This is a genomic window from Microcoleus sp. B4-D4, assembly GCF_036705185.1.
Classification (GTDB): domain Bacteria; phylum Cyanobacteriota; class Cyanobacteriia; order Cyanobacteriales; family Microcoleaceae; genus Microcoleus.
Genome location: NZ_JAUBTX010000001.1, coordinates 1 through 115,343, shown reverse-complemented (window position 1 = coordinate 115,343; position 115,343 = coordinate 1). Strand labels below are relative to the sequence as shown.

Here is a 115,343-nt window from a genome sequence, read left to right as displayed (position 1 = left end):
AATTTCCATTGGTGGCCCCAAGTGGCGGCTTAATTATGGTTATGCTACCGGACATGATATCACTACATATTTATTACTACCGTTTTAGTTTCTACTGTTCGTCAAAATAAGTAGACAATATCTATAATTCTTGGAAGAACATATATATTAGAGGCATTATCTGTAGTCGGCATTTAGAGAATTGGTATAAGGCGCGGTTAGTCTAAACTTCAGTAAGTACGATAAGTAAGTATTTAACAATCTTTCATCTATAGGTGGACAGCTAATGCAGCTACCAACTAAACCATCGATCGCGTTTTGAGAATCAAAGTAAAGACTTGTGATTGTCTGTAAAATTACGGTTTCATTAGAGAAAAGGCTGACCAGTGGATGCAAAGCATTTTCTGGTGAATTTTCAACCGATTTTAATAACTCAAAGTGCCACTGTTTGTAAGGAATGCGTTCGAGTGAGCAGCCAAGAGAGCGAATTGAATCGCAAAGCTGATTCCAAACAATGGGGTGAGGGTTAACTAAATGGAAAGCTTTCCCGACCAATTCTTTTTGCTTGGATAAATGAACGATCGCTTGGCTAACATAATCCACAGGAGTCATGTCTACCATCATGTCTAAATCAGGTGTTTTTCCCATTTGAATGCAACCTATAAGTATTCTGCGGAGCAGATCGGCAGTATTGCAAATACCCGTTTGGCTGTCTCCTGAGATGAATCCCGGTCTATAAATATAAACGGGTAGCCCTCTAGAATGGGCAATCATAACTAATTTTTCAGCTACCCATTTACTTCGATCGTAACCTTCAGAAAGAGTTTCACTATCAGGTAGTTCGTCTTGTTCTCGAACTAATGTATATCCCTCGTAAGTATCCGAGCAAAATACGCCAATGGTAGAAACGAAATGCACGGGTTTTACTTTTATAATGCAGGCTAATCTCAAAACTTCCTGCGTACTGAGAACGTTTACCGCTTTCAATGCAGAGTATGGATAAATCAGATTTGTTGATGCACCATTATGGTAAATTACATCGATTTCGCTTGCCAATGCGTAAAATTGATTTGATGTAAGCCCTAAGAAGGGTTGAGATAAATCTCCTAAAATTGGAATGATGCGGTTGCTGATAGGTTGGTTATCAAGTAAGTAGCGTTCTCGACTTTTTTGGATTCTTTCGATGCCTTGTTCGAGGTTGGATGCTCTTACCAGGCAATAAATATTTGCCTGCGTTTTGTTTAGTAAGTCATTAAGTAAGTGAGTACCGAGAAATCCGGTTGCTCCTGTTAATAAGATATGGGATGGTTCTTTACCCCATTCAAAATTAATATTTTCAGGAGAGATGGTAGGATCTAGAATTGCTTCCCCGTTTAGATTGATAATTTCTTTTTGTGGTGATGTAGAATTGAAATCTGGGCGACTAGCGAGAGCGATCGCATCCGCAATTCCAGCAATAGTCGGTACTTCAAAGAATTGTCTTAGCGATACTTCTACCTGAAAAGCATCTTTCACTTTAAACATTAGCTGAGTAACTTTTAAAGAATGGCCGCCCAAATCGAAAAAGCGATCGTAAACGCCAACTCGATCGATACCGAGAATCTTTTTCCAGATTTCAGCTAACTTTTCTTCCACAGGAGTACGAGGCGCAATGAATGCTGTTTCTAGTTCTTCTCGATTTCCTTCTGGCGCTGGTAAGATTCGTCGATTTACTTTTCCAGAAGGAGTTAAAGGCAGTGCTTCTAAAAATACAAAAGCATTAGGAATCATGTATTCAGGTAACTTTTCTTGCAAAAAGTGCCGCAGTTCGTTGGCAGAATATGCTAACTCTTTGGAGACAACTATATAAGCAACTAAACGCTTGTCGCCCGGTATATCTTCCCTAACAATAACAACAACTCCCAATACATTTGGATGTTGCCCCAATGCAGTCTCAATCTCTCCTAACTCAATCCGAAAACCGCGAATCTTTACTTGGTCGTCCATTCGACCCATATACTCGATGTTACCATCTGGTAAATAGCGGGCTAGATCGCCAGTTTTGTACAGCTTTGAATTTTGAATTGTGAATTGTGAGTTTTCTTCTAATTCAGAGTTCAAAACTAATAACTCATTACTATTTAATGATGGGCTGGCAATAAACCGTTGGGATGTTAAATCTGGTCGGTTGATATAACCATTGGCCAAACTAACACCACCTATGTAAATTTCTCCTAGAATACCAATAGGTACTGGTTGTAATTGTGAATCGAGGATGTGGATTTGAGCATTGGCAATAGGACGACCGATAGAAGGCAATTTAGGCCAGTTTTCAGGTAAACCAGTGAGAGTAAATACCGTTACAACATGACTTTCAGAAGGGCCATATTGATTGTGCAAAGTGCAATCTTTTAGCTGACTAAACCAATTGACGATCGCTCGACTAATTTGTAACTGTTCGCCAGCCGTCATAATTTCTCGCAAACTATGAGGTACGGTTCCTCGTTCCTCAGCAACCTCAGCTAGATGTTGAAGGGCAATAAAAGGAAGAAATAAACGTTCGATCGCTTCATCTTGGAGAAGTTGCAATAAAGCTACTGCATCTTTGCGAATCATGTCTGAAATTAACACCAAAGTGCCGCCAGAACACCAACTGGAAAAACACTCCTGAAAAGAAACATCGAAACTGATGGGGGCAAATTGGAGGGTTTTAGTAGCAGGAAAAGCGAAATTTTGTAATTGCCAATCGATTAGATTTACCAGGGGACGATGACTCATTGCTACCCCTTTAGGTTTGCCTGTAGAACCTGATGTATAGATAACGTAAGCTAAATGGTCGGGCAATACGGCTGTGGTGGGGTTATCTTGCGGGCGTTGGGCGATCGATTTCCAGCCCCGATCTAAACAGATCGCTGGTATCCCATACTCTAATAGTGGCGGCAATAAATTTGCCTGAGTTAGCACTACTGGAACTCCGGCATTTTCCAGCATATAAGCTATCCGTTCTTGCGGATAAGCTGGGTCGAGAGGTAAGTAAGCTGCACCTGCTTTTAGGATGCCCAAAAGTCCGATCGCCATTTCCAGCGATCGTTCTAAGCAGATACCAACTACCGTATCTGGTACAACTCCTAGCGATCGTAAATGATGCGCTAATTGATTCGCCCGTTGATTCAACTCCCGATAAGTGAGTTGCTCCCCCTCAAAGATAACTGCTACCGCATCGGGAGTTCGTTCTACTTGAGTTTCAAATAACTGGTGAACGCACTTATTATGCGAATAATTGACTCCAGTAGCATTCCAATTTATTAACTGCTTTTGTTCGTCAATTGTTAACAAAGACAACTTCAAGATAGACTGGTCTGGGTTGGCAACAATACTTTCCAACAAAGTGATAAAATGTCCAACCATCCGGGAAATAGTAGCAGCATCAAATAAGTCCGTATCGTACTCAAAACGACCGATAATTCCTTCCGTTTTTTCTTCTAGTTGGAGAAACAAATCGCACTTTGACGTACCGATATGAATGTCCATCTGGTTGATTTGCCAATCCGTATAATCAAAGGTTGCAATTGGTGGTTCCAAAATAAACAGCACTTGAAATAATGGATTCTGACCCAGCCTTCTTTCTGGTTGAAGTTCTTCCACCAACTTCTCGAATGGCAATTCTTGGTAAGTATAAGCTCCTAAAGCTACTTCTCTTTCCCTGGAAAGTAACTGTCGGAAACTGGGGAAACCAGAAAGGTCAGTACGTAGGATCAGCGTATTGAGGAAATACCCAATTAATCCTTCAATTTCCGGTCGGTTGCGCCCAGCAGTAACGGTGGCGACGGGAATATCTTCTTGTCCCGAATAGCGGTAGAGCAAAATTTTGAATACCGCCATTAATGTCATGAATAAAGTGACATTTTCCTGACGAGATAAAGCTTTCAGTGCTTCAGTTAAACTCTTGGAAAATGCCAGAGTTTGTATTGCGCCCCGAAACTTTTGAACTGGCGGTCTTGGACGATCGGTGGGCAAATGTAGCGGGGGCAAATCTGCTAATTGCTGTTTCCAGTAAGCTAGCTGTGACTTCAGTAATTCTACTTGTAATTGTTGCCGCTGCCAGTAGGCAAAGTCGGCATACTGAACGATTAATTCGGGCAGGGAGGAGGGTTTGCGATCGCAAATAGCTTCGTAGAGTGTCACCAGTTCGGGAAATAGTACGCTGTATATAGAAACCGCATCTAAAATAATGTGATGTACGGTTATGTATAGTCTGTAATCCGTCTCGCTGAGTTGAATTAGAGTAGCTCTCAACAACAAATCAGAGGTAAGATTAAAAGGTTGCCGTGCTTTTTCTGTTACCAACCGCAAAGCTTCTGTTTCGCGATCGCTTTCTGACGCTATTTCTTGAAGATTAATTAATGGCAGAGGTAAATAGCAACTTGGCTGAACGATCCGAATTGGTTGCCCATCGAAGATAGAAAAGTTGGTTCGCAGAATTTCGTGACGATCGATAATTTGGTTGAAACTTTGTTCTAACGCTAATCGATCGATCGAACTCGGTAAGTAAATTGTAAAGTGTTCGTTATAAAAAGGATTACCCGGTTCCACTTGTGCCAAAAACCACAACTGTTGTTCGCCAAAAGAGAGAGGCAAATTCTGGTTGCGAGAAATCACTTCGATTGGAGAAAGTGGCAACCTTGAGTTTGTTTGAAGTTCTGTTTCTATTTGCTGGGCTAATTCCGCTATTGTGGGTGCTTCAAACAAAGAGCGCAGAGACAATTCTATTGCAAGCGTATTTCGGATGCGAGAGATAACTTGAGCAGCTAGTAACGAGTGTCCTCCGCATTCCAAAAAGTTGTCATGAATCCCAACTTGGTCTAAATCTAAAATTTCCGCCCAAATTCTTGCTATCACTTCTTCAACCGGAGTGCGAGGAGGAACGAAAGGCATTAACTCAAGCTCTCGCTCCCGTTCTAAAACATCTGGGTTATCTACAATATCAGTTACAGAGTCAATATTGCTATTTGTCAGTTTCTTTCTGATTTGTTTCGGTGAAGGTAGCGCTTGACGATCCACTTTTCCGTTGGGAGTTAGCGGCAATTCTTTCAGGATGACAAAGTTAGAAGGCACCATGTATTCAGGCAACTTCTGTTTTAAGAAGTTACGGAGGTTACGGCTAACCGTGCGTTGCAAAAATTTCAGAATTTTCTGTTTTTCTAGGAGATAATCTAAGCTGGTTTGGATGGTAATTTGCTGCGTTGGCGTTAGCTCGAACTGAATCCCCGTTTGCTGTTTTTCTTGCCATACTACTTTACCTTCTACCCACAAAAATTGAGAATTTTCTGGTAGCTGTAGGCGCAAGCGGACGCGACTATATAGCTCTAAAACTTCTGTCATTCCTACTAAGCTAATACCACCTATTGAAATGTCTTCGGTGGTTACTTCTATAGTACGATTACCATCAAATTCAACCAAGCAAGGACTTTGATAAGGTATCCGTTCCGGTATGAGATTAGAGACGATGTAGGCGACTAAACGCTTGTCACCCGGTACGTCTTCGCGTGCGATCGCAACGGCTTGTCGCACATCAGGATGTTGTTGCAGTGATGCTTCAATTTCTCCTAATTCGATGCGGAAGCCGCGAATTTTCACTTGGTGGTCGATGCGACCCAAAAATTCGATATTGCCGTCAGGTAAGTAACGGGCTAAGTCACCAGTTTTGTATAGGCGCGAACCTGATTCGTTGCTAAAGGGGTTGGGAATAAATTTCTCTTGAGTAGTTTCGGGACGGTTGAGGTAGCCTCTTGCTAGTCCCACACCAGCAATGTGGAGTTCTCCAAGAATGCCGATGGAAACGGGTTGGAGATGGCGATCGAGAATATAGATTTGAGTATTATCGATCGCACGACCAATTGGCAGCACGTCCATGCTTTCAAAGCATTGTGCGACTGTAGCGCAGACAGTGGACTCAGTAGGCCCGTAAGCATTAAAGAACCGCCGTCCTCTAGCCCATTGAGCAACCAAATTTGTCGGACATGGTTCTCCCGCGACGATGATATTCTGCAACGCTGGCAACTCCTCACTTGGCAGAGCAGCAAGTGCTGATGGCACGAGAGTAAGATGGGTAATCCCCTGCTCTTGCAATAGTCGCAGTAAAGGTTGTCCCGGTTGCAGCGACTCTCGCGTTCCCAGGCAAAGCCGCGCTCCCGAACACAGAGCCATGACAATTTCCCAAATAGAAGCGTCAAAGCTCAAGGAGGCAAACTGGAGAACGCGGCTATCGGGCTGCACATCAAACAGTTTGATTTGTGCCTGCGCTAGATTGCACAATCCTCGGTGAGCAATGAGAACTCCTTTGGGATTTCCGGTTGAGCCGGAGGTATAGATTACATAAGCTAAGTTCTCTGGTACCACATCACTGATGGGAGGAATTTCGGGCATCACAGAGATTTTTTTCCAATCAGAATCTAGACAAACTACCCGTGCTTGATGTTCTGATAACGAGCCAATCAGTTGTTTCTGAGTTAATAGAACTGGTAGTTGCGAATCATCGAGCATATAAGCGATGCGCTCAGATGGATAGGCAGGGTCTATTGGGACGTAAGCACCACCCGCTTTGAGTACGCCCAGGATTCCTATGATCGTATCAAAAGAACGTTCGACGCAGATGCCTACTAACACTTCTGGCCTTACTCCGAGCGATCGCAGGTAATGCGCCAACTGATTCGCTTTTACATTCAGCTCTCGGTAAGTTAATTTTTGTCCTTCAAAAACCACCGCCACCGCATCCGGTGTACGCTCTACTTGAGATTCAAACAGTTGATGAATAGCTCCACCTTTCAAATGATCGGACATTTGATGTTTCCTCTAAGTAATTATACTAAGTGACTGATTGTCAGCGATTATCTATAACTTTCACTCTGAAGCAATGCTCAACTAAAAGCCTTTGTGTTTAGCGAAAAGCTTGACAGGTTCGAGCTAAGTTTAAAGCTTACTCTTCTGTTCGCTATTTTTTGGATCGGTGCTACTAAATATAGATTACTCCAAATTGAAAAAAATCACAAATTTAGGTAGGAGCGATCCAAAAATATTTACTACCTTCAGAATCAACCAAATAAAATCTACATTAGGGAGCTTGACTTTTGGCGATTTTGCTGATTTACGGGAATCTCAATTATGAACTCCGCACCTTGACCTGGTGCTGAAACGCAGTTCAGTCGTCCGCCATGTTTTTCAACCACAATTTGATAACTAATAGACAACCCCAAACCCGTTCCAGAACCAACGGGTTTGGTTGTGAAGAATGGGTCAAATAGTTTAGTAAGCACTTCTTCTGTTACGCCAGTTCCATTGTCAGCAATCCGTATTCTTATCCAATCGCAATTTATTAGTTCAGTTACGATAAGAATCGTGCTATAATTTTCCTTCATCTGTGTTTGCGATCGATGGCGATCGCGCTGCTCTAACGCATCAATAGCATTAGCAATAACGTTCATAAATACTTGATTTAATTGCCCTGGGTAACACTCTACTAATGGCAGTTTACCATAGTTTTTAATTACCTGAATTGCTGAATTATCTGCCTTTTTATTCAAACGGTTTCGCAAAATTAACAGCGTACTTTCAATACCCTCATGGATATCTACTGATTTGATATCTGCTTCATCTAAACGAGAAAAACTTCTGAGTGACAAAACGATTTCGCGAATACGGGTTGCTCCCAGTTGCATTGAAGAAAACAATTTAGGTAAATCTTCCAATAAGTATTCCAACTCAATTTCTTCAATATAATTTTGAATTTCTGGTTGAGGACTAGGATTGCTGTCTTGGTAGAGAGCAATTAAATGTAATAATTGTTGGCTATATTCGCCAGCGTGGCTTAAATTACCATAAATAAAGTTGACTGGATTGTTTATTTCGTGAGCAACACCAGCAACTAATTGTCCCAAACTAGACATTTTTTCAGTTTGGATAAGTTGTGCTTGAGCTTGCTTTAGTTCATCCAAAGCTTTTTGTAATTTAATTGCTTGATCTTTTGATTTATCATTGTTTTCGCTTAGTTCAAAGGTGCGTTCTTTCACCTTTTCTTCTAGCGTGCGGCTGTATTCTTCTAAATTTTTATAAAGCAAAGCATTTTCTAAAGAAATAACTATCTGCGTCGAAAGGATTTTAACGATTTCTAAACGAGCCGATGTAAATGCCCCAACAGTTAAATTATTCTCCAAATAAATTATGCCAATGAGTTTATTTTGATTGACAACTGGAGCACATAAAATGGATTTAACTTTAGCTTTAAGAATATACGAATCTTTGATAAATATTCCCTCTTTTGCGGCATTATTTAAAACAATATTCTCTTTAGTTCGGGCTACGTAATTTATTAAAGAAACTGGTAACTTTTGGCTAGTATCTATAGAGGTCGATGGCCACAAAGTTATTTTGTCTTGTTCTACAGTACCAGTCGCTTTGAGCGTTAAAATACCATCGGTTTCTAAAACAAGGCAGCTAGTTTGAGCGCCAGCATTTTCCATTAAAACTTTTAGTAATTTATCCAAAAACTTATCAAGTACAATTTCGCCTGCAAGAGCTTGGGATGCTTTGATAATAGTTCCCAAGTCTAAAACATCTGCTTTAGTTCCTATACTAGAAGAACTTGTCGTAACAGTTAGTTCTCGACTAGAAGTTTCATTAGAGGTTAAAGATATTAATTGCGGGTATTTTGATTCCAAATCTTTAATTTTTGCTATTGCTCCCCAACGAACATAGAAATAGTATGACTCTACTAAATATGTTTGAGCTATTTTTTCTCTTCCAAGACTGCGATAAAATTCTGCTGCTTTTTCATTCGCCAGTGCTTCTTCGTGAATATAACCTTGCTCTTTGGCTCCTTGAATTGCTAGATCGTAATATTCCATTGCTGGCAGTATATGCCCTAAAATTTTAGCTTTTTCTGCTTCTACCAAATAATATTTGTGTTCGTAATTCATGGGAGCATATAACGCCCATTTTTTTAATTTAATTTGGTTTAATTCCACTTGTTCTAGATTGACTTGCCGCTCATTTTCTGATACGAACGAACATTGTGCAAGTAAAATCATAGAATAGTAAAAATTTTGTTCACTTGTATGTACTAGAGCAGCCATACAACCAGAATATTGCTCGGCTAGCTTTGCATAACTAACTGCTTCTGCATAATTTTCAAATAAATATAAAAATATTGATTTGGAAAGATACGTAGAAAAAAGTAACGCACCATTATTTGATTCAAGAAAATTAGTTAGCATTACCTTTTCATCAAAAAAATTACCGAGTGTTCTACATTCACTTTCGTCCTTATTTAAAAGTTTTAAAACTAATTGTCGCCAAATTGTAATTCCCAAGCTAAAGTAATTTTGTTTTAAATTTACTAATAGGTTTGTGTAAATAGTTTGTTTAGTACACACTTCATTTAGATTCTCGCCTACAAAAAAAGGATAAACTGAAGTGTAAACTGCCGCGTAACTAGCATACTCTAAATCGCCACTTTCTAAACCATATTGAACAACCTCTTGTAAAGGTTCTATGGTTTCCCTCACATGGCTTACCCAAATTTTAATATGATTATAAAATACTGCATATACTTTCGCTTTAACTTCTTTTGCATTCAATTTTTCTAGTAAATTTATTCCTAAGTTACCAAACTGATATCCGCTTTCAATAGTGTCTGTTGAAATACAAAGGAGCAAGCCATGAAAAGTATAAGCGAAAGTAGATAGTGATGAATTTCCATATTTAATGCAAATATCGATCATCGTAAACACGATCGGTGCTAAAAGTGCTGGATTCATTACATAAGCAGGTGTTATCGCTTTAACTAATATTCGCATGGCTGCAAGTTTATCAGGGTCAGTCATTTCTGGTAAATTGCTTAAATTATCAATATCTAATTCTTCAGGCAATTTTTCAACTAAAGGTTCTCCTAACATTTCCAGCACTAACAACGATGTGTCAAGCGCTGCTTGCATCTGATTGAGAGAAATATAAAATTGAATTTTTATTTCATATATTTTGACTTTTTCTAAAAGCGAAACAGCTTGTTTTAAAACAATATCTCCAAGCAAGGTTGACCTTTCAAAATTACCATTTAAATATTCTACTTCTACTGTTTCTATATACAGCGACACAGTTAATTTATAATTACTATACCAACTATCTTCCGTAAGTAGTTCTAGACCGAAATTTAAGTATTTCTGCGCGAGTTCATAAGCTGCTGCTGCCTTTGCTTTCCGCGCAGACAACAGATTTAATTGAGCTAGTTCTTGTTTGGTTGTTTCACTTATAATTAACTCTATAGCCATATTTAAGTGATTGACAATATCAAAAACTTTCTCTTCTATTTCTGTCGTTTGAGTATTCTTTAGTAGTAGTTGACCGACTTTTAAATGAATTTCTTTTTTTTGCTCTGCTGGAATCAAAGAATAAGCGGCTTGTTGAACGCGATCGTGCAAAAATTTATACTCAATATTTAGAGATAAATTACTTTGTTTTTCTGACTCATCAACTAATGTTAATGATGTATTTAAATCATTAGCTAAAGGAATTTTATAAGCACCGCTTAAAGGAAAAATTAAATCTTCTTGAAGTGCTTCCCAAAGCTCTGTTGCTGTAGATGATAAAGATTTTTCATTGACTATTGCTAGATCGTTTAATGTAAAGGTATTACCAATACAAGCTGCTACTTTTAAAACATTTTGCGTAAAACTAGGAAGTTCTTCAATTTTGTCAACCATTAATTCAACAACATTATCCGTAATTTGAACTTGTTTAATTTGCTGAATATCCCACTGCCAATTACCAGCATTCGGATCGAATGAGAGTAGGTTCTCTTGGTAGAATGTTTTAAGTATTTGAGTTACAAAAAAGGGATTGCCAGCCGTTTTATTAAAGACTATTTCTGCTAAAGGTAAGGCTTTTTCTAATTCGCAGTGAAGCGTGTCTGCAATTAATTCATTAACTTGAACAGTATTTAAAGGTTGTATATCGATCTGATTTACTTTAACTCCAGCTTTTTGAATTTCATTCAAAAGCAACGTCAATGAATGAGCTTCATTCACTTCGTTATCTCGGTAAGCTCCAATTAACAAAAAGTATTGACTATCTAATGACATCATTAGTAGCTGGAGTAATTTTAATGAGGCAGAATCAACCCACTGTAAATCGTCTATGAAAAGAACTAAAGGATGTTTTTTACTGGTAAAAACACCTAAAAACTTTTGAAAGACTAAATAAAATCGATTTTGTGATTCTCCAGATTCTAATTGAGGAATAGGGGGTTGCGACCCCATAATTAATTCGACTTCAGGAATGACTTCAATAATAACTCTGCCATTTGTACCCAAAGCTTTTAATAATTTTTCTTTCCAGATCTGAATTTTTTTTTCACTTTCAGTTAATAGCTGGCGAATCAAGGTCTGAAAAGCTTGAATTAGTGCAGCATAAGGAATACCGCGTTTAAATTGATCGCATTTTCCTGAAGTAAAATAACCCTTTCGCCGCACAATTTGTCGATCGATTTCATTAATCAAGGCTGTCTTGCCGATTCCTGAGTAACCGGAAACAAGTATCATCTCACTCTTACCTTGACTGGTTCTTTCAAAAGCAGCGTTTAGGGTAGCAATTTCTCCATCGCGACCGTAAAGCTTTTGGGGTATTTGAAATTTAGCAAAAACATCATGCTGACCGAGAATGAAATTTTCAATTCTTCCATTAGTTTGTAGTTGAGTTAAACACGCTTCCAAATCTGCCTTAATTCCATAAGCACTTTGATATCTATCCTCAGCAGTTTTAGCTAATAATTTCATCACGATATCAGATACTACTTTCGGGATAGTTGGATCCAGTTCATGCGGTAAAGTGGGTATTTTGGCAATATGACTGTGAACGAGTTCCATCGCATCTGTAGTTTGAAATGGCAACTGTCTAGTCAGCATTTCATAAAATGTGACACCCAAAGAATAAAAGTCAGTACGATAATCAATCGCGCGATTCATCCTACCAGTTTGCTCTGGGGACATATAGGCCAAAGTTCCTTCTAATAGATCGGGATTGCTGGCTAGATATTTTTCTTGCATCAGAAGTGATGCAATTGAAAAGTCTGCGAGCTTTATTTTTAATGTTCGCTGGTTAATAATGATATTATCGGGCTTGATATCTTTGTGTATAATATTTATTTTATGTACTTCTTCTAAAGCTTTAGTTGATCCAATTGCTATTTGCAAAAATACAGATAAATGTATAATTGTATCAGTATTTAAAAAATTTTTCAGTGAATTGCCACCAAAATCTTCTAAAATTATAGCTATATAATTGTTAGATTTTTCTATGCTATAAGCTTTGACAATGCCTTCTGAATCTAAGTTTTTCAGCAATTCATACTGATGTTTAAATACATAAATGTCTTGACTGGAAGGATATGCCTTTTTTAGAATTTTAACAATAACAGGTTGAAGATCTCGAATTCTCCGCGCTCTATAAACCTGGGTCATTAAACTATCGTGAATTTTTTCTAAGTATTCATAACCTGCAATAATAAACATGGCTTTTTCCTAATTGTCAGCAGAAAGTTTATAATTCTTATAATTGTAATTGATTCATCTTAGTTTTGCATCAGTGATTTTACGGTTTCGATCCTGCAACTTAAATATAACTGAACGTGAGTTCGATGGAGTGCGATCGCTTGATTGACATAGTAGATGGGTGGAAGATGGCTTCATTGACGGGTTCTGCGAGAGTGGGGCGCTCGCTTCATTTGTGCTGGCATCAAATCTCAAATGTTGGAGAATTAATAATAAGTTAAAACTGTTAAAATGTAGTGGATTCGGGTTTAGAAATTTTAAAACTTTGAAATCCGATCTTTCCTTTTTTGGCATTTTCCTAAAGATATAGCACTTCTTCAATTGAATAATAGTTCTTAACGAGCCACTTTGCTCTCCAACACTCAGCCAGAAGAAGCTGGATTTTTCTGGCTTTGTACCATTCCTCTATCTGAGCTGGTGTCTAATACCAATTTCATTAAGTAGCGTTACATCTTACCCCCCCCCAAGGCATCGGGGGGCTAGGACTTGATCTATAGCACATCTTTAAAAAAATGGGCGTTGCTGAATCAGGGTATGATACGGGTCCAAGTACGAGAGGGGAGCCGAAAATGATTTCTTGGATTTTGATGGGGAATTGGAACATCTCCAAATTTTAGATAATGAATTAGTAATTTAATTGAATAGCCTAGCATTTGTTCAGACTTAGAATAACAAAGAGTTTTTCTTTTTAAGCGAGCTATCCGGGTGTCTTAGTCTTGTATTTTCACCCTCAACTCTTGTCATATAGGTTTTGCTAATAATCTGATCTCCCTCTGGAATAAAATTTGGGTAAACTTTCCAGCCATCTGTCACATAAAAATAGCATTTCCATTTACTAACAAGATCCCATAGTAGTTCAAAAGTTTTTGCGCTATGGTCGCCTAAAGTCCATCCTAAAATACCTGGCTTAAAGTGGTCTACTGCTGTCCCGATCCAGGTCTTGTTTTTTTTTGAACCGACAAATGTTTGTAATTCATCTAATTCTCCCACTTATGGATTTATTTGTGGCTCATAAAAATCTAGCAAGAGTTTTTCTGCTTGTTTTACCCAATTAATAATTGTAGTATGATGCACATTCTTGACTCTTTCAATTGCTCGAAAACCCATGCCATTAACATACATTTTTAAGCATTCACGTTTCACTTCTTCGGAGTAGCCTTTTTGAGCTTGATAATCATCTATAAATTGTCTCTTACATTTCACACAGATATAATTCTGTTTGCCTTTTTTATGAGCATTTTTATTAAAATTAGTTGACTGACATTCAGGGCATTGCATAATATTGTATTTTAATGAGTGTTATTTTTTGGTACTCGCACGACCACTTCATCATATCCTAATTCAGCAACGCCGATTTCTGATACTCAGCCATCTTCTCAAACCCCAGAATAAATCGTTGACACCAGCCATCAGCCCACAAGGCCGGAATTTTAAACCTCGCCGCACAGTTGGGGTATTCCGATCGCACTTTTAACCAATCTCGATACTAATGCCGTAAGCGAAGCAGACCGAAGGTATCGCCCCCGTACATCCCCAAATCAACCCAACATCCTGTCAAATCCCGATCGCCCACTTGATCGGGGACACGGCACCGTGCCGCGCCCGAGATCCGTAGATTACTTGCGGCAACCTTCGGCGATCGCCATTAACACAGCTTTACGCACTTCAGGATGCGATTTCTCCAGCCCGTTAGCCCGAAAAATCCAGTGTCCGCCGCCCGCGTGCTCGATCGCAATCTTTTGTCCGTCAGGCAAAACAATTTGCCACCAATTCAACACAGTGGCTTTAATCAGTTGGCACTGAATCTGGCTTAATTGAGCCTCCATCAGCTTCAGTTGACGCATGATAGGATTTTGGGCTGAGGATTTCATTATTTTTCTCCTTAAATAAAGTGGACTGTTGCTCTGCTAAAATTTCAGTTCTCTGATTTTTCAACTTAATTTCACTTTCTGAACTTTTCGCCTTAATTTCACTTTCTGAACTTTTCGCATTAACTTCCCTTGTAGCACCTTTCTGCTCAATTTTACCTCCAAAACCTTTAGATTTAACTTTACCTTTAGCTCCAGTTGCAGACTGTTCCGCTGCGGGCTTCTTAAATTCCGCGTCCAACTGGTCTAAAATCTCCTCTTGTTCGGGAGTGTGTTCCGCCGGCTGCTCTAGGTTTCTGGGGTTATATTCGTCAACCAACCTCGCCAAAAATTCCGAAACTGACATTCCTGCGGCAGCCGCTTTTTTGGTTAAAAGGTCGTAGGTATCGGTTTTGATCCGAATTTGCTTGAGCCGGAGGTTGGGATTGTTGTCAACAGTTTCGGCAATAGTTACTGCCGTAATCCTTTCTTTGGGGATGACATCCACCACTTCTTGCCACTTTTCCTCTAAAGCACAGTCACCGTACTGGTCTGTAACTGCGTGTTTGAACAAAGGCACAACTTGAGCGACACAGCTTGGCAAAATCTCAAATCCGGCTTTGATTAAGCGCAGGCAAATGCCAGCAGATTTGATGATTTGCGTGCAGTAAAAATACTGTCTGCCTAATGCTTGTTCGCAGTAACTTTTAAAAGTTTTGAATTTGTGTTTGTACAATCGCAGTTTTCTGATCGCGTCCAGCATGATTCCTTGCCGCACGTAGTCTAGAAATCCCCTTTTAATTTCCCCTGTCAGGTAGTCTAAATCGTGAAAGGGAGATTGATTTTGGATTTCTTCTTCAAAGTCTAGCAGCGGGCCTGCAAAGTGAAAGTTGGAGGCGATATCGCCTAGGTAGAAGTTTTCGGTAGATGTGGTCACGATCGGGAATGGGTGGAGAAATGGAACGATAACACGGAAGTTGTGCGATCGCAAAGTGGAAGTTTTGGTCGGGTTCTTTGATACAATTTTGAGTTGGGTTGTGCTGCAGGTCGATCGACCTTACAGCAGGGCACCACATCCTCGGCGCTGAGGAAAAGAGGCTTGAGGTATGCGCCCAACCTCCAAAAATCAGCTTGGGTATGCAAGCACAATTGACAGACACTGCAAATAAGGCGGTTATTCAAACCTGCACGTTTTGAATGTTCGGCTCGCTCGGCCGCCTTTGTTTTGCCTACCAACATGAAGTTTACGTCTTATTAAACTCTTTGTCAAGACGTTAGCATCATGAATATTTCGTCCTATGATTGAAGAAGATTTACAAGAAAAGGAGAAGTCTCCATTGAGACGACTCAGAGAACAAGCTGGACTAACACGCCCTCAAGTCAAAGAAAAAATCGGAATTTCCGAGCGAAGACAAGCTGACTGGGAACTCGGCAAGGCTCTACCTAATGCTGAAAACATACTTGCGATGGCTAACCTGTACCAGGTTTCTCTAAAAACTATGTTTGAGCTTTTAGGATTAGACGTAACCGAAATTCCCGATGACTTACCAAGTCGCGAGCCCTCGCCGAACGACAACTAACAAGCACAGCTAAACCACGATCTCGATCGTCGATTTGTCAACAACTTTGGCTGTGAATTTGCTATGATCTGCCCCAAAATAAACAAACTCAAGAGTCCAAAGATATACCAGCACTGCAAATCTGGCGGGAGGCTGTGGGTTTATCGCAATCGGCCTTAGCAAAGCAAATTCCCGACAAAACGGGCGCAAAAACCCTAAGTCAGCAAGCCATTAGCAAGTGGGAGCGAGGATTAGACAAACCCGAACTGACTATTGCTCAAATGAAAGCCCTTTGCAAAGCTCTGGGAAAAACGCTTAACGATTTACCCAACGATTTAGGCCCACAAAATCCTGACCAATAAAAAGTCAAAAAGCCCGATCGCCCGATTCGTCCATCAATCGGTAATTTTCCCTCTCAGAGCCTTAATCTGCCCCCGCTTGGTTTTGCTGTCGAGACGCTTGCGCTGGGAACTGCGAGTCGCTTTGCTGGGTTTGCGCCTTTTGGGGATGACGATCGCACTTTTAATCAGTTCTTGCAGCCGCCTCAAAGCCTCTTCCCGGTTCTGTTCCTGGCTGCGGTGTTCCTGCGCTTTGATGACAATCACACCTTCGGAGGTGATGCGCTGGTCGTTGATTTGCAACAAACGCTGCTTGTAGCGATCGGGCAATGAGGAAGCTGGGATATCAAAGCGCAAGTGAATAGCACTCGCCACCTTATTGACATTTTGCCCGCCCGCGCCTTGGGAGCGAATCGCACTAATTTCGATTTCGCGATCGGCAATAAATACTGTGTTGGAAATTTCTAGCATGATTGGGCGGGCGATCGAGCAAGCTGTAGAGATAATTTGGGTAACTTAATCTTTAGAATAACCGCGACTGACACATCTAGACCACAGAAACCGGTTTTTTTACCCTGACTGCGGGTTACAACTAAATATTTTCTCCAAAAACCCGGTTTCTCATCCCTGCTGCATAAATCCTAATCACTACTTTTTCTACCAAGAGATAGTCGCTTTTGAGGTTGCAAAAATAGTAAGTATGTAGAAACAGAAAAAATAGGTGATCCAGCAGATGGCAGATATAAAGCTGAGCATTGTTATTACCAGCGCCGACTCCGAACTCGGACAAGCAACAGTCCGGCAGTTTGTAGCGCAGGGACACAAAGTAACTGGATTGACACAGGAAAAAGACGGTGCAGCAGCCGTGCATTCAGCCGGCGGAGTTGCGGTAGAAACTGACCATTCCAGCGGTGTGGAACTCAGGGATGCGATTCTCGCCGCCAATCCAGATGTGGTTGTCAACCTCACACCGCAAAAAGCAAATACCCTGCTCAGCGACGGGCAAGATTGGAAAGGATTCGATAAAACGCTTTCTACAACAACTGGTGCACTGCTGACAGCGGTAAAAGACACAAATATTAAGTTGCTAATTCACACTAGCTACACTTTTTTGTACGGTAACACCAAGGAAGCAACAGAAAACACACCGCTGAGCGTACCGGGTGATGACGCAATTTTCAAAATGGCGATCGCCACCGAAAATCAGGTGACAAACAGTCAGATTCCGACTTGTGTATTGCGGATGGGATACCTGTACGGGCCTGAATCGGAAGACCTCAAACTGTATATAAAATCGTTTAAAATGGGTCGTCCTTATTTTGCCGGGCCTGACAGCAATCTGGGAAACTGGCTGCACTTTGAGGATGCGGCGGCGGCTTTGGTAAAGGTAGCCGACGAACCGGAACCGAAGGGTGCAATTTTTAACGTTGTCGATGGTGTGCCGGTGTCTTTTGCTGATTTTATCGATCGATTCGCCTTCACCCTGGGCAGAAAACGCCCCGCGCGGATCCCCATGTGGCTGACACCGCTAGCACTGGTGTTAGTTGTCACCCCTCAACAAGTCGATTTATTAAAGCTTTCTACTACTGTCAACAGCGACTCATTCCGCAAGCAGTTTGGGTGGAGTCCGCGCTATGCAAGCTACCGAGAGGGTTTGCAGCAAACGGTTGATACCTGGGGAGCGAGTGCTAGTTGAATTGTTGGGATTTCAGGTAATTAGTTCGCGATGCAGAACTTCTATATGTCAATGCTTCGGTTAGCGCTTTTTTGTGTCATTGCGAGGAACGAAGCAATCGCAGTATCTGTTTTTTACAGTTAACTAACTTTTAGTTATTGTAGGGTGCGTCAGTGGTAAATGTTTGTTCACTTTGCCGAGGGTTTCGCCTGACGCACCCTATGAGCTGGCATACAAACAACCGATGTAGCCCTTGCAGATCCTGGTATATAAATTAGTTACAATGTTTAGAGATTAAGATGAATTCGATTAGTTTTTTTCTATCCCATAAATCTACTTCGTTAGATTTAGCAAGATTGTAAGCGTTTTCTGTGAATCGGTTGTTGGTGATGACTCTTCCTTTATTTCCTTTGTAATGTCTGACGGCTCCTGCTACTTCTTGAACGGCTTTAATACCAACTGGATTTTTGCTTCTTTTTGCTTGAACCACTGTTGTTGAGCCATCTTTGTATAAAATTAAATCAGCCCCATAATCTTGACTATCTTGAGTTAAATTAACACTGTAGCCACAGTTTATAAAATGAACACGTAGAAATTTTTCAAATTCTTTTCCTGTCATTTCATCCACTTCCACAATACCACTTTCTAATAAACGTTTTTTTGAATCTTCTTCTTTAAATGTATCAAATACTGCTACCGCAATCTCACCGATAACAGCAGCGGCTTTTACTATAAAAGGTTTCATAAAATTAGATTTATTTTAAAGGAGTAGTTATGATTGTACGAGATTTGCTAACTATAGTTATTTAACAATATTGCAAGTAGATTGTAGGGTGCGTCAGGCGTGAATGTTTTTTCACTTTGCCGATCGCCTCGCCTGACGCACCCTACACCGAATTAGTCCGTAGTGCCGGTTTGCAGCGACTCTTGAGCAGCCTGCGTCCACTCTGAGTGGAAGAATTCACCGCGCGGTTTGTCGGTGCGCTCGTAGGTGTGAGCCCCAAAATAATCGCGCTGAGCTTGCGTCAGGTTTTGCGGTAATCTTTCGCGCCGGTAGCTGTCGAAGTAGTCCAGCGACGCGCTGAAGGCCGGTACTGCAATCCCCAGCAGGCTAGCGGTAGACAACACCTCGCGCCAAGCTGATTGGCGATCGAGAATAGTCTGTTTGAACTCCGGCGCTAACAGCAAATTCGGCAGCGCCGGATCGTCATTGAAAGCTGTTTTAATCTTGTCCAAAAATCCAGCCCGAATGATACAGCCGCCTTTCCAAATTCGGGAAATTTCGCTCAAACTCAATTCATAATTGTACGACTTAGAGGCCGCGCTCAACAGCGCCATGCCTTGGGCGTAGGAACAAATCTTCGAGCAGTAAAGCGCATCTCGAACTTTGTTGACAAACTCCTTAGTATCGCCTTCGTACTTGGTGGTAGGCCCCGTCAGTACGTGGGAAGCATTGACGCGCTCTTCTTTGTAAGAAGACATAATTCTCGCATTCACCGCAGCGATAATTGTGGGAATGCTCACGCCCAATTCCAAAGCACTCATGACAGTCCAGCGGCCCGTGCCTTTTTGACCGGCCGCGTCCATAATTACCTCAACTAAGGGATGCTTAGTTTCTGGGTCAATGTACTTGAAAATGTTAGCAGTAATTTCAATCAAAAACGAGTTGAGTTCGTCGGTGGTATTCCATTCGGCAAATACTTCTTGCAACTGCTGACCGTTGAGTCCCGCCACGTTTTTGAGCAAATCGTAGGCTTCGGCAATGAGCTGCATATCCCCGTACTCAATGCCGTTGTGAACCATCTTCACGTAGTGACCGGCACCGCCAGGGCCGATGAATGTGACGCAGGGGCCGTCATCTACTTGAGCTGCTATTTTTGTGAGAATTGGCTCTAGGATGCCGTAAGCGGCGTGGGTGCCACCGGGCATCAGGCTAGCACCGTTGAGGGCGCCTTCTTCGCCGCCGCTGATGCCCATGCCGACAAATCCCAGTCCGGCTGCTTCTAAATCTTTGGTGCGGCGTTCGGTGTCGTCGTAGAGGGAGTTGCCGCCGTCAATAATCATGTCGCCCGGTGACAGCATGGGTTTGAGCTGGTCGATAACCGCATCTACGGCTTTCCCAGCTTGCACCATGACTAAGATGCGGCGCGGCGTTTCTAGGACATCGACGAATTCTGTCAGAGTCTTGGCGGCTACTATGTTTTTGCCGGGGGCGCGTTTGGCCATGAATTCGTCGGTTTTAGCTGTTGTGCGGTTGTATACAGCTACCGAGAAGCCTCTGCTTTCGACGTTGAGGGCTAGATTTTCGCCCATTACGGCTAGACCGATTAAACCAAAATTTTGCTTTGTCATGCTAATAACCCGCTAGTTTCGCTTGAGGTTTGATTTGAGATAGAGGAAAGCGAGGCGGGGTATACCGCTTTCCGGTGGACTAAAGTATTGGACAATAGACCGAGGAGGTTTAGGTTTATTTTTATATTGTAAGAATTGCTGTTTGGTAAATCAGTAGGGTTTTTTTAAGATTTAAGGGATATTAAAGACAAGGACTGGTGATGCTAAGGCCACTATTGTGCCGATCGCAGTAACGATAGATACAAACAAGCGCACATTTTGAGGAAAATTTAGGAGACTTTTGTAACTATGGAAGATTTGCAGTATCTGGCGGCCTGGGTGAAGGAGCAACACGCTCGCGAGTATATTTTAACTTGGCTGCTGAGTCAACAGGGGCTGTGGTGGTCTGATGGGGACATTTATCAGGCGGTTTTGCAAAAGTCGGGAAAGCTTTTGAAAGCGTATGTTCAAAAAAGGCAAGCTGGAGAGTTATTTGAGGGGATTTCTGAGAAGTTGGTGGGAGATGAGAATTGGGATGATTTGGTGGTGAGTTTGGGGCGAATTGTTGCTGTGTATCAAGAGGAATTGCTGAAGTTGCAAGAACGGGACAGGCGCGGGGATGGGGTAAAAAAAAAGTTGATTAGCGAACCGTTGACTGGTAATTCTTTGTCGGTTTTGGAGGTGCAGCAAGCTTTGCCAGATCCTTATGCTGATACGCTGACTGGGAGGTAATTGGCGATGGCTTACGCCCCGCTACGCTACGACTTTTCGGAGGCACAATAATCTCAGAAACCGGGTTTCTTTCTATATCTCTGGTACTCAACTGCAAATTGTTGCAGAAACCCGGTTTCTCGCTATTTTTCCTAATCTTAGAAACCGGGTTTCTGCCGATATCTCTGGTACTCAACTGCAAATTGTCGCAGAAACCCGGTTTGTCGCTACGCAGCGATTGAAGTGCGATCGAGATTTAAGGATTGAGAATAGGTGTAAGATCGAGAACAAATCCGGGAAGTACGTCTTCACCCGAAAGTTTTGGCGGTTGGTCAAAAGAGAAATTAATCACTTCTGCTACATCTTCGGACAACCGATAGATTTCTACTAAAGGCGTTTGCGGGTCAATTAGCCAACCTAAGCGACAGCCGTTAGTTCGATAATACCGCATTTTAGCCCGCAATGTTTCTAGGGAATCACTTGCAGAACGCAATTCTATTACAAAGTCCGGGCACAGGGGAGGAAATTTGCGCTTATCTTCTGCGGATAATGCTTCCCAACGTTCTAGGAGAACCCAAGCAGCATCTGGGGAACGCTTCGCACCGTTGGGTAATTGAAAGACAGTGGAAGAGTCAAAGACTTTTCCCAATCGAGTCTGACGATTCCACAAATTTAGGTCTGTAGTCAAATCGGAATTTCTGATGCCGCTTTCGCCGCCTGTTGGAGGCATAATAATTAGTTCTCCTTCAGGGGTTTGTTCTAATCGCCACTCTTCATTAGCGATGGACAATTGATAAAATTGTTCGTCGGTTAAAGCGACGGCTGCAGGTAGGTTGAGAGTTATAGTTTCCATCGTTGATATTATTGCCAACTAGGTTGGTTTTATTATAACTCGCACTTTATGACAAGTTTCTCAAAAAGATCGCATTCAACAGTAAAACAGGTATCTCTGCTTTATCTCGAAGCCTAGATCCCCCTAAATCCCCCTTAAGAAGGGGGACTTTGAATCGAACTTTTGTCACCTCCTTAAGAAGCGGGAATTTGTATTTGACTTTTGTCCCCCCCTTTTTTAGGGGGGCTAGGGGGGATCGAGACTTTGCCACAAAACAAATGAGATTAATCTATCATAAATCTATCTCGCACAATCATCCCAGAAACCGGGTTTCTTCCGATATTTCTCGTACTCAACCCAAATTATTCGCAGAAACTCGGTTTCTCGCCACGCAGCGACACAAATGCGAGCGTTAGGGCTGGTTTATATAGATTGTTTGTGGGAATTCAAGATGGTTGATGAACCCGCCCCTCCGGTAATTCTGTTGATTTCACTCTAAATATAGCTGCTAGCTTGACGGGTGAACATTGAGCAGTAAATTCCGTTTGATGCTATCAATTCGTCGTGAGTTCCTATTTCTGCTACTTTACCGTTTTCCATGACGGCGATACGATCGGCAATTTTGGCCAATCCCAATCTGTGGCTGATGACAATCGTTGTTTTCCCGACGGCGATTTGGCGGAAGATGCTGTAAATTTCGTGTTCTGTCTTGGGGTCGAGGGCGGCGGTTGGTTCGTCAAAAATTAGGACTTCGGCTGTAGAAAGCCGCATGAGGGCGCGGGCGATCGCAATTCTTTGCCACTGTCCCCCGGATAAGTCGATACCGTCTTCTAATTGTTTCCCCAAGGGTGTTTCTAAACCTTTGTCTAAACTGTTGACTTTAGCGGAGATTCCTGATTCGGAAATTGCTTGATTAATTGCGGTGTCATCAGACAGGGAAAGCAAGTCGCCGAAACCGACGTTTTCGCGGACTGTGGAGGGGAAGCGGGCGTAATCTTGCATGACTACTGCTATGCGCGATCGCACGTATGATAGGGAGTACGATCGCAAATCTTGACCGTTCCAGGCGATCGTACCACTTGTCGGGTCGTACAGGCGGCCGAGGAGTTTGCCAAGAGTCGTTTTACCCGCGCCATTTTCCCCGACAAGCACGAGCATTTCCCCCGGATTAATCGTTAAATTGATATCTGTAATTGTGTTTTTAGTGCTACCGGGATAGCCAAAAGATAAATCCTTAATTTCGATGCCAATTTTATCTTTTCTCACCTCAACATCTTGGCTGCTATCCGGCAAGTTTGGCAAGCGAGATGCTACATTTACCAGCGGAGACTGCAATTCTGGCTTCAGATCCAACAGTTGAAAAATCGGACTGACACCGAGGCCAATATCGTACAAATTAGTGTAACTATTAATCAATAATTCTAAACTGTTTTCTACTTGGACTATCAAGCCAGAATATAGCGCCAAATCCCCCAAAGTATAGCGTCCTCCCAAAGCTCCCATTACTACATAAACAAAGGGCAAAGCTACTCCTACTCTACTAAATATCGACCACAACAGTACAATAATTGATGCTTTTTTTCGGATGCCCTGCATCTCGCTAAAAAACTGCACAAACTGACTTTGCCAGCGTTTCAGCCAAAGTTCCTGCAACCCAAACAAACGCAATTCTTTAGCGTATTCTTCCCCAGTTAACACTCGGGCTGACAAGTTCATTTCGCGACTAATTTTAGCTTGCTTTTTTTGAACTCTCCAGATGATTCGGGTATATTTTCTTTCGATGTAAATTGAGGGAAGTGATGAAACTAACATCAACACTGGCACCCACCAAGCTATAGCAGCAGCAAGGCTGACAGATGGAATAAAAATAAAAATTCCCGTGATTGTCATGCTGATGCTGAATGCTAGTTGCTGTATTCGGGATACTCCGGTTTTTGCGAGTTCTACAATATTTAAGAGTTCCGGGTTTTCAAACAGGGCGATATCGTCGAAATTGGCGACTTTTTCGAGAACTTTTCCTTCAACTGCGCCTTGAAGGCGATCGCGCAAAGATGTTACTGTAAAGGAACTCATTGTATCGATGGAATCGCTGACTAATTTGAGAGTTAAGACTCCGGCAATACTCCACAGCAATATTGGATGAGAAAGTATCAAAGCTAAGGGCTGTGCTGTTTTGGGTTGCGACAGCAAGCGAGAGACTTCATCAATGATTAATTTATCTAAAAATAGTACGCCAGATGGGGCTGTACCGCGAATGATATTGAGTAATATTAAATTGCGGAGTTCAATGGGTGCAGCTTTGATTATCAGGCCCAAGCTGCGCCGCAAAGCTTGGAATGTGGTAATTTGGATGGGTTGCATTATTTGTGGGTAGGTGTCGGGTCTAGTCATTCCCGGACGGTAGATTATAGATGATGATTTGATTAATTGTATTTGGCGATCGCATAATTTGTCTTTCTTTATCCTCAATTTTCCCAGGTTGGTTGAAAATTTACGATCGCATTCATAGCTCGTTCTAAGCTGGGGGAATTAGTCTGTGCTGACGCAACTTGCCAATTTCGATCGACAAACTGGATAAGTTGACCGTTGTAGTCTTTACCAATTTTTGCGGTACTATTGCGATCGGGGACGATACCCTCCCGCAGTTCTCGCTTTTTTGACTTTTTAGCCAGATTGATTAAAAGCTGTTTGGGGTCGGAAACTTTATCTACATCAGCAGGAATCAAGTCTACTGAAATACCCAGAAATTCAGCAAATCCCTCCCGATGTGCTAGCAACCACGCTTCGACTTCTTTAACCGCAATCCGAAACAGCAGATTAGGATGTTTTGGTTGAGTTAACCACTCCGAAAGAATTACTAGCGGGCATTCTGCATTATCCAAATCAGTTAATACTAAGTATGGCATTCCCTTTGCCGCATGATTTAATCCAGAAATCACCTTTTTAATTTTGCCATATCCTCTCTGATTCAAGCAATTTCCCACTGAAAAGGGACGTTGAGACTGTTTGAGCATTTGTTTGAGAACGGCTTCACTCAGTACATCCTCAAACACTAGATTGATGGGAATATCCGTCATTTGAATAAACTGAGTAGTTCGATCGCGGGCGGTGCTGTGAGAGGAAGTGCAGCATCTGCTATACTTAAACCTCCTTCTAGTAGCATTTTTATTTGTGCGTTACTTGAGGCAAGTTTTACTTGAGTTCCTTCAGGAGTCGGTGTCATTAGCAAGACTTCTTCGCCGCCAATGCCTTTGTCTGAGAGCAAATCTGCACTGTGGGTACTGAGAATAACCTGTCGCTTTCTCGGACGCTGAAGGCGATAAATCAGAGACGGTAGATTGCTAACAATCGCCGAATTTAAAGAAAGTTCTGGTTCTTCTAGTAACAATAATGTATCGGTTTCTAACAGCGACCAAAGCAAACCAATTAACCGTAACGTTCCGTCCGAAAATTGGTCTTCCCGTTGTTTTCCCGCTCCGGGCCGCCAATGTTCGTAAACAGCTTCTAAATGGGGAACTCCCATGACATCTTTAGTATCCGTGAGGTTTTTTAATTGCGGGACAGCCAACTTTAAAGCATCTTCAATTTTTCTCAATCGCGATTTTCGAGTTTTTTCGGGAGTTTTAGCAACTCGTTCTAAAAAAGTTCTCCCAAAAGCATCTTCGGAAAGTCCAGGAGTAGCAAAAGCTTCGGGATGGCGAACCAACTGAGGAATTAAATGTAAATATAAAATCGATTCTAAAAATTTAGCAATTTCTCTGAATTCGGCATTGGCATTAATTTGCTCTAGATAAGTCTGGGTGAGACGCAGCTCATCTTTTTCATCTTCTGGAGTAGGGCGATCGACAATTTGTTGCTCGCCTTTCCAAACTCGTTCGTAGGCAACAATTGCCTCATTTTTCCCACCTTTTTTCTGTTTAATTCCCAGCCCATACCTCCATAATGGCTGTTGGGAATTAGATTCTGAAAGGTGAATTTCTATTTCTACATCTGGATACCGACGCGCATAAAGACTGCGAATTTTTGAGACGCCGCCTCGATCGATCGCAGCTTTTTGCAATCCGCCTCCTGCTTTCGCCAAATCCCGCAAAAAGCGGAATGAATCGAGAAAGTTGGATTTACCGCAAGCATTCGGGCCTACTATAAAAATGCGATCGCGCAAATCAACATTCACTGACTGAAAATTGCGCCAATTTTTCAGAGCTATATGGGAGATAATCATTAAACCTCTTTAGTGATAGGTAGATGAATAATTTGATCTTGATATTCATTGATAAAAGAACATTCAGCAATCAAAATTAATTCATCTATGTTTTGCCCGACGCTTAAATTCGCGTTTAAAATAAATATCCCAGGAATATGACGATTGGCTTGCAAATGATCGTTTAAGTGACCAGGCATAGATTTACGGTTATTAGTGACCAGGATAAAGTCATATTTTTCACACCATTCTAAAATTTCCGGGTCTTTAGTTCCTTTGGCTGGTATGGAAGGTTCGCCAATGACCCGAATAATTAATTCTACTTGTTTGCTCCGAATTTGAGTAGGATAAACCGGGTCAATGTTTTCATCCATGAGATACTTGAGCGCCATTCTTTTTATTTCTTTCTTCCTTAATTTTTTGCAGTCTAATCGAGGCTGGATGAGGGTTTAATTCTTGGGCTTTTCTTTGTTGGTGCGACCATTCTAGCCAGTTTTCGATATATTTATCTAAGACGGCTTTATTATTTAAATAATACAGGATTGTAGCATAAATTTGATCGAGGGTCAAAGTGTAAAAGTGTTTAATAATTTCCTCTGGTGAACGTTGGCGATAAATATATTCATAGAGGATGCTTTCTATTCCCACTCTTGTCCCTTTTACTCGAATGTCATCATCAGCTAGAAATTCAAAATATTCTTCTATTAGCATGGTTTATTCCTCCATTTGTTGATTAAAAATTGATGCGGCGGAGGGCCACATCTGGTTGACCCATCAGCCATAAACTTTCATTAGTGGCGCGTTTTTTCTTGAGATTTTCTATTAGTAAATTTGCGTTCATTTGTGCTTTTAATGTGACACCTTGATTGTGAGGGGTATTTCTATTTGAATTTATACCCTCGCCATCTATATCCAGTTAGATGCTGTTGGGCAGGTAGGCGAATTGTATGCTGGCATGAGGAACACTGAATAAACCTAGATCCCTCTTCCTTTTGTTTCATTTCTGCGGTTCCACATTTTGGGCATATATCTCCCTGAGAATAACTGAGACTTTTTTTCGCTCCACTTCCACAGTGAATGCAAATGTATAAGCCGTCTAGTTGAATTTTACTCTCTCTACTGTCAATTATTTGGTAACAAGCCCAACAATGGTTAAAATAAATATTTCGATCGTGACCATTCCCTTTTTTACACGAAGCAACTGTCATATTATATCGAGCAATATCCTTAGAATACTTTAAGTTAGGAGTCATTGTCTGGCTGCAAACAGAGCATTTGAGTCTATCCCGAATTTCATTAAGACGATTTATCCAACCAGATAGCTTTTGCACATACTCATCAGATTTTAAATCTGGAAGACTTGGAACAACGCCTGTTGCTTGCAGAAGTTCTAACAAAGACCAATCTTTCCAATCCTGCGTACATTCAGCGTAAAGACGAGCGCCTTCCAAACCAAAGCTAAAATTTCTTTCCGTGTTAGGCTCAAATAAACTACAGGATTTATTTGCTCGTGGACAAAAAGCACGAGATACTTTTTTTGAACCTGATGCTTTATCTTCTTCTGTTGGCCAGGGTTTTCCTTCACAGTAGTCAACTTTTTTAGGTTGGCAAACAGGAAGTATTGGGTAAAGATTCAACGGTTCATTTGAATTCCATGCTTGCTCAATCACCCATTCTTGAAGATGCAATTCGTGTGCCCTTTGGAAAGCTTCATTTCTTTTAGCTGGATTATCCTTAGCCCATAAAATATTTATCACATATTTGACTAGCGGTTCATTCTCTGGTTTCTCTGTTTTTAACTTCTCTAATTCCGCAAAAAAGGTATTTGTGTTGATTTTATACTTTAAGACACGATAAATACAAATAATTTTTGCTTCTTTTGACAACCGAGGCCAAGCTAACGACCATAAACCAGCTTCGATCGAATCCCAGACCAAATTAACTTGTTCAAATGGAGTTTTAAAAGGAAAAAATGCCTCATTTTCTTTCAGCCATTCTGGAATTTCTAAAAGTAAGATTGAATGCTCATTTATGGAAGTTTTAGCAAAAGTTTTGACAATTTCACTGATGATTTCTTTATGATTTTCCTTTTCAGTTTTCTCAAGTTTGTTTACAAGGATACGAACGCGACGCTTTGGGATGATAATAGACCAAATTTCTTCGGAAATGAGTATTTTATATGGAATAATTTCCCAAAATTCATCTTTATTTGCTTCTTTTAAACACTCTCTTAGCTCCATCAGGAAAATACTTTTACTTTGGTCATTCTTGGGATCGAGAATTAGCTTAACTAAGCATCTAGCGTGTATTTTTAGATTAAAACGTTTGCGCTGTTCAGGAACATCTACATATAATTCACTGGGAATATTTTCCCATATTTTCTCCACAAATTGAACGCTTGCGCCTTCAATAGTGGCATTTATTTCCTCTTTAAATGAGTAATCTTTTAGCAGGCTTACTCGCTCATTCAACATTTTGACACATAAATTTAAATGTTCGTCTTTTGCCAAAGTTTCTCTGATTTTTCGAGCTTTATGGGAAAATAAAATCTGATTTGGGAGAGTTCGGACAAACGAAACTATTTGGCCCTCTGAGAGAGTTTCAAGTTTTTGAAAAATTAATAAAATGGCTTCATTAATCGAAAAATTAGCAAGATACTTACTAAATATAGGAATCCATAAATTTGGATTTTTATTAGTCGCACAAAAAGTAATAATTTCTATATCGGTTTCGTCAATCAATAAGCACAAATTTTTAGCTTCTTCTTTGCCGTCTCGGAAGTTAGTAATTACTTCAAAAGTAACGATTGTTCCTTCTATTAAAGCAGTTGCCGAACAATTGATTTGTCTTAGGTGTACAAATATATCATTGGGTTTGCCTTCACAAGCAATAAATCCAAAGTCATTTTGGCGGCCCGTTTTATTGTTGTGACCACCGAACCATTTGATTTTACCAATTTTTCTCATTTTGGAGACCCTGAAGCTTAATCAATAAACTATCATTTCTGCGGGAGTGCAGCGAGACTGTCGGCACTTCAAAGCTGGTATGTTCTGCTTTTCCGGCCAACACTAACTGCGGGTCAAGGTGAGGATCGCAGGCATATTTTTTGCTATCCCCATCTGGATCGGTGTCTGGCGTAACCAGTCCGACAAGTGGGTTATTGACTCTTTGTTGGTTTTCGTGGTTGTATTGCCCGATCGCTCTTTGGTCAGGTTTCTTTTGCCTCGCCATGCGACTTCCTTATACCCTCAAAACCTTTACCTTACACTTTATGCCACACCTTTGGCAAATTTGTTAGATGTTTTTTGGGATTGCTCTAGTCTGCTAACATCTTGGCTATTCTTGAAATGAATTTTATCTAGCCACAATGGAATCACAGGCGATCGCTTGATCGCGGGATACGATCGCCCTTTCCATCTCAAACTCTACCAGATCGAGCGATCGCCCTGAATCAAAATCCCACCATAGCATAAACCGCTTTATGCCAAAATTATCCAAATGTCAAACGCCGCGCCGCACCATCGTCTGTAAATTGCTGTTCCCCAACGCCAACAACTTCCACAGTAACTTCGCGATCAGAAATCGCAAATTCTCCCTCCCGCGCCGCAATTTCAACTATCACTTTTTCACCCTCAAAATACACCTGATAATTAGTCGTAGCCCAGACACCTTTTTCATGCTCAAAACTGTCTCCGTCGTCCTCATAAAGCGTCCATTCACCAGTTCCGGGCCAAATTCGTATTTTCAATGAATCAAGCTGTTGTTCGCTGACAAATTGCTGCACGGGTGCTAACGCAATTATCCCACCGCCCCGCACATAAAGCGGCATTTTTTCCAAAGGTGCATCAGCCAAAATGTGAGTCGGGCCGTGATAGCATTCGCCCGTCCACCAATCGTACCAAGTACCCTCCGGCAAATACACGGCGCGGTGTTCGACTCCCGGGCGGTAAACAGGTGCAGCCATCAGCGACGGGCCGAGCAATACTTGATCGTAAAGGTGATAAGTTGCCCGATCGCGCGGAAAGTGATAAAGTAACGGTCGCAAAATCGGCGTGCCCGTCGTTGCAGCCTCCCAAAACAACGTGTAAATGTAAGGCAACAACTGATAGCGCAAATTGATGTATTCGCGGCAAATTTGTTCGGTGCGAGATCCAAAAACCCACGGTTCATGCTGGGCCGTACTCATCGCCGAATGACCGCGCATCAAGGGATACAGCATCCCCACCTGCATCCACCGCGCGAACATTTCGGCGGTTGCATTCCCCGCAAAACCGCCGATGTCGCAACCGACAAACGCTACGCCGGAAAGCCCCATGTTGCAAAGCATCGGTAGCGACATTTCCAAGTGCTCCCACAGCGATTGATTGTCGCCCATCCACACGGAAGAGTAACGCTGTACGCCCGCAAATCCCGATCGCGTCAGCACAAAAGATCGTAGCGTAGCGGGGCGTAAGCCATCGCCCGTTAGCGAAGCCCTCGAAGAGGATCGCACTTTTTGCAACCCTTCCGCACAAGCTTTCGCCATCATCAACCCATACAAATTGTGCGTTTCAGCGTGAGTCGCGCGATCGTCATCGGGGCCCTGCGGCGCATCCAGGGGAAAGCTGATGTGTTCGCCGCCGTCGCCAAAAGGACGTTCTGCGATCGCAGGTTCGTTCATGTCGTTCCAAATCCCCGCAACCCCAATATCTGTCAGGGTTTTGTGCAATTCGCCCCACCACTGGCGCACCTCCGGCCGCATGAAATCGGGAAACACCGATTTATCCGGCCAAACGTAGCCGTGGAAAAGCTTTCCCTCTGCGGTACGGACGAAATAGTCGTTTTCTACACCGCGATCGAATATTTCATAATCTGCTTCCGGTTCGTACTTGACACCGGGATCGACAATCGTCACCACCTTAAAACCCGCTGCTTTCAAGTCTGCGATCAGTTTTGCGGGATCGGGGAAACGCTTCGGGCTCCAGGTAAAAACGCGGTAGCCGCGCATATAGTCGATGTCGAGGTGGATGACATCGCAGGGAATGCTGCGATCGCGAAATTCCTGGGCCAACTCGCGCACAACGTCCTCGGATTCGTAGCTCCAGCGGCACTGGTGGTATCCCAGCGCCCATTTTGGCGCGAGTGGCATCCGACCGGTTAACTGGGTGTAGGTGGCGAGAATTTGGGCGGGTTCCGGGCCGTAAATGATGTAGTAGTCGAGTTCCGGGCCTCTGGTTTCCATCCGCAAAACTCCCGGTTTTTCCGCGCCGATGTCGAACTGACTCCAAAATGTGGTGTTGAAAAAGATGCCGTAAGCGCGATCGGGATTCAGGGCGATGTAAAATGCGATCGCCTGGTACATTTCGTCGGTGAGGGAATTGTAGTCTAGGGCGTCGGTTGTCCAGTTTGTCTTGACTTCGGAGAGTTTGTCGAGAAAGCCGGTGCGCTGGCCGAAACCGTAGAAGTGTTCGTCGGCTTCGATGCGCTTCCAGGCTGCGGTTGCGCCTGCGCGCCATCCCATATTGCGATCGCAGTCGCTAGCAAAGGGTTTTCCCGATTTGTCGAAGCATTCGATTGCAGCGGGCGATCGCTTGACAGAAACTATTATTTGTGCTGTTTCTATTTCGATTTTTTCGTCGGTTTCTCGCACTTCAAAGGGTACAATTTCCCACTGTTCGTCGGGGAGAGTTACTGAGTAGTGCGATCGTTCTTTAAATTCGCCCGTCGGGGACATTCGCACTCGGACTAAATTCGGTGCGAGGATGCTGATGTTTAGGGAAGTTTCGCCGCAGTTGAAGTGAATTGTGCGCTCGGTTTTATTTATGGATTCTACCGAACCGATCGTTGACCAAGGCTGTTCTGTTGTTTGGAGTTTTCCGAAGTATTGTGGCATATGCGATTTTAGGTTCCCGTTCCTAACTATAATGCCAGTAGAGGGCGAAAGCTCGCTCTCTCTTAGGTTAGAAGCAATAAAGCGCGATCGGATCCGGGTTCAGTTTCTCACTTTGCTAAAATTATTTCAAAAACTTCTGCGAGCGCGTCTACAGAATGAAGCTAGACATAGAAAAGCTGTTTGCGGTAGTGGACAGCCATATTCGGTAAATTATACCGCAGTTGTGGTATAATTTACCCAATGACTGAGGTAAACTTTGGCTAAAAAGCAATCCGAGTAGAGTTTAATACGCAAAATATGTAGAAGGTTATGTCCGAAACACACTATGATCAGAATTGCGTTGAGTAAAATAAATTAGGTTGTCGAGTATTTTGGATGGTGCAAGATATGGCGGAAAGTCAATTCTATAAGCAGCTCCAAGAAGGAATCTCCAGATGGTTAAAGTTTGGAGAAAAATCTGGATTTACAGAATTAGAGTCTGCAACAGTTGTATTAAGTAGCGCTTTAGGAAAACGGTCAGAGAATCAAGACCGCGCAATTTTTCTGAGAGTAAAGTTTGAAAAATCCCGCAAACCTTCTATTGCAGCACTCGTACTTTGTGATGGGATGGGGGGTATGGTCAAGGGTGGGGAGTGTGCAAATCTAGCAATAAGTACATTTGCTGCATCCTTGGTACATAGCAATGCCTCTACGTTGATCAAGAAACTCGAAGTTGGTATACAGGACGCTAACGAGGCTGTTTATAACGCTTTCCAAGGAAAAGGGGGAGCAACTTTGTCAGCAGTAATCTGTAATGAAACGAAAGATTGGGCCGCAGTAAACGTAGGAGATAGTCGAATTTATTGCGTACTCAATAGCGGTGTAGTAGAGCAACTTACGATTGACGATACATTGGAAAAACATCTTGCAAGTTTAAATCTTCCTTCTCCCCCGCCTGAATTTAGGCAATTATTGCAGTACGTTGGTATGGGAGAAGGCATTGAGCCGCGACGTGTTGAATTAAAACCCTCTTCTGATATGAAATGGTTGCTTATTACGTCGGATGGTGCTCACGGCATTCCTGAGAACATATTTCATTCATTAGTAACCTACGCAGAAAGTCCCAGAGAAGTTGTTTCTAGACTGACCGCTCTTTCAGAATGGTTGGGTGGCAAGGATAATTCTACAGTAGCGGCTTTAACTCTTGGAAAAAATTTATTTTCAAGAAATGAAGAATCTGATTTAAGTTATCTTGAAATTTGGAGTATCCCCGGAAAAGTAGAATTTTTTAGTATTAAAGCTTCACCAACTGATTCTCTCCCCGATAAATCCTTAAATACTCCAGATGCCAACGCCTCGGGAGTTGAGGAACCTCTTAAACAAGAAAAAATCCCACAGCAGAGGAAGCAACCAAAGAAAAAGAATCAAGACAATGCTCAAAAGATAGAGTTCACTGGTGTAAACAGTAACAAAACTAATGGCGATAAAGGTGAAGTTGAGAAGCCAGTACCCCAACTAAATATTGAGTTTTCTGAGGAGAATTAGTTGTTATGTCAAGTGGCATCCCGTCTCGTTATGTTCCGACAGGACAAGTGCTAACCGGTGGAATGGGAGAAGTTTTGGTCTGTCAAGATACGAATCTTGAGAGGCAAGTTGCCATTAAGTTCATTCAAAATGTTAGAGATCAGCGCCGACTCTTTGATGAGCTAGCTGCATTACAAAAAATTCGCTCAAAGCATGTCGTTCAAATCTTTGATGTTTTCCTAAATGAAGCTGATAGACGAGTTGGGATCGTCCAGGAATATGTTTCTGGTGATGACTTACAATCTTTTGCAGATCGGAGTTCCTTCTCGATAAATGAATATCTGAAGGTTCTCTATCAGATATCCTCGGGAATTAGTGATATTCATGCCCAAGGCTTAATTCATAGAGATATTAAGCCTAACAATATGAAGTTTGACCAGGCAAATATTATTAAGATATTTGATTTCGGTTTAGCTAGGTTTTTAGGTAAAGACGACTCAACTTTGGGATTCGTTGGAACTGAGGGTTTTGCAGCTCCTGAATTATGTAGAGCGGGATTGGTTTCGTTTACAAATGCTGTTGATACCTATGCTTTTGGTATTACTGCCTGGTATCTCTCTGGGGAGGAAATCCCAAAAGCTCTGTTAAAGAAGCCACCTCATCTTGCCACTATTCCAAGTTTTTCTTCTATTCCTTTGGGTATTCCTGATGCTATTGTCAAATTACTCGATCGCACCCTAACTGAAGATGCAACTGAGAGACCTGCAATGTCAGAAATTAAGGATATTCTTGGTAATTATCTTCTGCATGGCAAACATCGTGGACTACTTGTATACAGAGACAAGACATATACGCTGGAAACAATCAATCAGGTCGTGAAACTGGGTGTTGAAAAGTATGGTTCTATCCACATTAAGTATGACGGCTTTAACTTCTTAGTTGATGCAGTGAATGGCTCAGTTTTTGTCAATAATCAGCTAGTAGAAAAAGGTCAAGCTCTTCCTAAAAGTTGCGTCATCACACTAGAAGATAACTCGGGTGGAGGGAAGAGATTATTTATGACTTTTGACATATCTAACCCAGAGGTGGTTTTATGACAGGAAATCAAATTCATAATATCGGCGATCTAGTAGATAAGCGTTATGAGATCCTTCGCTTTGTCGGTGAAGGCGGGATGCAGGAAGTCTATTGTGCAAGAGATTTAGTGCTGGGCAGAGAAATTGCTCTTAAATTGCCTAAGAATTTCTCAGCAAAAAAGAGGTTTCAGCGAAGTGCTGTGGTCAGTGCAAAAGTGAATCATCCAAATGTAGCAAAAACATTAGACTATCTTGAAACTGACTCATCGCCTTATTTAGTAGAAGAGTTTATTGCAGGAAAAGATATTAAAGAAGGGTTATTACAGCAATTAGGTATCGTCGATCCATATCTCACTGCAAAGATTCTTCATTACTTAGCTAAGGGTGTTGCAGCTTCGCATAATGCAGGTGTTATTCATCGAGATCTGAAGCCAAGTAATGTGATGTTTTCAGGCGAGTTCAATCTATCAGAGATTAAAATCACAGACTTCGGTATAGCTAAGATGGCTGAGGAAGAGATTGTAAATGGTGTTAAGGACGAATCTTCAATAAGTGCTTCCACTACAGTCATGGGAGCCTTGCCATACATGGCACCTGAGATGATTGAAGAAGCTAGCAAGGCAGGTAAGCCATCAGATATATGGGCGGTTGGAGCCATGATTTATGAATTAATGAGCGGTCAAAAACCCTTTGGTTTTGGATTAGTTGCGGTTCGCACTATCCTTAAAGCTATTCCACCCCAAAAACCCGCTTATATTGATAAAAATTTACAGTTTCAGTCCCTCGGCAATGAGTTGTATACACTAATCCTTGAATGTTTGAATAAGAATCCAGAAGCTCGCCCTACTGCCGATGAGCTAGTACAACGGTGTGAAAAACTTTGCTATCCAGTTGTTGAGCGTCAAATTGGCATATGTAAATCTTTACATTCAAATTATGATTGGGGACTTATTCAAAGTGATGGTGGAGACACTATCTTCTTCCATTTTGATAGTGTCTATGGGAATAAACCAACTGTCGGGAGTCGTGTTTGTTTTTCTGCATTTCCAGGTTCACCACATCCACGCGCTCATCCTGTTGTCTTAATCCAGGGTGTAAATACAAATCCATGAAATGTGAATCTAACAACATCGATCGCGATCGGTCAAAAGCTAAGTTTTGGCTCGAACCAGTCTGTTTAGCAAGTAACATTGGATTCAGTTTTCAACTTGAAAGAGCAGGCAATATTAAATCTACACCGATCGCAAATAATATTTTCGATATCAATACGATCGTTCAAATGCAGCATGACGAGAACAAATGCAGTCGAGACAGTCACAATCTGTCCTCAGCGTTACAATTTACAAAGCACCGCAGCAAGGCAAGGGTCAAAAGCTTTTTAATGAAGGTTTTGAGGCTGTTGACTTTCCCTACAATCCTCCTTATGTCGATGGGAATTGTTATTTTGCGGGGCCTCGCGATCGCAGTATCGCTGAAGAGTTCAATGAAAGCTACAAAGAAGGGATTCTTGAGGTTTCGATAGATCCAGCAGTTTATAGCGAGTATTTCCAGCCGTTGGAGTATCGCTATGACGAGAAAGATGGTCGAGATCGGATTGAGGTAGTGATTCCCCAGAGTTTGTTTCCAATCCTCAATCAATTTCCGCGTATTCTTAAGCCACGGTGAATCAGATGGATCATCCAATTTTAGAGCAAATCAAGTCTAAATATCGATTGGGTCAGTTTGTACAGGGTAAGGTGGAATACCACGCTGCCTTTGGTGTATTTGTCGATATAGGTGAGGCGACAGTCAAGGGATTAATTAAGATTCCCGACTTTTTAGATGATGGCATAATGAGCGCCGAAATGTATCCAGAGATTGGCACAACAGTAGGGGCGATTGTGGTTGGATACAACGAGAGAAATGGTCGCGAGGTATATCTCAACGCCAAGCCTAGTGTTTTGCATCAAGCACTTGTGCCTTTAAGAAATCGTGCTTTGACAGTCTAAATCGTTGCTTTTTTATCCCTCACCTGCCATCTCCCAAATACTTGCAAAATTATTTGTACTCCGTTTATTTCTAGCCCCTCAAACTGTCGGCTTTCACCAGCAGTAAAAACATTTACAACTTCCCCTTTATCTGACATCTGTGCTTCCAAAACTCCGCGATTGAAGAAAACAACTTCACCGGAACCAAAAAAGACGATCGCCCTAACTCGATCGCCTTTGAACCAAAATCCCACTCGATCTCCTAATTCAACCAGAGCTTGTGATACGCTGACAATTTATAACTGTATGCCAATTGCGGTAGAGTATTCGTATTTTAGGAAAAATACTGCCAAAAACTATGCGATCGCTCCCTTAAATTTTAGCGCCGTGCTGTCTGAGCAACTTAACAATCTCCGAAGTTGATGATTTTTCAGCAATGGTTAAAGCCGTTGCACCATTTTTATTGCGAGCGTTCACATCCGCACCCTTTGAAAGAAACAACTTCACTAATTCAGGTTTTAATTCCTGGGAAATACCCGTATTCGGTTGCACAATTCTCATCAATAGAGTAGTATTGTCGTAAGGATCGGGAGCGTTGACATCAGCACCGCGATCGAGCAATAATTTCACAGCGTCAATATCTCCACGAGACACGGCACTATACAGCAATCCTTTAGGAATTTGGGCTTGATTTTTCAGGATTAATTCAACCATCTCTAGTTTCTTTTTTCCCGGTTTAAACCTGCTAATAACAGCAAACAAAATTTGGTCGTTTTTCACATGAGCACCTCGATTAATCAAGGTTTTCATTGCTTCAAAATTACCGCTTTCTGCTGCGATGTTGAGTGCCGTGCGTTGATTGCGATCGATCGCCTCCATATCTGCACCGCTGGCGATCAATAAGTCTATCACCCCGCTACCCCCTCCAGCAGCCGCCATGTGCAGGGCAGTTTTTCCTGCTTTGTCGATCGCCTTTACATTCAATCCTTTTTGCAGAAACAACTTTACAATAGTCTGATTCCCGCCAAAAGCAGCCGCGTGTAACAGTGTTTGGTCTAAATAAGTCTTGAAATGAACATCCGCATTTTTTGCCAAGAGTTTTTTAACTTCCGCCAAATTGCCCGTGTAAGCCGCACTAAACAGCAGAATGTTGATATTATCTATTTTGGGCAATTCCCACCGATCGAACATCCCAACCTCAACGATATCGCCCAGCCAGCCCGCAGACACAAGTTGCACCATCTCAAAACTTTTACTCTTCAACTCCCTTCCAGACGCATCGAACAAAAATACATCGCAAGGCGCATCGCTGCCCCCACCAGGCATAGCAAACAGCATCGGATGTCTGACAATGGCGATCGCATATTGGCCGTTTGGACTCCAAGTAGCACTGCGAATACCCGATTTCATAATTTCTCGGGGCGCAACCGAGAGGATAATTAAGAAGCCTAAAATACCAAGACAGCCAAAACTAAAAAAACGCATAATTATCTTACAGTCGCTCCTGGAATAGACTATAATTTTTAACTTCCACAGATCCCGCGCGAGGAACCAAACAATCCGAAATATTAACGATTGCTACATTCCTATCCGCTGTTTCCGTTAAACTTTGATGATTTTTAAGCGCCTTGAAATATTACAGCCAACATCCTAACGCTTTCTCGATCGACTATCTCAACGACTTGCGAGGCTCAATTCTAGCATCCCCGTATCTGGCAATCAACAACCTCAACCGCGATTTCATTGGCACAAAAGGCTTTTCGGTGGTGTTTAAGCGTTCCGAAATTGCCGAAGTAGAGCGCCGCTTCCCCTTCTTCAAACCCTATCTAGACAGAGCATTAAACCCTGAATGCAACGCTTTTTATCTCAATCCCCTGCTGCTGGGTGAAGGTTCCCGCGTCGATCCGCATATCGATCGATCTTTGCGATCGTACTGCAAAACTGTTGAACCTCCCGCAGCCGTCAGCGTTTTGTACGTACAAGTACCGCCAAACTTGCAAGGAGGAGAGTTGATACTGCGGCGCAACAAACACCAAGTCGGACAGATTAAGCCGCAAGCCAACTCGCTGATCTATTTTCAAGGAGATTTGACACACTCTGTCAACGCCGTTAAAAGTAGCGGAACTCGTTTAAGTTTGGTTTGCGAACAGTACAGTTTGAGCGCCGTAGAATTGTCAGATATTCCCGGATTCACGGTGGAATCTAGGGCCGCGAAAGCAAAAAGTAAGTGAGGTTTATTCGATCGCTGATACCTGCCGTAAATTAGCCACAATACTTGTAGGGGCTGGTTAACCAAAAATTTCTGACTCAAACCAACAATATCTATAAACCCGCCCGCACGACGCGACAAAGTTCGATCGCGCGCAATTCAACCGACATCAGATCAGCTAGTATGGTGCGTCAAATTTGAACTCTCAATAATCCGAATAACCCACTGCTGGCGCACCCTACAACTGCTGCGATCGCCCGCAGTTTCAGCGCCTAGCCTCCTGTCAAACTCAACTTTTGCGGTTACGCGCGATCGGGCGATCGACCATTCCGCAAAAAAAAGTAACATTCTGTAGCCTGTGCTACATTAATTAAGTTAATGATTGCTTACACTCTCCAAGTGTAGGTTGTGTAGTCTCCATAATTCCCCAAAACAATAAACGAGTGCGTTGTTTGCTGGGCTGCGATTTATCGTTGAACCGTTAAAAACCATAAGTAGTTTTGACCAGAATTAATCGGAATTGACTAGCACAAAGTTTTTGAGCTTACCAGGGTTAAAATGAGCTACTAAATCTGTGCAGCGACCACATCTATGATGTTAACTAAAGTTAGTACAGCCTCTTGTCATCTATTTTATTGCTAAGAACTGAAATCCCACCGCATCTATCGAACACTGGATTCTCAGCAACACAGAAAGCGAAGTTATTGCACCTCGCTCATCCAATTCTTCATATCCTGCCAAAAAAGGCCTTCTCCAAAAAGTTAGCCTTAACTAAAAAAGTTGGGTAAATCTAACAGATTCGTCAACGGTTAGACTTGCGCTAACCACTATTTTTCACAACTACTCGTTCCCCAATCCCAATAAAAATAACCATGAGTGGAAACCAATCCCGCGTTCAAGCAATTTCTCAAATCGTCAACCGCAAACTGACCCCAGCCAAGCCTGCCAAGCGGTTAGAAGATATGTGGGCAACAGACGTTTTTACTCTGAACAAAATGCAGCAAAGTCTGCCAAAAAGCATTTTCAAATCAGTTAAAAACACCGTTCAAACAGGCAAAAAACTCGACGAATCCGTAGCTGATGTAGTTGCAGTAGCCATGAAAGACTGGGCTATTTCCAAAGGAGCACTGTACTACGCCCACGTATTTTACCCCCTCACCAACAGCACCGCCGAAAAACACGACGGTTTCATCTCAGTCCAAAGCGACGGCTCAGTCATCTCAGAATTTGCCGGCAAAGTTCTAGTACAAGGCGAACCCGACGGCTCCTCCTTCCCCAACGGCGGCATCCGTTCCACCGCCGCCGCTCGCGGATACACAGCCTGGGATGTCACCAGCCCTGCTTATGTCATGGAAACAGACAACGGCATGACATTGTGCATTCCCACTGTTTTCATCTCCTGGACGGGTGAAGCCCTAGACAAAAAAACACCGCTTTTGCGCTCCATTGCCGCCATGAACAAAGCAGCAACCCGAGTGTTAAAGCTGTTAGGAAATACCGAAGTTGCTCAGGTAAACTCCAGTTGCGGTTGCGAACAAGAATACTTCCTAATAGATGCCAACTTTGCCAACAGCCGCCTTGACTTGCTGCTAGCAGGTCGTACCCTGTTTGGCAAACCTCCCGCCAAAGGTCAGCAATTTGACGACCACTATTTTGGAGCCATCCCAGAGCGCGTTCAAGTCTTCATGCAGGAAGTAGAAGAAAGAATGTACCGCCTGGGAATTCCTGCCAAAACCCGCCACAACGAAGTAGCTCCCGGTCAGTTTGAAATTGCACCAGTTTTTGAAGCTGCAAACGTCGCCAGCGACCACCAACAATTAACCATGACAATTCTCCGCAACACAGCGAAGAAACACGGTTTTATGTGCTTGCTGCACGAGAAGCCCTTTGCAGGAATCAACGGTTCCGGCAAACACGTCAACTGGTCGGTCGGCAATGCCACCCAAGGCAACTTGTTAGACCCCGGCGATACACCGCACTCTAACGTGCAATTCCTAGTATTCTGCGGCGCTGTGATTCGCGGCGTTCACAAATACGGCCCCTTGCTGCGCGCCGTAGTTGCGACTGCCAGCAACGACCACCGATTGGGTGCCAATGAAGCTCCGCCAGCGATTATGTCGGTCTACTTGGGTTCACAATTAGAAGATATCTTCGAGCAAATTAGCAAGGGAGGAATTAAGGGTTCTCAAGGTCGAGGCATCATGAATTTAGGTGTGGAAACACTGCCTACTTTCATGAAGGATGCCGGCGACAGAAATCGCACTTCGCCCTTTGCCTTTACAGGAAACCGCTTTGAATTCCGTGCCGTAGGTTCCGGTCAGTCTGTTTCCGGCCCGTTGGTGGCGATGAATACAATTCTTGCAGATTCTTTGGATTGGGTTGCTAACAAATTAGAAAGCGATTTGGCTAACGGAACTGAACTGAATGCTGCCATCCAAACACTTCTGAAAGAAGTGATGGACGAGCACGGCGCAGTGATATTTGGTGGCAACGGCTATTCTGAAGAATGGCACAAAATGGCTGTTGAAGAACGGGGTTTAGCTAACTTGCGGACTACGGCAGATGCTTTGCCCGTGTTGAAGGAAGGATACATTGAAGACTTGTTTGAAAAGACAGGCGTTCTGACTCCCGTGGAATTGGAAAGCCGTTACGATGTTTATGCAGAGCAGTATTTGCTGGCAATTGAAGTCGAAGCCAAACTGGTAGTAAGCATGGCAAAAACGCAGATTTATCCGGCAGCGGTGAGTTATTTGTCGGATCTTTCCAGCACGATTCTTCGCTTGAAAGAGATGGGAATTGAACTGGAAAAGGAAACTGCCCAAAAAGTAGCGGCGCTGGTTAAGTCGATGATGGATACTGCGAGCAAGTTGACTGATGCTTTGAGCGAGCACGATTTTGCTTCGACAGAAGACCATATGCAATATGCTTCGCAAACAATTCGTCCTTTGATGGATGAGGTTCGGCAGTATGCGGATGCTCTGGAGGGTGAAGTGGCTGATGATTTGTGGCCGCTGCCTACTTATCAAGAAATGCTGTTTGTTAAGTAATCGCAAATTCGGTTGATAGCAGGTTAGATTTGTAAGGACACGGCACTGCCGTGTCCTTATTTTTTTTGATGTTAAATAAGTAGCGTGCAAATTCTCTAAAGTTTTGCAACAGTGTTTGTAGGGCGGCATTACCAAGATATATGTCAGAAAACAAATCATTAAATAACCCGCCGTTAATACTATTGCACAATATTAGAGAATTGGTATTGCGTTAAATCTGCAAAAGGCATTAAATGCGAGCGAGAGTAAGAGTTGTGAAGATTGTTGAGATATCCTTCAACAAATTTATCGGCGTAAAAAAAAGTAATCTTGCTGAGAAAAGCTATTATGCAAATTCAATCTCTCCTGAAACAAATGACTCTGGCGGCTCTAGCTCTATTTTTTGCGATCGCGTGCAGTCGATCGACTCCGAAGATAGACTCTTCCCCTGAAGCAAGTACCTCTAGCAGCTTTAGAGTCGCGTTGGTCACGACAGGACCTAAAGATAACAACAGTTGGGATCAAGCCTGCTTTGAAGGATTGAATCTAATCAAAGATAAATTTAATGCTCAGGTAGACTTTACTGGCAGTATTGACGGCGAACATAGTGAAGCGGTCATTCGCAAATATGCCCAGTCAGGCTATAACCTGGTAATTGCAGCCAGTGGTGCCTATGCCACAACTGCCGAAAAGGTCGCTAAAGAATTTCCGCGAACAAAATTTGCCCTAGTTACAACGCATCCAGGGAATAACAGAAATTTGGGGGCTGTTGCCTTTCGATCGGGTGAGGTGGGGTATCTCACAGGCGCTTTGGCTGCCATGAAGACCAAAAGCAATAAAGTTGGCTATATTGTGGGTGAACCTTATCCGGTTTACAAAGAAGAAGAAGCCTTGTTTAGGCGGGGAGTGAAGGCAACGAATCCCTCTGTTCAAGCCTCGACTGCTTTTCTCAACTCTTGGTTTGATACGGACAAAGCCATCAAAGTCGCAACAGATATGGTAGCTTCTGGAGTAGATATTTTGGCAATCAACGCGGATGAGGCAGGGTTAGCCGCCCTAAAAGCCGTTACGCAAAAGCCAGGAGTCTTTGCGATCGGTTGGACAAAGGATCAGTACGAAGTGGCTCCCGGCAAAGTCCTAACTAGCGTTCTGCAGGACATTCCCCATCTGGTGCTAAATGTAGCAGTGTTAACCCAGCAAGGTCGCTGGGAAGGTAAACTTTACAAGTTTGGCCTCAAGGAAAAAATCTACGACTTTGCCCCTTTCCGTGGCACTCTCACGTCTCAGGAAGAGGATACTTTTAAGATTATTCGAGAAGCTGTGACGACTGGAAAAATAGATGTTTCTCCTTAGTGAGCCGATTAATTGATTTACTAATATTGATCCTAAGTCCGATGCAAAATCAACGCAACGATCGCGCTCTGCCGATTGCCAGAAGCTCCCGTTCTCATCCCTGGCAACGCTTTTTTTCTATCGCCAATCAGCTCCGCTATGGTTTGATATTTTTGGTTCTCCTGAGCTTACTGCCCACTGGTGGCTGGCTGATCTACCTCAGCTTTCAGGCGCAGATCCAGCAATCGCGATCGCTCCAACAAGAGCGCAGTCAGACAGCAGCAGGGCAGATTGATAATTATCTAGATGACTTGAAACGAAAACTGAGCTATTTAGCTAGGGTAAAAGGACTCACCAACTTTCAACCTCAAGCGCAGCAGAGCCTGTTGGAAGGGTTGACTCGTCATAATAATGCTTATGAAGCCGTTGCCATTTTAAACGGGAAGGGACAAGTTGTCGCGTCAGTTTCACCCTACGAACCGCTCAAGTTAGAAAATCCAGCCAATTCGCCACTGTTTATTCGTGCCTTTAAACAACAGGAAGATTATGTCAGTCCTGTAGAAATTAATCCTCAAACCCACCAACCAACCACCATTCTGGCGGTTCCAATTCGGAATGAGCGAGATGAGGTGGATGGGGTGCTATTAGCAGAGATAAATCTCCACTTTCTCTGGTTTGTTGTTTCCCAAACGGAGGTCGGCAAGACGGGTTATGTTTATGTAGTTGATGAGCGTAATTTTCTAATTGCTCAAAAAGGTAGTAAGCCAGAAACTTTTAAACTTCAAAATATTGCTCAGCGCCCCTTCTTTCAATTCTTGAAAGCATCCGAAGATACTAAGCGCCTTAACGTTTATCAGGGTCTAAAGCAGGTAGAAGTATTGGGAGCCAGTGCCTTAGTTCGGAGCGTGAATTGGAATGTGGTTGTAGAACTGCCAACGGCTGAGGCCTATGCTCCTGTTTACCAGATGCTCTCAGTTATGGGAGGCTCATTGGCGGTGGTGACGCTCGTGGCTGTTGGCATTGGGTATCTATTTATTCGGCAAATTGTGGTGCCGCTCCAGCGCTTAACCACGGCAGCTACTAAACTCAGTGCGGGGCAATTAGAGACGCGGGTCAACATCGACAGCCAAAACGAACTGGGGAAATTGGCGATCGCCTTTAACAATATGGCAACCCAGTTAGAGGAACTGATTACAGCAGTTGAAGTAGAACGGAATTTTGTTTCAGCCATTCTTGAAATTGCAGGTGCCCTGGTAGTTGTGCTCGACCCGAAGGGACAAATCGTTCGCTTTAACCGAGCTTGCGAACAAATGACTGATTACTCGTTTAGTGAAGTGAAGGGGCGCTACTTTTGGGACTTGTTTCCGAACTCAGACTTAGCAGGACTTGCCAAAACTACTTTTGAGTCTTTAAAAGCTGGTAATTTTCCCCAGCAATATGAAGGCAGTTGGATCAGCAAAGATCAACAACTCAGACTGATTGCTTGGTCAGATACTGCTTTAGTGGATAATCAGGGTGAAATTGAGTACATCATCAAAACAGGGATTGACATTACTCAACGAAAACAGGTAGAAGAAGAACTCAAAGCGTCGGAGCAGCGGCTATCTTTTATATTCCGCAAAACTTCACTGGCAGTTGTGGAATGGGATTTAAACTTTAAAGTCACTGCCTGGAATCCAGCGGCAGAGCAGATTTTTGGTTACACGGCTACAGAGGCGATCGGACACCATGCCGCAGAATTAATTGTGCCTGCGTCTGCCAGAAAGGTAGTCGATCGAGTTATGAACGAGCTGTTGATTGAGACCGGAGGACGCTACAGCCTCAACGAAAATATTAAGAAAGACGGCAAAACGATTATTTGCGAATGGTTCAATACGCCTTTAGTAGGGAATGCTGAAAATATTGTCGGAGTTGCATCCTTGGCACTGGATATTACTGAGCGCAAGCAAGCCGAAGCTGCTTTAAGGCAAGCAAAAGAGGAAGCTGAGGTTGCACTCAAAACCTTACAGCAAACTCAGGCACAGCTTATTCAGGCAGAGAAAATGTCAGGTTTGGGGCAATTGGTTGCCGGTGTTGCTCACGAAATTAATAATCCAGTCAACTTTATCTATGGCAACCTGAGCCATACTGCGGACTACACGCAAAATTTATTAAAGTTGATTCAAGTTTACCAGCAAACCTATCCAATTACCACCCATATTCAGGAAAAAATTGAAGAGTTCGAGCTGGACTTCATTAGTGAAGATTTGCCCAAAATCCTGACTTCAATGAAGGTAGGAGCCGATCGCATTCGTCAAATTGTCCTGTCGCTGCGAAACTTTTCGCGGCTGGATGAGGCAGAAAAGAAGCCAGTTGATATCCACGAGGGAATTGACAGCACATTGATGATTTTGCAAAATCGACTGAAGGCAAAACCGGATCGTCCTACTATTGAAATTGTTAAAGATTACGGCGACTTACCGCTGGTAGAGTGCTATGCCGGACAGTTGAACCAGGTGTTTATGAATATTCTGGCAAATGCGATCGATGCTTTAGAAAACTACAACAATCAGCGTTCTGCAAAAGACATCCAAAAAAATCCCAGTCGCATCACTATTCGGACTAAGCTAGTCAGAAAGGAAACTGGGCCCGGTCATTCTCAAAACGTGGTGATTCAAATTCAAGACAATGGCCCTGGGATAACAGAAACTGTGATCAAACAGGTATTCAATCCGTTCTTCAGCACAAAACCAACTGGTAAAGGAACTGGATTAGGGCTATCAATCAGCTATCAAATTGTAGTTGATAAGCACGGTGGCTCCATCCAGTGCTTCTCTCAACCCTATGAAGGAGCAGAATTCCGAATTGAAATTCCTGTTTTGCAAAACGGTTCTGTAGCACTCGTTGGTAAATAAATGCGATCGCAATTAGACCCATTTCTTTGAGAACCGGGAGGCGAATGAGTAGCAATGGAGACGATCGCCCTTTCTGATTCAAAACCAGCCGATCGCCCCCAACGACATCAAAACAAACTTAATATCACCCGCCAATCGCAGTTTGCTCGCTGGAAGGTTCCCCGCTAGCAGGAGGCTCTACCGTATCGCCAAAGGCAATCCGTAGAAAAGGCGGAGCCAAAAAAGTCGTCAGAATTACCATGATAATAATCGAAACCTCCAGCGGCTTATCCAAAGCCCCGCTAGCCGAACCGATACCGGCAAAAACTAACCCAACTTCGCCCCGAGGAATCATCCCAACTCCGATCGCCAATCGATTGATTCCAGGCTGACCGAACACCGCCCAACCAGTCACCAACTTGCCAAAAATCGCCACCACAATCAAAAACACGGCAATCAAAAGTCCCGCCCGATTATCCGGCACTGTTGGGTTCAAAACGCCCAAATCAGCGCGCGCTCCCACCGTCACAAAAAAGATGGGTACAAACAAATCAGCGACGGGTTTAATCAACTCATCCAACTCGTTGCGGGCATCGCTTTCATCTAGCACTAAACCAGCCGCAAATGCACCCAAAATCGCTTCGAGATGAATTGCGTTGCCGATAAAAGCCATGAAAAAAGCAAAGATAAATGCCGGGATAACGATATTACCGCGAGTTTTGAGTTTTTCAACTGCTGAGGCAAAGGTTTTATTAAAGATGCCGCCCAACAGAATTGAACCTAGCAGAAATGTAGTTGCACCGACGATCAGATAGATGACATTAACAACATCAATTTCACCAGTTTTCGCTAAACTAGCAACTACCGCCAAGACAATAATTCCCAGCACGTCATCAATCACTGCTGCACCGACAATGATTTGACCTTCTTTTGATTTGAGCCTTCCCAATTCAGACAAAACTTTCGATGTAATTCCGATGCTGGTTGCCGTCAAAGCAGCCCCGGCAAAAATTGCCGGAATCGCCGCCGTGTGAAAAATTATCATCAAGCCCGCAGTACCGGCTGCAAAGGGAACTGCTACGCCGACAACAGCGACAAAGGTGGCTTGAATTCCTACTTCTTTGAGTTGTCTGAGATCCGACTCCAAACCAATTTCAAACAGTAGAATAATTACCCCCAATTCAGCCAGCACAGAAACGATTTCGCTCTGCGATTCAAACACGCTGGTGACGGCGGCAGGGGACATAGAATTTATCGACTGCAAAACAGTCATAATTCCTGAGTTGGAAGCTGACAGTCCGCCTTCGGGAAAAACGATCAGGTTCAAAGCGGATACGCCAACAATCACCCCTGCTACAAGTTCACCCAAAACTGGTGGAAGATTAAACTTCAGAGCCGCTTCCGCGCCTAATTTGCTGGCAAGATAAATCACTACCAAACTGAGCAGAACGCCGCTCAAAACGATCGGCGAATTTTCTGCTTCGACTGTTGCTAACAAAGGTATGGGAGCAACTAGGGATGCTATCCCAGAACTTAAAGCTGTCATTGTTGGGTTAAAAAACATGGTACAATGATGATAAGAAAGACATTCAAATCAGATAATTGTGGACGCAGATACACTCAAGGAATCTGGTTTTTTAAATGTTGGTTGTGCGGATTTAGATGGTCAAGCAAAACTGGAAGAACCCAAATCTGGGGGTACATCTTGCCACCGCCCTTGTCCGACAGCTTGAATTGCTTCTTTTAGCAAGATATCACCGGTATAAATTGCTCTACCGACGATCGCACTTTTGACACCAATTGGTTCCAAAGCCAACAAACTGAGTAAATCTGCGATCGAACTAACGCCGCCCGATGCAATCACCGGAATCGAAATAGCGTTAGCAATTTCGCGCAAAGATTCCAAGTTCGGCCCTTCCATAGTACCATCGCGGTGAATATCAGTGTAAATAATTTCTGCTGCCCCCAATTCGGCCATTTTTTGCGCCAATTCTGTTGCTAGAACTTCGGAAGTTTCCAACCAGCCTCTAGTAGCAACTTTACCGTTTCTGGCATCGATTCCCACCAGAATTTGACCGGGAAATTCGGCGCACAATTCACCGACTAATTCCGGTTGTTCGACAGCAACAGTCCCAAGAATGGCGCGCTTGACTCCTAAATTGAGGATAGCAGCAACAGAAGCGCGATCGCGCATTCCGCCCCCTACTTGACAGGGAACGTCTACTGCGCGGACAATGGCCTCAATGGCTGCTTGATTGACGGGATGACCCGCTTTTGCCCCATCGAGGTCTACCAAATGCAGCATTGTCGCGCCTTGATTTACCCACTGTCTGGCGACTTCGACGGGATTGTCGTTAAAAGTTTGAGACTTGGCGTAGTCTCCCTGATACAATCTGACGCATTTTCCGTCCAATAGATCGATCGCTGGAATTATATTCATGATTTGGGAATTGGGAATTGGGAATTGGGAATTGGGCATCGGGAATTGGTAATCGGTTATTCGTTATTGCCAGCCCCAAGCGAGTAACAAATAACAAATAACAAATAACAAATAACAACCAACAAATGACTAATGACTTCTACATTCGCAACCGCTGTTTAAATGAAACATAATCGATGACGGTAGAGTTGACCACAAAGGAGTATTGACCTCAGCTTTTTGCAAACCTTCTGCCGTCCAGTCGTTGCAAGTTCTCAAAATAGAGTAACTGTCTCTTGCTTCATAAAAACTGCCGTTGTTGCCGTAGCCGTAGCCAATTTTTATTTTATTACCTTTTGCCTCTAATTGGAATGTATTTTTAAGATAATCTACCATTCTCAGATAATTCCAGCCACTAATACTAACACATTTTGTTTCTATATTTTTCGGCAAAACTCGATAACCTTGAACCTGCACAGTAGACGGAGTAGGAAAAATCAGCGCCTTCAAACCTGTAACTAAATTGATACTTCCCGAACTCGGATTTTCCAGCATAAAAGCTCTATCTCCCCAGCCAAAAGACAAATATTTATAATCAGAAGTGGCATTTCGCCCTATTTCTGTTAGCGGTAAAAATTGATTCCAGTCAAAATATTGATTTTTAACTGGAACAATGATTTCGGTGTGGATGCCTTCGTTAGAAATGTAGAGAGAGATTGTGCAATCTGCTTGCGAGTAATTTCCCCACTTTCTGGGAGTTAGATAGCCAATTGTTAGGACAGCGGTAAAAGATAAGATGACAATTCCTAAGCGCTTTATGATTTTTCTCATTTTAACCGTTAGTTTCAAATTCTACCTTCGGATGGCGGGCGCTGCATCTTTGTGGGAAATAATTCTTGCAATGCCAAATTGCGCTGTTCGGGGGTTTCGTTAGCCCAATTCGACAAACTTTCGTAGAAAAAGAAGGAAACGCCTGCAAAATTTCTTTTTCGCACTTCTTGGACTTGATCTTGAATGAGTTTCAGCGGAATTGAATTATTTTTCAATCCTGTTAAAATGCCGATCGCAGTTGGAATGTGCGTTTTAGCTAATTTGAGTTCTTCCCGTTCCAATTCGGCGTTAAAACGCTTGATATCGCTGCGATAAACCTGCACTATAAGTTCTTCGATATAGCCGCGTCTTTCCCAGGTGAACCAGTCCTGCAAGTGGGCTGGCAAAGCAAAGTGCAGGGGGTTGGGAGATAAGCTGACAATACATTTTTGTTTGCGGGATTTGATGGCGCGGGAAATTCGTCCCATAAAGTCGTTGATTTTGTCGGCGCGCCAGCGCACCCAGAAGGTTTCGCGGGGGTCATTGGAAGGAGGGCTTTTGATTTGTTCCTGATACATTGACACTGTTAGCGGTTCGTAGCCAAATTCTACTGGTAAACCGAAGTGGTCGTCAAATTGAATTCCATCTATATCGTAATTATCGACAATTTCTAGGATTAAATCTAAGATAAATTGCTGTACTTCGGCATGAAAGGGATTCAGCCAAACTCGATCGTGTTCGCCTTCTTTCCAAATAGTTGAACCGTCGCGTCGCTTCGCCAACCAGTCGGGGTGAAGTGTGGCTAATTCCGATTCTGCAGGAGCCATGAAACCAAATTCAAACCAAGGAATTACTGCTATATTTTTTGGGTGGGATTGTGCTATAATTTCTTTGAGAATGTCTCGGTCTTTCAATCCGGGTGATGGGTCGATCGACTTTCCGAATACTTTTTTGGCTGCAGCACTGGGATAAAGCGTGTAGCCTCCTTGCCAAACCGTAGGATAGATGGTGTTAAAGTTGAGTGTTTCCAGTCGATTTACAGCGTTAATGATGCTGTTGCGCGAGAAAATAACGTCGCTGTCAATGTTAGTCAGCCACACGCCTCGCAATTCGGTTGTTGGGGTTTTGGGCGGGGTTTGAGCCAATAGACGGGGGGAGAAAAGGGCGGAGGAGGTAAGGGCGATCGCAAAAACAACTATTAAAGCCAGTATCCGCCGCCATTTGTGCAGTTTAATCATCAATTTTTCGCAAACACCACAGTTTAACATCATACTGTAGGGTGCGCATGGCGCACCTTTATTCTTCAACCCGCGGAGGCGGGTTTTGTCTGTATAGCCGCGGTTTCAACCGCCGAGTATTTCTGCGATCCCTTAAGAATAACCAGGCAATTTCATCACTTGGCGGTAGTGCGATTCAATCTTGCTCACGGTTTGCGATTGACGCTTGCTAGTCCACTCGCTGCGATCGAATAATTCCCGCCTCAAAGCATCAACATCGATGGTTTTTACCTTACCTTCAGCAACAATTTGTTTGCCGTTTACCCAAACACTGTTTACCGCATTTGTCGGGCGACCCAAAATTAGCAAACCAATCGGGTCGGTGCGCGGCAACAATGATAAACTGGTTAAATCGTATAGCACAAAATCGGCTTTTTTTCCAACTGTCAGCGAACCGATTTCTTCGGCAACATTCAAGCCTTTTGCTCCGCCCTGCGATGCCATTTCTACCGACTGGCGCGGTGTAATCCAGTGGCGGTAATCCAAATCCGTGATATTGTGCAGAATCGAACCCATTTTAATCGCTTCCAGCAAATCTTGAGAATCGTTGCTAGCAGCGCCATCGCAGCCGAAAGATACGTTTACTCCCGCTTGGCGGTATTTCAAAATCGGTGCGATACCACTTCCCAACCGCAGGTTGCTGAGGGGATTGTGTACAACAGTCGATTCAGTTTCTGCTAGAATTGCGATGTCGGAATCTTCCAGCCAGACGCAGTGGGCTAAGGAAGTGCGAGGAGTTAAAAAACCGATTTTTTGCAGGTGTTCGACGGCGCTGCAACCGTATTTTTCGTGAGCTAGTTGTTTTTGGGCTGAGGTTTCTAGGAGGTGGGCGTGCAGGCAAAGATTGTAGCGATCGCCCAAATCGACGCACCCTTCAAACAAAGCATCCGAACAGAGTTGAATTCCCGTCGGTGCCAACAACATATTAACACCTATTTCGGGTTTGTGAAACTGTTTAATGGCTGATTCCATTAATTCCAAAGTTGCCTTTGTCGAGCGAATGTAAGCCCTGTGTTCGATAGCGCCGTCCCCCGCAGGCATTCCCGCTGTCAGGGATTCATCTTGAATTAATGGCCCGATAAACGCGCGGATGCCAATTTCTTGATAAGCACGAACTGCGGCGGCGATCGTCTCTAATTCTTGCCCCGGAATTAAAACTAAATGATCGACTACGCTGGTGCCGCCAGATAGCAATGTTTCTACTGCCGTACCGAGGGCGCTCAAGTAAACTTGTTCGGGATCTAAAGGTGTAAAATCGTACAGTTCGGCAATCCACAATTCTAGCGGCAGAGGGGGAATAATCCCGCGCTGCCACATTTCGGAAGAGTGCGTGTGGGCGTTGACAAAACCGGGCAGCAACAGCTTATTAGTGCCATCAATTACTGTTCCCACAGCATCTAAATTTTGGGCGATCGCACTTATGCAATTATCCACCACCTGCACGTCTGCGGTTTCATAACCACCCTCAACGGGAATTAAAACATTTTGAATTGTAAAGCTCACAGATTGACCCCTTCTGGTGAATTCACATCTATTACTATTGTAATGTTTAATGTCATTTAATCTTCTAGTCAGTGCCTGCTAACCTTAAGTAAGTCAATCGATTTAAACGTAAAATATGAATCCTGATTCTCTCCGTACCTTGGGCGTGCCGCCGAATGCTTGGAAAGTTGATGAAAAAATTGCCGACATCACCCGATCGCCGATCGCGCCTCAACCTGTTACCCTAGATACAGAAACGAAAACCCTGCGATTGGACTTAGCAAAAGCAGCGATGCTGGTGATAGATATGCAAAACGATTTCTGTCACCCCGACGGTTGGCTATCACACATCGGCGTCGATGTAACACCTGCGCGCACTCCAATTAATCCTTTACAAAATTTACTGCCAAAATTGCGATCGCACGCAATGCCAATTATTTGGATCAACTGGGGAAACCGCCCCGATTTACTGAATATTAGCGCCGCTTCCCGCCACGTTTACAATCCCACCGGCGACGGCGTAGGCTTGGGAGATCCCCTGCCAAAAAACGGCGCATCTGTGTTGATGGCGGGGAGTTGGGCGGCGCAGGTTGTCGATGAATTGGAACCAAAACCCCAAGATATTTGTGTGGACAAATATCGGATGAGTGGCTTTTGGGATACTCCTTTAGATAGTATCTTGCGGAACCTCGGCAGAACTACACTTTTCTTCGGAGGAGTAAACGCCGATCAGTGCGTCATGGCTACACTGCAAGATGCTAATTTCCTCGGTTACGACTGTATTTTAGTCAAAGATTGTACAGCTACCACATCTCCAGAGTATTGCTGGCAAGCTACTCTTTATAATGTTAAACAATGTTTTGGTTTTTTGTCGGATTCTCAGGCTATGTTAGAAGCAATTAAATAACAGTCAGTAGTCATTAGTCAGTAGTCATTAGTCAGTAGTCATTAGTCATTGGGAATTGGGCATTGGGCATTGGGCATTGGGAATTGGGCATTGGGCATTGGGAATTCGGCATTGGGCATCTATAGCATTGTTATTTGTCTGACATTATTTGTGAGTGGCCACCAATAACCAATAACTACTGACTACTGACTACTGACTACTGACTACTGGCTACTGACTACTGACTACTGACTACTGACTACTGCCTACTGACTACTGACTACTGACTACTGACTACTGACTACTGCCTTCAACCATAACTAACAATAAAAAAATGACAAATCAGTGCATGATTCCTGTGATAAAATCTCCGAAAGACTACCAAGCATTTCGCATCAGTCCCGGCGATACTAATAGATTAGCTATCGTCTTCGATCCGGTAATAGCTAATGTTTCCTTAACAGTTTGCATCGAAATCTTCGATGCGGGTGGCAAAACTCCTCCTAACCGCCATCAATTTGCAGTAGAAATGTTTTTTGTACTCAAAGGAACAGGGGAAGCCACCTGCGACGGCAAAACAGTTAGTATTAAACCGGGTGATAGTTTGTTAGTGCCTCCAACCGGTACTCATGTAATTAAAAATACGGGCAATGAACGTTTGTACACTTTGTGCATTATGGTGCCGAATGAGGATTTTGTGGAACTAATTCGCAGCGGTACACCAGTCGAACTCGATGAGGAAGATATGAGAGTTCTCGGGCGATCGGATGTACTGGTGACGTGCTAAGTTTCTAGTGAGGATTACCGTCAGCAAACAGAAAAAATGACTGGCGCGGCTCCGGGTGCAGCGCGGGCGATCGGTGCTAAAATTAAGACGCTGACAGTAAGTTGCGGCGGGAGTTTTCCTTGTCGAATTGTACTGCGGCGCAACGAAGGCAAAAAAATCTGGTTTCTTTGAAAAATTGTCGCTAATAGCGAAATATTTTGGTACAGAAACCGAGTTTTTGACCCCGCATTTGTAAGTTTTGTACCAGTCGCACTTAAAACCAATCTAATTATGAGCGTTATCTTTCACATCACCCGCAGCCAACAGTGGGAACAAGCCAAACAAGTGCAATTCTATCGCGGGGATACGCTAGATACTGAAGGATTTATCCACTGTTCGACTTTGCCGCAAGTTGTGAAATCTGCTAATAAATTTTTTGTGGGACAAACAGGGTTGTTGCTGCTGTGGATTGATTCGGAGAAAGTAGAATCTGAAGTTAAGTATGAATTTGCCGCTGGTGAAGATTACCCGCACATTTACGGGCCGCTGAATGTTGATGCTGTGTTGCAAGTTTTTGAGTTGGAAGCGGGTGCAGATGGTAAGTTTCAATTGCCTGCGGAATTAACAGCCAGCCCTAAATAAACTTATTGCATTGTTTTTTGATTGATAATTAAACCGCAGATGTCAAGCAGATGCAACACAGATGCAATGCAGATAAATGTAGGCGCATTTACTGATTGTCGCTGGGGCTGTTTTCTAGATATTTGGGATGTGAATTACAGATGGTTGGTAAACTGGCTCCTAGCAAGATTGTTGTGGCGATATTTCCCAAATATTAATCAACTTCAATCAAGTCGGCAGCCAGTTTCAGCGCCTCTTCGCGAGTCGCAATTCTCCCTTCTACCCGCGCTAATTGAATCTCCATTAATAATTGACCGATGAGCGGACTTCGGGGAATATTCAAAGATTCCATTAACTCATTGCCGCTAACTAATTGGGTGGGATGAGCGATAATGTCATCGGCATTGAGGTAGCGATTAATTAGCAGGGAAATATCATCAACTGCGACTCCCGCGGCTAGGGCTAAAACTGCTAAAACTGGAAATACTATTCCTACATCCCGAAACAAAAAATATTGTTTTCGCAAGGACATTTCTGCAATCGGTTTTGCTTGCAGTTTGGGCAAGTATTTCAAAAGCCCGATCGCACTTTTAATCTCTGCATTGCTGTACTTCAACCGCAGCAACTCTGTTTCAGCGATTGTCGGGTCGGAATTTGCTAAAATAGCCAACTTCCCAACTGCCAACAACGGCGTTTTAATTGTATCTCGAATCGATCGCCCAAATTCTCTCCCCAAGTCTGGATAAATTGCCGCCAAATCAGCAGCACAGGAGTCGATTTTTGTCAAGATATCGAAACGGTCGATCGCACTTGCAAACCAAATCGAAAACAAACCATCTTCGCAACCGCGACAAATCCAAGGAATACCGTTATTATTGCTCAACAAATAACCCAATTCCGTCCGCACCCGTTCCACCGCCACCCGACTCAACAACGGCGCTAATTCTCGAATCGCAGATTGAGTTTCCGGTTCGATCGCAAAACCCAACTGCGCCGCTTGGCGGTAAGCTCTTAATAACCTCAGCGGATCGTCTTCCAAATTCGATCGCGAAATCATCCGCAGCAAACCCAACCGCAAATCAGTTTGACCGTCCAAAGGATCGATCATTTCTCCGGTAAAAGGATTGCAGGCGATCGCATTTATCCGAAAATCCCGGCGCAACAAATCCCCCTCCAGACTCCCCCCCAAAGCCTCCGCAAAATCCGCCGTACCGCCCGCAAACACCACCCGCGCAATCTGTCGTTCCGCATCCAACAAGACAAATCCGCCTTTGGTGCGATCGGCAATTTTTCGAGCAGTCTTCACCGCCCGTGTTAGCATAACGAAATCCAAATCAAAATAGTGCGATCGGCGTCCCAGCAGCGCATCCCGCACCGCACCGCCCACCAGATAAACAGGCGGTGTCAGCAGTTCCAAATCGAACGGCCAAGTCTCAGGAGATAGCGCAGTTGGCAAATTAATCGGCATCGCAACAAAAATCTACTTTCCTTACAAACCATTAAACTCTTGCTAAGCTAGATTAACAGAAAGCTCAGAATTCACCAATTTTTTTGAAATGCACAGAGGATATCAAGAATGTGTATTTGTATTAACTGCCACTATGTAGACCGCTGCTTCACCTACCACGCCGTAGAAGAACAGCACGAACAGATTCACCTCACCGAAACACCAGATTTTGACCCCGTAGAACCCACCATCAACGTCAACATCCGCCCCCGCCAAGACGAAATAGAAATGGAATGGGATGTAGTCGGCTGTGAAAGTTTTAAGCAAGAGACCGGCAAATGGGCCAAATTGCGGCCGGGCGAACTCGTACCGACTTAAGTTAGTTGGCAGTTGGCAATTGGCAATTGGCTGTTGTTAGTTGGCAGTTGGCAGTTGGCAGTTGGCAGTTGTTAGTTGGCAGTTGTTAGTTGTTAGTTGGTAGGGGCGGTGGATGGTGCGTGCCCGCCCTCTTAGTTGTTAGTTGTTAACAATTCACCAATAACAACTAACCAATAACAACTAACCAATAACCAATAACAACTAACCAATAACAACTAACCAATAACCAACAACAGTCAACAATTAAAAATCTAAAAGATAAAATATAAAATCCAATGTCCTATTGCTTAAACCCAACTTGTCAGAATCCGCAAAATTCAGGGAATGCAGAATTGTGCCAAAGTTGCGGATCGAAATTGTTGTTAACTAACGAACACTCGGCATCAGCATCTCGCTACCGTACCATAAAGGCGATCGGACAAGGAGGCTTTGGCAGAACTTTCCTAGCAGTTGATGAAACAAAACCCCTGATTTTTTCGCAGTGCGTAATCAAGCAATTTTTGCCGCAAAACACCGCAGCCGAAAAAGCGGCCCAACTATTTCAGCAAGAAGCAGCCCAGCTAGAAATCTTGGGAAAACATCCCCAGATTCCCGAATTAATCGCGCATTTTGAACAAGAAGGGAGACAGTATTTAGTACAAGAATTTATAGACGGCAAAAACCTAGCCCAAGAATTAGAACAAAAAGGAGCATTCACCGAAACTCAAATTCGGCAACTCCTCAACGATTTATTACCAGTGCTCCACTTCGTCCACAAATCCAAAGTCATTCACCGGGATATTAAACCAGAAAATATCATTCGCCGCCGCCTATCTCCAACTCCCTTACCAGCCTTAGAAAGTTCCTATCAACCCTCTCCTTTCCAAAAAGATATCGTTTTAGTAGACTTTGGTGCAGCTAAGAAAGTAACAACAACTGGCTTGCCACAAACAGGTACAATTATCGGCAGTGCTGCTTATACAGCCCCAGAACAATTGATGGGAAAAGCAGTTTTTGCCAGCGACATCTATAGTTTGGGCGTTACTTGCATTCACTTGCTGACTCACATTCCTCCCTTCGACTTGTTCGACAGCGCCGAGGATTCTTGGGCTTGGCGAAATTATTTGAAAAGTGCTGTTAGCGACGATTTCGGCCGCATCCTCGACACCATGCTCCAAAGTGCCACCAAACGGCGCTACAATTCAGCATCTGCAGTCATCCGGCACTTGAACCCCAAGCCGGTGTATTTAGAGGGGCAGCCTGTGCTGGATGCGCCGGAAACATCCGCAGAACGGGTGGTTACACCTGCGCCCGGTGTGTCGCTTTTCACTCGCCAACAGCAAGCCGAAATTCAGCAAGCTTTGCAAGATGCGATCGCCCCATACAATGTTACAATCCAAGTCAGTCAAGCCAAACAAAAACTAAATATCGTCATCAACCGAACCGAAGACAACCCCATTTACTACCCGCACCTATCCCAAATAATTGCCACCCGGTTAACCGATTTGCAGTTAAATCAAATCACAGCCATTAAGCTATTGGGAAGAGTCAACAATTCTCGCATCCCCGAGTGGAAGGAAGTATTGCAAATCGATCCCAAGATTAAACTAAGAAACAAAATCGTGCGACTGCACCAGAATCAATTAATCAACAAAATCGCCCCTGTTGCTACCCAAGAATTTTGGCTACCGAAGTTAAAAAATACGGATTTTTGGATCGATTCGCTAATGTTTGCTTTGGTTTGGTTTATCTTTGGCTCTCAAATAGTCATTTTTAATTCAATATTTGCGCTAATAGTTGCATCGGGTTTTATGACGGTCAAACATCAAGTTTCTCAAAACAAAGAATTTGCCAATAAAAATTTATTTGCCAGTTTAGTCTTACTATTTCTGATAACTGGTGGCATGGGTAATTCAAGAATTTTAAATACCGGAATATTTGGCGTTCTTTTGGGTTGTTTGGTTGTAGCTTTGCCCTTGTTTTTTGTAAAGGAAAATTATCATTAATCGTGAATAGCAATCCCCAAGACAGAATATCAGTTAAAAAATACGGCCTAGCCCTGCACACGGCAACTCCCGAATTAGGTTTAGCAATCAGCAATTTTTCCGGCGATTCTCGCTGCCAAACTTGGAATTTGGGCCGCAGTTTAGCAACGGATTTGCACCAGCATTTAATCGAGTTTATCCAGCCGCAAACTTGGGCGGATTTGGCTTTTATTGCAGTGGCGAAGGGGCCCGGAGGTTTCACGGGTACTCGCATGGGTATGGTGACGGCGCGGACTTTGGCTCAACAATTGGATATTCCGGTTTTTGCGATTTCAACTTTGGCGGCTGTGGCTTGGGCGGAACCCCCCCAACCCCCCCTTGCGAAGGGGGGGCTTTTGAGTGAGGAATTACCCCTTGCTAAGGGGGGGGTTTTGGATATCGCGCTACAAATGCCTGCAGGGCGCGGGGAATTGTTTGGGGCGGTTTATGCAGCTAACAGTAATTCTGGTGTAACTGAGTTATTTACAGATACGGTAATGACGGCGGAATCTTGGCAGAAAAAGTTGGAAAGTTGGGAAAATTCCTATCGGTTGATTGAAGTTGGCAGCGAATTGGGTGCGTCGGTTTCTGGTGTGTTGGAATTGGCTTATTTGCAGTGGAAACAAGGAAGTCGCCCTGAGTGGTGGGATGCTTTGCCTTATTACGGGCAACATCCCGTGAAGGGGCAATAGAATTGAATTGCAAAATTAGAAAAACATCTTAAAAGTATCTGCGTTTATCTGTCTTTATCTGCCTGAAATATGCGGTTTTTGATTGATATCGTTTCCGCTTGCATCGGAATTATTTAACCGCAGAGAGCACAGAGTACACAGAGGGAGAGAATATATATCTGAATCATTCCGATGCTACCGGATACGATATCAATCAAAGACTAAGGCAAAAAATCTAATGAATATTGGGAATTGATTTGATAATTTTTAAGGATTTGTGAGATTTTATCGAACCGCCCAAGCGCTAGAAGGCAAAGGAAAAGACAAGAAGAGATAGTTTTTGTTTTTGTTTATTTGAGAGCGAGACAAAGTTCCAGGCAAAATGTTAATGTTAGTGGGTCTGGGTTTTCGATTCGCAATTGGTCTAGTTCAGCAGGATTGCAGCCGCGAGATTCCATAAAGGCGATAATCCAGCTAGTTATTGCATCGATATCAATGTATTTTGCTCCGAGACATTCGGGACAAGTTTCTGTGCTGATTGTACCTGTGCCGCCGCACTCGGGGCAATCCCAGTGGGTGTTTGCGGGATTGGGGTTAATTAGGCTGTTGCTCATTTTCGGCAAAATTTCGCTAGCACTACTCGCTCATTTTAGCAATTTCTTGTTTGGGGAGTTCGCCAACTAAAACTCAGCCGCGTCAATGATATTGGAACGCAAATTAGGAAAAAAGAACGGAAATATAGCAGTTTTTAATTATCTCAAATACAGGAAGAACACGGCACCACCTAAAAACCGGAAATAAATCAACGTCAGGCTCAAAGATAGAGCAAAAAAAAGTAAAGATACATATCACATTTGTCCAAGTTGACGCTTGATATCAAATTCCGTAACATCGGAATGATTCAGATATATATTCTCTCCCTCTGTGTACTCTGTGCTCTCTGTGGTTAAATAATTCCGATGCAAGCGGAAACGATATGAGGACGAAAAATCCTACAATTGTAATTTAGGGTATCACAACCGGGCCGACTAGCGGTTCTTGACTTAACTCTTTTTCCCCAATAGACTCTAACAATTTATTCCAGTCACTTCTCAATTTTTGATCGCTTGGAGAAGCTAACAGCAAATTGCCCAAACGAGTCAATGAATCGTACCAAATATCAGGTGCGGCTGCATTAATCAGACGCTCTGTTTCAGCAGTTGTGGCTACCCTTTTCAGTCCTCCTTGGGCTGTCAAATCGGCTAGATTGTTTGTATTGTTTTTGCAGTATATTCTCAAATACCACCGATAAGATTGCTCTGTTTGTAAAGCATAGTTTGGAGATGTAGGTAAACTAATATTCACAATGCCAGGAGTTTTAGGTGGCTGGAAAGAAGTTTTGTAAATTAAGGTTTTTTCGTCTTGAGTGAGTAGGACAAATTCTCCTTTTTTTATATCTTCGGCAGCATAGGGAATGTAAAACCAAAAGGTAGGATGGGCAGAAGTTGTGAATACTGGATTTTGGCGGGGTACTAGCAGGGCCAGTATTTTATTTGTGCTTTTGCATGATTTCGATGGGTCGAGACCGCCACCAGGTCTAGTATTAGAATCGGGTGGTGTGCTAGTTGTCGATACTTTTGATCCGGCCCCTGGTTTAGTGTTTTTGTCGGGCTGCTTGACTGGTGTTTTTACCTTCGGTTTGCTGTTGGATTTGGCGTTTTGCCCGATCGCACTTGGATGATTTTCCAGCAAACTATTGTCTGCTAAAATAGCTAGATTAGCAGAATGTGACATCGCTGATGCAGCATCGATCGCCAAAATGAAACCGAATACTAACTGCAATTGCATTTTATACATAAAACCCCTCTTCTCTTCAGTCCGCAGAGGCGGACTTTGTTTGTGTAGACGCGGTTTCAACCGCCGAGGCTAATTAAGAGCGATCGTACACAAACAACATACCACCTGTCGTAACTAAAGCCAAAACCGCAGGAACCAAAGGCATCCAGCCCCCCAAAATCAGAATTATCAAAGAAACTTGATACAACACAAAAATCATAGCACCGCTGGCGATCGTCAATAGCAAGGGCGATCGCCAACGCCAAGCCAACAACCCGCCAGTCACAGCAGCCAGCCACACAAAAACCGCATCTCCCCACTGAAACCGATCCCATTGAGGTAAAATCCACAATAGCGGCCTTTTATCAATTACAGCGCTGAGAATTTGACTCACCATATGAGCGTGAATCCAAACTGCCGGCATTTTACCGTAAGGAGTATCGAATTCAGTCTCAGAAACTTCCGAAGTATGACCGATTAAGACAATCTTACCCTTGACTAAATCCGGGTCTATTTTCCCTGACAATACTTCTTGCAGCGTCACCTTAAAAGCTGGTTTGGGGTTAGCGCGGTAGTTGAGCAATACTTGACTGACTTTTGGCTCTTTTAACGGTTGATAACCTCCTGTACGAGAGGCTAATCTTTTGAATGTAACACCGCCAATTACCCACTCTTCATTCTGGTTTTTTTCCAATTTTATGCCTTGATTTTCCAAAAATCGCGCAGCCAACAGAAAACTTAAGCTATTCGGAGCTTTGCAACTATCCTTGAAATTAGAAAGATTCGGGTGATAAGATAGAAGTTGGCGGCGAATACTTCTACCTTTATTGTCACGCGCTTCATCTGGCGGTAAATTGATAAAACCAATTTGATTTTCTAATTTACTTTGCAACAATTCTGGGGGTGGCTCCATAATTTTGCCTGCATTGTAGGTGCATACAGCAATGAGATTGGGATTCTTTTGAAAAAGGGCAATCAAATCTTTTCTTCCCGGTTCCTTTGGCGAATTTCGGTGCATATTCAAACCAATTGCTGCAGGCTTCAATTGTAGTAATTTGTCGATCGCCCTGGCTATAATAGCATCAGTTTGCGGATAGTCGTACTTGTCAACATCCTTGTTAGTCACTTGCACCACCAGCAACCGATTGTCGATTAATTCAGATTCCCGCAGCCTCATTAGTCGATCGAACATTGACAGTTCCAACACCTCCATCACCCCCAGAGAACGCGCTCCCATCACCGCCACGGTACAGGCCGTACTCGCCAAAATCACCGACTTCAAGGGCGAAAAACCCTTAACTGGCGGTCTTTTCTCATACCTAGGAACCGCCGTCAAATTTTCAGCAACAACAGGCCCATCGGACTCAATCAAAAAATCGCTCCAAACCAGAGGCACAGCCGTCGGATGCTGCCAAATTACCGGCAACCAACTAGCACAAGGAAACTTATGCTCTAAATCCCCCAAACGGTTGCAAGCTTCCCTCTTTGCTGCATACAAAGACTTACCAGCTACAAACTCTGTCAGAAAATATTTTAAAAATTCTTGAGCTACAACATCCGGCACCAACTCCCGCATTAAAATCATTTGCGGAATCATTTGGAAATCATCTAATTTTGTCGCCAAACCCAACCCGTCACAGCAGTTAAAAATGGCTAGCTGCAAACCATTATCCACCGCTTTTCTCAAACCAACCCACAGCTCATCAATAGTTAAACAATCATCTTTATTGATATAAATTTTTCCCGTACCATCCTCAGTTTCACCGTGCCCCGCAAAAAATATAATATCCCAAGATTGTTCCCAAAGCTCGTCAGTAATCTGTTTGCGTTTGGGTTCTACTAAAACTTTAACATCAGCATTAGGAGACAAGTTTTTCAGGATTTTCTCATCTTCTTTTACATTAATATCAGGGCTATCTCCCAAAATAGCTAAAATTTTTACCTTAGATTTGCGGAGAGGTTTCTGAAACTCTAGTTTAACAAAGTTTAATTGACCAAGCGACGGTTCAGCTTTCGGAAAATTGTCAAACAAATCCCACAAATGCCAAGGTAATTTGTGCAAGTTCGGATCTTCGGTGCGAATTAATACCCTAATATCTTCACGATCATTTAATTTCTCTCTGAGTCGCGTATCAATTTCTCGAAACTGTTCTGACTTCAGCCAAATATTCATGGCTGCTGCTAGTTGCTGGCCGGATTCCTGGCATTTCTTCAAGGAACTTCTAGTGTCTGCTTCTTTAACCTTAACTCGCCAAGAAAAAGACTTGGAGCGAAAAATTGTTTTATTACCCGCTCTTACCAGAGAATAAAAGGCTGGAAAAATTCTTTTTTTATGGTTCCGGGAAGGCATTCCCAAAGAGCGATATTTTTGAGACCAATGTTGGTTTACTAAAGCTGCTAACTCGGGATTTGCAGGTAAAATGCTAGTAATGTCAGCCAAGGATTCGCCGTCATCCTCTTTGATTTCCAAGGTAACTCGAAAACCTTGGTTTGGCAAATTGCCATCTAATTTGAGATAAACTAACTTGCTCATAACACTTACCCCCTATGGATAATTGATGATTATGTGAAAAACAATTCACTCTCGCTAAAATCACCCAAAGCAATTTTAACGCTAAATTGTTCTCCCGGTTCTGCACTCAACTTGAATAGCAAGCTATCGGTTTTATTGGCTCTAGCTTGCACCAAACTTTTTCCTCGTTCGTCCAACACTATCAATTCCACATCTTCGGGCAATTCAATTTGGTTTTCTGCCGGACAAAGTTCTATCAAAATATCAAAGCTTCCATGATTTGTTGGCATTATTCCCAGCATTAAATTAACTCTTTCTCCGGGTTGTAATTCTACGGCTTTTATGCGTTTAACCTGAGTAACATCATTAGCAGGATCGCTATTTTCTAAAGTTTGGGTACTCCTGAAATCAAACTGGAATTTTTGTCTTGATTCAAACACTTTTTCGGCGGCTTCCCAGCCGATGTCGAAAACATTATGCAACCATTGAATGAGATGCACTGGTTTAAGTTCGTCCAAGTATTTTGGCTGGAGTTCGTCCAGGTATTCTAGCAGGTTTTCGATCGACTCCAACTTGCTAAGTGGAACTTTTTCTCGATCGCCCTTTTTGACAAATCCCAGCAACTTCACCTCTTCCAGCGATTGGGCTATCTCCACGGCAACATAACCGATTCTGTCCGATCGCACTTCTGCCGGAATCGAGACAAACTCTTCACCCTCACGTACAGGGCGGCACTCCAGCTTACCAAGATTTTTGACCTCCAAATCTGCAACATCCATGAATTTCTGGATCGCAGGATTCCAGATATTGCTGGCAGTCAAATCAGTGTCTATTTCCATACACTGAAAGTAAAAATCCACTGCGTGTACCGCCAAAGCATTCAGATAAACCTGTTTGGCTTTTTTCGGGTCTGTTTGTTGCTGCGATAGCTTTTGAGCGCTCAGGTGCGCTGCTGGGGCGATCGGCATTGTCAAAACTAAATCAACTTCTGTGTTATTCATGATTACTCCCTGCTTTTGGTACATAATGTTCTACAAGTATTCTTTGAATCTGGGCGTAAATTTTTCCACACATCTCTGGTAAAAACTACTCAAACTAGAAACATTGACTCCTAACTCATGGGATATATCCTGCCAACTTTCATCTTTTATAACTTTCTTCACCAACAAAAATTTAAAATTGACGTGCGGGTACTTTTTCATCACTTCGCCTTCAAAAAAACCTCCCGGATCTTCTACAATGATATCGCTCAAAGCAGCTTCAAGTTGACAAGATTTATTTTGCAATTGTTGCTTTTGTATTTGATTAAAAACTCGATCCATATCTCCACAGTATTCAATAGAAAACTCTTTTTTACCTATAACTTTAGGCGTAGATGCCTGAAAACATTTAAGCATCAAGAAGTTTACCCACTGGCTGACTGTCTTCTCCGGTCGATAGTTGTGAATTTCGCGGCAAATTCGCAACGTTAAGTCCGATTTGGCTTCTGCACAAATTGCCCGATAAATTTCGGGGATAAATTTTGTATTTCTGGGAGAGTGAACGATTTTATATTTTTCAACCTCCGCCATAAATTTGGTCATAGCTAGCCGTCGCCCTAAAGTTTTAGGCTGGTGATTTTGAGCAGCTATAGCTAGCTGTTTGAGCCGATCGTCAATTTCATCCTTAGTAGGCATCTCTTGTTCCAAGGGTACTCAAAAAAATAGTCGGCAAAGCGGATGCAGGTCGCCGGAGATTGGTTAACAAGCCGATCGAGATTGACTGGCGCGCATCCTCCTGCATAGCCCTCTATTTGTCTATCTGTCGGGATCTGGGATTTTTACGCAAAACTTCTGCAAAAGTTACAAAACTTTACATAACTCGCAATTTTTTGGGTGCTGTCAATGGTGGTGGTGCGTCAGGAATCTAGCAGTGCCGACGTTTCATGCAGAAGAGATTAGGCTTGTTGCTAGTTTGCTAGTTACCAGGAAGAGCCTGGTAATGCTTCTGAGGCGAGGAAGGCTTAGAGGATGGAGAGAGGACTGCAGGAGGTGTTTAAGTTATTAAATTTTCGTTCCTAAGCACCCTACAGCAGATGTTTGGGGTTGGTTTTGGGCGATCGAGCGGCAGGGAAGGCAGCACACCCTACAGGAAATATTTGGCATTTGTCTTGAATGCTATAATCGAGCTCGCCAGCACAGGACGATCGCACTCCCAAAAACGCTTATTAAACTCCGAAAAAGATGCTGTCGCCAAATGCGCCGTTAATACCACTGCAAAAAAATGCAGCTTCAGTCAGTGATTCTCAATCGTTGCAAATCAAAAATGGTATAACTGCCCGAAAACCATGCACCAACAATCCCCGCAGCAGCCTCAAAAACACGCGACTCCCAAAAAACTTAAAACAGCTATTTTTTACTGTTTGACAGCAATATTTTTCTGTTGGAGTACCGCGAACCTGCCTACAATTGCCCAAAACCCAGCCCCCGGCGGGCTTAACGGGCAAGAAATGAGAAATTTGCTCGATCGCGGAAACCTCACCGAAGCCGTCACCAGAATCGAACAAGACTGGGAAGAAGACTATCAAAAATACTTGCAACAAGACTTTGAGACCCGTGCCAAAACCGCCGAAGCAATATCAAAAACTCTCTCCCGCCTAGCAGTTCAAACCAAGAAAAAACCAGCTTTAATTTACGCCATCCCGCGCACAGACCAACTCGAATTAATCTTAATATTACCCGATCGCCCGCCAATTCTCCGCAGCATCCCATCCGCCAAACAAGAGACACTGCTGTCAGCAGTCCAAGAATTCCGCAGCGAAATCACCAACCCCGTAAAACTCAACACCACCAGCTATCTAGAAGGAGCCCAACAACTTTATCAATGGATAATTGCACCCCTAGAAACAGATTTGCAAATAGCAAAAATTGAAACATTGCTGTTTTGCGTCGGTGAAGGTTTGCGAACCGTACCCCTAGCAGCAATGCACGACGGAAAGCAATTTCTGATCCAAAAATACAGCCTCGCCCGTATCCCCGCCTTCAAATTCACCGACACTAACTACGCCAACCTCAGAAACACCCAAGTCTTAGCAATGGGAGCATCTATTTTCTCAGAAACGGCGAACAAACAACCGCTACCGGCAGTTCCGTTAGAATTAAGGACGATCGTCCGAGAGTGGCCCGGTAAATCTTTTCTCAACGAAGATTTCACCCTCGTAAACTTGCAATCCCAGCGCCTGCAACAAAGATACGGCATCATCCACCTCGCCACCCACGCCGAATTCCGCCCCGGAACTCCAAATAACTCTTACATTCAATTTTGGGACACCAGACTCGGACTCGATCAAATGAGAGATTTAAAATGGAACAATCCGCCTCTGGAACTGTTAGTATTGAGCGCCTGCAGAACAGCCTTGGGAGATAAAGAAGCAGAACTCGGATTTGCCGGTTTAGCGCTGCAATCGGGAGCAAAATCTGCCCTCGCCAGCTTGTGGTACGTCAGCGATGCGGGAACTCTGGCGTTGATGAGTGAGTTTTACGATCGCTTAAAAGTCAACAAGCCGAAAGACCCTCCTATTATTAAATCTGAAGCTCTCAGGCAAGCACAAATTGCTGCGATCGAAGGTAAAGTAACCATAAATAACGGTCAATTGCGAAGCTCTAGGGGCGAAACTTCTTTACCTCTGTCTATCCCTCAAATCGAGAGCCAAGATTTATCGCATCCTTATTATTGGGCAGCTTTTAGTATGATCGGCAGTCCGTGGTAGGTGGGGGAAAGTAACAGGCTTTCGGGCCTGTTTCACAATGCGATACTTGTAGGGAAATGTCATTGTCCGAGGGAGCATCTGGGACTTTGTAAAAAGTTTTTTTGGGATGAAGAGTGCGAACTCGCGAGGGAGGATATCAGTTTGGCAAAAAGCATTTTTTTATTAGAGTGCGAACACTATAAATGCAAAACACCAGATGCTCCCACTCGCGCTCGCTTGCGAGCCGTACAATAATCGCGAGATATTAAGCTCCCACTCTTCATCCAAAATACAGATGCTCGCGATCGCCTCCCAAGAGCATCTGTGTTTGGGATTTGTAGTACACTTCAAGAGCTCGCAAGCGATCGCGAGCTCTTGCGTGCTGGCAAGTTGTAAAAAAATGCTTTTTGCAAAGCCCCAGATGCTGCCGATCGCTCTTGGGGGGCGATCGCGATAATTGTATGCAGCCATAGCAGCAGGAAAAGGACAAAGCCTGAGTCCGGTGCGGGACTCTACCGATCGCGCCTCTTGACCGACACAAATGATAGGCTATAAAACATAAAGTAATTGAATATCTGTAGCTGTCGCTCAACAAACCACCACCAACCTGTGACCAATCAAGCGGGAGCCTTCCAGGGGAAATAAATATGAAAAAACTAGAATTTTTACTGCAGAAAGAAGGCGATCGCGCCTGGTTGCCCCTAGAAACCGCCGACGTGGAAATTCTAGAAGGCAAATACCGCGTCGTTGCTCGCATCCAGCACCCCAACACCGACATCGAAATTCGCGTCACCTACACATCCTTCGAGGGAGTAGTCCCGCAGCGGAAAGTCCAAAGCCGATCGGCACGCACCAACCCCGAAGGATTAGTCGTGATCATTCCCTACACCAGACTCAAACCGGGAATGTGGGAACTCTCCTGCTTGCCAGATCCTCGATCGACACCAACAAAACCTTGGCAGTACGGCGTGCAATTGGAAGTATTGCCCGCAGAATCGGAAACCTCCGAACCCCTACCGCCGACGATCGACACCTTGGAACCTGCCACTATCCCCTCAGACTCACAAATCGCAGCACCGGTCGATCGTCCTGCAACCCAACCCCCAGCCCCACCGCAGCCGACCAAAATCTACCAATTCCCCAATCCCCAAACCCCTCCGCCTCCGCCCAAACCCCCAGTCAAACTCGAACTCGAACTCATACTCGATCGAGAAACCTTCGTCACCCAACTCGGTCGCCCCTTAGTCATTTCCGGCAAAATCGACATTCCCCAACCACCCCAAACAACCAGAAAAACAGCAAATCTCATCTCTGAATCACAAACAGAAGAACTCAAAAAACTCATCGGTTCAGCAGAAATACAAATCTACCTGCGCGACCCCCAAACCTCAAAAATACTCGCCCAAATCCAGCAGCAGATGCCAGAACAAGCTCCCCCCTGCATCTTTGCCTGCGTCACCTACATCCCCAGCGAGTGCAAAAGTCGCCTAATTTTAGGAGAAGCAATACTCAGCAGCGGAGGCGTTCCCCTAGCCACCAAACTATTTACAATAACCGCCCGTTTAGAACACCTTCTAGAAGTAATTAAAGAAAATTTCATCGAAGAAAAGCATCAAGCCGAACTCTCCCCAACAGCCTCAAAACAGCCTCGGAAGACCACAAATTTATCGTTTCTCAAGCTAGTAGAAAAATCTTTAGAGTCTCCATCCCCGGCCGAAGTCTCAACAAACGAGCCCTTACCGCCTCAACTGAATTCCCGCCCAACCGCAAGTGCCGGCGGTCTAGAATTGCCCGCATTCGGTAACAAACTGCCCGAGGGCAGCCGATCGCAATTGCTCGAAGAAATCTCCAATCCCCGTCAAACAGTCGCCGGGGCGATCGACCCACAAACCAAACCCTCAGACATCCCAACAGCCGCAGAAACGGCCGAAGATCGAGCGATCGACCAAAAATCCGAAAAGACCCCAGAACCAGAAACAACAGCCCCAGAAGCCCCGCCAACAGCCTCAAAACAGGCATTTCAAACCCTAAACGTTGAGAATAGATTTTGGTCGCGACTGAGTTCCCTAGCCAGCAACGACGAATCCCCCGAATGGCTCAAAGCAACCACCCTGTCGCCCACTCCAAAAGCCGCCAATAGCAGCGACGCCATAGCCGTCGTGGAAGAAAGCAGCCCAACCTTGCTGCAACGGGCGATCGGGGAAACAATTTCCGAACCCAAATATATTGGCCCGGAATCCAGAGAATTTGTAGTTTTTGACGAGCCCCCGCAGCCGAAACAAGTTGCTCAAAAAACCACAAAACTCGAAGCAGAATCAACTGGGCCAACTCCCTACGTTTTGCCAGAAGACGAGTTAGTACCGATGCCCGTCTTAGAATTGCCGCGCGCCGAAATCCTCGGGGGCCAGGCTGTAACAGTGAAAGTGCAACTGCCGGAATTGATGCCCCGGATTTATGTGAAAGTTTGGGTATTCGATCGACAAAGCTACCTGATTCTCGACGGGCCGCGCTGGATTACCGAATTTACACCTAACGGCTTGGGAAATGTCCGATCGAGCATCGAGTTAGAAATTCCCTACGGCTGCATGGAAGTAGAATTTGAGGCGATCGCCGTAGAAATGCAAACTCAGCGAGAAAGTCACAAAATCAGCGTTCACCGCCAAGTTTTGCCCCCAGCCGGCCCCCTTTTGCCCCTGGATGAGTGAACCCTGCATTCATCTCTCTCTTCTCTTTCTCTGTGTTCTCTGCGTTCTCTGCGGTTAAAAAATTCCGAAATCAGTAATCGTAGCCAGTAGCTAACCCTGATTTGGTATTACTGCAAAAAAGTCGGGAAATGGAGGCGATAAATCTCAGAATATTCCCAGTTTCTCGCCCCCCGCACCCAACTTTTTATATCGTAGCCAGTAGCTAACCCTGATTTGGTATTACTGCAAAAAAGTCGGGAAATGGAGGCGATAAATCTCAGAATATTCCCAGTTTCTCGCCCCCCGCACCCAACTTTTTATATCGTTTCCGGTTGCATCGGAATAATAAAATCGAGTCAACAGTTAATACCCAGTAGGGGCGGTGGATGGTGCGTGCGGGCCCGTCAACAGTCAACTTATTCTTGTACACATAGATCGATCGCTGCAAATCCTCAAATTGCAGCGACATCTCAGCCACCAAACCCCTGCAGTTCCAAACATCCTCCTGATACTTGCGGCGGCAAAAATTCATCGGTTCCGAGTAAACTTGAGATGTTGATAAACTCGGCTTCGGGCCGCACCAGTGAATCACAGTCGCCGAGGCGCGATCGCCCGCAAGCCCGCTTGACTCAACCGGAAACCGCTTTCTCACGAAATCCTGGTCAAAATCCGGCACCAAAAACTGCATATCCACATTCTGCACCCGCAGCCGACTTTCCCCGGCCGCCCGGAAAATCATAAAGTTTAAAAAAACCATTTCTCCGTACTTAAATATCCCCGAATTTGCAACCGTAAAATCTAAAATTTCTACGTATTCTTCCTAATTAAAATGCCGCACTTAGCAAAAAAGTACCAGTGCAGAAATAATTGGCTCGATATTTCGACCAGCTAAAACTGAGGAAATGCTTCTCAACACCAGGAATGTCAAAGAAAAGTTTTGAAATATCTGCATCCGAATTTTCCTGACAAGGTTGGTCTACAATCAAATCAGATTTCTTAAAATTACCCAACTTGAGAACATCGCCCCAGACGATGGTATCGGCATCCAAAACCAGGAAGTTTGACCAAGAACTTTCCCAAAAGGCAATCATCTTAGTTTTGCTCCAACCAAAACTTTTTTTCCTGAGAACCTCTTAGGAAACCGTTGTGCGATCGATTACTCGCACGCCGTAGGATTTCTCCAAAGCACTCACAGAAAACGTACCGTCAATCAACAGACAGATGGGGACATCTCCCAAAAAATACCGGATGCTAGCACAGCAATCCTTAGCAAACAGATAATCTTGGTCGCAGCAGGCAATAATAATACCAAAATCTTCCATAACCCCTCATTCTTTTACTAAATTTTCCACCCACAGCGTTTGGGTTTTTTGTTCCGACAGCACTATTTTTGAGTTGTGCATTTTCGCCAGCTTAGCATTAAATTCCTGCGATCGCCCTACGCCAAAAACAGCCATCAAATCGCTATAAAATTTGGGTAGAGTTTGTATCTCAAGCAACACAGCATTCTCGGCGCGATTGGATATTAAGCAACACCAATTGCAGCCGCACTCAGAACACCCAAAAATTGTGTTAAAGTAGCGGTTAATTAAACCGGGCGACAGCTTGTCTCAAACATGACGATCGCCCGCGCGAGTCCCGACTCTTGGGATAGTCAGAAAAGCCAAATTGGTCAAGCCAGAAATTTGGCTTTTCTAGGGTACATCTACGAGTTATGAAAGCCCGCTGGCTCCCAGCCGGCCCGAAAATCGCCCCGCCAAAGGTCGCAGGGTTTAAAGTGAGGTTAAAAAGCTTGACATATTTGGCTCGAAAGCTGTATAAGGGAGGCGACAAGCAGCCCCGATCCTATCCTGATAACTGTCTATTAAGTCTGGCGTAACCGAAGACTCAGGGTAGCAGTCAGTTTGAGGCAGATTGTGGCCGAACCCGCACCACCAATTATCGATCGCAGCTACAGCAATTAAAGCAAGTCTGGCGATCGAGAGATGAAATGAACTCCTTGGGGCGCAGGGAGTCTGCCGATATCGCACGCACCCCGTGCGATGGGAGTGAGGACAACATGGCTTGTCAAACCTCCATACGCTGCATAAGACCAACATCATTCAAAAATGGTAGAGGCAGCGGCGGTTGAAACGGGAAGCCCAGACTGTATGCTTCGCATAGCGTATGGGTACGTCGCCCGGTGATGGTATAATCAACCGTAATGTAATGTGGACTTGACCAGAATTGATGCCCTTGCCGTAGAAAAGCCCAGCCCCTACGTTCAAGCGGAAACTAGACACCCCAACTGTGAGTCAGCAGCTATGGAGAGGTTCTATTATATTGGCAGTTATTCTTAGCAGACAAGCAACCACAAAAATTACAAGTTGGGAATTCTCGATCGAGTTGAATAGAGTGTGAAGGTGTGAGGAAAATGAACAGAACTTTTTGGAATTTACTGCTAGTATCCCCCGCTATTCTGGGGCTATCATCAGTTGTCAGTACCGCAGCCCTAGCAGCCGAAGCGACCGCAACCGCTGAAGCCAACCAGCTAGCCACAGCAAAGTCATCCGAATCAAAAATTGCAGCATCAGTTGCAGAATTAGTTGCAGAACCAGTTGCAGCAGCCCCTGCCGCCACAGAAAAGCTGGCTTTAAACAGCATCGCTCCAGCGGCCCAAACCCCGATCGCCAACTCGGACGACGCACAAAAACAGCCGGAAAAACTGGCAAAAATTGAACCAGAAACCAGCGCAGCAGCACTGCAAACAGCAGAAAGCGGCATCGACTCAGCAGCCCCAATCGCAATCGCCCCCGCCACCACAGCGGCAGCGACTGAACCCGTGGCTGCAGCGAACACAGCCGAACCGTCGCCCCAAGCATCAGACTTGGCAGTGCAAAGCACCCCCACAGACACCGCTGCAAAAATTGAAGAACCGGCTGCCGCCGCTCTCCCCCCAGCTACTGTCCCAGCTACTAAGGTAGAAATTGCTCAGACAGTACCCGGAGGAATGGGCGGCCCGATCGTCCCAGCAACACCCCAAGCCCTGCCGGCACAACAGTCAGGAACCATGTCCCAGGTGACATCGGTCTCTCAGCTATCCGACGTAAGGCCGACAGACTGGGCATTCCAAGCCCTGCAATCCCTAGTCGAACGCTACGGTTGTATCGCAGGCTATCCCGACGGCACCTACCGCGGCAACCGCGCCCTGACTCGCTACGAATTTGCAGCCGGCGTCAACGCCTGCTTAGACCAAGTAACCAAACTAATTAGCTCGTCAACAGGTACCTTCGTCACCAAAGACGACTTAGCCATCCTGCAACGCCTGCAAGAAGAATTTGCAGCCGAACTCGCTACCCTGCGCGGACGAGTAGATGGCCTAGAAGCTCGCACCGCAGAACTAGAAGCCAACCAATTCTCCACCACAACCAAACTGGCCGGAGAAGCCATTTTTCTCGCCAGCGACACCTTCGGAGATGGTGTTGGGCTGCGGGACGACAAAACGGCCACCAACCTCGGCTACCGGGTGCGGTTGAACTTCAACACCAGCTTCAGCGGTCGAGACTTGCTCAGAACCCGCTTGCAAGCTAGAAACATCGCCAACTACGGTACAGCCAACACCGCCGGTACGAACATGGCTCGCCTCGCCATTGACGGCGAAGACGGCAACCAATTCTCCCTCGATCAAGTGTGGTATCGCTTTCCGGTAGGCAACGCTACAGTATGGTTGGGCCCGAAAGGACTGAGGCTCGATGACGTTGCCGAGCTGACTGCTCCCTTGGAAAGTAGCGGCAACGGTGCTCTATCCAGGTTTGGACGTTACAACCCGGCAGTGTTCCGCGGCCCCGAAGGAGCAGGCGCTGCTATCAAATACAACTTGGGCCCAGTGAAAGCCACAGTTGCCTATCTTGCCTCCGACGGCGATTCTCCCAACCCAGCCGACGGCCGGGGCGTTTTCAACGGTTCTTTCAGCGCTTTGGGTCAGCTCAACTTCTCTCTGGGCAAAGTTATTGACATTGGCGCAACTTACACCCGGAAATACAATCGGGGTGGCGATGTTGGCATCATGGGCGGTACGGGCAGTTCCTTGGCTAACCGGCCCTTCGGTCAATCAGCCACCGCATCAGATAACTTTGGCGTACAACTTAACTTAAAACCCAGCCGTCGCTTCCAGCTTGGCGGTTGGTACGGTTACACCAAGGCTGAACAACTGCGGGGTGGCAACAATGACGCTACTGTTCAGAATGGTGCTGTTTTCTTGGCGCTGCCAGATTTTGGCAAGCCTGGAAACCTTCTCGGTTTTATCGCCGGCATCCCGCCAAAAGTTACTGAAAGCGATGTCGCCAGAGACCGCGACACCTCTTATCACTTGGAGGGTTTCTATCGCTTCCAAGTTAATGACTTTATTGCGGTGACACCGGGCGTTTACGTGATTCTGAATCCCGAAAACAACAGAAATAATGACGATATCTGGGTAGGAGTCCTGCGGACAACCTTTAGTTTCTAAGGTTTCCTGATATCTAGTTAAAACTAAAAGCGGCAGGCGACTGCCGCTTTTAGTTATTGGTCAGTTGGTAGTTGTTAGTTGGTAGTTGTCAGTTGTCAGTTGTCAGTTGTCAGTTGTTAGTTGTTAGTTGTCAGTTGTTAGTTGTTAGTTGTCAGTTGTCAGTTGTTAGTTGTCAGTTGTCAGTTGTTAGTTGTTAGTTGTCAGTTGTTAGTTGTCAGTTGTCAGTTGTTAGTTGTCAGTTGTTAGTTGTTAGTTGTTAGTTGTCAGTTGTTAGTTGTTAGTTGTTAGTTGTTAGTTGTCAACAGTCAACAGTCAACAGTCAACCGTCAACCGTCAACAGTCAACCGTTAACAGTCAACTGCCAACAGTCAACAAGATTATGAATTTTGGCGGCAAATCCCGAAGACGGAGGTGTAGCCGTGCAGAAACGTGCTGCCGCCCACGGGGCCGATTTCGCCGTTGCAGAAAAAGCCGCTCAGGGGAATGTTTTTGATGTACCTGCCGAACAGTTTCGAGTCAAAGTTCGATTGTCCGTAAAGCCCTTCGCCGCGCCCCAGACAAGAGAACATCAATGCACCTGCGCTAGATGTACCCCTGTACTCACCATCCCGCTGATAGCGATCGAGCAGCAGTTCTAGGTCTTCTGCGGAGGTGCGCGCGTCCCGCAGGTGAAATTGGATGCGCTGTCCGGGACGGACTCGATCGCCGATCGCAATTGCTCCCACTTTCGGATCTACCCCTAACAAATTTCGGATTAAAAAATCTCCGGGCTCTAATTTAAACTTGAATTCATCGCTGACTAAGCCGACAAATAACGAGTGCTGCGCTAATTCTCGGTCTGCTTCGCTCAAAGTTTGAACTAACTCTCGCAGGGCCTCTAAGGGCGATCGCTCGATGCCCCCGCTGCCGATATCGTCGGTTTGTTCTTCGAGTTTGAGCACAATATTGCGCTCTCCTTCCGTCACCCGATAAGGATGCCCGATCGGTCTGCAGCCTTGAGCGACAATCGTTTCTAGAACTATATTTCCGCTCAAAGCCACTCCCACCGTTCCTTCTCGGTAAAGCTGATAGTCGCAAAACAGCGCCGCGCCCCTGCCCGCACCGTCGCCGCCGGCGAGTCCCCCTACCTTCGGTGCACCCGGATAGGCATAATCTAGCCCTTGCAGCAAATCGTTAATTTTTGCCGAAAAGGGGTCGGCCAAAATGATAAACTGCGGTTCTTCGCCGGCCGGCACGCCCAACAAATCCACCCAAGTATCCGGCGGACTGTCTAAGTCCGGCAGTTCCTCTGCACCGACGTGAAATGTTCTGACGCTCACTCCAGGCAAGCGGGCAAGACAGAGGCTGACTGCTGGAGAACCCTCCACTTCTTCGGTCTGACCGCCTCGACCGGTACCGATGACCCCTCCCCCGCCGCAGCCGAGAATCGCAGGCACTGGCAGTAATTCTTTGAGTAAAGGCATCAGCCGAGAATACTCGCTGGCAAAGGCAGACGAGATAAAAATCAGTGCTAAATCGGCCGGGCCTTCTAATTCGCGATCGGCTTTTTCTACAACTTCTTTCAAGGCTGATTCCAAAGACGGACGGGTTGATAAGGCGCTGACCCATTGCATTTGGTTTTGCTTGTCCATAGGGCGAAAATCTCTATAAAACTATGTCTATACATTAGGCTAACCGGAACTTGCCTCTGGCGGGACGCTATTGGAAAGTCGATCGACTCTCCCCCGATCGCCGTTCTTGTGTTAACATAAGTTAACATGAGTCTTAAATCAATCTGTTTAGTGTTAAATTCCGTCTTCAGCTAAATCTTAAAAGATCAAGCTCAATACAGTTTGACACGACAATTTCCTGTAATGTTTTCATCAAAAGTCAGGTGGGCTCGACCTGCATTGATGCCTGTGAACTAAAATCCGCCGATCGGCTAAAATAAAACAGGAAGTAGAGACGGCTGCTGCGATCGCAGTTTATGGATGGGTTTGATCGGGCTGCAACATCAGCACATCTCAAGCTAGTATTAGCTGAGGTCGCCAGACTGAAACTGCAAATCGAACACAAGCTAACATCCAAAAAAGAAAACCTTTCTTACTCAAGAAATTTATGACAACAACACCCGCAGGCAACATCCAAGAACAAATTGAAGAAGAACTAGAAAGCGCTCGTACCGTCTGTGACGTCAAGGGCGCAACTTCGGGCGAATGCGCCGCAGCGTGGGACGCAGTTGAAGAACTGCAAGCAGAAGCTTCCCACCAAAAGCAAGTCAAACCTAAAAATTCCTTTGAAAAATATTGCGATGACAACCCTGACGCTGCTGAATGCCGCATCTACGACGAATAAACGAGCAATTTAGCTCCTTGTCTTCCCTCCCGCACCAAAAACTACATTTTGGTGCGGGATTCTTTTATCGCTTGATTAACTATACCTTTTTGCCAAATACGTGCTATACACAACTCCCTCCCAAAAAACCTTGTAAAGGAGAGCTAGGACTTCATCTATAGCAAGTATTTAGTCAACTCCCCAAGAATACCCGGTGGTTGAAACCGCGTCTACAGGAGACTTTACCAACCAGGTAGAGGTTGAAGACAAGACGAGTGAATTACCCACCGTCAAGCGGAGTACCGCTATGACGGGGGCTTCCAGATTCACAAGGAACCGCGTCCGACAAGACCGAAATCTTGCCACCACGACTTACATTCCCTCCACTGGCAGTAGCACTAATTCCTAATGCCAAAAACCGCAAGGCTTCATCTCTAATATTTTTGGCCGCATTCACGTCGCGATCATTTCTTGATTTACAACTAGGGCAATCCCAATGACGAACATCCAATGACATTTCAGATACTTTGTGCAGACAATTATTGCAAGTTTTGGAGCTAGGGAAGAATCGGTCAACCTCAACATAGATTTTGCCCTCTTTTTCAGCTTTATACTTGAGCATTGTTCCGAACATCCCCCACCCAGCATCGCTAATTGATTTAGCTATACAGTGATTGCGTACCATGCCTTTGACGTTTAAATTTTCTACGGCGATGACTTGGTTTTCGTTTACTATCTTGCGGGATAGTTTGTGTAGAAAATCTTCGCGAACACGCTTGATTCTTGAGTGGACTTTAGCCACTAATCTTCTAGCCTTGTGTCTAGTATTGCTCCCTTTTTGCTGACGACTGAGTTTCTGTTGTTTCCTTTTGAGGTTACGGCTGTGTCTTTTGAGATGCTGAGGATTGACATATTTACTGCCATCACTGGTTACACAGAAGTCAATCAAGCCTACATCTAAACCAATTGCCTTGCCTTTTTGTGTAGTCTCTACACTCGGAATACCATCATCAACCAAGATAGAAGCAAAATACTTCCCATCTGGGTTCTTAGATACGGTAACAGTCTTGACTGTGCCATCAAAAGTGCGATGTATTTTGCAATTCACTTCACCAATGATAGGTAGCTTGATAGACTTTTCACCTACCTTGACATTCTGAGGATAGCTGACGGATTGCCGTCCATGCTTTGATTTGAAGCTAGGAAAACCAGCTTTTTTCTCAAAGAAATTCTGGTATGCAACAGACAGATTTAGGGCAACAACCTGTAGAGATTGCGAGTAAGCACCTTTCTTCAGCCAAGGATATTCGCTCTTGAGCTGAGGTAGTAAACCTTGGATTGCGCCCCGACTCAGCCCTTTACCGGTAGCCTTGTATGTTTCCTGACAAAGATTTAGGCTGTAATTCCAGAACCATCTCGAACAGCCAAATGCACCAGCAAAATATTGCTGCTGTTCGGTTGTTGGATATAATCGGAACTTGTAAGCTTGATACATTATCGGTAACTAAGGTTGCTGGTAACAGCATAGCTGATAGGCAAGGAAAATACAGGGAATTTGTTCGTTTCCTCATGCACCGCCCGTCTACTGCTGGCTGCGCTTTGTATCTCGTGGGCGGTGCAATTGTCAACTCACGAGCCTTTCATCACGCTCGGTAATTCATTCGGGGTACTTCGCGCTGCGCGAAGATTCATCCCGAATGAATATACCGAGGGACTTCCCGGCTGGATAGTTAAAATTACGTTATATTTTGGGATATGCCGAGGACGTTCGGCGAAACTGTCGAGCCACCAACGAAAGTTTTTGTAAACCTCGTTTCAACCGCCGTCTTATCTTATCCCTGACTTTTGAGCATTTGTATAGTAGAATTTGTCACAAATAAGTGAGTATATTTTCCCAAAGATGTTAAGTCTTTTATTGGCAGCCACTGGGCCTTGGTTTCAACCACTTGTGTGGATGGATTACCGCTTGTCTGTGCTATTAACAATTTCGATCCCGCTCGTAGTGCTGATTTGGGCTGTTTTTGACAAAGCTGATGCGATCGCCCGTTTGTTGGTGATTTATTGGCGGGTAGCCAGTTTGTTGGCAATTACACTTTACCTGATGATGGCTGCTCTGCCTGTGAGCTTTGTCTCGTCAGTGATAGCGAGAGCCTTGATTCCTGCTTGTCTGTGGTTCTGGCAGGATTTAAACGACGAAATTGCCGATCGGCCTCAATCACCTTTGAAGCTCGCCTTTACAGCTTGGCGGTGGGCGATTACTGTTTTCAGCGGTTTGGGCGCTCTAGCTCAAATTCCCTTCTTAAACTGTGCCTTTAAATCTCAAATTCAAGTAATTGACGAACCTTTTTGCCGCATTTGGTTAGACCCGCCTTGGCTGTACAAGCAGATGTTTCACCCCAATCTCACACCTCAATTTTTGGGATTGTTGGGTATGACAGGTTTAGCAATTTATGTAATTTACTTGTCATACTTTGTATTAATTAAAATTGGTAAACAGGGGAGGTCAGCTACTGGAAATTAAGTAGATTTAAAGCAAATATTGGTCTCCTCCATTTCAGCTAAAATCTTCAACAAAAAAGTCAAAATTTCCTACTCGAAAAAATCGCATATACAAAAAATTCAACTAACAAGAGGGTGGCTGACGTGGTGATACCGCTAAAAATTTGATACCGTACCACGTACTCCTGTTGTGGATATCTAAAAATTTTAGACGAAGAGTTCCTGCTCCGGTTGCAAGTAAATCTCAAACTTGTAGGGCGAAGTCGAATTATCTCAAATCTCAAATTGACTGACATCAATGTTATTGGAAAAGACTGTGATGGATAGCAAAGAAGCATATTTACAGTGCTTAGAAAAGCTGATTTGGGCGATCGACCGCCTAAACGCAGAAGTAGAACCAACTGAACTCGCTCGGATTGCCGAACTGATAGTTCAGCCGATGACAGGATCGTGGCGGTTTTTTCACACTCCCGAACATATTTTTGAGGTAGGGGGAAAAGAAGACGCGATCGAGATTTTGGCCGCTTTATTTCACGATATCGTCTACGTGCAAGTCGATCGCAGTATTAACTTTAACGTCAGCTACTACATCACTCCGGTAACAAAAGAAGTCAACAAACAGCTACAAATTCGAGAGCAATCTGAACTTTCGGCAGATGCTACCTTCGAGATGGTAATGCAGGTATTCGGTTTTGTACCCGGAGAAGTGCTCAACCCCTTCTCAGGACAAAACGAATTTCTCAGCGCTTTGGTAGCAGCAAAAGCTCTAGAACCATTTCTAAAACGCGAGCAATTGCTTCAAATTGCAGCCTGCATTGAAGCGACAATTCCGTTTCGCCCCGCCGAGGGAAGAGTAACAGTCAGCCAGCGTCTTTACGACCGCTTGCAAGCAATAAATAGCCTGTTTAACCTCAGTTTGACTGACGAGGAAATGCGGGAAACTATAAAAAAAGCTGTACGCATTTCTAACCGGGATGTAATCAGTTTTTCTCACCAGAGTTCAGCCCATTTTTTGGCAAATACCTGGAATTTACTGCCGGAAACCAATCACAACCTCACCTGCTGCGGTTTTTACACGGTTCGCGACTATCGAATTGCTATCCTGAAAATGGAGGGTTTTCTGAGTTATCTCCAGCCAGAGGTGATTTTTCGGCAGTTTGAGGGATGTCCCGACGATCGCACCTATCAGCGTTGGGAAACTACTGCTAGATACAACCTGGAAATTGCCAAGCTTTATTTGGGCTGTAAACTAGCTGCTATCGCCCTGCTAGAAGCTCTTTCTTCGAGTTTGGGAATCGACGTTTCTCTGGCGATGATGATGGGAGAACTTCCAGATAGAACTGTCGGAGGCGTGCGCCTGGAAAGCTTTTTTCCAGAAATCGAGAAACCTTATAACCCTAAAAATAGTTTAGAATCGGAAGTATTAAATTTATTAGAAAATGGTAGGGCTAAAAGCAATTCTAATAGCGATTTAGAACACTCCCCGCTGGCGACGTTTGTAGTAAAAATTGTTGGCTTTGACGAAATGTGCTATCAGTGCGATCGAGCCAAGGAATTGTTTAAGCAAAATCTCGAAGCAGATGAGTTTATTACCGATTTTAACCCGATAGTTATAAAAATTGTCGTAGACTCAATTCTCCAGTTGTTTGAAAGTCGCAAATCTACTATCTACCGACACTATCAAATTATTTCTGAGTTAAGGTCCAAACCCCAGACCAATTTTCAGGAACGCCATTTTTTATCAAATGGTTGAGTCGCTCTAAATACAGGATAGCCGTTTTGTCTTCGGAATTAACAGCTAAAACTCGATCGAAACAAATTTGACCGGCCTTAAATTCGTGACGGCGATAATGTTCTAAACCTCGTTCAAAATCCGGCTGAGTTTGTAACTTGATTTCCCTGACTAACTCGGTTTCTCCGTCGAGGACTTCATAGATAGAAATTGCCTCTTTTTTGCCTTTGACAATTACTCTATCTAAAAAACGGATTTGATACTGTTCGGGATCGGTTAAATTTTCCAAAACTTTATCAGAAATTATTAACGATACTCCATATAATTTAGTGAGACTTTCCAAACGAGAGGCTAAATTGACATGATCGGAAAAAGCATCTCCCTGCATTCTCTGTGCTTCTCCGACTATCCCCACCATCATCTGACCGAAATGCACTCCTACACCTACTTGAATCGGTTGATATCCGCTGCGAAGCCGATAGACATTATATTTGTGAACTTGTTGCAGTTTAGCAATTCCACCTTTGAGTGCATCGTCAGCACCGTTTGGAAAAACTGCCATCATTCCATCTCCTAAATACTTGACAATAAAGCCGTGATTCTCTCTAATTTTTGGACTGACTTCTCGCAAGTAAGCATTAACAAAGTCAAAGTTTTGCTGTGGTGTCATAGTTTCAGAAAGCGAGGTGAAAGAGCGAATATCGCTAAACATGACTGCCATTTCTTTGCTGACATAATTGCCTAATTCGATATCCACAATACTTTCTTTTTTCAAAAATTCTAAGAAAGCATCGGGGAAAAATCGCCCGTAGGCGCTGTTAGTTTGCGATAAGTTGATGTGAGACTTAATTCTGGTTAAAAGTTCGTCTTTCGAGAAGGGTTTGGTTAGATAGTCGTTAGCGCCGAATTGAAATCCTATGATTAAATCTGACACTTGATTTTTCGCCGTTAACATCACTACTGGCAACTCGTGGGAGGGATATTTTTCCCTGAGTTTGGCGCAGACTTCATAACCCGACATTCTGGGCATCATGATGTCGAGAATGATTAAGTCAAAATGCTGTCCTCCTTCGAGGAGTGATAGGGCTTGTTCCCCGTTAGGTGCCTGAATAACGCTGTAATTTTCCAGAGAAAGATGATTGTTTAAAACTTGCAGGTTAATCGGATCGTCGTCAACTATCATAATTTTAAATTGTTCAACTTTTAATAGCGCGGCGGCTTGATTTACTGGATTAGGAGCTGGTTTATAAAAATTTAAGTCGCAGGACAAATAAGTTTGATAAATGTTATTGGGGAGTTGAAAATTTTTAGTTTCGGTTGTTATTTGCGGATTTATTACTGCTTGATTGGGATTAATTTGTTCGGTAGAAAAAGGTAGGGTAAAGGTGAAGCGGGAACCGATGCCGACTTGCGATGCTGCGTAGATTTTACCGCCGTGGAGTTCGACAAATTGTTTGGATATTGTTAAACCTAAACCGGTTCCTCCGTATTGTCTGACTGTGGAACCGTCGCCTTGTTCAAATGGCTCAAAAATGCGATCGAGCCGATCGCCCGGAATGCCAATTCCACTATCGGAAACGGTGACAGCTATATGAAAATTCGGGCCTGGCGGCGGGCGATTTGACGCGGGCACTGGGAGGAATTTTTGGCCGTCGGTGGCTACAATTTCTGCTGATATTTCTATAGTGCCGCTATCGGTGAATTTGATCGCATTGCCAATTAAGTTGTAAAGGATTTGTTGCAAGCGATTTTCGTCAGCCCAAGCCAACGGCAAATCCGCAGGAATATTGTTAATTAACTGCAAGTTTTTAGTACCGATTAAAAATTTGCTTACAGTTAGTACAACTTCGACAATTGACTTAATTCCTACACTGCGAAACTGCAATTCTAGTTTTTGATTTTTGAGTTGAGCAAAGTCGAGAATATTGTCAACAAGTTCGTTGAGCCGCCTGCCGCTGCTAACAATCATTGAGAGGTTGTGCTGCTGAATTTCCGATAAAGTTCCGGCTGCGCCGTCAATCATTGATTCGGCAATACCAATCATTCCGTTGAGGGGAGTGCGGAATTCGTGGGAGGTGTTGGCTAAGAATTCGTTTTTGAGTTGGTCGAATTGCAGCAATTCTTGATTTTTATTTTCGAGGGCGACGAAGGATGTTTGCAATTGAGATACCATGCTGGTGAAGGATTTGGCGAGTTCTCCTACTTCGTCGGCGCGATCGAACTCTAGTTTCCGATCCCATTCTCCTCGGGCGATATTTTTGGCTGCTGCGTTTAACCCCAGAATTGGCCGCGCGATCGATCTAGCTGTAAAAATACCAATAATTGTTGCTACTATTAGCGCTGCCATGCAGAGTAAAATAGTGGTAGCAGTGCTAGCATTTATTTTTTCCATAAAATCGTTTTCTGGAATCACTATCACTACTAACCAATCAATGCCGCTGGGGTCTTTGTACGGCAATATCTGCACAAAATGCCGCTGATTTTCGAGTTGAAATTCTAGTTTTTGAGGCGGCTCAACTTGGCTTAAATTGAAATTACTAATGATGTGTTTAGCTGTGGCGTTAGTTAACGTATTTTTGCTGTCAATTGCTAGCAATCGTCGAGCTTTGCCGTCAGGATCGAGGGTGTAGGGTTTTTCGCTTGTCGAACTTCCCACTAAAGCGCCCGATCGCTCCATAATGAAAGTTTGACCCGATCGGCTAATTTTCATGTTTCCCAAAAAGTTTCCAATTTGGCTCAAAATCATGTCAACTGCCATTACTCCAACAAACTCACCTCGCTCGTCATAGCAAGGCTGAGCCGCTGTGATTCCCAAATCTCCATGAAAAAACGTATAAATGTCTGTCCAAACTAATTTGTTTGCTACGGTTGCACTGATGTACCAAGGACGATTTCGCGCGTCGTAATTCGGTTCGTAACTCAATAAATTAGTGGGATTGCCTCGGCCATCTAAACCATAGAAAGAACGCCTAGGAAAGTTTTCTGTAATTTGTGCAATTAATTGTCCCGATGCTTCTCTGCGAACTCCGATAAATTCACCTTGCTTACTGCCTAAATAGATTGCTCGCACCGAGGATAATATTTGCATCTGCTGCCAAAAGTAGCGCTGTGTTGCTTGCAAATCTGCTGGATGCAGCTTGCCGAGTTGCGCTGCACCTGCATTGAGTCGGGCGATGGTGTGAGGTTTTTCTAAGTAATTTGTGAGGTGCTCTTGGATGCGATCGCTAATTTCGGCCTGCAAGCTATTAACCAATTCTTGAACGGCTTTTTGTCCGTTGATGAAAGACAAATATCCTACTAGGCTGACTGCGGCGACAGTTTGCAGGACAAATGGCACTGTCAGCGCTAAACGGAGGGGCACGCTGCTGTAAAATTTTGCGATCGATCTGCTAATACTTTTCAATAACATAGTAAATCGCCTGGGTTCTCAGAGAAACTGCACAAATCGGCTGATTCTTTGATTTGATTGTAATTAATAATAGTTCCAGCTAATTGCCGATCGCGAATTGAGTCGAAATTAGCGACGCTGTATCGGTAATGCGATCGAAATCACCAAACCAAATGCGACAATTTCCCTGATAAAAAGCATTGTAGCTCATGCTAATAATCCGTGCTGCACAATTATGTCCTGGAAATTTACATAATTAGGTTCTGCATCGAGGAATGTTGAATCAAGTCTATCCTCTACCCTCTTCCTTCTCTTCACCCTAAGCGAAGCCCTTATAGCCTTCTTCCTTCTTCCTGATGACATTGGACGGAAAGCTCGCGGGTGACAGCACCAACAACTAACAACAACTAATAACCAACAACCAACAACCAACAACCAACAACCAACAACCAATAACCAATAACCAATAACTAATAACTAATAACTTCTTCCTTCAAAAAACGCCCTATTTTTCCCTCGAAATTTCCACCCCAGACCACCCATCCGGCGCTCCATACATTCGATATTTGCGAGAGCGTTTAAAATACAGCATTGCTACCCGATCGTCAGGATTAATTTGTAAAATATTCTCAAATATTTTTTGGGCAGCAACAAATTTTTGCTGGTAGTAAAAATTGAGAGCTTCTTGAAAAAAATCCGCAGTTTGCTGCTTGAGTACAATGCTTTTCTCTGTTTCTGTATCATAAATTTCAAACACTGATACAGCATTGGTTTTTCCTTTCACCGTTACGCGATCGACAAATCGGTACTTATATTTTTCAAGATCCTCTAGGCGATCGATAATTGCACCACTAACTAGAATTCTTGCGCCATAAATCTTAGTCAATCCTTCCAAACGAGACGCGAGATTCACCGCATCAGCAATCACCGTACTTTCCATCCGTTCTCGCTCGCCAATTGTACCCAGCATCAAATTTCCCGCGTGCAAACCAATGCCGATCGCGATCGGAAACAAGCCCTTTTTTTCGCGCTCCTGGTTAAAAATATTCACTTCTTCTTGCATATCAATTGCTGCTCGTATACCATCGTCAGGAGATGTAGAAAATAAAGCCATAACTGCATCTCCAATATATTTGTCAATAAACCCATTATTTCTCCTAATTGCAGGGCTAACTTTTCCTAAATAACTATTAATAAATGCAAAATTTTCTGGCGGTGTCATCATTTCTGAAAGCGACGTAAACGAGCGAATATCAGCAAACAGCACTGTCATATCTCTTTCCTGATTGTCGCCTAATTTTACTTCAATAATACTCGGTTTTTCCAGCAAACTCAGAAAATCTTGTGGCACAAACCTGCCGTAAGCTGCATTCAGCTTTGCCAAACGAATTTGCGTATTAATTCTCGCCAACAACTCCTTTTTGATAAAAGGTTTAGTTACATAATCATTGGCTTCTAAATTAAAAGCTTCTACCAAGTCGGCAGTTTGATTTTTTGCTGTCAGCATCAGAATCGGCATTTCTAAAGGCGAGTATTTTTTGCGAACTTCTCTGCACACTTCATAACCAGTCATCTGCGGCATCATTACGTCCAGTAAAATTAAGTCTGGCTTAAATCCTGATTCAATCAGATTTAAGGCTTCTAAGCCGTTGCTAGCTTGAGTGATGGCGTAGTTTTCTAAAGAAAGATTATTAGTTATAACCTGAATATTAATGGGTTCATCATCGACTACCAAAATTTTTATTCTTTGGTTTTCTGGGAAGTTGCTATTGGCTGACAATCCAGAATTTATGATAGATGATTGCTGGGCTAATTCAGGAGTTGTTAAAATGCGAGATTCCTGGGTTAAAGGCGGCTGTTTGCTGCTAAATTCCGGCTGAGTTTCAGATACAGGCAAAGTAAAGATAAATTGGGAACCGATGCCTACAGTGGAAGATACGGAAATTGTACCTCCGTGCAATTCTACTAATTGCTTGGCCACAGCTAACCCTAAACCAGTGCCGCCATATTCTCTAGCAGTGGAACCATCAGCTTGTTCAAAGGATTCAAAAATTCGCTCTAATTTATCTTCGGGGATGCCAATGCCGGTGTCGGATACAGTAATGGCTAATTGGGAATTAAGCGGTGATTGTTCGTTGCAATTTACTAATTCTGCTGAAATTTCAACTGTGCCATTTTCGGTAAATTTAATCGCATTGCCGATTAAGTTGTAAAGGATTTGCTCTAACCGATTTTCGTCGGCTGCTATGGGCGGCAATTCGGGAGCGACTGAGTTAAGTAACTGTATGTTTTTTTGATTTGCTAAGGGCTGAGACAAGGTGAGAATTACAGAGACTATTTCTCTCACACCAACGGACTTAATTTGCAGTTCTATAGTTTTGTGTTTTAGCTGAGAAAAATCCAGAATATCGTTAATTAAGGTAGACAATCTTTTTCCCGAAGCTGCAATCAAACCTAAGTTAAAATTTGTTGAGTCTGGGAGTTTTCCGGTAGCACCGTCTATTAAAGATTCTGCAATCCCAATAATGCCGTTGAGAGGAGTGCGGAGTTCGTGAGAAGTATTTGCTAAGAATTCGTCTTTCAGTTTGTCCAGTCGCTCTAATTCGCTATTTTTAGTTTCTAAGGCTGTAAAGGATGCTTGCAGTTGTGCTGCCATGCTGTTAAAAGCGGCGGCAAGTATGCCTAATTCGTCGGAACGATCGAGCTTGACAGTTTTGTCAAATTGTCCTTCAGACAACGCTATTGCTGCATCTTTTAATTTTAAAATAGGTTGGCTAATCCACCGAGAAGTGATAAGTCCTATCATAGTAGTCATCACTAATGCGACCAGACATAGCAATATTGTAGTTCTGTTTCCGGCATGAATTTGTTCCATAAAGTCAGCTTCGGGAACTACGACGACAATCAGCCAATCTAAACTTTTGCCGTCTTGGAATGGTAGGACTTTTAAAAATTGTGGCTTGCCGTTTATTTCAAAACTTAGTTGCTGCGATTTGGTGATTTGGCGCAAGTTTTGAAAGTGTGTTTCTAAATATTTAGCTGTATTTTGTGTGACTGGATCGCTGCTTTCTGTGACTTTAAACAGTTCTTTTTTACCGTTTTGGGTGCGGAAAGGTTGTTCCGGTGTGGAAGTTGCCAGCAGCGTACCGTTTCTTTCGATAATAAAAGTTTGACCGGATTTACCTATTTTGAGGCTGTTTAAAAATTGACCGATACTGTCGAGACGCAAAGCAGCAATTAATACTCCTTCTAGCTCTTTCTGGCTGTTGTAAACTGGTTGCAGAGCGCTGAGAATCAATGTGGGTTCTAGGAAGGATATATAAACTGAACTCCAAGTTGATTTTGCTGTTAGAGCCGCATAGGTGTAGGAAGGATGCTGTCGGATGTCGAAGTTTTTGACGTTGGCTACTACTGTCGTGCGATCGCCCGAATCATTAGTATTGTAGGAATAAAAATCAAAATTTGTAGAGGGCCCGGATGCGTTAATCAATAAAGTTCCATCCGATGTCTTTTCGCCAGTGCGGTATTCTCCATCTCGATTGGCGATCGACGTAAAATTAATATAAGGATACAACTGTACTTGCCGCCACAGATACTTTTCCCAAGCTGACAAATCTTGCATATTAACAAAACCCAGTTTCACCGCATCCAGCTTGCTTTGATTGATTTGGTGGGGAGTTTGTAAATAAGTTACCAAATTTTGCTCAATGCGATTGCTCACCTCCCCCATCAACTGATCGGCAAGGTCGTTTACTGCTCTTTGAGAGTTCTTAAATGATAAATATCCGACAATTCCCACCGCTGCAAATACTTGCAAGACAAACGGAACTATCAGCACAGTTTGCAGGGTCGATTTTCCTGAAATTTTGGCAATTAAGTGCTTGATATAAAGAGTTGACATAATATTAATTTAGCTTGAAAGACACAGTTAATAATCGGAGGGAATCTGCTTCGCTATTAAGTATTGTAAACTATTCTGTACTTGAATAAAAGTTACGCAACGAACGACAGATTCTTGGTGTATTCCTGAATAGTTGTCAAACCTGTGACTTTTCAGATTAACCCAGTTGATTTCTCACATAGCTTTCAGCAGGAGATTCGAGTTTGAAGTCAAAAGCAGCGCTAACAGCCTATCTTCCAGAAAAATTCCCAATTTTATATCCGAATACTTTGACCTGAATGTATTATGACTGAGACCCGGTACAAAAAACCAGATAAAAACATAAAAATTTATGCCCTCAGCTTAATGATACTTTTACTACTTTTCATCCAAAGCTTCTATCCCCGACCATCCTTCGGGCACTCCATACATCCGATTTTTGAGAGAACGCTGGCAGTAGATTGCTGCTAACTTATCTTGAGGATTTGTTTCGCAAATCTTCTTAAATAATTTTTGGGCTTTAGTAAAATTTTGCTCAAAATAAAGCTCCAAACCTTTTTCAAAAGCGGCCGCAGTTTCTTGTTTTAGTTCAATACTATGTTGTGTTTCTGCGTCATAAATTTCAAACACCGCAACGACAGATTTTTTACCTTTGACTGTGACGCGATCGACAAATCGGTAAAGATATTGTTCTCGATCGCCCAAACGCTCTAAAATTGACTCAGTAACTAGAATTCCCGAGCCGTAAACCTTAGTCAATCCTTCCAAACGAGAAGCGAGATTCACCGCATCAGCAATCACCGTACTTTCCATCCGTTCTTGCTCGCCAATCGTACCCAGCATTAAAGTGCCCGCGTGCAAACCGATGCCGATCGCGATCGGTGCGTAATTGCTTAGTTGTCGGTGCTGGTTATAAATAATCACTTGTTTCTGCATTTCCACCGCCGCCCGAACAGCATCATCTGCAGACTCAGGAAATAGCGCCATAATCGCATCGCCGATATATTTATCAATAAAACCTTGGTGAGCGCGAATAACCGGACTCACTCGGCTGAGGTAGCTGTTGATAAAATTAAAATTTTCTTGGGGAGTCATCGCTTCGGAGATAGTCGTAAAAGAGCGAATATCAGAAAACAAAACAGTCATTTCCTTCTGAATTTGATCGCCTAGTTCGACATCAATAATACTTTCGTGTCCCAAGAAACGCAGAAAATCGTGGGGGACAAATCTACCGTAAGCTGCATTGATTTTTGCCAGACGGATATGAGTTTTAATTCTGGCTAACAATTCATTTTTGACAAACGGTTTAGTTAAAAAATCATTTGCTCCTGCATTGAAACCTTGCACTAAATCAGATACTTGATTTTGGGCTGTTAGCATCACGATTGGCACTTCGATCGCCGTGAATTTTTCCCGTATTTTCTCGCAAACTTCGTAACCAGTCATCCGCGGCATCATGATATCTAGCAAGATTAAATCTGGCTTGTAGCCTGTGTCTACAAGAGCTAAAGCTTCTTTACCGCTGCTAGCTTCGGCGATGGCATAGTTTTCCCGAAGTAAATTGTTAACCAATACCTGAATATTCACAGGTTCGTCATCTACAATCAAGATTTTCACTAAACTGTTTTCTTGCTGGCATCGATCCTCGATGCAACTGTTATTATTAAAAGTTATTTCTGCCGCTTCATTTGTGATTAAATTGCGCTCATGGGTTGTGAAAACCAAACACTCCAGCACCGTATCTGGCAACTGCTGGTTATCGATATACTGATTTTGAGAAACTGGCAAACTAAAGGTAAACTGCGAACCAATACCTAGTTCTGAAGATACGTTAATTTCGCCGCCGTGCAGCTCGACTAACTGCTTGGTAATTGCCAAACCTAAACCGCTTCCTCCGTATTCTCTAGCAGTGGAACCGTCTGCTTGTTCAAAAAGTTCAAAAATGCTTTCTAATTTATCTTCAGCAATGCCAATCCCGCTATCCGATACAGTAATTTGCAGTTTTGACCTGACAATTAAAGATTGAAGCTGGCTAGTTACTGAACTTTCTAGCTCAAAAAAATCTGGCAAATTCAAAGATATGGCATTTGCCGAAATTTCTACAGTACCAGTGTCGGTAAATTTAATCGCATTTCCGATTAAGTTATACAGAATTTGTTGCACCCGATTTTCATCGGCATCCACTAGGGGAATGTCGGGATTTACTGAATTAATCAACTGCAAGTTTTTTGTACCAATTAGCGGTTGAGAAAGAGTCATTACGATATCGACAATTTCTCGGATGCCGACGGGCTTTATTTGCAGTTCAATGTTTTTGTGTCTCAGCTTCGAGAAATCAAGAATGTCGTTGATGAGATTGGACAGTCTTCTACCGCTAGATGCAATAATTTCTAGATTGGAAATAGTTGGTTGTGGCAATTGTCCTGTAGCGCCGTCAATTAAAGATTCTGTTAAACCGATAATGCCGTTAAGTGGAGTGCGGAGTTCGTGAGAAGTGTTGGCTAAAAATTCGTCTTTTAGTTGATCTAGTTGCTGCAATTGGGCATTTTGATCCTCTAGTTTTGTGAAAGATACTTGCAATTGACTTGCCATGATGTTGAAAGCATCAGCTAATTTTCCTAGTTCGTTAGATGCCACAATATCTACCCGAGTTTCCAACATTCCGCTAGTCATTTTAGTAGCTGCGGATGTGAGGGCTTTCAAGGGATTTGCGATCGATCGAGCAAAAGCAACTCCCAAGCCCGCAGCGGCGAGGGCGCTGGCGATTGTAACTGCACCCATGACGGCTACGAGCGATCGCAGGGGAGCATAAGCTTCCGCTGTAGGCAGCTCTACCACCACCATCCACTGCACCTGGCGGACGATCGCCCCCGTGCCCATGACTTCTTCCCCGCGCCAGCCTCGATAAACGATCGGAGATTGCATCCCCGAAGCCAAAGCTAATTTGAATAACTTTCCCACAAACGATCGCCCGCTCAAATCTTCCAGTAAATACGGATTAATCTTGCTTCCCGTTTCCGAAATCACCACCGATCTGTTATCCAAAACATAGCTATATCCCGTTTTTCCTACTTGCGATCGGGAAACAATTTGAGTTAAAAAATTTAGACTAACTCTGGCAAATAATACTCCAGAAATTCTATTTTTACTGTCGCGAATTGGGACTGATAAATTAACAACATTTACTGCTGTTTTGAAATCGACATCTACTGGACTAACATAATTTTGACCCTGCCTAAATGTCCGCCAAAATATCGGTGAATCTGCCGAAATACCTGCTAAACTCAAGCTAGAAATAGAAAATGGTTCGTAAGGCGAAATTGCCTGTACGACTTGACCTTGACTGTTAAAAATCCCCGCAACTTCGTAGGCGCTGTTGCTGTTCACCAATCCTTCGAGAAGACTGCGCTGAGTTTCAGCATTGAATTCTGTTAAACCGCGCAATTCTGACAAATAATTGAGTTGGCGCTGCAAGTTATCCAGATAAGCGCTAATTTGGACAGCAGCAGCTTGCGATCGCTCGAACTGAAGTTGTTTTGTCTGTTTTATCTGTTCCCGAAAGCTGAGGTAAGCTAACGTACTTCCCGCCATCAATACGCTAGCTACAACAATCGAGACAAAACCGTAACGCAGTTGATTGGCAATTGAGGACATTTGATTTTGCCAGTTAACAGTTTGAACTCACTCTATAGGATACACCTAATTTCATTTTTCATACTTGATAAATCGCCGCCTTTGATTTATCGATACCTTCGCCTAACTTCTGGTTTTATAGATCTAATCTTTGTTTCCAGATAGCATCTTCAATCCAAATGCGCTCGGGAAGTAGTCCCAAGCGAAAGAAAATCTCAGAAATCCGCTGCTGTTCTTCAACAGCGCTGTCTTGAATTGGCAGCAAATCGTAGCTCCGACTTTGAGTTAGTATTCTAGCTGTTGTTCTTTTTATTCCCCTTCGATCGCTGATAAATCTCGCTGCTCGTTCGGGATTCCTAGTTATCCAAACAGCCATTTTTCGCGTTTCTCCCATAACTATTTTAACAATATCGGGAAAGTCGCTAGCAAAAGAGCGACTTGCCAAATAGAAGTTTCTGTCATTCATCAGCCCGTCGCTGTCAGTCAAGAAATTAACAGGCATAGTTTCTTGTAACTGAGCGAGAAACGGCTGCCAAATCGCCCAAGCATCAACCTCGCCTCTCACAAATGCTTCCCGAGCTTTTGTCGGCGGCAAATCGACCAATTCGGCATCTTTTAACTGCAAACCGCCTTGAGTTAAGGCCCGAATTAACAAATAGTGACCGGCCGTTTTCTTAGTTGCTGCTATTTTCTTACCTTTGAGATCCGCCAAAGTCCGAATAGGAGAATCTTGAGGAACTACGATCCCAATGCTTCCCGGTAAAGCTGAATCATTAGCAATATAAACAAAAGGTACGCCGTCTGATTGAGCAAAAATTGGCGGCGCAACTCCTGCATAACCGAGATCGATGTTTCCTTTTCCTATTGCTGCTAAAATTGGCGGCCCTGCGGCAAATTCTGTCCATTCTACAGACCACCCAATTTCTGCTAAACGGGTTTCCAAAGAGCCTTTAGCTTTGAGATAAAACAGCGCTCCGAAACGCTGATGGCCGATTCTGACAACTCTTGTTAAGTTTGATGGTGCATTTTGGGTTTTGGCTGTAGAGTTATTTATGACTTCTGACTTGCAACTTGCCACAGTTAAAGTCAAGCAAACAACTAGCACAAATAGCAGTGAATATCCCCAAAAAAAGCACCCTTTAAGATGTTTTTTACTGAAATATGATAGTTGAATTTTAGTCTTTGTGTGGGTCATAAACTATCGTATAAGTAGTTTGGCAGGATTAAAAAAATCTCGTTTTTTAAATCCTATTTATATTGTGTCTGCTTACTTCCGGCTGTTAAAAAATGTCTAGTTAAAAATAAAATTTTGGCGGTGTGTCCCTGAAATTAGCCGCAAAATTAAGCTATATTATAGCTAATTTGTGTAAAGTGATAGGTGCTATGGCTGACTCTAGGGATCGCCGCTTGGAACAGTACACGGTAAAAAGACCTGATGAGGTTTTAATCGTCCAGGCCGAAATTGACGGCGAATTTGACGAAATTGCTATTTTTAAAGGCTTTTCTAGCTCCCTGGTGCGATCGACTGCTTTCGATCCAGAGGTTCCTGTTTTACCGGAGGAAGCAAAAATTGTGAGTGTCGATCGCGTGGAAAGTCCGTACAATCCAAATAACCCCCGCTATCTTCAGCAAGGGTTATCTTGGGAAACAATGCAATCGCTATTGTTAGAGGCTGGAGTTTAGCTCTGGCCGCAGGGAAAAAACTTAGAAAAACAGCAGGGACACAACATTGTTGTGTCCCTACTACAAAAGCCGTGTTCCTACCCGCGCGCGATCGCTAAAGCGTACCGCCGGCAGCTTGGAAACGAGCTCGCGCGCGTTTGATTGCTTGCTTAGCTTGAATTTGCTCTTGCAAATTGCCGCTAGCCGACTTTTCCAAACGAGCTTCTGCTTCGGTGTAAGCCTTGCGAGCATCTTCTTTGTCGATCGTTTCGCCTTTTTCAGCGCCATTGACCAGAATAGTAACCTGGTTTTCTTGGATTTCTGCAAAGCCGCCCATCAGAGCAATAGACACCCATTCCTTACCGGGACGGACGCGCATCACTCCGGTATCCAAAGCAGTCAACATCGGAGCGTGACCGCTCAAAATACCCAATTGGCCTGTGGTACTAGGCAAAATTACTTCTTCAGCATTAGAATCCCAAACAGTTTTGTCTGGGGCCACTACGCGCACAGTTAATGTCATAAAGTATCAGTTGTCAGTTGGCAGTTGGCAGTTGTCAGTTGTCAGTTGTCAGTTGCCAGTTGTCAGTTGCCAGTTGCCAGTTGTCAGTTGTTACCAATAACCAATAACAAATAACTACTGACTACTGACTACTGACTACTTGACTAATGACAACTGACTAATGACTACTGACTGATGACTAAAATTACTTAGCCTCAGCTTTCATTTTTTCAGCTTTGGCGATCGCCTCATTGATATCGCCAACCAAATAGAAAGCTTGTTCCGGCAGCTCATCAAGTTCGCCAGCCAAAATCATTTGGAAGCCCTTAATGGTATCAGCCAGCTTGACGTACTTACCGGGGGAACCGGTGAACACTTCCGCCACAAAGAACGGTTGAGACAAGAACCGTTCAATTTTGCGAGCGCGAGAAACAGTCAAGCGGTCATCTTCCGACAGCTCGTCCAAACCCAAAATCGCAATAATATCTTGCAATTCCTTGTAGCGTTGCAGAATAGACTGCACCTGACGCGCCACACCATAGTGTTCTTCGCCTACAATGCTAACTTGCAACATTGTGGAGGTAGACTCCAGCGGATCGACAGCCGGATAAATACCCTTGGCAGCCAAACCGCGAGACAACAAAGTTGTAGCGTCCAAGTGAGCAAAAGTCGTAGCCGGCGCTGGATCAGTGAAGTCATCCGCAGGTACGTACACAGCTTGAACCGAAGTAATCGAACCTTCGGTAGTCGAAGTAATCCGTTCTTGCAAGTCGCCCATGTCTGTACCGAGAGTCGGCTGATATCCCACAGCCGAAGGCATCCGACCCAAAAGAGCCGATACCTCAGAGCCCGCTTGCACGAACCGGAAGATATTGTCAATGAACAACAGCACGTCTTGCTTGCTGACATCGCGGAAGTATTCGGCCATCGCTAGAGCCGACAGACCCACGCGCATCCGAGCACCGGGAGGCTCGTTCATTTGACCGTATACTAGGGCAATTTTCGACTTGCTGCGGTCTTTTTCGTCAATAACCCCAGACTCGATCATTTCCTTGTAAAGGTCATTACCTTCACGGGTACGCTCGCCCACACCGCCAAACACGGACACGCCGCCGTGAGCCTTAGCGATGTTGTTCACGAGTTCCATCATGATCACGGTTTTGCCAACGCCTGCGCCGCCGAACAAACCGATTTTGCCACCACGACGGTAGGGAGCCAGGAGGTCGATGACCTTGATCCCAGTTTCAAACACCGAAGGTTTGGTTTCCAGTTCGGTGAAAGCCGGCGGCTGGCGGTGAATGGGCATACTTTCGGAAGTATTGACCGGGCCGAGGTTGTCTACGGGTTCGCCGATGACATTAAAAATGCGGCCGAGAGTTGGGATCCCGACGGGAACTTGGATCGCTTCCCCGGTATCTATTACTTCCATACCGCGCATTAAGCCGTCGGTGGTACTCATGGAAACTGCACGCACTTGGCTGTCTCCGAGCAGTTGCTGAACTTCGCAGGTAACAGAAATGTCTTGACCTGCTTCGTTTTTGCCGGCGATCGTAATAGCGTTATAGATTTGGGGCAGTTTGCCGCCTGGGAATTGGACGTCTACAACTGGCCCGATGATTTGGGTGATGTAGCCTACGTTCGTTTTTGTTGCGGTGGATACCATGAATAGTGCCTTTGTTAGGATGCTATTTTTCCCATTGTGGAAAAAGTCTTAACATTTAGAAATGCTATTTCTCACAGTACCACTGAACAGACTCACTATTTAGATTTGTCTGGGCTGGTTAAAAGTCATTTTTCTGGTTGCTGCTGTCGCTTTTTTTTCCCGCGAGCCGCAGCCAAAGCCCCGATCCCCAGCATAGTGCCGAACACCGTGAGTGGTTCGGGAGCTACCTCGGCTGAAACGATGAAGTCTTGGAAGTCAGCGTCGTTATTTCCTCCGGCATCGTCGAAGGAGATTTTTGTGCCCTGAGCCAGTTGGGCCAATGTCAGCAATGAATATTGCTCGGGGCCTTTACCGCCGTTGATGTTGGTAAATGAGTCGCTGGAGTTGTAGTCGAGCTTAAAGTCGCCAAATACCGCTTGCTGACAGCCCGTCACCACACAGTCATCTCTCCGAAACTGGGTGTTGGCGGCAAACCATGTGGGGCTGTTCATCAAGGTGCTGCTGGAGGCGTACTGCTCGAATTGTTGGCCGGTGCCGCTGTCGCTCCACAGCAGCAGGGCATAAGTTTGATCCTGCACAAATTTGATGGTTTGGGTGATGGAGCCGTTGTCAGAGGTGACAGCCTTGCCGAAGCTTCCCTTCGATTCATCGGCTGCGCCGTTATCTGAGGGTTGAATCTCGTAAAACAGTTTGGCGATGTTGGTGTACCCTGTGTTTCCTGACTGAGCTTGGGCTACCCACAAGCTGGACTGGTAACTGCCGTGTGATTCGTCGAAGGTAAAGTTTATGCTTGTATCTTCATCGAATTGGATGCCCTTTGTGCCAAACATGAAAGCTTGCACGGGCGTGCAGATGCTGAGCAAGATTGTGGTTGCCAAGCTGGCGATGGTAAAAGATGTTTTTTTGACTAGCGTTAAGGTAGTCATAACCCTGATTCCTCCAATGTTGTTAGGTAGTAAGGCGGGAAACGCACTTTTCCCGTGATGGGAAGAGACGATCGCCCCTTATGCGATATTTAGGACGATCGCCATAGCTGCGAAACTTTACAGCAGTGACTCTACAGACTGATATCACTTAGGTGTGTCCTGATATTAAATCAGTGTTTGTAATTCTAAGAGTTTTCACTGACACTAGGGTGCCACACTTGAATCTATAACAGCAAGATTTTAATCGCATCTCCATTTCCAACCTACTACATTTATTTTGAGCCGCAAGAGTCTCAAACTAACTGTAATACTTGCAAATATTAGGTTACATCAAAAATATTCTGTATTTTTGATGTAAGCTTTATAAAGTTTTGGTAAAGTCAATCAAAAAAATATAAAGTTTACGATCGAAGCTCGGCTGTTCGACCAGCGATCGAAGCGGGATGCAAGCTGTTATAAGGTGTGCAGAAGAGTTCGGAGGCGACTGCGAGTAGGAATTTGAGCGTGTTTTTTGCTGCTTTCAGCAAGTGGCGGTTACAGGCGATCGATACTTGCGTATTTTTGCTTAATATACTGAGTGACTTTTTACTCCTAATTATTGGATTCCGCTTCGTATTTTTACCAGCAGTCCCGAACGCATCAACCCGGTTTTTTAAGGTAATGGCGTGAGTCGATTTTCCATTTTTCGATTTGAGATGCTTCGACTTGCTTCGACTTCGCGGGTTCACAAGACGCGAGCGTACAAGTCGCGAGCGTAGAAGTTTGAGACTTACAATGGCAGATGAATTTAGGAGTTTGAACTTGAATCTAAAATTTTGAGCTTTCCAAGACAGGAGTACATGACACGGTATCTGTTTTTGTGGGGTGTCATAGAAGTAGTGAAAGTGGAAACAATAAACCCAGTTTTATTACAGGTTTCTGAGTGCTATTAAAAACTGTTTCTACGTAAATTATAGTAATTAAATACATACATTTTTTCCTGTTCTAATTATTAGAGAATAAAAAATCTTGCTATCCTATTGACATGAGTAGTTTTTAGTAGTAAAAATAGGAGATATCGATCAATAGCCCGCACAGTTTTTGGGGCTGCGACCCAAAGCCACATTCTACCGTTAAAATTTCACAGAGTGAGGAAGCTCTCACCCGCATTCTACGGTTGGTGATTGAAAAGTGTCTGGACTATTGATAAATACGATCGCACTTTAAACAAAATATTTAAACACAATGACAACCAACAAACTACATTTGCTCGGATGGTTATTCATTGTTGGCTGGCTGAGTGCCGGGGCTATGGGTTCGGCAAACGCGCAACCCATCGCCCCGGCACCGGACGGCACTAACACAGTTGTTACTCCCAACGGCAACCGCTACGACATTTCCGGGGGGTCTTTGAGCGGAGATAAGGCTAATCTTTTTCACAGTTTTACTCAGTTTGGCCTCAGCGAAGGTCAAACGGCTAACTTTCTGACTAATCCGAATATTCAAAATATTTTGGGGCGGATTACTGGGGGAAATCCTTCTTTAATCAATGGCTTAATTCAAGTTACGGGCGGCAATTCCAATTTATTTTTGATGAATCCTGCCGGCATGATTTTTGGGCCAAATGCCAGCCTCAACGTGCCGGGATCTTTTAATGCTACTACGGCTACAGGGATTGGTTTTGGGAACAATCAGTGGTTTAGTGCGATCGGCAATAACAACTGGGCAACTTTAATCGGGAATCCAAACAGTTTTGCGTTTACCAACTTGCAAGCTGGAAGTATTGTTAATGCAGGCAATTTGACGGTGACACCAGGTCAAAGTTTAAGTTTGACGGGCGGTACAGTTGTGAATACTGGCCAGCTAACTGCACCGGGGGGAAATATTCTGATTAGCGCCGTACCAGGTCAAAACTTGGTGCGGATTAGTCAAGTTGGAAATTTATTGAGTTTAGATATTGGGCCGACAACAATTCAAAGCTCGCTGCCGAATAATTGGACGCAGCCAGTGCTATCTTTGCCGGAGTTGCTGACTGGAAAAGGTGCGGCACAGGCCACGAATTTGACGGTAAATGCTAATGGCGAAGTTGTGTTGACGGGGAATGTTGCTGTGCCGGTAGCTGCGGGAACTGCGATCGCATCTGGCAGCATTAACGTCTCTGGCAACACTGGCGGTACTGTAAATATTTTAGGCGACAAAGTAGGAGTTATTGCTGGCAATATCAATGCTTCTGGGATTAACGGCGCAGGTAATGTACTGATTGGCGGAGATTATCAGGGTTTGGGGACGGTGCCCAATGCTGCGCGGACTTTTGTCAGTAGCGATTCGACGATTAATGCTGATGCTGTTAGTAATGGGAATGGCGGGCGAGTGATTGTTTGGGCTGATGAAACTACTCGCTTTAATGGCAATATTACGGCGAGAGGTGGCTTGTTTTCTGGGAATGGCGGCTTTGTGGAAGTGTCGGGAAAGCAATCGCTGGATTTTCAAGGATTAGTTGATTTGCGATCGACCTTTGGCCTCGCTGGCACCTTATTGTTAGATCCTACTGATATCACTATTAGCGCAGGTGCGGATGCAGGCGGCACATTAGGAGGAATATTTACGCCCTCCGCTGCTACTTCTACAATTAATAATGGGACGCTGCAAACACAGCTAGGTTTGGGAAATGTGACTATTTCCACTGCATCTGGTTTTGCGAATCAAGGCGATATTACAGTCAGCGCTCCGGTATCTTGGACTAATAGTAATTCCCTGACTCTGAATGCTAATAACAGCATATTTGTTAACAAAAATATCACCGCTAACGGCGGCAGTATCACCCTGAATGCAGATTTAGATGGCAGCGGTGCAGGGGCGATCGCCATTACCAATGCTATCATCAACTCCAACGGAGGCAACATCATTTTAGGAGGCGGCACCAACCCCTCAAATTCCCCAGCAGTAGGGACAGTGGCAAATTCCATTGGAGTTTCTCTCATCGATTCCACGCTCAATGCCGGGACTGGAAATATTTCTCTTAGAGGTCAAGGAGTCGCTGGAGTTAGTTTCAATCACGGCATTTCTCTTTCTAACAGCGGAATCACGACGGCTGGGACTGGAAGTATTACTCTCAATGGTACTGGCGGTAATGCAACTGGAAACAAAAACAAGGGGATTAACATTATTACCAGTACAGTGGAATCGATCGGGACAGGGAGTATTACTCTCAACGGTACTGGCGGGAACGGGATAGATAATAATCAAGGGATATCTATTGACAGCAGTACAGTGCGGGCTGGGGGAAATATAAACCTGGCTGGTAACGGTGCTGGAACTTTAACCCAAAACACCGGCGTTAGAATCATCAACTCTACAGTCGAGTCAACGCCCGGGAACGGGACTGTCACAATCACCGGGACCGGAGGAAATGGGACTGACAGCAATCAAGGGATAACTATTGATAATCCCAGCACGGTAAAATCGCAGAATGGAGATATCACCCTAACTGGAACAGGTAAGGGGAGCACGGGCAACAACAGGGGCATTTCGAGTTCAGGGGTGGTGGAGTCCACAGGCACCGGGAATGTGACTCTGAGCGGTGTTGGCGGCAATGGGACTGATAGCAATCAAGGGATACAACTTGGGGGTGGCACAGTGAAAGCACTCTCTGGAAATGTCAGTCTGACTGGTACAGGTGATGGGGCTGGGTCTACCAACGAAGGCATATATGTAGATAGTGGTGCTACAGTCCAAACCGCAGGCTTGGGAAAGGTGACGTTGACGGGTACGGCCAGTGCAGGGACGGGCACTAATTCCGGGATCTGGCTCAACAACGGCACGGTACGATCGGAGAATGGAGATATTGTTTTAACCGGTACCGCTGTAGGGACAGCATTTAGCAGCTACGGCATTAACTTAAACACCAGCATACCGCCGGTAACGGTGCAAGCTACGGGAACGGGTAATATTAGCCTCACGGGAAGTGCTAACAACAATTCCATTCCAATTAACCTCGCGGCCGGTGTGATTGATGCGGCTTTGGGCGGCAATGTCACTTTGACGGGCGATGAAATTCAACTGTTAGGGACGACTCAAGTCAATGGCAAGGGTACTATTACTTTACAGCCGCTGACACCGAGTTTAGGTGTTCTGATAGGCGGTACTCAGAATAACCCTGACGTTCCTCCTTTGAATCTGATTCAAGCGGAACTCGACACGTTAAAAGGGTTTTCGCAAATGGTTATTGGGCGGACGGATGGCACGGGGGCGATCGCCCTTGACCCCGCTGGTGTTACTTTTAATAACCCCGTCACAATTCAAGATTCCACAATTGCAGTCAATGGAAACATTACAGGTAAAAACAACGCTTCAATTACTTTTAATGCTGCAACCACTAACTTAAATGCAAATATTGTCACCAACGAACAGAATATTACCTTTGGTGGCAAAGTCTCTCTGGCTACGGGTTCTAATGTCACTCTCGATACTGGGTTAACGAATGCAGGCGATATTAATTTTGGGGGAACGGTTGACGGCGATGGCAACCTAGTTTTGACTGCGGGAACAGGCGTTATTAATGTCAACGGGCCAATTGGGGAGACTACAGGTTTGCGTTCCCTGACAACAATCAATTCTTTTGATGTTAAGAATCCGATCGACTTTTCGATTGAAACTACAGGCAATATTACCGTTGGTAGCATGAGAAATGCCGGACGGGCGATCGCCCTTACCAGCACTAATGGCGATATTGATACGAGTGCAGGGGCAATTGATACCACATCCAGTACCGGAAATGGAGGCCCAATTACACTAAGTGCCAACAATATTAATGCTAGTAATCTTAACTCCAGTTCCACTGGTGGCAATGGCGGAAACATCACACTCACGGGCAAAACAGGCAACATTTTTGCATACTCAGGAGTAGTTAATTCTAGTTCTAGTTCCGGTGCCGGTGGAGATATCGCGATCGCAACTCCCAATGAAGTTGGGATAAATAGCATTGATGGTAATGGATTGCCCGGTACTGGAAATATTAGCATTAGCGGGAATGAGATTGGCTTTTCGGGAGCAGGTGCCGCGCAGGGTAAAGGCACTTTTTCAATTGCGCCGTTTTCGCCGAATGTAGGAATCCGCTTCCAGGCTGGACTTGGTGACGATCCACAGGCGATCGATGTAGGAGCACCGTTTTTATCCTCATTGCGTAATGGCTTTAGCGCCATTGTTTTCGGAGGGAACACTACTACAGGCAATATCACTGTAGATAATTTGCCAGTATCTTTTGCAGATCCTGTGACTTTCAATACTCAAGGCACTATTTTTGTCAATCCCAATCAATCGATTTCGGGAACTGATAATGCTTCCATTACTCTCAACGCTACAACTAATAACTTAAATGGCAATATTACCACCCAATCTCAAGATATCACAATTAACGGCAATACCCTAGTTGGAGATAGTGTATTAGTCAGCAATGGCAATTCAGCAGGTGGCAATATTCTGTTTAACAATAACATTGATGGCAGCGGCAATCTCACTTTAGAAACAGGTACAGTAAACTTTTCAGTTAAATCGGCAATAGGCAACACCACACCATTAGGAAATATCACGGTCAAGAGTGCTGGTACAGCTACATTTAATGCTGTCACGGCTACCAGTTTCACCACTAATGTTGGCGGCACAACTCAACTTAATGGCAATGTGACAACCACCGGCGCTCAAACTTATGCAGATGCAGTGACAATTGCCAACAATCCGATTCTTTCAGGTGACAGCATTACTTTCGATAATACTGTAGATGGTACCAGCGATTTGACGGCGAAGGCGGTTAGCGGTAATGTGACATTTAACGGTGCAGTTGGTGCTGCAAGTGCGATCGGCAATTTAACAGCTAACTCTACAGGAACAACTGCATTTAATCAAACAGTCAATGCCGCGAGTTTGACTACAGATATTGGCGGTACAACTCAACTTAATGGCAATGTGACAACCACCGGCGCTCAAACTTATGCAGATGCAGTGACAATTGCCAACAATCCGATTCTTTCAGGTGACAGCATTACTTTCGATAATACTGTGGATGGCACCAGCGATTTGACTGCGAATGCGGTGAGCGGTAATGTGACATTTAATGGTGCAGTTGGCAATACCGCAACATTAGGAAACATTACCGCTAACTCTACAGGAACCACCGCATTTAATCAAACAGTCAATGCAGCAAGTTTAACCACAGATGCTGGCGGCACAACTACACTCAATGGCGATGTCAAGACAACCGGCAGTCAAACCTACGGAGATGCTGTGACAATTGCCAAGAATCCGACTCTCACAGGGAACGGCATTACTTTCAACAATACTGTTAACTCCAATAACATCGGCAGCGATTTGACTGTGGATGGGACGACTGGTGATGTTACATTCAATGGTGCAGTTGGTGCTGCAAGTGCGATCGGCAAATTAACAGTTAACTCTACAGGAACCACCGCATTTAATCAAACAGTCAATGCCGCAAGTCTAACCACAGATGCTGGGGGCACAACTCAAGTCAAGGGAAATGTCACTACAACCGGCGCTCAAACTTACGGAGATGCAGTGACAATTGCCAACAATCCGATTCTTTCAGGTGACAGCATTACTTTCGATAATACTGTGGATGGCACCAGCGATTTGACTGCGAATGCGGTGAGCGGTAGTGTTACATTCAATGGTGCAGTTGGCAATACCGCAACATTAGGAAACATTACCGTTAATAGTACAGGAACAACTGCATTTAATGCCGTCAAGGCTGCTAGCGTCACCACTAACGCTGGCGGCACAACTCAACTGAATGGCGATGTGACAACTACGGGAAGTCAAACTTATGGAGATGCTGTCACTGTTGCCAATAATCTGATTATTTCAGGTGACAATCTTACTTTTGATAATACAGTTAACGGCAGTAGCGAGTTGACTGTGAATGGGGATACCGGTAATGTTACATTTAATGGTGCAGTTGGCAATGCTAATTCTTTAAGTAAGTTGCAAATTAGCGGAAAAAATATCAATGCAAATTCTGCGATTAACGTAGCTGGCGATATTGGAATTTCGGCTGATACTATCAATTTGCAAGGAGCTTTAACTACTACCAATAACGGCACGCTAATAATTAGCAATACGGGTAATCTAAATATTTTAAATAATCTGAACTTAGACGGTGCATTTAATCAAAATGGCGCGGGAAGCGTGGCCCTGAGCGGAAATATCACCACAACTAATGATAACATTAGTTTTAGCGGCCCGGTGACATTAAAAGCTCCTGTAAATTTTACACTCGGAGATGCAACTATTGCTTTCGGTTCTAGTTTATCGGCAGGTAGTAACCCGCTGACTTTAACTGCCGGTGAAATTGATTTTTCAGGTAACGTTTCTGGTACGGGCGCGCTAACGCTGCAACCAGCAACAGCAGGACAAAATATTGCGGTTGGCGGAACTGACAACAATACTAGCGCTTTAGATTTGACTGGATCGGAACTTAATTTGATTCAAAATGGATTTAGCTCGATCGCGATCGGGCGATCGGATAGCACCGCCAAGGTTAGTATACCTAATAATCTCACATTTTTAGACCCCGTAACTATTCAAGGGGGAACTGGGACGATCGCACTTAATGGCACTCTGACGGGCAATGACAACAGCAGTATCGCCCTCAACGCTTCCACAATTAATTTAAATTCTGGCATCAATACCAATAAAAATCCGATCGCCCTTAACGGCACTATCCAACTCGGAAACGATATTAATCTCAGTAGCGGCGGCGGAGATATTAAAATAGTTGGTGCGATCGACGGCAATCATTTGTTAAACTTAGATGCAGCTACAGGCAATGTGCTGGTGCAAGGAAATATCGGCGGAACAGCACCACTTTCTGTTTTGAATGTTACCGCAAAGCAAGCGGAATTGACAGGTAATATTGCGAGCAATTCGGGTTTTAATATTGCTGCTGATAGGACTAAATTGGGTGGCAATGTTACTACCAATAATGGCAATATCAATATTAACGGTGTTCTCGGGTTGACGAAAGACGCGATATTGAGCACGGGTGGCGGAAATATTGCCTTTGGAGGTGCGATCGACAGTATTGATGCGGCCCGCAGCCTAAATCTGGATGCAGGTAGCGGCAGCATCACTTTCAGCGCAGCAGTCGGCGCCACTGGACAGTTAGCAAATGTTGCGATCAAAAATGCTGGCGACGTAACAGCCAACTCGACAATTAACGTGCAAAGCTTGCAAATAAATAGCGCGGAAAATATCAATTTATTGGGCAATGTCGCTGCTTCAAATGCTGGAAATGGAGGGACGATTGAGCTTTTGAGCCCGCAGGGAAAAGTGAATGCTCAAGATTTGAATACAGCGGGAAATACGGGCGGGAACATCACCGTTAAAGCTTTAAATTCAATTACGGCGGGACAAATTACCTCCTTCGGTACAGCGGGAAATGGCGGCAATGTGTTCTTAGATCCGATCGGCGATATTCAAGTAGAATTTATCAATGCCCAAGGCGGTACTGGCGGCACCGGCGGCGATGTCACAGCAATAACAGGCAATTTTTTCCGCGCTACTGGTACTTTTTCCACCCCACTTTCGCCGACGGGATTGGCTAGCATTTCTACTGCTGGCGGTGCCGGTGGTGGCCAAATTACAATTGTGCACGCTGGGGGAGATGGAGGGACGCCGATTCAACCGTTTGTCGTTGGAAATGCTGCTAGCAACGGTACGGCGGGTGCAATTACCACGGGACAATCTAGCATTACATCGCAGTCGTTTCCGCGTTCTAGTAGTGTGGGTAATATTGCGTTTTCGACTGACGACGGGATCGATCCCACGCCGATAATTCCGCCGACAATTCCGCCGACAACTCCACCCACAATTCCGCCGACAACTCCGCCGACAACTCCGCCGACAACTCCGCCGATAATTCCGCCCACAACGGAAACAACTCCGCCGATAATTCCGCCGACAATTCCGCCGATAATTCCGCCCACAACTCCGCAGATAATTCTGCCCACAACTCCGCAGATAATTCCGCCCACAACTCCGCCGACAACGGAAACTATTCCGCCGATAATTCCGCCGATAATTCCGCCGATAATTCCGCCAACAACGGAAACAATTCCACCAACTATTCCACCAACTATTCCGCCGACAACGGAAACAATTCCGCCGACAATTCCGCTGACAATTCCGCCGATAACGGAAACAATTCCGCTGACAATTCCGCCGACAATTCCGCCGATAACGGAAACAATTCCGCCGACAATTCCGCTGACAATTCCGCCGACAACGGAAACAATTCCGCCGATTGTTGGGCTGACACCGCCGCTGCTGCAGTCGGTAGCAGTAACTTCGATCGACTTTAACGCATTACCACCCAGGACGATCGCACCCGTCGCCATACCAGCAACACCACTATCGCCCACAGCCACAGCAAAACCAGCACCGCAACCCTCAATCCCCGATCCAGAAGACTTGCAAGGCCGTCGCAAAATTCCACCGCTAGACAATCCCGGCGCTGCTGCCGATCAAATTTTAAGACTTGATTCGAGTATCATCAGTCAGTTGCCCCCGGCATACCGACCTGCAACAGTTCCCAGCAGGGAAACAGCACCACCACTAACCCCTAATTCTTCTTTAGTTCTGGGATATGTTCCACCTCCCGATCGACTTTTTGAAGGTAACGACATAGAAAAAACAGTCTGGGGAATTGAACAAACAAGGAATCAAGAATTTGGACAATATCTGGGAGTAACAGCCAATCTTCCCGATCAAAAAGTCATGATTTCGACATTCCAACAAACTTTACAAAATATCGAACAGCAAACCGGCAAGCGGTCTGGTATCATCTACATAATCTCGCTAGCCGATCGACTAGAACTAATTTTAGTTCCTCCCGTGGGGCGGCCGATTCACTACAGCGTCCCTGAAGCCAACAGAGCAGCTCTTTTTCCATTTGTTCAGGAGTTGCAGGCTGAAATCACCAGTCCGGGAAAACGCGGTACTACCACTTATCTACGCGCCGCCCAGCAATTATATAAATGGGCGATCGCACCCCTAGACAAAGACTTAAAAAACTTAGGAATTCAGACATTGTTACTGTCAGTCGATCCCGGATTGAGGAGTATGCCCTTTGCCGCTTTGCACGACGGTAAAGGCTTCTTGATTGAAAAATACAGTTTCAGCCTCATTCCGAGTTTTAGCTTGACTAATAGCGATTATAAAGCAGTTACAGATGCCACAGTGCTAGCAATGGGAAGGTCAGAATTTGTTAACCAAAAACCCTTGCTCAGTGTGCCGATCGAATTGCAGGCGATTTCGGCTCAGTGGCACGGGCCGTCTTTCCTCAATTCGACTTTCACTTTAGATAATCTCAACTCCGAACACGCCAAAAGAGGATTTCGGATAGTTCACCTAGCAACCCACGCTGACTTCCAACCGGGAAAACCAAGCAATTCTTACATTCAACTGTGGAATTCCAAATTGCAGCTCGATCGCCTAGAAAGTTTAAATTGGCGCAATCCGCAGGTAGACTTATTAGTATTAAGTGCTTGTAGAACAGCCTTGGGCGATGGGGAAGCAGAGTTAGGTTTTGGAGGTTTAGCGGTAAAATCCGGCGCGAAATCTGCTTTAGGGAGTTTGTGGTATGTTGACGACGGAGGCACTTTGGCGCTGATGAGTGAATTTTACCATCAGTTGCGAGGAGCTACAACGAAGGCAGAAACTTTGCAACTTGCTCAACAGGCGATGATTGCTCATAAAGTTCGGCTCGAAAACGGGCAGTTAGTTACAACAGGCGGCAAGTTAAATTTACCTGCTAATTTACAACAAGAAAACCAAGATTTTTCTCATCCTTACTACTGGAGTAGTTTCACTCTAATTGGAAGTCCTTGGTAAGCTGTCATATTTTAGCTCGTGTTGGGTAAAATTAACCATTCTAGGTTGTAATGAGGACTAAAGTAGGAGCGAGTTTTATGAGGACTTGAGTCCTCACTAAGAAGAGGTTTGATGATGGGTTATGATGAGCAATTAATTAAATTTTAGATTTTAAATAGAACCCCACAGATGAATCTGGGGGCTTGAACTAACGTCCAAACTTTTTTTCTCACCGCGACTCCTGTCGGGGATGGTATCCGTCTTTCAGTCAGAGCGAGTCAAAAATTATCTGACAGCAGAAGCTCTGGGCCCAAGCTGTTTCAAATTAGGTGTCGCAGTTCCGTAATTGACTCGACAGCCGATATTGAACAAACTCGAACTGCACTCAAGAGGGACAATCTGCTGATCGAGGAGGGCACTGCAACTGACATACTCGTCGTTATTAGTATCTCTTACCATACATTCGATCGCTCTAGCACCCGATCGACTCGCCCAACTCTTCATACCTGCGACTGCAATCATGTGCTGCCAGTAAAACCAAAACAGCAACACTCCAAACAGTACGGCCACTGCTAATCCTGCTTTAATCTTCCAACTGCCCAGGATATTTCCCAAGCTACTTTTTAAGTTTTCCGTCACAGAAATAGGGGTTTCGGAACTTATTTCTGGAGGCGGCAAATTTGTTTGTGTTGGTTCTGGGATTTCCGACATCACGTAGCTCCTCTGATTTTTGCGATTTGCTGGGAATTGCCGGAGGCGATGGCGCACTCTTGCAAATTATCTCAGATTTTAGCAAAACTCGTCTGTACTGGCAACCTCAAAAAGCAGTAGCGCCCTGGAAGTATGTATATTGTATCGATCGCGAGCGCGATTTATATGCCTTTTGAGGTATTGCACAATTCGCGTTAGCGGAGCCCTCGAAGAGGATCGGCTATTTTGCACCTAGGGAAATAGAATTGTTGGCGATGTTCTTTGAAAACGGCTGAAATGAATCAGCTTTTTTTGCGAACCGCAGAGGCCGCAGAGGGCGCAGAGAAAGAGGAAACAGAGATATATTGACTTTCACCAATCATTTATGGTTTCGATAGCAGTTCTAATAACTCAGATTCCGAAAGTAGTTTTACCCCCAAAGATTGAGCTTTTTCTAATTTAGAACCCGCATCTTCACCCACAACCACATAATCAGTTTTAGCACTAACAGAACCTGTGACTTTACCTCCAGCTTTGACAATTAAATCTTTGGCTTCATCTCGTTTTAGAGTCGGCAAAGTTCCAGTCAGCACAAAGGTTTTGCCAGCAAATTGTAAATTTATATCGGCTAAATTCTGACTTTTCACTTCTGAGTGCAATTGCAATCCCGCAGTTTTTAACCGTGTGATTAAACTTTGATTTGCCGGAACTCGAAACCACTGAGAAACCGATTGTGCAATCTCCGGCCCGATGCCGTACACGCCCTCAATCGCAGCGGCCGATACTGCGGCTAACTCTTCCACATTTGCAAACCTTTCTGTCAGCAATTGAGCGTTGACACTACCAACGTGGCGGATTCCGAGGCCGTAAAGTACCCGCGAATAAGGTTGATTTTTCGATTGGGCGATCGCACTTACCAACTTTTGGGCCAACTTCTTACCCATGCGTTCCAAACCCATCAATCTTTCCGCAGTCAAATCGTACAAATCCGCCGCAGAATTGAGCAGATTGCTATCAACCATCTGCTGCACCAACTTTTCCCCAACACCGTTAATATCCAGAGCATCCCGGCTGCAAAAATGAATCAGCGAACCCCTCAAAATTGCCGGACAAGATGTATTTATGCAGCGAGTAACGGCCTCCCCTTTTTCCCGAACCACAGGCTGGGCGCATTCGGGACAGCAACTAGGCATTTGAAAAAGTTGAGCATTTTGGGGACGAAGTTCCGGCAAAACTCGCACAACTTCTGGTATAATCTCTCCAGCTTTTCTGACAATCACAGTATCGCCAATGTGGAGATTTAGCTCGGAAAGTCGATCGCTATTGTGGAGAGAAGCGCGCGAAACCGTGGTTCCAGCCAACTGCACCGGTTTGAGTTCCGCTACAGGTGTCAGAGCTCCGGTTCTTCCTACTTGTACGGTGACTCCTTCCACCATTGTAGGGACTTCGGCGGCCGGATACTTCAGGGCGATCGCCCAACGCGGAAATCTTTGAGTAAAACCCAATTGTTTTTGCAACAAAACCGGATTAACCTTAACAACAACCCCATCAGTCATGTAAGGCAAATTTCCCCGCTCAATATCCCAAAATTCGTAATACTCCCGCACCTCATCCAAAGAATAGCAAACTTTGCGATTGGGATTCACCTTAAACCCCATTCTTCGCAACAACTCCAAAGATTCCCACTGCGTGTCACCCTCATTCCCCTCATCTAAATACAGAGTATAAGCAAAGAAATCCAACCGTCGCTTATCCACAACTTTAGAATCCAACTGCCGCAGCGTACCCGCCGCCGCATTCCTAGGATTAGCAAACAATTGTTCCCCCGCTTTTTCCCGTTCCCGATTAATTTCTTCAAACACAGCTAAAGACAAAAAAGCCTCTCCCCGCACTTCCACAATCGGCGGCGGATTATCTAAATTGAGCTTTAAAGGAATCGAACGAATAGTTTTGACATTTTGAGTAATTTCCTCTCCCCTAATGCCGTCTCCGCGCGTCGCACCGCGAACTAAAACCCCATTTTCATAGGTTAACGCTAAAGCAGAACCGTCAATTTTTAACTCGCAAACATAGGAAACCCCCCCCAGCCCCCCCTTGCTAAGGGGGGGAGCAGTTTCCCTGTTTTTCTTATTGCTAAGCCCAGGTACATTTCCCTCTTGTTCCCCCCCTTGATAAGGGGGGGTTAGGGGGGGTGCATTTCCCTCTTGACCGGGGGTTAGGGAGGGTGCATTTCCCTCTTGTTCCCCCCCTTGATAAGGGGGGGTTAGGGGGGGTGCATTTCCATCTTGAGCGGGGGTTAGGGAGGGTGCATTTCCATCTTGTCCCCCCCCTTGATAAGGGGGGGTTAGGGGGGGTGAATTTCCATCTTGAGCGGGGGTTAGGGGAGGTGCTACCCTTTGCCATCGTTCCTGCCATTTAGCAAATTCCTCAAAATTAAAAGCATTTTCCAAACTGTAGAGAGGAATATTGTGCTTGACGCTAAAAAATTGAGTAGCCGGCTGTTCTCCCACGCGCTGAGTCGGACTTTCGGCAGTAATTAATTCAGGATAATCTGATTCTAACTCTTGTAACTGTCGATAAAGGCGATCGTACACCTCATCTGGCATAATCGGCGCATCGAGAACATAATAAGCATAGTTAGCTTTCTGTAGCTGCTGCCTCAACTGTTTAACTCGCTGCTGAATGTCTGGTTGCATATTAACTTAAAATTGTAGATTTTTTAACCGCAGATGTCTAGAAAAAAATATCACAAACACAATAAAAATGTTAGCATTTTCTACCTCAATCTGCGGTTGTTGTTTGGACGTTTAAAATCGATTAACGATCCCAATCTTCAACTTCATAAAGGAAACGAGTTCCCCCCATCAGCTTGCGATTCGCCGAGGTACTTTGCACAAAAACCGCATACTTTTCTAGATTGCTCGGTTTGAGACGCACAGTCTCCCCCATTGGCAAACCCAACATTTCTCGCGCCGCTTCTCCTTCAAACAAATCCCCTGTCGAACGCTCCATCAGCACAATTTCTTTCTTACCTTGGATAGTTTCTGTTTTAGTAAACTCATAAAACCCGCGCCCGGTTTTAAAAGCCAAACCATTCTCCAGCACAAAAGCTTTAATTGAAATCTCGTTATCTACTTCTAGAATCTGAAATCTCCCCGGTTTGACAGCTCGCAATTCGGCTGATTCATAAACAGCAGCGCCTTCCCGCTTCAGCATGGTATCAAACATTTTGTTTAATCCGCGACTCATGCGACCTTCACTGACAACTTCTTGCTCGTAAGCTTGTAGTTGTTCGTTAGATGACTGTTGGTAACAAACTGCTAAAAACAAATCTGTGATGTAGGAAAATTGGTCGAGATTGAGGTGAAAACCGCCAGACTTTTCGGCTAGTTCTTTATAGAATAAAGTAGCGTGGTTGCGGTTGAGAGCTTGGATGCCGTAAACGGCAATTCCCATCTGTGCTAACTTATCTACTTCCTGACGCCAGTTAAGTTTTTGAGGAGTTTGAGCGGGTGCGTGCGGGATGTCATCGCCAATGAGTACCAATGTTTTGGAATTAGTTGGAGTCCAAGAAAGTGATTGAGCTTCGTGCAAGACTAATTCATAACATTCTGGAGCATCGCCACCGCCAGTTGGTTCTACATTTTGCACAAAATTGCAAATCTTGTCGGCATCGCCCGACAAATCGAGGTGTTTAGTCACGTAAGTGCTGCCAGCGTCGCAATAGTCCCCGTGAGCAATAATGCCAATCCGAATGCCAGGAATTTCATCAAGCAGTCTTGTCACCGTCTCTTTAATTTTCCGGCGAACTTGCGTCAAACAAGGATACATACTGCCAGTTGTATCAAAGCTAAAAACGACTTCTATGTTGTTGGTTGCCATCACTTAACTCTCTCTAAACAACAAGGATTTCTTAGGAACAAGACTTTAATCTTTTAAACATTTGTTACACTTTTCTCTCTTCAAAAGTGGTGGAGTAAAGAGAGGCAGAACTTCTGGATCTGCATTACCAGGTAGAGCCTGGTAACGAGCAAACGAGCAAACGAGTAAGTAACAGTTATTTAATTGTCATTCCTTAGTTGTATTATAACTCAATAAAAAAATCAGCAGCTCTAGATTTACCATTTGTTGTAATTATAACTGGCGTTGATAGCTGCTGAATTATATCGATAAATCTCTCACAAATTCAGATCGGCAAACTCGCTAAATTTCTTGTTATCCCCGGAGGTAGAAAGTTGAAGGCGATCGTTGTTGTGTTCGCCGTTCAAGTTGTTGTTAGCACGGGATTTAATTAATTCTTGAGCGTTTGTTTTGTTGAAAGCGAGCGGTTCAGCGTGTTCTACTTGAAACACGTTAGCGTAGAGGTTGGCAATAATTTGTTTGCCGCCCTGGGTTAATTCCAAGTAGTTCAAAGCTGCTGGAATGTATGGAAAAACTCCGTTCCAATAAAACTTGGCGTAATTTTGTCGCAAATCTCCCGGAGAATTGTAGCCCAAGATTTTATTAGTGCCGACTTCTTCAAATTCGTAGAATAGCGCACTGATTTTTCGCAGGTAATTGGGGTCGCTCAACTGACCGATCAAATCGGCGGCCCTCGCTAGTCCAGAATAATTGTTTCTGTCTTGATGAGTTTCGCTAGCAGGAACTGGGAAGCGCGTCAATTCAATATTGCGCTTGATTTGTTCGGCATCAATTAAGGTGTGGCCGCCGAAGCGTTCGTCAATTACGAGTTTTCCTCGATCGACATGATAAGCAGTTAAACTGGCAGAAGTAGCGCCGACCGGTACAGAAACCATGCCCCCGTCAATACCCGTAGCGTAGAGTCCGACAGCTTCTTGGTCTTGGCGGCAAACACCTTTCACGTAGCCGATATCGTGGCACAGCAGCGAGATCAGGTAGTGCAGCCAATCTTCCGGCGACACTCCCCCTTCGCGAATATGCTTACCCCGCAGAATTTCTTGCCCCACCAATGCCACGAGCATTGTGTGTTCCACATTGTGGTACAAAGCATCGCAGTTAGCGATATTTTCCAGAGCCATCGTCCCCGCCCAGGCGATAATTTCTGGATAGTCAGGCTTGTACTTGCCGTAGGTGCGGCGGTAGCCGGCCTGCAGCTCTTGCACAAAAGCGTCAATCAGGATAGCAGTTGCATTGAACATGATAAATTTTCTCATTCAGACTCTAGTTACAAACTCGATCGCAAATATGTTGGATAGCTGAAAAAATAATCAATGGGCATAACCGTAGGTTTGACCCCTCGCCCAAAGATGGATAGAAGCCCCCAAATTTTGTTGTTCTGTGCCCTAAATTTTAGACTTTTGTTCCTGCTTTGGCGATTCCTCTGTCCAGGAAATTTAAAATCTCAAATCGACTGACCCCGGGCGCGTTGAATTAAAAATTTCCGAAGAATGTTTTCAGGTCATAAAATTACTCTCAGACTATGCTTCCCACGATAACCTAATTTCCGAAGCAACTGATAGATTTTTTGGCATTAAATATTGGCGAAACAATTTAGACCGTTTCACCGACTAATTAATTAGAATGTGCTAGGTATGAAAGTTATGAACTGTCTGTTTCCGAGTCTCTCTACTGCTGCCCTTCGCACTCGGCGGTCGATCGCCCCAAAATACCTAGGATTGTTTGCATTCACTGCTGTTTGCACCGCTGCACCAGCTTTCGGGGCCGAGCGAATCTACGTAACTTACGGGCCGCTAGAAGAATCAGTTCCGATCGAATCTTTGGCACTATTCGCCAAAGAAGGCAAAATAGACTCGAACTTGGACGGCTTTGCTCAGTACGCCAAAAAAGCTCAGCTAGCTCAGATTCGCAGCGCCCTGCAAGCGAAAGCTGAAATCAGCCCCGTGACGATCGCCCAATTCCTCTACACGCCTCAAGGAGAAGTGCTGCTGGAACGCTTGGGCCGAGTAGTTCAAACCAAAGCTCGGCAGCCCGGATTTTATGCCATCCGAGCGGCCCTGATTTTAGCAGCCGCCGATCCAGAAGGCCTGACAATTCTCAACGTGCTGCAAAAATTCCCTACTTACGGCATCAGGATTGACGTTGCGCGCGCCTTGGGCATCGCCGACAACCTGACATCGCTGATCAACCGTTCCAATCGGGCGATCGCCGGAGTCATCAAGTTGTCGGAAGCAGCAGCAGCCTCTGAGCCAGCGATACCGCCTGCAGAAATGCTACAGCCCCAGCTACCGGGCCCCTATACTTGGCAAAAATCATCGGTAACTATAACGAGTCCAAGTCGCAATCGCACCTTTGATATGGACATTTACCTGCCCCTGCAAAGCCCGCAACCGGCCCCTGTAGTAGTAATTTCTCACGGCTTAGGTTCTGATCGCCTTTCCTTCGAGTATTTAGCCAAACAGCTAGCCTCCTACGGCTTTGCCGTCGCCGTTCCCGAACATCCAGGCAGCAACGCCCAACAAATCCAAAACCTAGTAACAGGCAAAACCAACGAAGTAGCACAACCAGCAGAATTTATTAACCGCCCCCTCGACATCAAAGATTTGCTCGATTATTTAACCAAACTTTCGACTACCAATCCTGCCTACCGAGGGCTGCTCGACTTGCAGCGAGTCGGCATCATCGGCCAGTCTTTCGGCGGCTATACAGCTTTAACATTAGCCGGAGCGGGGATTAATTTTGCCCAGCTAGACAAAGACTGCCAGCGAGAAAACGAAACTTGGAACCTCTCCCTGCTGTTGCAGTGCCGCGCCCGCAGCCTAGATCGCAACCAGTACAATTTCAGCGATCCGCGCATCAAAGCTGCGATCGCCATCAACCCGATCGCCAGCAGCATTCTCGGAGAGACAAACCTCAGCCAAATAAAAATCCCAATCATGGTAGTCGGAGGCAGCGCCGATACAGTCGCCCCAGCTTTGCTCGAACAAATTCAACCTTTCACTTGGCTGACATCGCCCAACAAATATTTGGTACTGATGAACAACGGGACTCACTTCTCAACGATCGAGGATTCCCCTCAAAGCGTCTTTCTGCCACCACCAGATGTCATCGGGCCCGAACCTGCTTTAGCCCGCCGCTACGTCAACGGACTCAGCGTAGCCTTCATGGAAACCTATTTGAACAACAAATCAAATTTCCGCCCGTATTTACAGCCGAACTACGCTCTAAGCATCTCGCGAGACACTCTCGGACTAAGAATTTTGCGATCGCTCACCCCAGAGCAACTCCAGCAGTTCAGCAGTGCGCCACCAGCTCGCAATGCTGCGCCTCCACTGCCGATCGAGCCACCTCCTGTGCCTTCTCAACCTCCGCTACCACCGGTTCCGCGTTAAGAGGTAGGATGCGCCAAAGACCGCCCTGTGATATATTTTCCCCCTGGCACCAGGACTCATCAGCTTTCCCGATCACCTTCATCAGTTTAACTGTCGCTACAGGCCTTTACAAACCTTCACGACATCGTTAATAATAGAGACATCATCCGAACATTGACAACCAAATAACGCAATCATAAACACATGACAGCCACCTTACAGCAGCGCGAAAGCGCTAACTTGTGGGATCAGTTTTGCAACTGGGTCACCAGCACCGACAACCGCATCTATGTAGGTTGGTTCGGCGTCCTGATGATTCCTACCTTGCTAACTGCCACAATCTGCTACATCACTGCCTTCATCGCAGCCCCTCCCGTAGACATCGACGGCATCCGCGAACCTGTTGCAGG

General features: G+C 44.4%; 77 protein-coding genes and 2 pseudogenes. 30 read left to right on the top strand and 49 right to left on the bottom strand.

Annotation, left to right across the window (positions count from 1 at the left end; all coding sequences use genetic code 11):
- Positions 1–156: 156 nt before the first annotated feature.
- From QUB13_RS00390 to QUB13_RS00370, 5 genes and pseudogenes are all read right to left on the bottom strand, one after another.
- Positions 157–6,798 carry an amino acid adenylation domain-containing protein gene (locus QUB13_RS00390; protein ID WP_333377629.1) on the bottom strand — a complete coding sequence of 2,214 codons (6,642 nt, stop codon included), beginning with the start codon at positions 6,796–6,798 and terminating at the stop codon, positions 157–159.
- Between the two features lie 266 nt (positions 6,799–7,064).
- Entirely contained in the window at positions 7,065–12,518 is a 5,454-nt protein-coding gene (locus QUB13_RS00385) for an ATP-binding sensor histidine kinase (protein WP_333377626.1), read from the bottom strand.
- A 566-nt stretch (positions 12,519–13,084) separates the two neighbouring features.
- Positions 13,085–13,835, bottom strand: a pseudogene (locus tag QUB13_RS00380) (IS1 family transposase).
- A gap of 338 nt (positions 13,836–14,173) precedes the next feature.
- On the bottom strand, positions 14,174–14,401 hold the full coding sequence (locus tag QUB13_RS00375; protein ID WP_333089915.1) for a hypothetical protein: 228 nt from the start codon (positions 14,399–14,401) through the stop codon (positions 14,174–14,176).
- Positions 14,343–15,341 (bottom strand): hypothetical protein, encoded by a 999-nt coding sequence (locus QUB13_RS00370; protein WP_333377623.1) that lies wholly within the window; start codon positions 15,339–15,341, stop codon positions 14,343–14,345. Before QUB13_RS00370 ends, QUB13_RS00375 begins: the two co-directional genes overlap by 59 nt.
- Positions 15,342–15,702: 361 nt before the next feature.
- Here QUB13_RS00370 and QUB13_RS00365 point away from each other — a divergent pair, with 361 nt between their 5' ends.
- Positions 15,703–15,984 carry a helix-turn-helix domain-containing protein gene (locus tag QUB13_RS00365; protein WP_194012524.1) on the top strand — a complete coding sequence of 94 codons (282 nt, stop codon included), beginning with the start codon at positions 15,703–15,705 and terminating at the stop codon, positions 15,982–15,984.
- A gap of 56 nt (positions 15,985–16,040) precedes the next feature.
- Entirely contained in the window at positions 16,041–16,325 is a 285-nt protein-coding gene (locus QUB13_RS00360; protein WP_333378214.1) for a helix-turn-helix transcriptional regulator, read from the top strand.
- 33 nt (positions 16,326–16,358) lie between these two features.
- Here QUB13_RS00360 and arfB read toward each other — a convergent pair whose 3' ends face one another.
- The gene (gene arfB / locus QUB13_RS00355; RefSeq protein ID WP_333377620.1) at positions 16,359–16,772 is read right to left on the bottom strand and encodes an alternative ribosome rescue aminoacyl-tRNA hydrolase ArfB; all 414 of its coding nucleotides are present in this window, start codon (positions 16,770–16,772) and stop codon (positions 16,359–16,361) included.
- Between the two features lie 262 nt (positions 16,773–17,034).
- Here arfB and QUB13_RS00350 point away from each other — a divergent pair, with 262 nt between their 5' ends.
- Entirely contained in the window at positions 17,035–17,997 is a 963-nt protein-coding gene (locus tag QUB13_RS00350) for an NAD-dependent epimerase/dehydratase family protein (RefSeq protein WP_333377617.1), read from the top strand.
- 253 nt (positions 17,998–18,250) lie between these two features.
- Here QUB13_RS00350 and QUB13_RS00345 read toward each other — a convergent pair whose 3' ends face one another.
- Together QUB13_RS00345 and gnd are read right to left on the bottom strand one after the other, a co-directional pair.
- Positions 18,251–18,721 carry a restriction endonuclease gene (locus QUB13_RS00345; RefSeq protein ID WP_333377615.1) on the bottom strand — a complete coding sequence of 157 codons (471 nt, stop codon included), beginning with the start codon at positions 18,719–18,721 and terminating at the stop codon, positions 18,251–18,253.
- 152 nt (positions 18,722–18,873) lie between these two features.
- Complete coding sequence (gene gnd / locus QUB13_RS00340; RefSeq protein ID WP_333377612.1) at positions 18,874–20,328, bottom strand: decarboxylating NADP(+)-dependent phosphogluconate dehydrogenase; 1,455 nt, start codon at positions 20,326–20,328, stop codon at positions 18,874–18,876.
- Positions 20,329–20,616: 288 nt separating this feature from the next.
- Between gnd and QUB13_RS00335 the strand changes: the two genes are divergently transcribed.
- Positions 20,617–21,039 (top strand): hypothetical protein, encoded by a 423-nt coding sequence (locus tag QUB13_RS00335; protein WP_333089901.1) that lies wholly within the window; start codon positions 20,617–20,619, stop codon positions 21,037–21,039.
- A gap of 235 nt (positions 21,040–21,274) precedes the next feature.
- Here the strand turns inward: QUB13_RS00335 and QUB13_RS00330 are convergent, their stop codons facing one another.
- The 9 genes from QUB13_RS00330 to QUB13_RS00290 form a co-directional block, all read right to left on the bottom strand.
- The gene (locus tag QUB13_RS00330) at positions 21,275–21,871 is read right to left on the bottom strand and encodes a Uma2 family endonuclease (protein WP_333377610.1); all 597 of its coding nucleotides are present in this window, start codon (positions 21,869–21,871) and stop codon (positions 21,275–21,277) included.
- A gap of 474 nt (positions 21,872–22,345) precedes the next feature.
- Complete coding sequence (locus QUB13_RS00325; protein ID WP_333377606.1) at positions 22,346–24,211, bottom strand: ABC transporter ATP-binding protein; 1,866 nt, start codon at positions 24,209–24,211, stop codon at positions 22,346–22,348.
- 104 nt (positions 24,212–24,315) lie between these two features.
- Positions 24,316–24,927 (bottom strand): hypothetical protein, encoded by a 612-nt coding sequence (locus QUB13_RS00320; RefSeq protein WP_333377603.1) that lies wholly within the window; start codon positions 24,925–24,927, stop codon positions 24,316–24,318.
- Complete coding sequence (locus tag QUB13_RS00315) at positions 24,924–26,072, bottom strand: AAA family ATPase (protein WP_333377600.1); 1,149 nt, start codon at positions 26,070–26,072, stop codon at positions 24,924–24,926. Before QUB13_RS00315 ends, QUB13_RS00320 begins: the two co-directional genes overlap by 4 nt.
- Complete coding sequence (locus QUB13_RS00310) at positions 26,072–26,425, bottom strand: hypothetical protein (RefSeq protein ID WP_333377597.1); 354 nt, start codon at positions 26,423–26,425, stop codon at positions 26,072–26,074. Before QUB13_RS00310 ends, QUB13_RS00315 begins: the two co-directional genes overlap by 1 nt.
- Positions 26,418–26,762, bottom strand: a complete 345-nt coding sequence (locus QUB13_RS00305) for a DUF433 domain-containing protein (protein ID WP_333377594.1) — start codon at positions 26,760–26,762, stop codon at positions 26,418–26,420. The genes QUB13_RS00310 and QUB13_RS00305 overlap by 8 nt, the downstream gene beginning before the upstream one ends.
- A 170-nt stretch (positions 26,763–26,932) precedes the next feature.
- Positions 26,933–29,017 carry a cold shock domain-containing protein gene (locus QUB13_RS00300; protein WP_333377591.1) on the bottom strand — a complete coding sequence of 695 codons (2,085 nt, stop codon included), beginning with the start codon at positions 29,015–29,017 and terminating at the stop codon, positions 26,933–26,935.
- Positions 29,001–29,282 (bottom strand): hypothetical protein, encoded by a 282-nt coding sequence (locus QUB13_RS00295; protein WP_333377585.1) that lies wholly within the window; start codon positions 29,280–29,282, stop codon positions 29,001–29,003. Before QUB13_RS00295 ends, QUB13_RS00300 begins: the two co-directional genes overlap by 17 nt.
- Before the next feature lie 259 nt (positions 29,283–29,541).
- The gene (locus tag QUB13_RS00290) at positions 29,542–31,923 is read right to left on the bottom strand and encodes a glycoside hydrolase family 31 protein (RefSeq protein ID WP_333377582.1); all 2,382 of its coding nucleotides are present in this window, start codon (positions 31,921–31,923) and stop codon (positions 29,542–29,544) included.
- 375 nt (positions 31,924–32,298) lie between these two features.
- On the opposite strand from QUB13_RS00290, the gene QUB13_RS00285 reads away from it, so the two are divergent.
- The 5 genes from QUB13_RS00285 to QUB13_RS00265 all read left to right on the top strand — a co-directional run bounded on the left by QUB13_RS00285 (position 32,299) and on the right by QUB13_RS00265 (position 36,490).
- The gene (locus QUB13_RS00285) at positions 32,299–33,447 is read left to right on the top strand and encodes a PP2C family protein-serine/threonine phosphatase (protein ID WP_333377579.1); all 1,149 of its coding nucleotides are present in this window, start codon (positions 32,299–32,301) and stop codon (positions 33,445–33,447) included.
- Positions 33,448–33,452: 5 nt separating this feature from the next.
- Positions 33,453–34,523 (top strand): serine/threonine protein kinase, encoded by a 1,071-nt coding sequence (locus QUB13_RS00280; RefSeq protein WP_333377576.1) that lies wholly within the window; start codon positions 33,453–33,455, stop codon positions 34,521–34,523.
- Positions 34,520–35,614, top strand: a complete 1,095-nt coding sequence (locus QUB13_RS00275) for a serine/threonine-protein kinase (RefSeq protein WP_333377573.1) — start codon at positions 34,520–34,522, stop codon at positions 35,612–35,614. The genes QUB13_RS00280 and QUB13_RS00275 overlap by 4 nt, the downstream gene beginning before the upstream one ends.
- A 187-nt stretch (positions 35,615–35,801) precedes the next feature.
- Positions 35,802–36,167, top strand: a complete 366-nt coding sequence (locus QUB13_RS00270) for a hypothetical protein (protein ID WP_333377570.1) — start codon at positions 35,802–35,804, stop codon at positions 36,165–36,167.
- Between the two features lie 5 nt (positions 36,168–36,172).
- Complete coding sequence (locus QUB13_RS00265; RefSeq protein ID WP_333377566.1) at positions 36,173–36,490, top strand: RNA-binding protein; 318 nt, start codon at positions 36,173–36,175, stop codon at positions 36,488–36,490.
- Here QUB13_RS00265 and QUB13_RS00260 read toward each other — a convergent pair.
- Positions 36,487–36,723 (bottom strand): hypothetical protein, encoded by a 237-nt coding sequence (locus tag QUB13_RS00260; RefSeq protein ID WP_333377563.1) that lies wholly within the window; start codon positions 36,721–36,723, stop codon positions 36,487–36,489. The two genes, QUB13_RS00265 and QUB13_RS00260, sit on opposite strands and share 4 nt — an antisense overlap.
- Before the next feature lie 118 nt (positions 36,724–36,841).
- Complete coding sequence (locus QUB13_RS00255) at positions 36,842–37,879, bottom strand: ankyrin repeat domain-containing protein (protein ID WP_333377560.1); 1,038 nt, start codon at positions 37,877–37,879, stop codon at positions 36,842–36,844.
- A gap of 218 nt (positions 37,880–38,097) precedes the next feature.
- On the opposite strand from QUB13_RS00255, the gene QUB13_RS00250 reads away from it, so the two are divergent.
- Positions 38,098–38,700 (top strand): 2OG-Fe(II) oxygenase, encoded by a 603-nt coding sequence (locus QUB13_RS00250; RefSeq protein WP_333377557.1) that lies wholly within the window; start codon positions 38,098–38,100, stop codon positions 38,698–38,700.
- A 152-nt stretch (positions 38,701–38,852) separates the two neighbouring features.
- Here QUB13_RS00250 and QUB13_RS00245 read toward each other — a convergent pair whose 3' ends face one another.
- On the bottom strand, positions 38,853–39,026 hold the full coding sequence (locus QUB13_RS00245) for a hypothetical protein (protein ID WP_333377554.1): 174 nt from the start codon (positions 39,024–39,026) through the stop codon (positions 38,853–38,855).
- 524 nt (positions 39,027–39,550) lie between these two features.
- Between QUB13_RS00245 and QUB13_RS00240 the strand changes: the two genes are divergently transcribed.
- From QUB13_RS00240 to QUB13_RS00230, 3 genes are all read left to right on the top strand, one after another.
- Positions 39,551–41,725 (top strand): glutamine synthetase III family protein, encoded by a 2,175-nt coding sequence (locus QUB13_RS00240; protein WP_333377550.1) that lies wholly within the window; start codon positions 39,551–39,553, stop codon positions 41,723–41,725.
- Positions 41,726–42,052: 327 nt separating this feature from the next.
- Positions 42,053–43,057: a BMP family protein gene (locus tag QUB13_RS00235; RefSeq protein WP_333377547.1), complete on the top strand. Its 1,005-nt coding sequence runs from the start codon at positions 42,053–42,055 to the stop codon at positions 43,055–43,057.
- Positions 43,058–43,098: 41 nt separating this feature from the next.
- On the top strand, positions 43,099–45,930 hold the full coding sequence (locus tag QUB13_RS00230) for a PAS domain S-box protein (protein ID WP_333377545.1): 2,832 nt from the start codon (positions 43,099–43,101) through the stop codon (positions 45,928–45,930).
- Between the two features lie 124 nt (positions 45,931–46,054).
- On the opposite strand, the gene QUB13_RS00225 is transcribed toward QUB13_RS00230, so the two are convergent.
- From QUB13_RS00225 to QUB13_RS00205, 5 genes are all read right to left on the bottom strand, one after another.
- Positions 46,055–47,455, bottom strand: a complete 1,401-nt coding sequence (locus QUB13_RS00225; protein ID WP_333377542.1) for a cation:proton antiporter — start codon at positions 47,453–47,455, stop codon at positions 46,055–46,057.
- Positions 47,456–47,575: 120 nt separating this feature from the next.
- Positions 47,576–48,349 (bottom strand): 1-(5-phosphoribosyl)-5-[(5-phosphoribosylamino)methylideneamino]imidazole-4-carboxamide isomerase, encoded by a 774-nt coding sequence (gene hisA, locus QUB13_RS00220; protein WP_333378211.1) that lies wholly within the window; start codon positions 48,347–48,349, stop codon positions 47,576–47,578.
- A gap of 129 nt (positions 48,350–48,478) precedes the next feature.
- Positions 48,479–49,159 (bottom strand): DUF2459 domain-containing protein, encoded by a 681-nt coding sequence (locus tag QUB13_RS00215; RefSeq protein ID WP_333377539.1) that lies wholly within the window; start codon positions 49,157–49,159, stop codon positions 48,479–48,481.
- A 14-nt stretch (positions 49,160–49,173) separates the two neighbouring features.
- The gene (locus QUB13_RS00210) at positions 49,174–50,376 is read right to left on the bottom strand and encodes a glycoside hydrolase family 10 protein (RefSeq protein WP_333377536.1); all 1,203 of its coding nucleotides are present in this window, start codon (positions 50,374–50,376) and stop codon (positions 49,174–49,176) included.
- A 132-nt stretch (positions 50,377–50,508) separates the two neighbouring features.
- The gene (locus QUB13_RS00205) at positions 50,509–51,918 is read right to left on the bottom strand and encodes an amidohydrolase (protein WP_333377533.1); all 1,410 of its coding nucleotides are present in this window, start codon (positions 51,916–51,918) and stop codon (positions 50,509–50,511) included.
- A gap of 115 nt (positions 51,919–52,033) precedes the next feature.
- Between QUB13_RS00205 and QUB13_RS00200 the strand changes: the two genes are divergently transcribed.
- The 4 genes from QUB13_RS00200 (at position 52,034) to QUB13_RS00185 (ending at position 54,191) form a co-directional block, all read left to right on the top strand.
- Complete coding sequence (locus QUB13_RS00200) at positions 52,034–52,804, top strand: cysteine hydrolase family protein (protein ID WP_333377530.1); 771 nt, start codon at positions 52,034–52,036, stop codon at positions 52,802–52,804.
- A gap of 328 nt (positions 52,805–53,132) precedes the next feature.
- Entirely contained in the window at positions 53,133–53,570 is a 438-nt protein-coding gene (locus tag QUB13_RS00195; RefSeq protein WP_333309780.1) for a cupin domain-containing protein, read from the top strand.
- A 36-nt stretch (positions 53,571–53,606) separates the two neighbouring features.
- Positions 53,607–53,741 (top strand): hypothetical protein, encoded by a 135-nt coding sequence (locus QUB13_RS00190; RefSeq protein WP_333377527.1) that lies wholly within the window; start codon positions 53,607–53,609, stop codon positions 53,739–53,741.
- Between the two features lie 99 nt (positions 53,742–53,840).
- Positions 53,841–54,191 (top strand): DUF952 domain-containing protein, encoded by a 351-nt coding sequence (locus QUB13_RS00185; protein ID WP_333089862.1) that lies wholly within the window; start codon positions 53,841–53,843, stop codon positions 54,189–54,191.
- A gap of 193 nt (positions 54,192–54,384) precedes the next feature.
- On the opposite strand, the gene QUB13_RS00180 is transcribed toward QUB13_RS00185, so the two are convergent.
- Complete coding sequence (locus tag QUB13_RS00180) at positions 54,385–55,638, bottom strand: CCA tRNA nucleotidyltransferase (RefSeq protein ID WP_333377524.1); 1,254 nt, start codon at positions 55,636–55,638, stop codon at positions 54,385–54,387.
- A 108-nt stretch (positions 55,639–55,746) separates the two neighbouring features.
- On the opposite strand from QUB13_RS00180, the gene QUB13_RS00175 reads away from it, so the two are divergent.
- The 3 genes from QUB13_RS00175 to tsaB all read left to right on the top strand — a co-directional run bounded on the left by QUB13_RS00175 (position 55,747) and on the right by tsaB (position 58,690).
- Complete coding sequence (locus QUB13_RS00175; RefSeq protein WP_333089860.1) at positions 55,747–55,995, top strand: Ycf34 family protein; 249 nt, start codon at positions 55,747–55,749, stop codon at positions 55,993–55,995.
- Positions 55,996–56,270: 275 nt separating this feature from the next.
- The gene (locus tag QUB13_RS00170; protein ID WP_333377521.1) at positions 56,271–57,980 is read left to right on the top strand and encodes a serine/threonine-protein kinase; all 1,710 of its coding nucleotides are present in this window, start codon (positions 56,271–56,273) and stop codon (positions 57,978–57,980) included.
- A 2-nt stretch (positions 57,981–57,982) separates the two neighbouring features.
- Complete coding sequence (gene tsaB, locus QUB13_RS00165; RefSeq protein WP_333377517.1) at positions 57,983–58,690, top strand: tRNA (adenosine(37)-N6)-threonylcarbamoyltransferase complex dimerization subunit type 1 TsaB; 708 nt, start codon at positions 57,983–57,985, stop codon at positions 58,688–58,690.
- 329 nt (positions 58,691–59,019) lie between these two features.
- Here tsaB and QUB13_RS00160 read toward each other — a convergent pair whose 3' ends face one another.
- The 5 genes from QUB13_RS00160 to QUB13_RS00140 all read right to left on the bottom strand — a co-directional run bounded on the left by QUB13_RS00160 (position 59,020) and on the right by QUB13_RS00140 (position 64,672).
- Positions 59,020–59,283, bottom strand: a complete 264-nt coding sequence (locus QUB13_RS00160; protein WP_333115331.1) for a hypothetical protein — start codon at positions 59,281–59,283, stop codon at positions 59,020–59,022.
- Positions 59,284–59,674: 391 nt separating this feature from the next.
- The gene (locus tag QUB13_RS00155) at positions 59,675–60,505 is read right to left on the bottom strand and encodes a DUF928 domain-containing protein (protein ID WP_333377514.1); all 831 of its coding nucleotides are present in this window, start codon (positions 60,503–60,505) and stop codon (positions 59,675–59,677) included.
- A 73-nt stretch (positions 60,506–60,578) separates the two neighbouring features.
- Entirely contained in the window at positions 60,579–63,017 is a 2,439-nt protein-coding gene (locus QUB13_RS00150) for a CHASE2 domain-containing protein (RefSeq protein ID WP_333377511.1), read from the bottom strand.
- 29 nt (positions 63,018–63,046) lie between these two features.
- A complete protein-coding gene (locus QUB13_RS00145) occupies positions 63,047–63,997 on the bottom strand; it encodes a DUF1822 family protein (protein WP_333377508.1) in 951 nt (316 codons plus the stop codon).
- A gap of 30 nt (positions 63,998–64,027) precedes the next feature.
- A complete protein-coding gene (locus tag QUB13_RS00140) occupies positions 64,028–64,672 on the bottom strand; it encodes a hypothetical protein (RefSeq protein ID WP_333377506.1) in 645 nt (214 codons plus the stop codon).
- Between the two features lie 650 nt (positions 64,673–65,322).
- On the opposite strand from QUB13_RS00140, the gene QUB13_RS00135 reads away from it, so the two are divergent.
- Both QUB13_RS00135 and QUB13_RS00130 read left to right on the top strand, forming a co-directional pair.
- Complete coding sequence (locus QUB13_RS00135) at positions 65,323–66,744, top strand: CHAT domain-containing protein (protein WP_333377503.1); 1,422 nt, start codon at positions 65,323–65,325, stop codon at positions 66,742–66,744.
- Positions 66,745–67,370: 626 nt separating this feature from the next.
- Positions 67,371–69,428: a hypothetical protein gene (locus tag QUB13_RS00130; RefSeq protein WP_333377500.1), complete on the top strand. Its 2,058-nt coding sequence runs from the start codon at positions 67,371–67,373 to the stop codon at positions 69,426–69,428.
- Positions 69,429–69,684: 256 nt separating this feature from the next.
- Here QUB13_RS00130 and QUB13_RS00125 read toward each other — a convergent pair whose 3' ends face one another.
- The 4 genes from QUB13_RS00125 to QUB13_RS00110 all read right to left on the bottom strand — a co-directional run bounded on the left by QUB13_RS00125 (position 69,685) and on the right by QUB13_RS00110 (position 70,906).
- Positions 69,685–70,164, bottom strand: a complete 480-nt coding sequence (locus QUB13_RS00125) for a hypothetical protein (protein WP_333377496.1) — start codon at positions 70,162–70,164, stop codon at positions 69,685–69,687.
- Positions 70,165–70,231: 67 nt separating this feature from the next.
- Entirely contained in the window at positions 70,232–70,498 is a 267-nt protein-coding gene (locus tag QUB13_RS00120; RefSeq protein ID WP_333377493.1) for a hypothetical protein, read from the bottom strand.
- A 42-nt stretch (positions 70,499–70,540) separates the two neighbouring features.
- Positions 70,541–70,729 (bottom strand): hypothetical protein, encoded by a 189-nt coding sequence (locus tag QUB13_RS00115; RefSeq protein WP_333377490.1) that lies wholly within the window; start codon positions 70,727–70,729, stop codon positions 70,541–70,543.
- Between the two features lie 6 nt (positions 70,730–70,735).
- Complete coding sequence (locus QUB13_RS00110; RefSeq protein WP_333377488.1) at positions 70,736–70,906, bottom strand: hypothetical protein; 171 nt, start codon at positions 70,904–70,906, stop codon at positions 70,736–70,738.
- A 914-nt stretch (positions 70,907–71,820) separates the two neighbouring features.
- Here QUB13_RS00110 and QUB13_RS00105 point away from each other — a divergent pair.
- Positions 71,821–73,893 carry an iron uptake porin gene (locus QUB13_RS00105; protein ID WP_333377485.1) on the top strand — a complete coding sequence of 691 codons (2,073 nt, stop codon included), beginning with the start codon at positions 71,821–71,823 and terminating at the stop codon, positions 73,891–73,893.
- A gap of 377 nt (positions 73,894–74,270) precedes the next feature.
- Here the strand turns inward: QUB13_RS00105 and QUB13_RS00100 are convergent, their stop codons facing one another.
- Complete coding sequence (locus QUB13_RS00100; RefSeq protein ID WP_333377482.1) at positions 74,271–75,506, bottom strand: FIST signal transduction protein; 1,236 nt, start codon at positions 75,504–75,506, stop codon at positions 74,271–74,273.
- Positions 75,507–75,990: 484 nt separating this feature from the next.
- Between QUB13_RS00100 and QUB13_RS00095 the strand changes: the two genes are divergently transcribed.
- Entirely contained in the window at positions 75,991–76,227 is a 237-nt protein-coding gene (locus tag QUB13_RS00095; protein WP_194071272.1) for a Calvin cycle protein CP12, read from the top strand.
- 259 nt (positions 76,228–76,486) lie between these two features.
- On the opposite strand, the gene QUB13_RS00090 is transcribed toward QUB13_RS00095, so the two are convergent.
- Positions 76,487–77,701 carry an RNA-guided endonuclease InsQ/TnpB family protein gene (locus QUB13_RS00090; RefSeq protein WP_333377479.1) on the bottom strand — a complete coding sequence of 405 codons (1,215 nt, stop codon included), beginning with the start codon at positions 77,699–77,701 and terminating at the stop codon, positions 76,487–76,489.
- 405 nt (positions 77,702–78,106) lie between these two features.
- Here QUB13_RS00090 and QUB13_RS00085 point away from each other — a divergent pair, with 405 nt between their 5' ends.
- Together QUB13_RS00085 and QUB13_RS00080 are read left to right on the top strand one after the other, a co-directional pair.
- The gene (locus tag QUB13_RS00085) at positions 78,107–78,727 is read left to right on the top strand and encodes a DUF3177 family protein (RefSeq protein WP_194011828.1); all 621 of its coding nucleotides are present in this window, start codon (positions 78,107–78,109) and stop codon (positions 78,725–78,727) included.
- 297 nt (positions 78,728–79,024) lie between these two features.
- Positions 79,025–80,458 carry a hypothetical protein gene (locus QUB13_RS00080; RefSeq protein WP_333377476.1) on the top strand — a complete coding sequence of 478 codons (1,434 nt, stop codon included), beginning with the start codon at positions 79,025–79,027 and terminating at the stop codon, positions 80,456–80,458.
- Here the strand turns inward: QUB13_RS00080 and QUB13_RS00075 are convergent.
- From QUB13_RS00075 to QUB13_RS00060, 5 genes are all read right to left on the bottom strand, one after another.
- The gene (locus QUB13_RS00075; protein WP_333377471.1) at positions 80,391–83,846 is read right to left on the bottom strand and encodes a response regulator; all 3,456 of its coding nucleotides are present in this window, start codon (positions 83,844–83,846) and stop codon (positions 80,391–80,393) included. The genes QUB13_RS00080 and QUB13_RS00075 overlap by 68 nt on opposite strands.
- A gap of 186 nt (positions 83,847–84,032) precedes the next feature.
- Positions 84,033–84,293, bottom strand: a complete 261-nt coding sequence (locus QUB13_RS30335; protein WP_442922116.1) for a hypothetical protein — start codon at positions 84,291–84,293, stop codon at positions 84,033–84,035.
- Between the two features lie 37 nt (positions 84,294–84,330).
- Positions 84,331–87,726, bottom strand: coding sequence for an ATP-binding protein (locus tag QUB13_RS00070; RefSeq protein WP_333377468.1), 3,396 nt, complete (start codon positions 87,724–87,726; stop codon positions 84,331–84,333).
- Between the two features lie 357 nt (positions 87,727–88,083).
- Complete coding sequence (locus QUB13_RS00065; protein ID WP_333377465.1) at positions 88,084–91,359, bottom strand: response regulator; 3,276 nt, start codon at positions 91,357–91,359, stop codon at positions 88,084–88,086.
- Between the two features lie 115 nt (positions 91,360–91,474).
- Positions 91,475–92,443, bottom strand: a complete 969-nt coding sequence (locus tag QUB13_RS00060) for an aliphatic sulfonate ABC transporter substrate-binding protein (RefSeq protein WP_333377463.1) — start codon at positions 92,441–92,443, stop codon at positions 91,475–91,477.
- 278 nt (positions 92,444–92,721) lie between these two features.
- On the opposite strand from QUB13_RS00060, the gene QUB13_RS00055 reads away from it, so the two are divergent.
- Positions 92,722–93,021: a DUF7734 family protein gene (locus tag QUB13_RS00055; RefSeq protein WP_194070334.1), complete on the top strand. Its 300-nt coding sequence runs from the start codon at positions 92,722–92,724 to the stop codon at positions 93,019–93,021.
- A 94-nt stretch (positions 93,022–93,115) separates the two neighbouring features.
- On the opposite strand, the gene atpC is transcribed toward QUB13_RS00055, so the two are convergent.
- The 3 genes from atpC to QUB13_RS00040 form a co-directional block, all read right to left on the bottom strand.
- Positions 93,116–93,523 carry an ATP synthase F1 subunit epsilon gene (gene atpC, locus QUB13_RS00050; protein ID WP_194070332.1) on the bottom strand — a complete coding sequence of 136 codons (408 nt, stop codon included), beginning with the start codon at positions 93,521–93,523 and terminating at the stop codon, positions 93,116–93,118.
- Between the two features lie 184 nt (positions 93,524–93,707).
- On the bottom strand, positions 93,708–95,165 hold the full coding sequence (gene atpD / locus QUB13_RS00045) for a F0F1 ATP synthase subunit beta (protein ID WP_333377460.1): 1,458 nt from the start codon (positions 95,163–95,165) through the stop codon (positions 93,708–93,710).
- A 125-nt stretch (positions 95,166–95,290) separates the two neighbouring features.
- Positions 95,291–96,091 carry a PEP-CTERM sorting domain-containing protein gene (locus QUB13_RS00040; RefSeq protein ID WP_333377457.1) on the bottom strand — a complete coding sequence of 267 codons (801 nt, stop codon included), beginning with the start codon at positions 96,089–96,091 and terminating at the stop codon, positions 95,291–95,293.
- A 1,224-nt stretch (positions 96,092–97,315) separates the two neighbouring features.
- Between QUB13_RS00040 and QUB13_RS00035 the strand changes: the two genes are divergently transcribed.
- The gene (locus tag QUB13_RS00035) at positions 97,316–106,975 is read left to right on the top strand and encodes a CHAT domain-containing protein (protein ID WP_333377455.1); all 9,660 of its coding nucleotides are present in this window, start codon (positions 97,316–97,318) and stop codon (positions 106,973–106,975) included.
- 264 nt (positions 106,976–107,239) lie between these two features.
- Here QUB13_RS00035 and QUB13_RS00030 read toward each other — a convergent pair whose 3' ends face one another.
- From QUB13_RS00030 to QUB13_RS00015, 4 genes are all read right to left on the bottom strand, one after another.
- Positions 107,240–107,665, bottom strand: a complete 426-nt coding sequence (locus tag QUB13_RS00030) for a hypothetical protein (RefSeq protein ID WP_333377452.1) — start codon at positions 107,663–107,665, stop codon at positions 107,240–107,242.
- A 362-nt stretch (positions 107,666–108,027) separates the two neighbouring features.
- Positions 108,028–110,340 carry an NAD-dependent DNA ligase LigA gene (ligA, locus tag QUB13_RS00025; RefSeq protein WP_333377449.1) on the bottom strand — a complete coding sequence of 771 codons (2,313 nt, stop codon included), beginning with the start codon at positions 110,338–110,340 and terminating at the stop codon, positions 108,028–108,030.
- Positions 110,341–110,461: 121 nt separating this feature from the next.
- Positions 110,462–111,526 carry a vWA domain-containing protein gene (locus QUB13_RS00020; RefSeq protein ID WP_333377447.1) on the bottom strand — a complete coding sequence of 355 codons (1,065 nt, stop codon included), beginning with the start codon at positions 111,524–111,526 and terminating at the stop codon, positions 110,462–110,464.
- A gap of 296 nt (positions 111,527–111,822) precedes the next feature.
- Entirely contained in the window at positions 111,823–112,803 is a 981-nt protein-coding gene (locus QUB13_RS00015; RefSeq protein WP_333093534.1) for an Npun_R2479 family HD domain-containing metalloprotein, read from the bottom strand.
- A gap of 393 nt (positions 112,804–113,196) precedes the next feature.
- Here QUB13_RS00015 and QUB13_RS00010 point away from each other — a divergent pair, with 393 nt between their 5' ends.
- Both QUB13_RS00010 and QUB13_RS00005 read left to right on the top strand, forming a co-directional pair.
- A complete protein-coding gene (locus QUB13_RS00010) occupies positions 113,197–114,954 on the top strand; it encodes an alpha/beta hydrolase (RefSeq protein WP_333377443.1) in 1,758 nt (585 codons plus the stop codon).
- A gap of 183 nt (positions 114,955–115,137) precedes the next feature.
- A pseudogene (locus tag QUB13_RS00005) lies at positions 115,138–115,343 on the top strand (photosystem II q(b) protein); the annotation flags it as partial.

Bases quoted from the DNA above. Each gene is read 5' to 3' on its own strand.
- QUB13_RS00390 (WP_333377629.1), bottom strand. From the start codon at position 6,798: ATGTCCGATCATTTGAAAGGTGGAGCTATTCATCAACTGTTTGAATCT.
- QUB13_RS00385 (WP_333377626.1), bottom strand. From the start codon at position 12,518: ATGTTTATTATTGCAGGTTATGAATACTTAGAAAAAATTCACGATAGT.
- QUB13_RS00375 (WP_333089915.1), bottom strand. From the start codon at position 14,401: ATGCGTCAACTGAAGCTGATGGAGGCTCAATTAAGCCAGATTCAGTGC.
- QUB13_RS00365 (WP_194012524.1), top strand. From the start codon at position 15,703: ATGATTGAAGAAGATTTACAAGAAAAGGAGAAGTCTCCATTGAGACGA.
- arfB (WP_333377620.1), bottom strand. From the start codon at position 16,772: ATGCTAGAAATTTCCAACACAGTATTTATTGCCGATCGCGAAATCGAA.
- QUB13_RS00350 (WP_333377617.1), top strand. From the start codon at position 17,035: ATGGCAGATATAAAGCTGAGCATTGTTATTACCAGCGCCGACTCCGAA.
- QUB13_RS00345 (WP_333377615.1), bottom strand. From the start codon at position 18,721: ATGAAACCTTTTATAGTAAAAGCCGCTGCTGTTATCGGTGAGATTGCG.
- gnd (WP_333377612.1), bottom strand. From the start codon at position 20,328: ATGACAAAGCAAAATTTTGGTTTAATCGGTCTAGCCGTAATGGGCGAA.
- QUB13_RS00335 (WP_333089901.1), top strand. From the start codon at position 20,617: ATGGAAGATTTGCAGTATCTGGCGGCCTGGGTGAAGGAGCAACACGCT.
- QUB13_RS00330 (WP_333377610.1), bottom strand. From the start codon at position 21,871: ATGGAAACTATAACTCTCAACCTACCTGCAGCCGTCGCTTTAACCGAC.
- QUB13_RS00325 (WP_333377606.1), bottom strand. From the start codon at position 24,211: ATGCAACCCATCCAAATTACCACATTCCAAGCTTTGCGGCGCAGCTTG.
- QUB13_RS00320 (WP_333377603.1), bottom strand. From the start codon at position 24,927: ATGACGGATATTCCCATCAATCTAGTGTTTGAGGATGTACTGAGTGAA.
- QUB13_RS00315 (WP_333377600.1), bottom strand. From the start codon at position 26,072: ATGATTATCTCCCATATAGCTCTGAAAAATTGGCGCAATTTTCAGTCA.
- QUB13_RS00310 (WP_333377597.1), bottom strand. From the start codon at position 26,425: ATGGATGAAAACATTGACCCGGTTTATCCTACTCAAATTCGGAGCAAA.
- QUB13_RS00305 (WP_333377594.1), bottom strand. From the start codon at position 26,762: ATGCTAATAGAAGAATATTTTGAATTTCTAGCTGATGATGACATTCGA.
- QUB13_RS00300 (WP_333377591.1), bottom strand. From the start codon at position 29,017: ATGAGAAAAATTGGTAAAATCAAATGGTTCGGTGGTCACAACAATAAA.
- QUB13_RS00295 (WP_333377585.1), bottom strand. From the start codon at position 29,282: ATGGCGAGGCAAAAGAAACCTGACCAAAGAGCGATCGGGCAATACAAC.
- QUB13_RS00290 (WP_333377582.1), bottom strand. From the start codon at position 31,923: ATGCCACAATACTTCGGAAAACTCCAAACAACAGAACAGCCTTGGTCA.
- QUB13_RS00285 (WP_333377579.1), top strand. From the start codon at position 32,299: ATGGTGCAAGATATGGCGGAAAGTCAATTCTATAAGCAGCTCCAAGAA.
- QUB13_RS00280 (WP_333377576.1), top strand. From the start codon at position 33,453: ATGTCAAGTGGCATCCCGTCTCGTTATGTTCCGACAGGACAAGTGCTA.
- QUB13_RS00275 (WP_333377573.1), top strand. From the start codon at position 34,520: ATGACAGGAAATCAAATTCATAATATCGGCGATCTAGTAGATAAGCGT.
- QUB13_RS00270 (WP_333377570.1), top strand. From the start codon at position 35,802: ATGCAGTCGAGACAGTCACAATCTGTCCTCAGCGTTACAATTTACAAA.
- QUB13_RS00265 (WP_333377566.1), top strand. From the start codon at position 36,173: ATGGATCATCCAATTTTAGAGCAAATCAAGTCTAAATATCGATTGGGT.
- QUB13_RS00255 (WP_333377560.1), bottom strand. From the start codon at position 37,879: ATGAAATCGGGTATTCGCAGTGCTACTTGGAGTCCAAACGGCCAATAT.
- QUB13_RS00245 (WP_333377554.1), bottom strand. From the start codon at position 39,026: ATGTTACTTTTTTTTGCGGAATGGTCGATCGCCCGATCGCGCGTAACC.
- QUB13_RS00240 (WP_333377550.1), top strand. From the start codon at position 39,551: ATGAGTGGAAACCAATCCCGCGTTCAAGCAATTTCTCAAATCGTCAAC.
- QUB13_RS00235 (WP_333377547.1), top strand. From the start codon at position 42,053: ATGCAAATTCAATCTCTCCTGAAACAAATGACTCTGGCGGCTCTAGCT.
- QUB13_RS00230 (WP_333377545.1), top strand. From the start codon at position 43,099: ATGCAAAATCAACGCAACGATCGCGCTCTGCCGATTGCCAGAAGCTCC.
- QUB13_RS00225 (WP_333377542.1), bottom strand. From the start codon at position 47,455: ATGACAGCTTTAAGTTCTGGGATAGCATCCCTAGTTGCTCCCATACCT.
- hisA (WP_333378211.1), bottom strand. From the start codon at position 48,349: ATGAATATAATTCCAGCGATCGATCTATTGGACGGAAAATGCGTCAGA.
- QUB13_RS00215 (WP_333377539.1), bottom strand. From the start codon at position 49,159: ATGAGAAAAATCATAAAGCGCTTAGGAATTGTCATCTTATCTTTTACC.
- QUB13_RS00210 (WP_333377536.1), bottom strand. From the start codon at position 50,376: ATGATTAAACTGCACAAATGGCGGCGGATACTGGCTTTAATAGTTGTT.
- QUB13_RS00200 (WP_333377530.1), top strand. From the start codon at position 52,034: ATGAATCCTGATTCTCTCCGTACCTTGGGCGTGCCGCCGAATGCTTGG.
- QUB13_RS00195 (WP_333309780.1), top strand. From the start codon at position 53,133: ATGATTCCTGTGATAAAATCTCCGAAAGACTACCAAGCATTTCGCATC.
- QUB13_RS00190 (WP_333377527.1), top strand. From the start codon at position 53,607: ATGACTGGCGCGGCTCCGGGTGCAGCGCGGGCGATCGGTGCTAAAATT.
- QUB13_RS00185 (WP_333089862.1), top strand. From the start codon at position 53,841: ATGAGCGTTATCTTTCACATCACCCGCAGCCAACAGTGGGAACAAGCC.
- QUB13_RS00180 (WP_333377524.1), bottom strand. From the start codon at position 55,638: ATGCCGATTAATTTGCCAACTGCGCTATCTCCTGAGACTTGGCCGTTC.
- QUB13_RS00175 (WP_333089860.1), top strand. From the start codon at position 55,747: ATGTGTATTTGTATTAACTGCCACTATGTAGACCGCTGCTTCACCTAC.
- QUB13_RS00170 (WP_333377521.1), top strand. From the start codon at position 56,271: ATGTCCTATTGCTTAAACCCAACTTGTCAGAATCCGCAAAATTCAGGG.
- QUB13_RS00160 (WP_333115331.1), bottom strand. From the start codon at position 59,283: ATGAGCAACAGCCTAATTAACCCCAATCCCGCAAACACCCACTGGGAT.
- QUB13_RS00155 (WP_333377514.1), bottom strand. From the start codon at position 60,505: ATGTATAAAATGCAATTGCAGTTAGTATTCGGTTTCATTTTGGCGATC.
- QUB13_RS00150 (WP_333377511.1), bottom strand. From the start codon at position 63,017: ATGAGCAAGTTAGTTTATCTCAAATTAGATGGCAATTTGCCAAACCAA.
- QUB13_RS00145 (WP_333377508.1), bottom strand. From the start codon at position 63,997: ATGAATAACACAGAAGTTGATTTAGTTTTGACAATGCCGATCGCCCCA.
- QUB13_RS00140 (WP_333377506.1), bottom strand. From the start codon at position 64,672: ATGCCTACTAAGGATGAAATTGACGATCGGCTCAAACAGCTAGCTATA.
- QUB13_RS00135 (WP_333377503.1), top strand. From the start codon at position 65,323: ATGCACCAACAATCCCCGCAGCAGCCTCAAAAACACGCGACTCCCAAA.
- QUB13_RS00130 (WP_333377500.1), top strand. From the start codon at position 67,371: ATGAAAAAACTAGAATTTTTACTGCAGAAAGAAGGCGATCGCGCCTGG.
- QUB13_RS00125 (WP_333377496.1), bottom strand. From the start codon at position 70,164: ATGGTTTTTTTAAACTTTATGATTTTCCGGGCGGCCGGGGAAAGTCGG.
- QUB13_RS00120 (WP_333377493.1), bottom strand. From the start codon at position 70,498: ATGATTGCCTTTTGGGAAAGTTCTTGGTCAAACTTCCTGGTTTTGGAT.
- QUB13_RS00115 (WP_333377490.1), bottom strand. From the start codon at position 70,729: ATGGAAGATTTTGGTATTATTATTGCCTGCTGCGACCAAGATTATCTG.
- QUB13_RS00105 (WP_333377485.1), top strand. From the start codon at position 71,821: ATGAACAGAACTTTTTGGAATTTACTGCTAGTATCCCCCGCTATTCTG.
- QUB13_RS00100 (WP_333377482.1), bottom strand. From the start codon at position 75,506: ATGCAATGGGTCAGCGCCTTATCAACCCGTCCGTCTTTGGAATCAGCC.
- QUB13_RS00095 (WP_194071272.1), top strand. From the start codon at position 75,991: ATGACAACAACACCCGCAGGCAACATCCAAGAACAAATTGAAGAAGAA.
- QUB13_RS00090 (WP_333377479.1), bottom strand. From the start codon at position 77,701: ATGTATCAAGCTTACAAGTTCCGATTATATCCAACAACCGAACAGCAG.
- QUB13_RS00085 (WP_194011828.1), top strand. From the start codon at position 78,107: ATGTTAAGTCTTTTATTGGCAGCCACTGGGCCTTGGTTTCAACCACTT.
- QUB13_RS00080 (WP_333377476.1), top strand. From the start codon at position 79,025: ATGGATAGCAAAGAAGCATATTTACAGTGCTTAGAAAAGCTGATTTGG.
- QUB13_RS00075 (WP_333377471.1), bottom strand. From the start codon at position 83,846: ATGTTATTGAAAAGTATTAGCAGATCGATCGCAAAATTTTACAGCAGC.
- QUB13_RS00070 (WP_333377468.1), bottom strand. From the start codon at position 87,726: ATGTCAACTCTTTATATCAAGCACTTAATTGCCAAAATTTCAGGAAAA.
- QUB13_RS00065 (WP_333377465.1), bottom strand. From the start codon at position 91,359: ATGTCCTCAATTGCCAATCAACTGCGTTACGGTTTTGTCTCGATTGTT.
- QUB13_RS00055 (WP_194070334.1), top strand. From the start codon at position 92,722: ATGGCTGACTCTAGGGATCGCCGCTTGGAACAGTACACGGTAAAAAGA.
- atpC (WP_194070332.1), bottom strand. From the start codon at position 93,523: ATGACATTAACTGTGCGCGTAGTGGCCCCAGACAAAACTGTTTGGGAT.
- atpD (WP_333377460.1), bottom strand. From the start codon at position 95,165: ATGGTATCCACCGCAACAAAAACGAACGTAGGCTACATCACCCAAATC.
- QUB13_RS00040 (WP_333377457.1), bottom strand. From the start codon at position 96,091: ATGACTACCTTAACGCTAGTCAAAAAAACATCTTTTACCATCGCCAGC.
- QUB13_RS00035 (WP_333377455.1), top strand. From the start codon at position 97,316: ATGACAACCAACAAACTACATTTGCTCGGATGGTTATTCATTGTTGGC.
- QUB13_RS00030 (WP_333377452.1), bottom strand. From the start codon at position 107,665: ATGTCGGAAATCCCAGAACCAACACAAACAAATTTGCCGCCTCCAGAA.
- ligA (WP_333377449.1), bottom strand. From the start codon at position 110,340: ATGCAACCAGACATTCAGCAGCGAGTTAAACAGTTGAGGCAGCAGCTA.
- QUB13_RS00020 (WP_333377447.1), bottom strand. From the start codon at position 111,526: ATGGCAACCAACAACATAGAAGTCGTTTTTAGCTTTGATACAACTGGC.
- QUB13_RS00015 (WP_333093534.1), bottom strand. From the start codon at position 112,803: ATGTTCAATGCAACTGCTATCCTGATTGACGCTTTTGTGCAAGAGCTG.
- QUB13_RS00010 (WP_333377443.1), top strand. From the start codon at position 113,197: ATGAAAGTTATGAACTGTCTGTTTCCGAGTCTCTCTACTGCTGCCCTT.